At 56.4% G+C, this 115,343-nt stretch carries 104 protein-coding genes and 1 CRISPR repeat array (1 of these 105 running past the window's edge); of the genes, 30 read left to right on the top strand and 74 right to left on the bottom strand.

Annotated elements, in window-relative coordinates; genetic code table 11:
- The 4 genes in view from CMQ96_RS13735 to CMQ96_RS13720 are tightly spaced (each overlapping or abutting the next) and all read left to right on the top strand, a layout consistent with a single transcriptional unit that may run on beyond the window.
- A protein-coding gene (locus CMQ96_RS13735) for a hemin-degrading factor (protein ID WP_024358463.1) crosses the window boundary here: on the top strand, window positions 1-420 show its 3' end. The gene continues 621 nt to the left of window position 1, outside the view; only the last 420 of its 1,041 coding nucleotides appear in the window; its start codon lies beyond the left edge, outside the window; the stop codon is at window positions 418-420.
- Window positions 417-1,235 (top strand): hemin ABC transporter substrate-binding protein, encoded by an 819-nt coding sequence (locus CMQ96_RS13730; RefSeq protein WP_098066924.1) that lies wholly within the window; start codon window positions 417-419, stop codon window positions 1,233-1,235. The genes CMQ96_RS13735 and CMQ96_RS13730 overlap by 4 nt, the downstream gene beginning before the upstream one ends.
- Window positions 1,235-2,230 carry an iron ABC transporter permease gene (locus CMQ96_RS13725; RefSeq protein WP_049099304.1) on the top strand — a complete coding sequence of 332 codons (996 nt, stop codon included), beginning with the start codon at window positions 1,235-1,237 and terminating at the stop codon, window positions 2,228-2,230. Before CMQ96_RS13730 ends, CMQ96_RS13725 begins: the two co-directional genes overlap by 1 nt.
- Window positions 2,223-3,002 (top strand): heme ABC transporter ATP-binding protein, encoded by a 780-nt coding sequence (locus CMQ96_RS13720; protein ID WP_024358466.1) that lies wholly within the window; start codon window positions 2,223-2,225, stop codon window positions 3,000-3,002. Before CMQ96_RS13725 ends, CMQ96_RS13720 begins: the two co-directional genes overlap by 8 nt.
- Before the next feature lie 96 nt (window positions 3,003-3,098).
- Here the strand turns inward: CMQ96_RS13720 and fucO are convergent, their stop codons facing one another.
- On the bottom strand, window positions 3,099-4,250 hold the full coding sequence (fucO, locus tag CMQ96_RS13715) for a lactaldehyde reductase (RefSeq protein WP_004137392.1): 1,152 nt from the start codon (window positions 4,248-4,250) through the stop codon (window positions 3,099-3,101).
- Window positions 4,251-5,010: 760 nt separating this feature from the next.
- Window positions 5,011-5,331: a FaeA/PapI family transcriptional regulator gene (locus CMQ96_RS13710; protein WP_004137390.1), complete on the bottom strand. Its 321-nt coding sequence runs from the start codon at window positions 5,329-5,331 to the stop codon at window positions 5,011-5,013.
- A 172-nt stretch (window positions 5,332-5,503) separates the two neighbouring features.
- Here CMQ96_RS13710 and CMQ96_RS13705 point away from each other — a divergent pair, with 172 nt between their 5' ends.
- The 3 genes from CMQ96_RS13705 to CMQ96_RS13695 are packed head-to-tail and all read left to right on the top strand — an operon-like array spanning window position 5,504 to window position 7,956.
- Window positions 5,504-6,244, top strand: coding sequence for a winged helix-turn-helix domain-containing protein (locus CMQ96_RS13705; protein WP_098066923.1), 741 nt, complete (start codon window positions 5,504-5,506; stop codon window positions 6,242-6,244).
- Window positions 6,237-6,725 carry a FidL-like protein gene (locus tag CMQ96_RS13700; RefSeq protein ID WP_004137386.1) on the top strand — a complete coding sequence of 163 codons (489 nt, stop codon included), beginning with the start codon at window positions 6,237-6,239 and terminating at the stop codon, window positions 6,723-6,725. The genes CMQ96_RS13705 and CMQ96_RS13700 overlap by 8 nt, the downstream gene beginning before the upstream one ends.
- The gene (locus CMQ96_RS13695; RefSeq protein ID WP_098066922.1) at window positions 6,691-7,956 is read left to right on the top strand and encodes an HD domain-containing protein; all 1,266 of its coding nucleotides are present in this window, start codon (window positions 6,691-6,693) and stop codon (window positions 7,954-7,956) included. The genes CMQ96_RS13700 and CMQ96_RS13695 overlap by 35 nt, the downstream gene beginning before the upstream one ends.
- A 26-nt stretch (window positions 7,957-7,982) precedes the next feature.
- On the opposite strand, the gene CMQ96_RS13690 is transcribed toward CMQ96_RS13695, so the two are convergent.
- From CMQ96_RS13690 to CMQ96_RS13600, 19 genes are all read right to left on the bottom strand, one after another.
- Entirely contained in the window at window positions 7,983-8,714 is a 732-nt protein-coding gene (locus CMQ96_RS13690; RefSeq protein ID WP_004137381.1) for an SDR family NAD(P)-dependent oxidoreductase, read from the bottom strand.
- Window position 8,715: 1 nt separating this feature from the next.
- Window positions 8,716-8,967 (bottom strand): acyl carrier protein, encoded by a 252-nt coding sequence (locus CMQ96_RS13685; RefSeq protein WP_004137379.1) that lies wholly within the window; start codon window positions 8,965-8,967, stop codon window positions 8,716-8,718.
- Between the two features lie 16 nt (window positions 8,968-8,983).
- Window positions 8,984-9,790, bottom strand: a complete 807-nt coding sequence (locus CMQ96_RS13680) for a MaoC family dehydratase (protein ID WP_049088665.1) — start codon at window positions 9,788-9,790, stop codon at window positions 8,984-8,986.
- Window positions 9,787-11,040 (bottom strand): beta-ketoacyl synthase, encoded by a 1,254-nt coding sequence (locus tag CMQ96_RS13675; RefSeq protein WP_024358472.1) that lies wholly within the window; start codon window positions 11,038-11,040, stop codon window positions 9,787-9,789. Before CMQ96_RS13675 ends, CMQ96_RS13680 begins: the two co-directional genes overlap by 4 nt.
- Entirely contained in the window at window positions 11,027-12,424 is a 1,398-nt protein-coding gene (locus CMQ96_RS13670) for a TolC family protein (RefSeq protein WP_098066921.1), read from the bottom strand. The genes CMQ96_RS13675 and CMQ96_RS13670 overlap by 14 nt, the downstream gene beginning before the upstream one ends.
- Window positions 12,421-14,364: an ABC transporter permease gene (locus CMQ96_RS13665; RefSeq protein ID WP_098066920.1), complete on the bottom strand. Its 1,944-nt coding sequence runs from the start codon at window positions 14,362-14,364 to the stop codon at window positions 12,421-12,423. Before CMQ96_RS13665 ends, CMQ96_RS13670 begins: the two co-directional genes overlap by 4 nt.
- Entirely contained in the window at window positions 14,364-15,524 is a 1,161-nt protein-coding gene (locus CMQ96_RS13660) for an efflux RND transporter periplasmic adaptor subunit (RefSeq protein WP_098066919.1), read from the bottom strand. Before CMQ96_RS13660 ends, CMQ96_RS13665 begins: the two co-directional genes overlap by 1 nt.
- Window positions 15,521-17,632 (bottom strand): peptidase domain-containing ABC transporter, encoded by a 2,112-nt coding sequence (locus CMQ96_RS13655; protein WP_049088661.1) that lies wholly within the window; start codon window positions 17,630-17,632, stop codon window positions 15,521-15,523. The genes CMQ96_RS13660 and CMQ96_RS13655 overlap by 4 nt, the downstream gene beginning before the upstream one ends.
- Window positions 17,633-17,641: 9 nt before the next feature.
- Window positions 17,642-18,592, bottom strand: a complete 951-nt coding sequence (locus CMQ96_RS13650; RefSeq protein WP_049099301.1) for an ABC transporter — start codon at window positions 18,590-18,592, stop codon at window positions 17,642-17,644.
- 2 nt (window positions 18,593-18,594) lie between these two features.
- Window positions 18,595-19,263: a DsbA family protein gene (locus tag CMQ96_RS13645; protein WP_024358477.1), complete on the bottom strand. Its 669-nt coding sequence runs from the start codon at window positions 19,261-19,263 to the stop codon at window positions 18,595-18,597.
- A gap of 70 nt (window positions 19,264-19,333) precedes the next feature.
- Window positions 19,334-19,543 carry a DUF4762 family protein gene (locus tag CMQ96_RS13640; protein WP_004137367.1) on the bottom strand — a complete coding sequence of 70 codons (210 nt, stop codon included), beginning with the start codon at window positions 19,541-19,543 and terminating at the stop codon, window positions 19,334-19,336.
- 103 nt (window positions 19,544-19,646) lie between these two features.
- A complete protein-coding gene (locus tag CMQ96_RS13635; protein ID WP_004137366.1) occupies window positions 19,647-20,318 on the bottom strand; it encodes a hypothetical protein in 672 nt (223 codons plus the stop codon).
- 22 nt (window positions 20,319-20,340) lie between these two features.
- Window positions 20,341-20,889 (bottom strand): fimbrial protein, encoded by a 549-nt coding sequence (locus tag CMQ96_RS13630; protein ID WP_024358480.1) that lies wholly within the window; start codon window positions 20,887-20,889, stop codon window positions 20,341-20,343.
- 9 nt (window positions 20,890-20,898) lie between these two features.
- The gene (locus CMQ96_RS13625) at window positions 20,899-21,951 is read right to left on the bottom strand and encodes a fimbrial protein (RefSeq protein WP_098066918.1); all 1,053 of its coding nucleotides are present in this window, start codon (window positions 21,949-21,951) and stop codon (window positions 20,899-20,901) included.
- Window positions 21,951-22,580 (bottom strand): fimbrial protein, encoded by a 630-nt coding sequence (locus tag CMQ96_RS13620; RefSeq protein ID WP_004137363.1) that lies wholly within the window; start codon window positions 22,578-22,580, stop codon window positions 21,951-21,953. Before CMQ96_RS13620 ends, CMQ96_RS13625 begins: the two co-directional genes overlap by 1 nt.
- Window positions 22,581-22,598: 18 nt before the next feature.
- Complete coding sequence (locus tag CMQ96_RS13615; RefSeq protein WP_024358482.1) at window positions 22,599-23,342, bottom strand: molecular chaperone; 744 nt, start codon at window positions 23,340-23,342, stop codon at window positions 22,599-22,601.
- A gap of 25 nt (window positions 23,343-23,367) precedes the next feature.
- Window positions 23,368-25,836: a fimbria/pilus outer membrane usher protein gene (locus tag CMQ96_RS13610; RefSeq protein WP_024358483.1), complete on the bottom strand. Its 2,469-nt coding sequence runs from the start codon at window positions 25,834-25,836 to the stop codon at window positions 23,368-23,370.
- 75 nt (window positions 25,837-25,911) lie between these two features.
- Complete coding sequence (locus CMQ96_RS13605) at window positions 25,912-26,466, bottom strand: fimbrial protein (protein ID WP_049132150.1); 555 nt, start codon at window positions 26,464-26,466, stop codon at window positions 25,912-25,914.
- An 81-nt stretch (window positions 26,467-26,547) separates the two neighbouring features.
- Window positions 26,548-27,087: a fimbrial protein gene (locus CMQ96_RS13600; RefSeq protein ID WP_004124241.1), complete on the bottom strand. Its 540-nt coding sequence runs from the start codon at window positions 27,085-27,087 to the stop codon at window positions 26,548-26,550.
- A 649-nt stretch (window positions 27,088-27,736) separates the two neighbouring features.
- On the opposite strand from CMQ96_RS13600, the gene mutS reads away from it, so the two are divergent.
- Window positions 27,737-30,298 carry a DNA mismatch repair protein MutS gene (gene mutS, locus CMQ96_RS13595; protein ID WP_098066917.1) on the top strand — a complete coding sequence of 854 codons (2,562 nt, stop codon included), beginning with the start codon at window positions 27,737-27,739 and terminating at the stop codon, window positions 30,296-30,298.
- A 118-nt stretch (window positions 30,299-30,416) separates the two neighbouring features.
- Here the strand turns inward: mutS and CMQ96_RS13590 are convergent, their stop codons facing one another.
- The 4 genes from CMQ96_RS13590 to CMQ96_RS13575 all read right to left on the bottom strand — a co-directional run bounded on the left by CMQ96_RS13590 (window position 30,417) and on the right by CMQ96_RS13575 (window position 33,175).
- Entirely contained in the window at window positions 30,417-30,569 is a 153-nt protein-coding gene (locus tag CMQ96_RS13590; RefSeq protein WP_009651623.1) for a Hok/Gef family protein, read from the bottom strand.
- Window positions 30,570-30,907: 338 nt separating this feature from the next.
- Window positions 30,908-31,144, bottom strand: coding sequence for a non-oxidative hydroxyarylic acid decarboxylases subunit D (locus CMQ96_RS13585; RefSeq protein WP_004853596.1), 237 nt, complete (start codon window positions 31,142-31,144; stop codon window positions 30,908-30,910).
- 10 nt (window positions 31,145-31,154) lie between these two features.
- Window positions 31,155-32,582, bottom strand: a complete 1,428-nt coding sequence (locus CMQ96_RS13580; RefSeq protein ID WP_049086726.1) for a non-oxidative hydroxyarylic acid decarboxylases subunit C — start codon at window positions 32,580-32,582, stop codon at window positions 31,155-31,157.
- Window positions 32,582-33,175 carry a non-oxidative hydroxyarylic acid decarboxylases subunit B gene (locus tag CMQ96_RS13575; RefSeq protein ID WP_024358487.1) on the bottom strand — a complete coding sequence of 198 codons (594 nt, stop codon included), beginning with the start codon at window positions 33,173-33,175 and terminating at the stop codon, window positions 32,582-32,584. The genes CMQ96_RS13580 and CMQ96_RS13575 overlap by 1 nt, the downstream gene beginning before the upstream one ends.
- 170 nt (window positions 33,176-33,345) lie before the next feature.
- Here CMQ96_RS13575 and CMQ96_RS13570 point away from each other — a divergent pair, with 170 nt between their 5' ends.
- A complete protein-coding gene (locus CMQ96_RS13570; protein WP_004137348.1) occupies window positions 33,346-33,765 on the top strand; it encodes a MarR family winged helix-turn-helix transcriptional regulator in 420 nt (139 codons plus the stop codon).
- On the opposite strand, the gene CMQ96_RS13565 is transcribed toward CMQ96_RS13570, so the two are convergent.
- Window positions 33,762-34,649, bottom strand: a complete 888-nt coding sequence (locus tag CMQ96_RS13565) for a LysR family transcriptional regulator (protein WP_064343421.1) — start codon at window positions 34,647-34,649, stop codon at window positions 33,762-33,764. The two genes, CMQ96_RS13570 and CMQ96_RS13565, sit on opposite strands and share 4 nt — an antisense overlap.
- Before the next feature lie 107 nt (window positions 34,650-34,756).
- Between CMQ96_RS13565 and CMQ96_RS13560 the strand changes: the two genes are divergently transcribed.
- Both CMQ96_RS13560 and CMQ96_RS13555 read left to right on the top strand, forming a co-directional pair.
- Complete coding sequence (locus tag CMQ96_RS13560; protein WP_098066916.1) at window positions 34,757-35,971, top strand: MFS transporter; 1,215 nt, start codon at window positions 34,757-34,759, stop codon at window positions 35,969-35,971.
- Window positions 35,968-36,345: a DUF4440 domain-containing protein gene (locus CMQ96_RS13555; RefSeq protein ID WP_098066915.1), complete on the top strand. Its 378-nt coding sequence runs from the start codon at window positions 35,968-35,970 to the stop codon at window positions 36,343-36,345. The genes CMQ96_RS13560 and CMQ96_RS13555 overlap by 4 nt, the downstream gene beginning before the upstream one ends.
- A gap of 65 nt (window positions 36,346-36,410) precedes the next feature.
- Here the strand turns inward: CMQ96_RS13555 and rpoS are convergent, their stop codons facing one another.
- Both rpoS and nlpD read right to left on the bottom strand, forming a co-directional pair.
- A complete protein-coding gene (gene rpoS / locus CMQ96_RS13550) occupies window positions 36,411-37,403 on the bottom strand; it encodes an RNA polymerase sigma factor RpoS (protein ID WP_004104962.1) in 993 nt (330 codons plus the stop codon).
- 158 nt (window positions 37,404-37,561) lie between these two features.
- Window positions 37,562-38,626 (bottom strand): murein hydrolase activator NlpD, encoded by a 1,065-nt coding sequence (gene nlpD / locus CMQ96_RS13545; protein ID WP_229295863.1) that lies wholly within the window; start codon window positions 38,624-38,626, stop codon window positions 37,562-37,564.
- Here nlpD and CMQ96_RS28885 point away from each other — a divergent pair.
- A complete protein-coding gene (locus CMQ96_RS28885) occupies window positions 38,571-38,702 on the top strand; it encodes a peptidase (protein WP_224231800.1) in 132 nt (43 codons plus the stop codon). The two genes, nlpD and CMQ96_RS28885, sit on opposite strands and share 56 nt — an antisense overlap.
- A 100-nt stretch (window positions 38,703-38,802) precedes the next feature.
- Here CMQ96_RS28885 and CMQ96_RS13540 read toward each other — a convergent pair whose 3' ends face one another.
- The 11 genes from CMQ96_RS13540 to cysG form a co-directional block, all read right to left on the bottom strand.
- Complete coding sequence (locus tag CMQ96_RS13540; protein WP_024358491.1) at window positions 38,803-39,429, bottom strand: protein-L-isoaspartate(D-aspartate) O-methyltransferase; 627 nt, start codon at window positions 39,427-39,429, stop codon at window positions 38,803-38,805.
- Window positions 39,423-40,184, bottom strand: coding sequence for a 5'/3'-nucleotidase SurE (gene surE / locus CMQ96_RS13535; RefSeq protein WP_004124266.1), 762 nt, complete (start codon window positions 40,182-40,184; stop codon window positions 39,423-39,425). The genes CMQ96_RS13540 and surE overlap by 7 nt, the downstream gene beginning before the upstream one ends.
- On the bottom strand, window positions 40,165-41,214 hold the full coding sequence (gene truD, locus CMQ96_RS13530; RefSeq protein ID WP_098066914.1) for a tRNA pseudouridine(13) synthase TruD: 1,050 nt from the start codon (window positions 41,212-41,214) through the stop codon (window positions 40,165-40,167). Before truD ends, surE begins: the two co-directional genes overlap by 20 nt.
- Window positions 41,211-41,690, bottom strand: a complete 480-nt coding sequence (gene ispF, locus CMQ96_RS13525) for a 2-C-methyl-D-erythritol 2,4-cyclodiphosphate synthase (RefSeq protein ID WP_004124268.1) — start codon at window positions 41,688-41,690, stop codon at window positions 41,211-41,213. Before ispF ends, truD begins: the two co-directional genes overlap by 4 nt.
- Window positions 41,690-42,400, bottom strand: coding sequence for a 2-C-methyl-D-erythritol 4-phosphate cytidylyltransferase (ispD, locus tag CMQ96_RS13520; RefSeq protein ID WP_004137332.1), 711 nt, complete (start codon window positions 42,398-42,400; stop codon window positions 41,690-41,692). The genes ispF and ispD overlap by 1 nt, the downstream gene beginning before the upstream one ends.
- 19 nt (window positions 42,401-42,419) lie before the next feature.
- The gene (gene ftsB / locus CMQ96_RS13515) at window positions 42,420-42,737 is read right to left on the bottom strand and encodes a cell division protein FtsB (RefSeq protein WP_004124270.1); all 318 of its coding nucleotides are present in this window, start codon (window positions 42,735-42,737) and stop codon (window positions 42,420-42,422) included.
- A gap of 139 nt (window positions 42,738-42,876) precedes the next feature.
- On the bottom strand, window positions 42,877-43,203 hold the full coding sequence (locus CMQ96_RS13510) for a DUF3561 family protein (RefSeq protein ID WP_004137329.1): 327 nt from the start codon (window positions 43,201-43,203) through the stop codon (window positions 42,877-42,879).
- 53 nt (window positions 43,204-43,256) lie between these two features.
- Window positions 43,257-43,862 carry an adenylyl-sulfate kinase gene (cysC, locus tag CMQ96_RS13505; RefSeq protein WP_004124289.1) on the bottom strand — a complete coding sequence of 202 codons (606 nt, stop codon included), beginning with the start codon at window positions 43,860-43,862 and terminating at the stop codon, window positions 43,257-43,259.
- Window positions 43,862-45,289 carry a sulfate adenylyltransferase subunit CysN gene (gene cysN, locus CMQ96_RS13500; RefSeq protein WP_064343145.1) on the bottom strand — a complete coding sequence of 476 codons (1,428 nt, stop codon included), beginning with the start codon at window positions 45,287-45,289 and terminating at the stop codon, window positions 43,862-43,864. The genes cysC and cysN overlap by 1 nt, the downstream gene beginning before the upstream one ends.
- A 9-nt stretch (window positions 45,290-45,298) precedes the next feature.
- Window positions 45,299-46,207, bottom strand: a complete 909-nt coding sequence (cysD, locus tag CMQ96_RS13495) for a sulfate adenylyltransferase subunit CysD (protein WP_004104981.1) — start codon at window positions 46,205-46,207, stop codon at window positions 45,299-45,301.
- 9 nt (window positions 46,208-46,216) lie between these two features.
- The gene (gene cysG, locus CMQ96_RS13490; RefSeq protein WP_162685338.1) at window positions 46,217-47,623 is read right to left on the bottom strand and encodes a siroheme synthase CysG; all 1,407 of its coding nucleotides are present in this window, start codon (window positions 47,621-47,623) and stop codon (window positions 46,217-46,219) included.
- 246 nt (window positions 47,624-47,869) lie between these two features.
- Between cysG and CMQ96_RS13485 the strand changes: the two genes are divergently transcribed.
- Complete coding sequence (locus tag CMQ96_RS13485; RefSeq protein WP_004137323.1) at window positions 47,870-48,925, top strand: aminopeptidase; 1,056 nt, start codon at window positions 47,870-47,872, stop codon at window positions 48,923-48,925.
- A 359-nt stretch (window positions 48,926-49,284) separates the two neighbouring features.
- A CRISPR array of direct repeats spans window positions 49,285-51,267; the repeat unit is 29 nt; unit sequence CGGTTTATCCCCGCTAGCGCGGGGAACAC.
- Window positions 51,268-51,363: 96 nt separating this feature from the next.
- On the opposite strand, the gene cas2e is transcribed toward CMQ96_RS13485, so the two are convergent.
- The 11 genes from cas2e to cysJ all read right to left on the bottom strand — a co-directional run bounded on the left by cas2e (window position 51,364) and on the right by cysJ (window position 64,349).
- Window positions 51,364-51,657 carry a type I-E CRISPR-associated endoribonuclease Cas2e gene (gene cas2e, locus CMQ96_RS13480; protein WP_004137319.1) on the bottom strand — a complete coding sequence of 98 codons (294 nt, stop codon included), beginning with the start codon at window positions 51,655-51,657 and terminating at the stop codon, window positions 51,364-51,366.
- Window positions 51,657-52,577, bottom strand: coding sequence for a type I-E CRISPR-associated endonuclease Cas1e (gene cas1e, locus CMQ96_RS13475; RefSeq protein WP_098066913.1), 921 nt, complete (start codon window positions 52,575-52,577; stop codon window positions 51,657-51,659). Before cas1e ends, cas2e begins: the two co-directional genes overlap by 1 nt.
- Window positions 52,574-53,224 carry a type I-E CRISPR-associated protein Cas6/Cse3/CasE gene (gene cas6e, locus CMQ96_RS13470; protein ID WP_064410882.1) on the bottom strand — a complete coding sequence of 217 codons (651 nt, stop codon included), beginning with the start codon at window positions 53,222-53,224 and terminating at the stop codon, window positions 52,574-52,576. The genes cas1e and cas6e overlap by 4 nt, the downstream gene beginning before the upstream one ends.
- Window positions 53,206-53,952: a type I-E CRISPR-associated protein Cas5/CasD gene (gene cas5e / locus CMQ96_RS13465; RefSeq protein WP_004137313.1), complete on the bottom strand. Its 747-nt coding sequence runs from the start codon at window positions 53,950-53,952 to the stop codon at window positions 53,206-53,208. The genes cas6e and cas5e overlap by 19 nt, the downstream gene beginning before the upstream one ends.
- A 9-nt stretch (window positions 53,953-53,961) precedes the next feature.
- Window positions 53,962-55,020, bottom strand: coding sequence for a type I-E CRISPR-associated protein Cas7/Cse4/CasC (cas7e, locus tag CMQ96_RS13460; protein WP_098066912.1), 1,059 nt, complete (start codon window positions 55,018-55,020; stop codon window positions 53,962-53,964).
- A 14-nt stretch (window positions 55,021-55,034) separates the two neighbouring features.
- Window positions 55,035-55,586, bottom strand: a complete 552-nt coding sequence (gene casB, locus CMQ96_RS13455) for a type I-E CRISPR-associated protein Cse2/CasB (protein ID WP_004137309.1) — start codon at window positions 55,584-55,586, stop codon at window positions 55,035-55,037.
- Window positions 55,583-57,142, bottom strand: coding sequence for a type I-E CRISPR-associated protein Cse1/CasA (gene casA / locus CMQ96_RS13450; protein WP_004137307.1), 1,560 nt, complete (start codon window positions 57,140-57,142; stop codon window positions 55,583-55,585). The genes casB and casA overlap by 4 nt, the downstream gene beginning before the upstream one ends.
- A gap of 11 nt (window positions 57,143-57,153) precedes the next feature.
- Window positions 57,154-59,814 (bottom strand): CRISPR-associated helicase/endonuclease Cas3, encoded by a 2,661-nt coding sequence (locus tag CMQ96_RS13445; protein WP_098066911.1) that lies wholly within the window; start codon window positions 59,812-59,814, stop codon window positions 57,154-57,156.
- 189 nt (window positions 59,815-60,003) lie between these two features.
- Window positions 60,004-60,738, bottom strand: a complete 735-nt coding sequence (cysH, locus tag CMQ96_RS13440; protein WP_024358494.1) for a phosphoadenosine phosphosulfate reductase — start codon at window positions 60,736-60,738, stop codon at window positions 60,004-60,006.
- Between the two features lie 99 nt (window positions 60,739-60,837).
- The gene (gene cysI, locus CMQ96_RS13435) at window positions 60,838-62,550 is read right to left on the bottom strand and encodes an assimilatory sulfite reductase (NADPH) hemoprotein subunit (protein WP_004137301.1); all 1,713 of its coding nucleotides are present in this window, start codon (window positions 62,548-62,550) and stop codon (window positions 60,838-60,840) included.
- Entirely contained in the window at window positions 62,550-64,349 is a 1,800-nt protein-coding gene (gene cysJ, locus CMQ96_RS13430) for an NADPH-dependent assimilatory sulfite reductase flavoprotein subunit (protein WP_004137299.1), read from the bottom strand. Before cysJ ends, cysI begins: the two co-directional genes overlap by 1 nt.
- Window positions 64,350-64,785: 436 nt before the next feature.
- Between cysJ and queD the strand changes: the two genes are divergently transcribed.
- Window positions 64,786-65,148 (top strand): 6-carboxytetrahydropterin synthase QueD, encoded by a 363-nt coding sequence (gene queD / locus CMQ96_RS13420; protein ID WP_004137297.1) that lies wholly within the window; start codon window positions 64,786-64,788, stop codon window positions 65,146-65,148.
- Window positions 65,149-65,204: 56 nt separating this feature from the next.
- Here queD and queE read toward each other — a convergent pair whose 3' ends face one another.
- Window positions 65,205-65,876, bottom strand: a complete 672-nt coding sequence (queE, locus tag CMQ96_RS13415) for a 7-carboxy-7-deazaguanine synthase QueE (RefSeq protein WP_004124321.1) — start codon at window positions 65,874-65,876, stop codon at window positions 65,205-65,207.
- 459 nt (window positions 65,877-66,335) lie between these two features.
- Here queE and CMQ96_RS13410 point away from each other — a divergent pair, with 459 nt between their 5' ends.
- The gene (locus CMQ96_RS13410; protein ID WP_004137295.1) at window positions 66,336-67,445 is read left to right on the top strand and encodes an SDR family oxidoreductase; all 1,110 of its coding nucleotides are present in this window, start codon (window positions 66,336-66,338) and stop codon (window positions 67,443-67,445) included.
- Window positions 67,446-67,512: 67 nt separating this feature from the next.
- On the opposite strand, the gene eno is transcribed toward CMQ96_RS13410, so the two are convergent.
- From eno to rlmD, 5 genes are all read right to left on the bottom strand, one after another.
- The gene (gene eno / locus CMQ96_RS13405; RefSeq protein WP_004124327.1) at window positions 67,513-68,811 is read right to left on the bottom strand and encodes a phosphopyruvate hydratase; all 1,299 of its coding nucleotides are present in this window, start codon (window positions 68,809-68,811) and stop codon (window positions 67,513-67,515) included.
- 80 nt (window positions 68,812-68,891) lie between these two features.
- Complete coding sequence (pyrG, locus tag CMQ96_RS13400; RefSeq protein WP_004124328.1) at window positions 68,892-70,529, bottom strand: glutamine hydrolyzing CTP synthase; 1,638 nt, start codon at window positions 70,527-70,529, stop codon at window positions 68,892-68,894.
- Window positions 70,530-70,756: 227 nt separating this feature from the next.
- Window positions 70,757-71,548, bottom strand: coding sequence for a nucleoside triphosphate pyrophosphohydrolase (mazG, locus tag CMQ96_RS13395; RefSeq protein WP_024358506.1), 792 nt, complete (start codon window positions 71,546-71,548; stop codon window positions 70,757-70,759).
- A gap of 59 nt (window positions 71,549-71,607) precedes the next feature.
- On the bottom strand, window positions 71,608-73,845 hold the full coding sequence (relA, locus tag CMQ96_RS13390; protein ID WP_004137289.1) for a GTP diphosphokinase: 2,238 nt from the start codon (window positions 73,843-73,845) through the stop codon (window positions 71,608-71,610).
- A 97-nt stretch (window positions 73,846-73,942) separates the two neighbouring features.
- Complete coding sequence (gene rlmD, locus CMQ96_RS13385) at window positions 73,943-75,286, bottom strand: 23S rRNA (uracil(1939)-C(5))-methyltransferase RlmD (RefSeq protein WP_098066910.1); 1,344 nt, start codon at window positions 75,284-75,286, stop codon at window positions 73,943-73,945.
- 124 nt (window positions 75,287-75,410) lie between these two features.
- On the opposite strand from rlmD, the gene barA reads away from it, so the two are divergent.
- Complete coding sequence (barA, locus tag CMQ96_RS13380) at window positions 75,411-78,164, top strand: two-component sensor histidine kinase BarA (RefSeq protein ID WP_049085089.1); 2,754 nt, start codon at window positions 75,411-75,413, stop codon at window positions 78,162-78,164.
- 40 nt (window positions 78,165-78,204) lie between these two features.
- On the opposite strand, the gene CMQ96_RS13375 is transcribed toward barA, so the two are convergent.
- The 8 genes from CMQ96_RS13375 to syd form a co-directional block, all read right to left on the bottom strand.
- Complete coding sequence (locus CMQ96_RS13375) at window positions 78,205-79,344, bottom strand: glycerate kinase (RefSeq protein ID WP_004137285.1); 1,140 nt, start codon at window positions 79,342-79,344, stop codon at window positions 78,205-78,207.
- Window positions 79,345-79,415: 71 nt separating this feature from the next.
- Entirely contained in the window at window positions 79,416-80,756 is a 1,341-nt protein-coding gene (gudD, locus tag CMQ96_RS13370; protein ID WP_004137284.1) for a glucarate dehydratase, read from the bottom strand.
- Between the two features lie 19 nt (window positions 80,757-80,775).
- A complete protein-coding gene (locus CMQ96_RS13365) occupies window positions 80,776-82,116 on the bottom strand; it encodes an enolase C-terminal domain-like protein (RefSeq protein WP_098066909.1) in 1,341 nt (446 codons plus the stop codon).
- Window positions 82,113-83,471, bottom strand: a complete 1,359-nt coding sequence (gudP, locus tag CMQ96_RS13360) for a galactarate/glucarate/glycerate transporter GudP (protein WP_004124361.1) — start codon at window positions 83,469-83,471, stop codon at window positions 82,113-82,115. Before gudP ends, CMQ96_RS13365 begins: the two co-directional genes overlap by 4 nt.
- A 484-nt stretch (window positions 83,472-83,955) precedes the next feature.
- A complete protein-coding gene (locus CMQ96_RS13350; RefSeq protein ID WP_049088648.1) occupies window positions 83,956-84,399 on the bottom strand; it encodes a flavodoxin in 444 nt (147 codons plus the stop codon).
- Between the two features lie 2 nt (window positions 84,400-84,401).
- Window positions 84,402-85,196, bottom strand: a complete 795-nt coding sequence (gene truC / locus CMQ96_RS13345) for a tRNA pseudouridine(65) synthase TruC (protein ID WP_049088647.1) — start codon at window positions 85,194-85,196, stop codon at window positions 84,402-84,404.
- Window positions 85,196-85,525 carry a YqcC family protein gene (locus tag CMQ96_RS13340; protein WP_004137278.1) on the bottom strand — a complete coding sequence of 110 codons (330 nt, stop codon included), beginning with the start codon at window positions 85,523-85,525 and terminating at the stop codon, window positions 85,196-85,198. Before CMQ96_RS13340 ends, truC begins: the two co-directional genes overlap by 1 nt.
- A 633-nt stretch (window positions 85,526-86,158) precedes the next feature.
- Window positions 86,159-86,704 (bottom strand): SecY-interacting protein, encoded by a 546-nt coding sequence (syd, locus tag CMQ96_RS13335; RefSeq protein ID WP_098066908.1) that lies wholly within the window; start codon window positions 86,702-86,704, stop codon window positions 86,159-86,161.
- A gap of 69 nt (window positions 86,705-86,773) precedes the next feature.
- Here syd and queF point away from each other — a divergent pair, with 69 nt between their 5' ends.
- The 5 genes from queF (at window position 86,774) to CMQ96_RS13310 (ending at window position 93,435) form a co-directional block, all read left to right on the top strand.
- Window positions 86,774-87,619, top strand: coding sequence for an NADPH-dependent 7-cyano-7-deazaguanine reductase QueF (gene queF / locus CMQ96_RS13330; RefSeq protein WP_049085088.1), 846 nt, complete (start codon window positions 86,774-86,776; stop codon window positions 87,617-87,619).
- 111 nt (window positions 87,620-87,730) lie between these two features.
- A complete protein-coding gene (gene ppnN / locus CMQ96_RS13325; protein WP_004124374.1) occupies window positions 87,731-89,098 on the top strand; it encodes a nucleotide 5'-monophosphate nucleosidase PpnN in 1,368 nt (455 codons plus the stop codon).
- A 536-nt stretch (window positions 89,099-89,634) separates the two neighbouring features.
- The gene (locus CMQ96_RS13320) at window positions 89,635-90,924 is read left to right on the top strand and encodes an HAAAP family serine/threonine permease (protein ID WP_004137269.1); all 1,290 of its coding nucleotides are present in this window, start codon (window positions 89,635-89,637) and stop codon (window positions 90,922-90,924) included.
- A gap of 53 nt (window positions 90,925-90,977) precedes the next feature.
- Window positions 90,978-92,345, top strand: coding sequence for an L-serine ammonia-lyase (locus CMQ96_RS13315; RefSeq protein WP_098066907.1), 1,368 nt, complete (start codon window positions 90,978-90,980; stop codon window positions 92,343-92,345).
- Window positions 92,346-92,493: 148 nt separating this feature from the next.
- The gene (locus CMQ96_RS13310; RefSeq protein ID WP_049088642.1) at window positions 92,494-93,435 is read left to right on the top strand and encodes an aliphatic sulfonate ABC transporter substrate-binding protein; all 942 of its coding nucleotides are present in this window, start codon (window positions 92,494-92,496) and stop codon (window positions 93,433-93,435) included.
- A gap of 155 nt (window positions 93,436-93,590) precedes the next feature.
- Here CMQ96_RS13310 and CMQ96_RS13305 read toward each other — a convergent pair whose 3' ends face one another.
- The 3 genes from CMQ96_RS13305 to ssuD all read right to left on the bottom strand — a co-directional run bounded on the left by CMQ96_RS13305 (window position 93,591) and on the right by ssuD (window position 97,682).
- A complete protein-coding gene (locus CMQ96_RS13305; RefSeq protein WP_024358514.1) occupies window positions 93,591-94,997 on the bottom strand; it encodes an LLM class flavin-dependent oxidoreductase in 1,407 nt (468 codons plus the stop codon).
- A 73-nt stretch (window positions 94,998-95,070) separates the two neighbouring features.
- Window positions 95,071-96,468: an FAD/NAD(P)-binding protein gene (locus CMQ96_RS13300; protein ID WP_049086129.1), complete on the bottom strand. Its 1,398-nt coding sequence runs from the start codon at window positions 96,466-96,468 to the stop codon at window positions 95,071-95,073.
- A gap of 41 nt (window positions 96,469-96,509) precedes the next feature.
- Window positions 96,510-97,682 carry an FMNH2-dependent alkanesulfonate monooxygenase gene (gene ssuD / locus CMQ96_RS13295; protein WP_004870076.1) on the bottom strand — a complete coding sequence of 391 codons (1,173 nt, stop codon included), beginning with the start codon at window positions 97,680-97,682 and terminating at the stop codon, window positions 96,510-96,512.
- A gap of 271 nt (window positions 97,683-97,953) precedes the next feature.
- Between ssuD and CMQ96_RS13290 the strand changes: the two genes are divergently transcribed.
- Both CMQ96_RS13290 and xni read left to right on the top strand, forming a co-directional pair.
- Entirely contained in the window at window positions 97,954-99,897 is a 1,944-nt protein-coding gene (locus CMQ96_RS13290) for a sigma-54-dependent Fis family transcriptional regulator (protein ID WP_098066906.1), read from the top strand.
- Window positions 99,898-99,994: 97 nt separating this feature from the next.
- Window positions 99,995-100,750, top strand: a complete 756-nt coding sequence (gene xni / locus CMQ96_RS13285) for a flap endonuclease Xni (protein ID WP_098066905.1) — start codon at window positions 99,995-99,997, stop codon at window positions 100,748-100,750.
- Between the two features lie 220 nt (window positions 100,751-100,970).
- Here the strand turns inward: xni and fucA are convergent, their stop codons facing one another.
- A complete protein-coding gene (gene fucA / locus CMQ96_RS13280) occupies window positions 100,971-101,618 on the bottom strand; it encodes an L-fuculose-phosphate aldolase (protein ID WP_004124398.1) in 648 nt (215 codons plus the stop codon).
- Between the two features lie 559 nt (window positions 101,619-102,177).
- On the opposite strand from fucA, the gene fucP reads away from it, so the two are divergent.
- From fucP to fucR, 5 genes are all read left to right on the top strand, one after another.
- Window positions 102,178-103,488, top strand: a complete 1,311-nt coding sequence (gene fucP / locus CMQ96_RS13275; RefSeq protein WP_004870069.1) for an L-fucose:H+ symporter permease — start codon at window positions 102,178-102,180, stop codon at window positions 103,486-103,488.
- A gap of 31 nt (window positions 103,489-103,519) precedes the next feature.
- Window positions 103,520-105,295, top strand: coding sequence for an L-fucose isomerase (gene fucI, locus CMQ96_RS13270; protein ID WP_004870066.1), 1,776 nt, complete (start codon window positions 103,520-103,522; stop codon window positions 105,293-105,295).
- 93 nt (window positions 105,296-105,388) lie between these two features.
- Window positions 105,389-106,807: an L-fuculokinase gene (gene fucK, locus CMQ96_RS13265; RefSeq protein ID WP_064410873.1), complete on the top strand. Its 1,419-nt coding sequence runs from the start codon at window positions 105,389-105,391 to the stop codon at window positions 106,805-106,807.
- A gap of 1 nt (window position 106,808) precedes the next feature.
- Entirely contained in the window at window positions 106,809-107,231 is a 423-nt protein-coding gene (fucU, locus tag CMQ96_RS13260) for an L-fucose mutarotase (protein WP_098066904.1), read from the top strand.
- A gap of 57 nt (window positions 107,232-107,288) precedes the next feature.
- On the top strand, window positions 107,289-107,999 hold the full coding sequence (gene fucR, locus CMQ96_RS13255; protein WP_004870054.1) for an L-fucose operon activator: 711 nt from the start codon (window positions 107,289-107,291) through the stop codon (window positions 107,997-107,999).
- A 61-nt stretch (window positions 108,000-108,060) separates the two neighbouring features.
- Here the strand turns inward: fucR and rlmM are convergent, their stop codons facing one another.
- From rlmM to CMQ96_RS13235, 4 genes are all read right to left on the bottom strand, one after another.
- Window positions 108,061-109,161 carry a 23S rRNA (cytidine(2498)-2'-O)-methyltransferase RlmM gene (gene rlmM, locus CMQ96_RS13250; protein WP_004124420.1) on the bottom strand — a complete coding sequence of 367 codons (1,101 nt, stop codon included), beginning with the start codon at window positions 109,159-109,161 and terminating at the stop codon, window positions 108,061-108,063.
- Window positions 109,154-109,549, bottom strand: a complete 396-nt coding sequence (locus tag CMQ96_RS13245) for a DUF423 domain-containing protein (protein WP_004105073.1) — start codon at window positions 109,547-109,549, stop codon at window positions 109,154-109,156. The genes rlmM and CMQ96_RS13245 overlap by 8 nt, the downstream gene beginning before the upstream one ends.
- 19 nt (window positions 109,550-109,568) lie before the next feature.
- Window positions 109,569-110,486, bottom strand: a complete 918-nt coding sequence (gcvA, locus tag CMQ96_RS13240; protein ID WP_004114967.1) for a glycine cleavage system transcriptional regulator GcvA — start codon at window positions 110,484-110,486, stop codon at window positions 109,569-109,571.
- A 353-nt stretch (window positions 110,487-110,839) separates the two neighbouring features.
- Window positions 110,840-111,064, bottom strand: coding sequence for a YgdI/YgdR family lipoprotein (locus CMQ96_RS13235; protein ID WP_004132801.1), 225 nt, complete (start codon window positions 111,062-111,064; stop codon window positions 110,840-110,842).
- A gap of 198 nt (window positions 111,065-111,262) precedes the next feature.
- Between CMQ96_RS13235 and csdA the strand changes: the two genes are divergently transcribed.
- Complete coding sequence (gene csdA / locus CMQ96_RS13230; protein ID WP_004132800.1) at window positions 111,263-112,468, top strand: cysteine desulfurase CsdA; 1,206 nt, start codon at window positions 111,263-111,265, stop codon at window positions 112,466-112,468.
- Window positions 112,468-112,908, top strand: a complete 441-nt coding sequence (gene csdE, locus CMQ96_RS13225) for a cysteine desulfurase sulfur acceptor subunit CsdE (protein WP_004132798.1) — start codon at window positions 112,468-112,470, stop codon at window positions 112,906-112,908. Before csdA ends, csdE begins: the two co-directional genes overlap by 1 nt.
- A 139-nt stretch (window positions 112,909-113,047) precedes the next feature.
- Here csdE and tcdA read toward each other — a convergent pair whose 3' ends face one another.
- Window positions 113,048-113,857 carry a tRNA cyclic N6-threonylcarbamoyladenosine(37) synthase TcdA gene (gene tcdA / locus CMQ96_RS13220; RefSeq protein WP_004133704.1) on the bottom strand — a complete coding sequence of 270 codons (810 nt, stop codon included), beginning with the start codon at window positions 113,855-113,857 and terminating at the stop codon, window positions 113,048-113,050.
- Between the two features lie 105 nt (window positions 113,858-113,962).
- Window positions 113,963-115,060, bottom strand: a complete 1,098-nt coding sequence (mltA, locus tag CMQ96_RS13215) for a murein transglycosylase A (protein ID WP_004124438.1) — start codon at window positions 115,058-115,060, stop codon at window positions 113,963-113,965.
- Between the last annotated feature and the right edge of the window lie 283 nt (window positions 115,061-115,343).

Raw genomic sequence — 115,343 nt, 5'->3', positions numbered from 1 at the left:
CTGTCGCGCCAGCAGGCTTTCCGCCTGGTCAGCGACGATCTCGCCTGCCGCATTGACACCCAGACGCTGCCGGGCCTGCTGGAAACCATCCGCCAGGATGGCAACGAGATCATGATCTTCGTCGGCAACCGCGGTTGCGTACAGATCTTCACCGGCGCGCTGGAAAAGGTCGCCCCGATGCGCGGCTGGCTGAATATCTTCAACGCCGCGTTTACCCTGCATCTGCGCGAGGAGAGCGTGGATGAGATCTGGGTGACCCGCAAACCGACCTCCGACGGCCACGTCACCAGCGTCGAGCTGTTCGCCAAAGACGGCACGCAGATCGCGCAGCTGTACGGCCAACGCAGCGAAGGCCACCCGGAGCAGGCGCAGTGGCGTGCGCAGGTCGATGGTTTGACCACCGAAGGGCTACTGGCATGAAGCGCTGGCTGATATTACTTGCGGCGTTTCCACTGTTGGCCAGCGCCGCCGCCGAGCGGATTGTGTCGCTCGGCGGCGACGTCACGGAGGTGATTTACGCCCTCGACGCCCAGCGGCAGCTGGTGGCGAAAGACAGCACCAGCACCTGGCCTGCCGCCGCGCAGAGCCTGCCGGATGTGGGCTATATCCGCCAGCTGAACGCCGAGGGGATCCTCTCCCTGCGCCCGACGCTGGTGCTGGCCAGCGCCCAGGCGCAGCCCTCGCTGGTGCTGAAAAAGGTTGAAGAGAATAAGGTTAAGGTGATCAACGTACCGGGCGGCTACGACCTGCCGGCAATCGAGGCAAAAATTGCCGTGATTGCCGACGCCCTTGGTAAGCAGAGCGAAGGTAACGCCCTGCGCCAGAAGGTTCATCAGCAGATCGCGCAAATTCCTTCGCAGCCGGTGAACAAGCGGGTGCTGTTTATTCTCAGCCACGGCGGCATGAATACCATGGTGGCCGGGAAACAAACCGCGGCGGATGGCGCAATCAGGGCGGCCGGGCTGCAGAATGCCATGCAGAGCTTCGACCATTATCGCAGCATGTCGCAGGAGGGCGTTATCGCCAGTAAACCGGACCTGGTGGTGATCTCCGCCGATGGGCTGAAAGGCATGGGCGGCGAAGCCGGGCTCTGGAAGCTGCCGGGGCTGGCGCAGACGCCTTCGGGACGCCATAAGCAGGTACTGGTGATCGATGATATGGCCCTGCTCGGCTTTGGCCCGCGCACCCCGCAGGAAGTGCTCGCGCTGCGGCAAAAAGCGGAGCAGTTGCCCTGATGCGCTCCCACCCTGCCCGTCATCTGTGGTTAATGACGCTGCTGCTGATTGTCCTGACGCTGCTCGCCACGACCCTGGGCGCGATGCGCCTGCCGTTGACCAGCCTGCTGCCCGCCGGCGATGAGATCCTGAGGAACATCTGGCTGACCATTCGCCTGCCGCGAGTGCTGCTGGCGCTGCTGGTCGGCGCCGCGCTGGCGCTCTCCGGCTGCGTGATGCAGGGGCTGTTTCGCAACCCCCTCGCCGATCCGGGACTGTTAGGGATCAGCGGCGGCGCGGCGCTGGCGGTGGCCTGCTGGCTGGTGCTGCCCCTGTCGCTGCCGGCGCTCTTGGCGCTGTACGCGCCGATGCTGGCGGCGTTTATCGGCAGCACGGCGGTGATGGTGGTGATTTTTATCCTCAGCCGGGCGGGAGACGCCTCGCTGTCGCGCCTGCTGCTGGTCGGCATCGCCATTAACGCCCTCTGCGGCGCGCTGGTCGGGGTACTGGCGTGGATCAGCAACGATACTCAACTGCGCCAGCTTTCGCTGTGGGGTATGGGTAGCCTCGGGCAGGCGGAATGGTCGACGCTGCTGGTGGCGGCCACGTTGATGATCCCGGCCTCCCTCGTGGTGTGGGCGATGGCTTCGCGGCTTAACCTGCTGCAGTTGGGCGATGAAGAGGCGCACTATCTCGGCGTCAACGTTCGCGCCCTGCAGCGTCTACTGCTGCTGTGCAGCGCATTGCTGGTAGCGTCGGCGGTGGCCATCAGCGGCATTATCGGCTTTATCGGCCTGGTCGTGCCGCATTTGATGCGGATGTGGCTGGGGCCGGACCATCGCGGCCTGGTTCCCGGTTCGCTGCTGTGCGGCGCGATTCTACTGCTGCTGGCCGACACGCTGGCGCGCACCGTTGCCGCTCCCGCGGAGATGCCGGTCGGGCTGTTGACCAGCGTGCTTGGCGCGCCGTGGTTTCTGTGGCTGATTTTTCGTCGGGAGAAAGAGACGCATGGATAATCGCTATAGCGCGCGTTCGCTGACGCTGCGTCTGGGTCACCGGCAGATCGTTAACGATGTCTCGCTCCAGCTCCGCGGCGGCGAGATGGCGGCGCTGATTGGCCCCAACGGCGCCGGTAAGTCGACCCTGCTGCGCCTGTTGACCGGTTTTTTAACCCCCGACGCCGGCGAACGACTGGTGGAAGGCCGCCCGCTGGAAAGCTGGTCAGCAGAAGCGCTTTCCCGCCGCCGGGCGGTGATGCTGCAGCGCACCCAGCTGCACGCCGACTGGCCGATCGAAACGGTTATCGCCATGGGCCGCTCGCCGTGGGGCGGCGCGCCAAACGAGGAGATAATCCGCCGGGTGATGAAGGAGACCGGCTGCGACCATCTGGCCGGGAGACGCTACCCTTCCCTCTCCGGCGGCGAACAGCAGCGGGTGCAGCTGGCCCGCTGTCTGGCGCAGCTGTGGCGCGATGGCGCGCCCGAGGGCTGGCTGTTTCTCGATGAGCCTACCTCGGCGCTGGATCTCTATTATCAGCAACATCTGCTGCGTCTGCTCAAACGCCTGACCCGCAGCAGCCGGCTGCACGTCTGCGTCGTACTGCACGACCTGAACCTCGCGGCGCTGTGGGCAGACCGGATTCTGCTGCTGCATCAGGGGAAACTGGTGGCGCAGGGCACGCCGCAGGAGGTGATTCAGCAGCCGATCGTCAGCCGCTGGTACGGCGCGGAGGTCAGCGTGGGCGAACATCCCGATACGTCCGTTCCGCAGGTCTATCTGGCGCCGTGAGTCGATGACATTATTCTGCCGGGCGGTGGCCTACCAAAACGTTACTTTCTGAACGGCGAAGCCGATATTGCTACCGGCTTCGCTGCGATTGCTAAATTAGAAGATCTGCCGATACAGCGTTTTAATCTCCTCCAGATTGGTGTCACGCGGGTTGCCGCCGGTGCACACGTCCGCGAGCGCCGCCGCCGCAAGCGCGTCAATATCCTCTTCTTTCATACCGACATCGCGCAGACGCGCCGGGATATTGACGTCGCGATTCAGCTGCGCCACCGCCTCTATCGCCGCCTGACGCGCTTCGGCAATCGGCATCGTTGCCGCCGACTTGTTACCAAGCGCAACCGCGATGTCGCGATACTTCTCGCCGGTATATTCGGCGTTATAGGCCATGATATGCGGCAACAGCACCGCGTTAGCCACGCCGTGCGGCGTACCGTAAAATGCGCCCAGCGGGTGGGCCATACCGTGGACCAGCCCCAGACCAACGTTAGAGAAGCCCATCCCGGCAATATATTGCCCCAGCGCCATTCCTTCCGCACCCTGCGCGTCGCCCTGTACCGAAGCGCGCAGCGAGCGGCCAATCACCTCAATGGCCTTCAGATGCAGCATGTCGGTGAGTTCCCATGCGCCTTTGGTTATGTAACCTTCGATCGCATGGGTCAGCGCATCGACGCCGGTCGCCGCTTTCAGGCTGGCTGGCATGCTGGCCATCATTTCGGCGTCAATAATCGCCACCAGCGGGATATCGTGCGGGTCATAGCAAACAAATTTGCGGCGGTTCTGAACATCGGTAATCACGTAGTTGATGGTCACTTCCGCCGCCGTACCGGCGGTGGTTGGGATCGCGATCATCGGTACGGCGGCGTTTTTGGTATCGGCCCCGCCTTCGAGACTGCGAACGTCGGCGAACTCGGGGTTATTAATAATAATGCCTATCGCTTTACAGGTATCCTGCGGTGAACCGCCGCCGATGGCGATCAGGTAATCGGCGCCCGACTGCTTAAACGTCTCTACGCCCTGCTGCACAACCTCAATGGTGGGGTTCGGAACAACGTCATCAAAAATGCTGTAAGGCAGCCCGGCTCCGTCGAGAATAGCCAGGACTTTTGTCGCAACGTTAAAACGGATCAGATCCTTATCAGTGACCACCAGCGCTTTTTTGAAGCCGCGTTTTTTGACTTCATCGACAATACAGCTAATCGAGCCGGGGCCAAAATAAGAGGTTTCGTTTAAAATCATTCTGTAAGCCATGCGTGCTTCCCTCAATCTGAGTGTTTGATAACCATAATATTTAGCCCTACAGTAACGTGACTGACGTAGCCGTTTTATTATTTAATATCAAATAACGCCCTAATTGCCCTGCACGCAATCGCAGTTAATTAACCCATCGCACAGTTGTCATCAAGTTTGTCCAGCATACTGGACATCATCATCCGCAAATTTAATGAGATTGCTAAACCTCACCACAATATAAGCTGGCGAAGAACATTAACTCACGGTAAATATTATTGAAGTTGATCACATTATTTTTCTTCTACCGCCAGTATTCGTTCGTATGGCAAAAAAGCCGTTTATGCCGGGACGAAAAATGAACAGGATAGCGTCGTACGGCCGAAGTCAATATTTCATGACCACACTCTGCGATTATTCTGCACATCTGTTGCTTACCACTCAGCCTTATCCGTACGCTCCCGACGTACGCCGTCGCAGATTGCATACCGCAAATTTAACGCTTAGTTAACAAAAAGGTCATTTACTCAACAAAAGCGGCTATCCCCGGTGCTGGCCACCGCTTAAAAACATCGCATAAGAATTATCTGTCATTATGGATAATTGCTTATCGCCCTACGGATAGCGCAAGGGATTTTTTAAGAGCTGGGAAATTTTCATTATTAAGAATATTCTCTGTTATTTGCGAGATATTAATTCTCAAAATTCATAAAAAATTAGAAAAAACGCCTAAGAGATCTATATTTATTGCAAACATCATAGCCTCTTGTTAGTATGACTATTAGTCAATATTTTTATTATAAAAATACCATTTATGATGCTTATTAACTTTTATTCTGTTCACCTGACCATACTTTTCCAACGGCAGTAGCAAATGTCTGACTTTATATATTGACATTTCGCACCTGTCCGCTAATTCCCGAGTAAGCAACCCCTCAGGTCCATGTTCTTTTAAAACATAAAGAATATACTCCTGCTCTGGTACAACGACCCCGGAGAATTTATTGATGCCCATTGAGCTCATCAATGAGCGCAAACTCTCAACTGCGGTTACAGAATTTTGATTTGAATGTGGGGTACAGGATGAAAATGAAATCTTCATGAGTCAGCTCCTTCTGTCATTCAGTACCCGGCAGTATGGATTGCCCCCACGAAAACGGCAACATTAGCTTTAAATTTCAACTTAAACAGTACATTTATCTGAAATTCACTTTTTTTTTATGATAAAAACCCTGATATAAAGAGTGAATTTTTAATTCCGTGCGGAGATAAAAATGCGGTTCGATATAGAGGGATTTATTACATTTGATACTGAGGAAGCATCCCTGGTCAATCTGTTGACCGGTGATTGTATTGAACTCTCTGCGACTTCCACTCGCCTCCTAACCAATCTGTTACAATACCGAGGGGATATTATTTCTCGCGTTGATATTTTTCAGTCGGTGTTTGAAAAATATGGCGCCAGGCCCTCAAATAGCAATCTTAACCAATACATCTCAACGCTGCGGCGTAGTCTTGCCGATCTCGGCATTGAGAAAAATGTGATTATTACGGTACCGCGAATCGGCTTTAAGATTTCTGAGGAAGTCATTATCACCAGCGATAATGATTATTCATCCTCCTTCACTCTGCCGATTCTTACCGCCGACCTTCCCCAGCGAAGTTTACTATGGCAGCACCGCAAAGCGGCCATTTTTTTTATCCTGTCGTTGATAGGTTTTCTGCTGCTTTTACCTTTTTTTATGTATAAAAAACAGCCTACTACGTTAGTTTTCACCCAGGATAAATGTACTATTTATGGCTCTGGCGCTCAGCGCGCGCGCGAAATCCTCAGCAATAAAAAGCTGTTCCCCTCTGGGCTTGATTGTTCGACGCCTAAGAAAATCTACCTTTTCAACCGACAATTAAATCAGCCACAAGGCTTAGGTATTTATATGGATATATTCATCCTCAAATGTGATATGAAGGACCAGCAGTGCCACAGTTACTACTATAAGGAAATAAAAAATGCGTAAATACGCTATAATATTCCTCGCCACTGCCCTGACGCTGGTAGTCGCTGCGTTCCTCTATATAGATATCCGCAGCCATGACACCTTTTCCTGTAAATCACAGTACGACCTCACAGAGGATATAAATGAGAATATTCTCCGCTCACAGGGTTTGCTATCCGCTCAGCTTGCTAATAACCGTCTTTTAATCAGTCTTGAGGGATTGCTCACCAGCAATGGCGATAAATACATTGTCTCCCGCACCATTGCTATCACATTAAAAAGAACCACTGCGACCAGTCATCTCTTTTATATCATTGATTCGCAAATCACTCGCCATCACGCTGACAATACGCCTGAAAATATCGCCCGGCAAAATCTCTTTGGCAACCAAAGTAATGATCGAATCATCTATATCAATCACGTTAATGATGATACTATTTTATTCGGTAATCAAACGTTCCCACAATATGGTTGCCAGCGTCAGAATACAATCATTGATTGAGATTCATCTCATTAATTTTAATTATGCTGATATCATGACGATACATTTACTACCGACCTTAGGCAGCATCGCGAATATCATTGATATGATTAACCCCCGGCTCAATCTGCACCATGTCAGAACAGCGTTTATTGCATCGCATCTGGCTAAGTTAGTCGATTTTTCTGCGGCCCAGCGGCGTAAAACCATTCTGGCGGCGCTCATCCATGATGTCGGAGGATTAAATGAAAAATCGCGTCTTGAACCGCTTAACTATATTGATAACGAACACAACCATCATGCGCTCATCGGCAGCGAATTACTTAGCCGCATTCCGCTGTTTCGTCCGCTCAACAAAATCGTTCGCTATCACCATACCCACTGGCGCAACGGTCTCGGGCATTATAGTGAAGGCGAGCGGGTGCCCGAAGAGAGCCATTTGTTATTCTTTGCGGACCGTCTGGATGTTCTGTATTGCCAGCACCGTACCGAACACATCCCATTATTAAGCAAAAAGCTGGTCGACATCGCCGCCGCCGGCGCCCCCATTCTCTATAAGCAAGAGTATATTCAGGCCTTCCGAATCCTCTCCGCCGATGACCATTTCTGGTCGGTCATGGCTTCCACCGACTATCGCGATTACATTAAAGCAATCTCCGGCGTGCATAACGACACACTCTCTTTGCACAACCTTCGCGACATTGCCGAGCTGGTCTCTTTTATTATCGATCAGTTCAGCCAGCAGACGCCTTGGCACTCCGCGGCCATCGGCCATATTGCCGGTTATCTGGCAACAAAAATGGAGATGAGCGCCACGCAAGCGCTAAAAGTAGAGATTGGCGGATTACTGCATAATATTTCCTGTCTGGATCACAGCCCGCCGCCAAAGCGCGTGGGTTTATCGGATAAAGCCCAGCGTTATTTTTATCCCATTGAAGGTATTGATGATATTTCTGAGTGGCTGGTCATGCAAAATGATCCCGCGTCGGCGCAATGGCATAATAAAACTCTGCAACCGGAAGCCATGCTTATCGCGGTAAGCCGACGGGTGGTCCATGCGCTCAATGGGCCAAAAGCGGAAGAGAAATCGCTGGCGCAGTTAATTAAAAATAATCCGGGAGAGGAAATTCCCCCGTTGATGCTGGCCCTGATTGCGCAATATTCTTCACAGATTATTCAGATCCACCGTGCTACCGCGGGCGAAATAAAAAAGTTAGTGAATCGCATTGCGCAACTCACTCACTCTGTTTAAAGGCTAACCCGGCCTGATCGCACGACTCAGGCGCTCAATCCGCCGTCCAGAACCAGGGTTTGCCCGGTCATATATTGACTCCCCTCACCGATTAAAAACGCCACCGCCTGCAGCACATCGTGGGTTTCGCCCAACCTGCGCAGCGGTATCGCCTGGCGCATCTCTTTTAATTTTTGCGCGGGTATCTCTTCGAGCATTTCGGTGCGAATCAGGCCCGGCGCCAGGCAGTTGACGCGAATGCCGAAGCGCCCAACCTCCAGCGCCAGCGAGCGCGCTATGCCGCTCATCGCCGCTTTACTCGCGGCATACGCCGTCTGGCCGACGTTGCCCTTTACCGCGCTGACCGACGACATCATCACGATGGAGCCGCGCCGCTGCATCAGCATCGCCGGCAGCAGCACCCGGTTCCAGTTAAGCATTGAGATCACATTGGTGTCCAAAACCTCGCGCCAGAGCGCGGCGTTCTGGCGAATATGCAGGCCGTCGCGAGCGATCCCGGCATTGTGGATAATCGCTTCCGGCGCCCCCCGCTCGGCCAGCAGCGTCTGCGCAAGCTGCGCCACCCGCGATTCGTCGTTGCCGTCGCAGGCGTATCCCCGCACCCGGTGGCTTGAATTTTCACACTCCGCCAGGGTGGCGTTCATCGCCTCCTCATCGCGTCCGGTAAATACCACGTTCCAGCTTTGCGCCAGACCTGTGACCAGCGCCCGACCGATGCCGCGGCTGCCTCCGGTAATCAGTATCCATTTTTGTGCCATATTAGCTGCCTGACTCTTTACTGATGTGCTGGCAGAGTTCGCCAAGAGTTATCCCTGGATTGTGAATAAACCAGTCCGCTTCCAGGGTAATGTTGAATTCACGCTTTGCCAGCACCATCAGTTCGACGTAGTCGAGGCTGTCCAACTTCAGCCGAACCAGCGGCGTATTCTCCTCCACCTCATCGGGCTCAAGGTCTTTCGCGTCGCAAATCATTTCGCATACTTTTTGCAGAACATCATCATAGGCAATCATAAATTATCCTTAATTATCAATTGGTCATTGGGCCAACTTTGAGCGTGACCACATTGGTCATTATCAGGTTATCCAGCTGCGCCGCCGCCGCGATGCGCACCAGCGCGCCCTGCTCAACCTGGCCGACCACCAGCGAGGGCAGCAGCCAGAGCGATAGCGATTCGGGCCAGATCGGCGTCGCTTTGCCCGCGAGATGAACATCAAACACCACCTCCTGGTGGGTTTGCAGCACCGGATAGCGGGTAAAAATTTGCTGCAACGAGGTTTCCCCCGCTCCGAGCAGAGTCGCGATATTCGCCTGGCGCAGCAGCGCGGGATCGCTAATAAGCTGGCGGAATAGCAGCGCGTCAAGAAACTGCCACTGCGCCAGGTCGGGCCAGGCGCTATTGAAATGGGATTGCAGCGCAAGCAGCGTCTTTGGTGCAAGTTCGCTGGGCTGTTTTCCCGTTAGCGATTCCGGCCCGGCGGCGAGGCTCATCTGGCATGACAAACAGACTTCATCATCCTGCGAGCTGCTGACCGACGCGGCGGACAAGACGCGATTTTTCGCGGCGCCGGGAGTGAGCAGCCAGTCGCTATCGCACCATAGCGGCCTGCGCAGGCGAACCACGCATTTCAGGTAGCGTTCAGAACCGGTGAGCGGGTTCGTCAGCCGCGACTGGACGTCGCGCTTCACGTCGAGCAGCGCGCGCATCCCGTGGACGCTCAGCCGGCCGTCGCCCATCGCGCGCGCTGCCGCGAGGTCGAAGTGAATGGGGTTATCGTCGCCGGAAAACGCCGCCCACTGCCGGGCGTCCGCAAGGGTATAGCGCAGCCGCTTCACCCGTGCTTCTCCAGTACCAGCGCGGCGTTCGCGCCGCCGAAACCAAAACTCAGATTTAGCGCCCGGCGGATCTCTCCCTGACGATGCCCTTCGGCGATATAGTCGAGATCGCACTGCGGGTCTGGCTGCGTCAGATGCGCCGTCGCCGGCATGATCCCCGCCGCCATCGCCTGCAGGCAAACAATGGTCTCGAAGCTCCCCGCGGCGGCGATCAGATGCCCGGAGTAGGCTTTGGTGCTGGAGACTGGGATGCGATACGCCTCGTCGCCCAGCGCCTTTTTCAGCGACCGCGTTTCGTTAATATCGTTGAGCGGCGTGGAGGTACCGTGGGCGTTGATATAGTCGAGGTCGGCGGGCTGGAGATCCGCGGCGCGCAGCGCCCAGCGGATAGTTTGCTCGCGGGCCACGCAGTCTTCGGCCGGGGAGGTAAAATCCACCGCGTCGGAAAAATTGGCGTAGCCGGTGACCTCCGCGAGGATTGTCGCGCCCCGCGCCAGGGCGCTCTCGCGCTCTTCCAGACACAGCACCGCTCCGCCCTCTGAAAGTACAAATCCGCTGCGCTGCAGGCTGAACGGGCAGCTGGCCCGCTCCGGCGATGACGTTTCCCGGCTCAGCGCGCCAAGCACATCGATATTCCAGATAGCGCAAACGCTGTTTAACGACTCCCCGGCGCCGGCGAGCATCATGCTGGCGCGGCCAAAGCGAATCGCATCATAGGCCTCGCCAATGGCGATAGTTCCGGTGGCGCAGGCGGCGACCGGAGTGTTCTGGTAGCCGCGCAGATTCCACAGCTGGCTACAGGCCGCGGTGGTCACGTTCGGCATCGAAAAGAAGCAGCTGAAGGGCGAAGAGACGCCCGTTTTCTCAAATTCCGGTACCGCCAGATAGCTTTCATCCAACCCTGCCCAACCGGAGCCGATGATGGCGCCACACCTCAGCGGGTCATGAGAATCGGTGGGTGGTTCGCCAGCAAAGGCCATCGCCACCGCCTCCCGCGCGGCGGCCAGCGCCAGGCGAGCGTGACGCGGCAGACGCCGACGAATGGCGGCGGGAACCCCCTTGAGGCTGGGTTCATTCTCCACCTGACCGATAAAATGGGTGTGGATGCCGTTAGCGGAGAGATCCACATAGCGGTAACCGCGTCGATAATCCATAATCGCCTGCCAGCTTTCGGCAGCGCTATCGCCAAGGGGAGTCACCGCGCCATAGCCGGTTATCACCACGCGATAAGGGGGTTTACTGTGACTCATTCTGGGAAGTCCTCTGTTGCGGGTTATTGCCTCCCTGCGCCAGCCAAAGCTGCAAAGTGGCATAAAGATAGTCGTACTGGTTCTGCGCCAGGCTGTTCTGTACGTCGAGCAGCGCGTCCTGCGCGTTCAGCAGGGTCTGGTAGTCCACCGCACCCGCCCGATAGCGGCTTTCGGTGAGCGCCAGGCGCTGCTCGCCCAGCAGCAGCGATTGCAGCAGGCGTTCGCGCTGCTCATCGGCGTTAAGCAGCTTCTCCATCGCGTTGTCCACCTCCGACAGCGCGGTATAGGCGGTGCGGCGAAAGTTAACCGCCTCCTGCTGCACCTTCACGCTGGCCTGCTCCACGGTGAGCTGTACCGTGTTCCACTGGATAAAGGGCGCGGAAACGCTGCTGCCCACGGTGCGCAGCGGGTCGTTAAACCACTGGTGAAAGAGCTGGCTCCCGGCGCTCAGCGTTCCCTGCAGCGACAGCGTGGGATAGAAGCTCAGCCGCGCCGCATCGGAACCCGCCAGCGCCGCGCGCAGCCGCGATTCCGCCGCCTGCAGGTCCGGCCGGCTGGCGAGCGCGGCCAGCGGCGTGGCGCTGGCAATGGCGATATGCTGACGCACATCCAGCGCGGCAGATTCATCGGTGTGCTGAGCTGGCGGTCTGTTGAGCAGCAGCGCCAGCGCGTTGCGGGAGATAGCCCGCTGCTGCTTGAGGCTCAGCAGCTGATTCTGACGGCTGATGACCGTCTGCCGCGCCTGCAGCACATCGAGCAGGCCCACTTTCCCCGCTCGCTGCCAGGACTCAATCTGCGCCAGCGTCTGCCTGGCGATATCGAGACTCGTTGCCTGGTAAGCCATTTGCTGATTCAACAGCGCAATGTTCCAGTAGAGCTGCGCGGTGGTATCAATCGTCGACAGGATCGTCGCCCGGTAATCCTGTTCGCTGGCTACCGCCTCCCATTCGCTCTGTTCGCGGATCCGCGCCAGCTTGCCCCACAGATCCAGCTCATAGCTCAGGGACAGTGAGGCGCTGTAGCTCTCCTGCGACCCGCCGCTGTTTAGCGGTTTTGAGTTATTGCCGGTGCCGCTCAGGGTCGCGTCGGGGCTGATATTGGTCTGGGTTAATCCGGCGGCAAGGCGCGCCTGTTTAAGCGTTAAGGCGGCAGCGGCCAGATCGTTGTTGCTTTCCAGCACCTGTCCCACCACCCGCGACAGGCGTTGGTCGCCGAAACGATCCCACCAGCGCGGCGCGTTCTCCGGCGCAAGCGCGTTGCTTTGCCCCTCCGTTCGCTGCCAGCTTTCCGGCACCGACAGCAGCGGGCGCTGATAGTCGCTGCGGGTCAAATTGCCGCAGCCCGTTAGCAAGACAATGAACGGTAATAAAGTCAGCGGTCTCATTCGCGGGCCAGCGCCTCCGTCGGGTTTAGCCGCGCCGCACGACGCGCCGGGAAATAGCCAAACGTCAGGCCAATCAGGGCGGAAAAGCCGCAGGCCATCGCTACCGGCAGCCAGGTGAAGACCATAGAAAACTCCTGCGTCAGCAGGGCGAACAGGTTACCGGCGGCCCAGGATCCTAAAACGCCCGTTAGTCCGCCGAGGGCGCAGATCATCACCGCCTCAATTAAGAACTGATGCATGATGTCCGAGGGGCGCGCGCCGACCGAAAGCCGGATGCCAATCTCATGGGTACGTTCGGTTACCGAAACCAGCATGATGTTCATCACCCCGACGCCGCCGACCAGCAATGAAATAGCGGCAATCGCGGTGATCAGCAGCGACATGGAGTCGGAGGTTTTTTGCAGCGCTTTGGCCAGCTGCTCATCGGTCTGGACAAAGAAATCTTTTTTGCCGTGCTCGCGGATAAGGTGCCTTTCCGCACGGCGCGCCGCGTCCTGCGGCGACAGCGTTTCCTGAAAGCGCAGCGTCAGCGCCTCCAGCGGCTTATCGCCGGAAATCCGCTGCAGTAGCGAGGTATAGGGGATCCACGCCGACATAAATCCGCTGACCACCTTCGGCCCGGGCTTGCTGGCAATGCCGATTACCCGCCACGGCGCGCCGGCGATTTGCACAATTTTGCCTAGCGGATCTTCATTGCCGGGAAACAGCGTCTCCCTGCTGGTTTCATCCAGTACCAGCACCGGTTCGCGATCCTCGACATCGCGGTGGGTAAAACCGTTGCCCTGAATAAAACGCATCCCCTGCAGTGAGAAGTACTCAGCGGAAACGCCGGAGAGAATTATCGAGGAATCAAAGCCCTGACGTACCGCGGTGGTCATGCTGGAAACAATCGGCGATACCCCCAGTACCCAGGGCTGCCTGCCGAGGCTGGCGATATCATCCAGCGACAGCGCCCGCTCCATATCCGGACGCTTGCTGCCCCAGCCGGTACCCGGGCGGATTTCCAACGTGGTATTACCGAGCTTACCAATCTCGTTCATGATGCTCTGCCGGGCGCCTTCCCCCACCGCCATTGAAGAAACCACGGACGAGATACCGATGATGATCCCCAGCATCGACAGAAAGGCGCGCATCCGATGTCCCAGCAGTGAGCGCCAGGCCATGCGCACCGACTCGCCGATACTGCGCGATAGCGAAGCCCGGCCGTTATCCTCTACCGCGGGCAGCCGCTGGACGTCACGATTATCCCGCGCGCTATAGGCGTGGTCGGCGACTACCTGCCCATCGCTGATCTCGACGATCCGCTGCGCCTGCTGCGCCACCTCGCGATCGTGGGTCACGATGATCACCGTGTGCCCGTCGGCGTTCAGCTGGTGCAGAACGTCCATCAGCGCCCGGCCGCTGACGCTATCCAGCGCTCCGGTGGGTTCATCGGCGAGAATAATTTGCGCGCCGTTGATCAGCGCTCGACAGACGCTGACCCGCTGCTGCTGGCCGCCGGAAAGCTGCGCGGGTTTATGCTGTAAGCGCCCATCAATGCCCAACTTTTCTGCCAGCAGCGCAATGCGCGCCTGGCGTTCAGCGGCGGGCATCGCGGTATAGAGCGCGGGGATGGCAATATTCTCTTCCGCGGTCAAATAAGGCATCAGGTGGTAGCGCTGAAAAATAAACCCCAGCCAGCGGCTGCGTAGCTCCGCCAGCGACGCGCTATCAGCCTGATGAATGGCGATGTCGTTGATATACACCTCGCCGCTGCTGGGCTTATCCAGACAGCCGATAATGTTCATCAGCGTCGATTTACCCGAGCCGGAAGCGCCCATAATCGCCACCATCTCGCCGGGCATAATGGTCAGGGAGACGGATTTCAGCACCGGAATAATCTGCGTCCCGGCGGTAAAATGACGCGTGACGTTGTGCAGCACGATCAGCGGCTCAGCCATCAGACAGACCCCGCGTCCTGGGGGATCACCACCCGCTCGCCGGGCCGCAATCCTTCCAGCACCTGCGCATACTGACGATCGTTAATCCCGATGCGGACGGTACGCTCCTCGCTGCCGCTCGCCGTTTGTACCATCACAATGTAACGCTCATCGCCGAGCGAACGTCCCAGCGCGGCGACCGGCACGCGCAGCACGTCTTTTACCTGCGCGATGCGGATAAACACCTGAGCGGTCATCGAGGTTTTCAGCAATCGCTGGCGGTTATCCACTTCAAAGGTGCCGTTATAGTAAATGGCGCTACTCTGCTGATTACCGGCAGAAGCGCCGGCGTTTTGCACTTCCAGCGCCTCCTGCGGCGCGGGCTGGACATAGCCAAGCTCCCCTTCGTAACGCGTCTGCGGATCGGCAATAACGTAAAACCACAGCGGCTGTCCCGGATGGATTTTCTGGATATCGGCTTCGGAAATGCGGGTCTGGACCTGCATTTTATCGAGATCGGCGAGCACCAGAATGGTCGGCGCGATTTGCGAGGAGACGATGGTTTGCCCTTCACGGGTGACGATGCCCAGCACTTCGCCATCCATGGGCGCGAGAATGCGGGTATAGCCGAGGTTGGCGTTGGCGGACTGCACACTCATTTCCGCCTGCACTATCTGCGCCTCATTGACCGCTATCTGCTGAACCTGTGCGGCATACTGCGCCTGGGCCTGCTCAAGATCGCTGCTCACCCCTGAGCCATCGCGATTCATCGCCCGCTCGCGCGCCAACGCTTTGCGGTACTGCACCAGCGTGGCCTCGGAGGCCAGCTTTTGCGCTCTGGCGCTGGCCAGCTGCGCGGTGGCGTTGCGTAAGTCGGAAAGCTGCAGCGTCGGGTCGATTTCGGCGAGCAGCTGCCCTTTGCGCACCCGCTCACCCTGACGTACGTATAACTTGCGTAGCTGGCCGCTGACCTGCGCGCCGACGCTCACCTGGACGGCAGGTTTAATAATCCCGCTCGCCAGCACCACTTTTTCGATATCCCCCCGTTCGAGCGCAACGGCGTAGAGCGACTCGGCCTGGGCCGGAAGCGAGCGCTGATAAAAAACGGCGGCGATAGTGGCCAGGATCGCGACTAGCGCAAGTAGCCACGCTTTACGGCGGCGTAAAAATTGTCGCCTCATTGGCCCAGCGCTCCTTGGGCGATATCGCGCAGCTCGCCTTCATCCAGACGATATACCCGCGTGAAGTGATGCAGAATGGGCGCACTGTGGGTCACCACGATCAGCGTTTTGCCTTGTTCGCGACAGTGCTGGCACAGCGCGGCGATCACCGTTTCCGCGGTTTCGTCATCAAGATTGGCAGTCGGTTCATCGCAGAGCAAAATAGGCCGGTTACTGTAGAGCGCCCGCGCCAGCATCAGCCGCTGACGCTGGCCTAACGAGAGCGCCGAATGGCTCTCGCGGATCAGCGCTTCCATCCCTCCCGGCAGCGCCTGAACCACCGGCCCCAGCGCCATTTTATCGACCAACGCCTCTACTCGCCCACGATCGCTGTCGCTATACCACGGATCAAACAGGGTGATGTTTTGCAGCACCGAGGCGTTAAACAGGATGTCTTCCTGGCTCTGCAGCCACACCTGCGAGGCCAGCTGTCGGGCGGTCGCCTCTTCGCCGTCCAGCAGAATGCGCCCATGCTGTGCGGAAAAAAGCCCGGTCATCAGCCGTAGCAGGGTACTTTTTCCGGCGCCGGAATCGCCGACAATCGCCACCCGATCGCCGGGTTCCAGCCGGAGATCAACGTCATTCAGCACCGGGCTTTGCGGAGCATAATGAAAGCTCACCGCCTCAAACGCCAGCTGTGGAACCGCCTCCCCACGCAGCGGAGATAACTGAGGAGTCGCAGGTTCCTCACGGGTAAACAGGCCCTGTGCGCGGGTATCAATCACGTGCAGCTGCGATTTACGGATCACGGCATAGAATATCCGCGTGACGTAGGAGGTAAAAATCTGCCGTAAAAAGCTATAGGCAAAAAAGTCGCCCAGCGAGATAAGCTTTGCGCTCACCAGCGGCAGCACCACCAGCATAAAGACCACCATCTCGAGGCTGCCGGTGAGCTGATACAGACCTTCTTTTACCTGCTGGTAAACTTTCTGCCGCTGAAGGCAGGTGAAAAGGTCGTGTGACAAACGGGCAAACTGCGCTTTACGCTGCGTTTCCAGCCCGGCGGTTTTAATGGTTAATACCCCCTGAAGGGTTTCCATGAAAAAGTCATTCAGCGTCGCGCTTTTTAGCTGCAGCTGCTGCGTATACCAGCGGTCGCGGAAGATGGCCCAGACGCTAATCAGCCCCATCGCCACAATGCCCACGGCGGAAATCAGCGCCAGCACCGGTGAGATCCAGAACATAATGCCGATAGCGATAACGCAGATGATCCAGTCCGAGCGGAGGCCGTTATCCAGCTCGATTTTTTGCAGCATCCCGCCCTGCCAGGCGATAAAGCGGCTGAACACATCCCCCGGCGCGCGTTTTTCAAAAAAACGCAGCGGATTATTCAGCAAGCGGGAAAAACCGATATCGCTCTTCAGCAGCACAAAGCGGCGGATAAAACGCTCGCTAATGACCCTCACGCCCAGCGCCAACAGCGTGGAAATGACAAAAGCGAGGATGAACCACAAATAGGGAAACGACGTATTCTGAACGTCAGAGAAAGCCTGATTGATCGCCCGGCTGACCATCGTCGGCATTAAAAACAGCGTGAGCGACACCAGGAAGGTCAAGAGCATCAGTTTATAAATGCCCGGCACCGCCGCGGTCTCCTTCAGGCTCATCGCCCGCGGCATCTCCTGCTGTGCGCCGGTAATAACAGGCGCCTGCTGGTCAATAACGCCGGGAGACTCTTCAAGGATCAGCGCGTAGCCGCTAATCTCTTTTTTCAACGCCGAGAAAGGCAGCCACTGCTGGCCAATCGCCGGATTCATCACGCAGACGTAATCCCCTTTGCGCCAGGCCAGCAGGACATAGTGGCTGGCGCCGTAGTGCAGAATGGACGGAAACGGCAGCGCATGGAGTTCTTCGTGATCGAACAGCACCGGCGCGGTGGCGATGCCAATCTGTTGCAGAATAAGAGATAAGTCGCTTAACGAAGTCCCGTGATCGGATGCCGGGAAAATTTCCCGCAATGCCGGAAGAGAACACTGAATATTCTGGGTTTGCGCCAGCATCGCAATACAGGAAAGGCCACACTCATTGGTCTCTTCCTGGAAAACCATATCAGGGATAATCTTTTTCATTATTATGCGTCAGTGATTAATAAAGTAGAGCGAATGGCTATGCCATAAAAGCCAATCCTGCGGATAATCACGCAGGGTGTTTTCAATCATCGACGGCAGATTCGCCGCGACCTCTTTTGGCGTCAGTGGGGAATAGATTTTTATTTTGATCCCCTGCTGATAATAGAGGTGATAAAAAACCACCTTTGCCGAGACAATGCGGGAAAAACGCTGTACGCCGCTATGTAATTTCGCCGGGCGGTCAAATAGCCGACAGCTTATTTTCCCGGACTGCGCCTCATGGGTCTGCACGGTATAGTCGGCAGGAATATCGGGGAAAATAATCATATTTTCCCGCCCTTCCGAGACGTTGCTCATTAGCGCCATCAGCTCGCTGGCAAGCGACGTATTATCCTGATGGATGGAGCAATAAGAGAGCGCGACGCCGCCCATTTTTCGGCTGGCGACGGTATAGCTTTCCGCGCTGGAAGAGACCACCACGCTGGCTTTACCCGGCGTTACCCTGGCTCCAACCATCGCTGCAAGGATATCCGACACGCAGTGCAGCGGTGCGAGAACAACCGGCGTTCTCTGCGCCGCCAGCGGAGCGACTACGGCATCAAGCGCTCGCGTGCACGCCTGCATCTGGGCCAAAGTGGCCGGATGCTGTCCCCAGGTCGCACCCATCTCCAGCAGCTGGCGGCGCATGGCTATCCATGCGGCGTCAATTCGCCCATCGGCGCCCGTCAGGCAGCGGTAGTTTTGTGTCGCCACGGCGGTACGTCCGCGATATTGTCGCCCCAACAGCCGCAGCCGGCACAACGCCCGAGCCGCCGCCAACAGCAGCGACATAGGGGTAAAACGCATAATCCCACGCACCGCCTTTTGACCGTAGCCAGTAAACGGGCGACTGCGCCAGCTCAGCTGCGCGGACCATTTTCTTACGCTGAAGACGCTCCAGACAATCAGAAAGCGCGTCACGCTTACTCCTTGTCCTGAGTTAACAGCTGGCGCATATAGTCAGCAAATTCAGGAAACTGGCGATCTTTCGCCACCACGTATTTTTTATTCACAATAAATAGCGGCGTGGCGTTTATGTCATAGAGTTCGGTAATTTTCGCCATATATTCAAGGCGTTCAGTAACGGCTTTGCTTTGGCGTACCTGATGGTATTTTTCGACATCAATATTGTTCTTTTTCAGCCAGCCGTTGAGCGCTTCATCGTCGGCTAAATTGATACCGCGGGTCATTACCGCGTTAAAAGCCTGGTCGCGCATCTGGCGCTCAAGCCCCATGACTTCGAGGGTGGCAAAAACCGGCGCATAAATTGCCAGACCGTTTCTTTCGGCGGTGATATGGATAACTTCAAAGGTACTCTCCGCAGGCAATGTGCCGGCGAATTTCTCGATATCTTCCTCGTTCGATGCGCAGTAGTGACAGCCGTAGGACATCACTTCAATAATGCTGCTGTCATGTTTTATTGGGCTACTGGCAACGATTGCGCTGTCAATTTCCCGCAGGGCCGAAGGCTCGCTGCTGTTCGATGCAAACGTATTAAATACAAAAACGTGATAGCACAGCACGGTAATCAGCGACGAAATTAACGCCACCAGAAACGTATAGCCAACAGCGGTAATAGGTTTTATCTTCATTTGATACCAGGCTCGCGAATATGGCGGAGAAATATATGGAGGGTTTCCCCTCCATATACCGCAGCAGAAATTACTGACGGATGCTATTCGGTACAACACACATACCGTCGGACGCATCTTTCATGGTCACGGTTGAGTTGCCGTGCTTATCCGTACAGGTAGTCACTTGTTTACAGGTTGAAACACCGCCCACCACCACGGTCTCGTAAGAGCTGGTGCAAGTTTCCTTGCAAGTTCCGCCAATAATAGCTGATGCTTCAATCATACTTAATTTTTGCATTTGTTAGATCCTTAACTATTTATATTGAAATATGTTTTTCTTGCACTTACCTACTGGCTAAGTAACCTGCCAGTAATTCTTTTGATGTCATATTTATCCGCTGTTATACGCAGGGGGTAGCCACGATGCACTTGAAAATATTAAACAGCTCAACGTTGTTTTTAGCGTTTAGCTTTTTCATCAGGCCTCGTTTACAGCGGCTCAGGCGACGAACATCAATTTTTTGTTCAGAGGAAATTTGCGATAAAGATTTTCCTTTGAATATTTCTTCCATTAACCACCAGTCATCACTGGAGATACTATTATTAAAATCCCTGGCTAACCATTTCTGCCGGGTATAATTAATCAAAGAGCGACTGAAAAATATTTTTTTCGCTGGCATAGAATCAGCACCTTCGATGAACTTAAAAAAGTTATCCAGGGACTCATTCTTCAAAAGCCAGCTTGCTTCCGGGAGAAGTGAATGCAGCGCAAAGAATAACGAAATATTATTCTCGCCTAACAAAATCACTAGCTGCTGATTTTCCCGGCAGTAATACTCTTTAATGGTGTACAGCGCATTAAACCGCTCATCCGGCAAGCTGTCGACATCGCAGAGGATCCAGCGTAGTTCATCTTTCTGCTTAGGCAGACGCAGGGTGTTGATCAGTTCAGAGAAATGGTCGAGCCTTGTGAACGCGCAGTCGCCTTCATGCATGGCAAGATCGTCAACCACAGAACGTACGCCTTCCGCGAAAAAGATGTTTTTATCGTAGAGAAAGAAACGACGGCTCATTTATCATCATCCTTGATCTATTCTACTGGTAATTAAGGGTGTAATTCGCTGTTGCCTGAAAGGCGCCGGTTTCCAGGGTTTTGTTACTCAAGGCGTCCGGTTCGCCTTCAACAAAAGCTTTAAAATTTAGCTGCATGTTGGCATCGGAAATAGCGACGGCGGTGGTCGGCGTATTAAGCAAAATCGCCGTGCCGTTACTCTCTTCAAAACCTATACCAATACCGCTGGCGGTTTGAGGCGCGACCGGCGTAATCGCCAGACGGTCGCTCATATTGGTATTTTCCGTCCCGCTAAAGGTCACGGTGACGGAATTAAAAACATCGGTGCTGCAATCCTGGAGTTCAATAACAAACGCTTTGGGCTGCGATTTTCCCTCCGCATAAAGCGTGCGGGTTGAAATCTGGCCAAAATCTACGGTGATGTTTTTTGACGAAGGCACGATACTGCAACCGTGGGAAATGACGGTTCCCTTGAATTTTAAATCGCCGCCGATCAGCTCTCCGATGGCATGCGCCGGAGCAGCTGCGGATAGCGAACCTATGAGTATCATTGATGCGATGAGTTGACGCATGCTGTCCCCTTACTGAAACTCAGCGACCACGGTGGCCGATGCCTGGAAATCCCCTTCGAGAACGTTGGTTCCGGCATTGGCAATTGGCGCGGCGGTCAAATTCCAGGTTCCCTGATTGTTATTAAAACCCGGCACGTCATAAAACTTATTCGCGGCGACTAAATTGCCGCCGGAATCTTTCAGGATAATGCCAAGATTGGAGCGGTCGACGGCGCCGGTGGTGCCTAAATAGTCGCTGTTAAAACTGGCGGTATTGGCCTGCTGAATTCCCAGGCGAATATTTAAATTTCCGGTGGCGAAACTCCCCCCTTCGCACTTCACCTGAATCGGCACGGACTGGCTGTAATTATTGCCGTTAAGCAGCGAGCCCGCGCTGGGGATGGTATTAAAATCAACGACGATCGGCGATCCTGAGTTAACAATACATTTATCCGGAACGGTAATGACCCCGGAATTAATCGAGACAATCGACATGGGAGTGCTGCCCATCCCTGCGCTGTAATTCCCAAGGCGACCATAAAGCTTGGCGATTTCAGTACCCAGCAGGTTAACGCCGTTGACAATCGGCTTGGTGATCATAAACGTTACCCGCCCCTGAGCGCCGGACTCAAAGTTGTTAAACTGGGTGGTTGGCGGTACGCATTTATTTTGGTAAGCCTGGTTTGACTCATTATTAAAAGGCACCGGAAGATATTCCATGCGCTGGCCACGGATATATATCTCAATTTTCACATCCATATAATCATTAAGTTTTAAATACCCCGGCGTGCTTCCCTGCTGCAGCAGCGAAGCGGTCGCAGAGTAATAAATCGCCTCGTTTTCCATAGGGATAGTGCAGCTGGCGATACCAGAATATTGTCCGCCCAATGAAAAGACATAAGGGATCGTCGCCCCAATGCTATTGTTGGTAATATCCTGATTGGCGACGTCAATATTGTACATTTTAGGTCCGCCAACCGGCGTAATTTCCCCTTCCACCGCCGCGCTGGCGTCGAGAGTGAATACGCCGCCGCAGAGTAATAGCGTGATACAAGGTTTCCGCCCGATAACTCTCGTCGCCATCAGAGATACTCCATTTTTAAACGCAGCAGGCCGCTAAAGTTTCCTGCGGTCACGTTTCGCCCGGTCGATTCCAGCACGGCAATAAACGTCAGGCTGCTGTCGCCGGTTTTCACGATAAACGGCGGCTGCGTTTGATTAATATCCAGCGCCCGCTCTTTGACATCCAGCAGGCGAATACCGGCTCCTGAGATGCTGCCGGTCAGGCGCAACAGCTGGCGATTATGCTCATCCGACTCGCCGATGAAGGTGAGCTGAACCGCCTGCTCGCCGGTGGTATAGAGATGCTTGCTGCTGCCCGTCGTCCGTGAGGCGATGCTGTCGCGCGCCTGCGACGCGCCTTTCAGGCAATCCCTGAGTTCAACGCGAACCAGCACCGGCTGGCTACGGTCGCCCGCCTGGTGAAAACGCCGGGCGCTGATTTCGCCCATCTCAATAATCTGCAGGCGGCTTTGCGGGGCAAGCACGCAAGGCGAGGCATACACAGAGCCATTGAATATCACGTTACCGCCATCCTCCCCCTGATGATCCCGGTTATAGTGCTGCGGCTGTAGAGGAATATCAGCGTCGGCCAGCGCTGGCATACTGATACCGAATACAAACAGTGCTAATAGCGATAGGCGCGTTTTCATCATCAGGTTCCTCTTTAATTACCCTTGCTGCGATGGCGGCAGCGCTTTACAGGTGTTTCCTTCACAGCGGTATTTCAGCTCTGGATGTCCGCCATAATCATTCACGTACATCATCGCAAACTCTCTAACGCCGCCATCGGTCACGCTGAATTCCAGACTGGACTTCGGCGCAATCATAATTCCCGGGAACTTAGTGATTTTTTCACCCTTAACGCGGGACAGGCTAATAATGGTGATGTAGTAAGGCGTCGGGTTTTGCGCGGTCATCTTATTGCCGCTCTTTTGAAAGACGACCTGGTCCTGCCATATTTCGCTTTTGCTTTTGGGAATAATGGCGGTCGGGCGGAAAAATAATTTAATCCGCGACTGCATGGCCAGCTGCAGGACGTTCGCTTTATCTGGCTTAGGCGGAATTTCCCGCACGCTTAAATAAAACAGGCTTTCGCGGTCCTGCGGCAGCTGGTTGATACCATCTGTTTTTGTGACCCGCGCCACCCCTTTTTGCCCGCCGTTAATCCGCTGCAAAGGCGGTAAAACCACCAGCGGAGAGGTGATCTTGTTGCCCTTGCTGTCTTCCACCCACGATTGCGCCAGGAACGGAATATCCGGGCTGGTGTTGGTTAGATTGGCGCTCGCCGAGCTATCTTTACCGGTGATGATAAGACGCGTGCGATCCAGCGAAACCCCCGCCTGCGCGGTACCGCTTACCGCCGCCAGCATCAGAATGCCCATCCAGCAGAGTTTGTTGCTTGTTATGCTCATTTTTGGCCTTTTATTACTGTCACTGTCATTTACACGGCAATAGCGCGGCTGTCGAACGACGCTCTATGGTCGGCGGGATGGCAATCTGACACTGCTTTTTCCCGCTCCACACTACGCTTAGCAGCTCATGAGGATTCACCCCTGCCAGCCATCCCTGCCCACCTTCCATAATCATCGATACGCTCACGCCATCGCCGTTGATAACCTCGGCGCCGAACGGCGGATAGGTACCGTCAGCCAGGCGGATAATGCCCATCATTTTTTCGCCCTGCGCCATGCCAAAGGTCTGATAACCAATAGCGCCTTCGGTCAGCGTGGCGGTGCTGATGGCTTTTGCCGGTTCAATGGATTCCGACATCGCATCAACGTCAACCCGGGTATCAAAGCTGTTGTAGCTCACGATGTCCGGAATAACGGCAATGCCGAAATTATTGGTTCTTGATTTACCGTCATTGAGCGGCACGTCGCCGATGCCGTTGGTGTTCACCATTACGCGCGCCGTATTGAGCGTCGCGCCGCTGTTGTGGATCGCCGCCCCGTGCCGGGTCGCGGTAAAGCCGCCGCGCAGGGTGCTGCTCAGAGAGAGATAGTGATCCTGCTGATAGCTGGCGTTGCTGTTGATTTCAGCGTACTGGGAGCGGCGCTGATAGTAGCCGTCGACGTTGGCATAGCCGCTCTGGCTCGCTCCGGCACGCAGACGCCACAGGTTGTTGTAGTCGCTGCTGTCGGTATAAGAGAGCATCGGGCTGGTTTTGCCGTTATTGGTCTGCACGTCGAGGCCGCTCCATTTACTATCGCCAACCGGAATGGAAAGCGAGAAAGCAATAGAGTCGTCTTTCCGCCCTTCGTAATCCGAACGGTAGGCCGAAATATTAGTGGTGATCCCGCGAATATTACCGACGTTAAACGAGCGCCCTAGCGAGATGCCGTAGCGATCCTGGCTGCTTCGGTTCCAGTAATTCTGATGGGTGTAGGTCAAAAATACCGTGGTCGCTTTACCAGGCTCATCGGCCCAGAACGTTTTATTGCCGGTGATGGTATAAACTTCTTTTTCACGCCCAAGGCTGTCGTAACCCTCATAGCGCTCGTTGAGATATTGCGAGAAAGAGCGGAAGTCCTCCTGCGAGAAGCGATATCCGGCGAAGGTAATGGAACTATTATATTCGTCGAACGTTTTCGCATAGCTCAGCTTAAACGAGGTCCCTTTAAGCCGCTTCTGGTTTGACTGCTGACTGTAGGATTCCGTAGCGTCCAGCGAGAGGGCGCCAAGTACGCTGAGATCGCGGCCAATACCGGCGGAGACCGCGGTATATTCGGCCCCTGCGCTTTGTAAACCGCCGTACAGCGACCAGGCGTTGGTGATCCCCCAGGAGAAATCGCCGGAAGCGAAACCGGGTCCCTGAATTTTATGGCTATAGCGGGACGGCGCGCCGATCGCCACGTTGTAGCGCACGTAGCCGGGACGCGTAAGATAAGGAATATTGGCGGTGTTAACCTGGAAAGTCGAAATTGAGCCATCCTGTTCTTCCACCTGCACATCCAGCGTACCGCGCACCGAGCTGCGTAAATCCTGAATATTAAACGGCCCGGCGGGCACCGTCGTTTCATAAATGATGCGTCCGCTCTGCTTCACCGTCACTTTGGCGTTGGTCTTGGCCAGACCGCGAATTTCCGGCGCATACCCCTGCAGGTTTGGCGGCAGCTGACGCTCATCGCTGGCGAGATTAAGCCCGGTAAAGCGCACGGTGTCGAAGACCTGAGAATCAAGATAGATCTCCCCCGCCGTCAGCTTTGCCGCCATCATCGGCAGCGGGCGGTAGGCGTAGATCTGATTCATATCGAAATCAAATTGATGCGTCGCGCTGTAATAACTGGTCTGATATTCGCCGCGCAGGCGCCAGCCGCCGAGGTTGACCCCGGTCTGACCGTATCCGCTCAGGGTGCTGTAATCTTCATGCATATCCAGCTGGCGGGTATATTGCCCGGTCAGGCTATAGTCGAGCAAAAATCCGCCGATCCCCTGGTCCCAGCGCTCCGGCGGCGTCCAGTTCGGATCGTTGTATTTCATCCACGCCTGCGGGACGGTGATGTCCAGCACCCCGGCGTAGTTACTGAGGGTGGCGCCAGGAAGGCTCAGCAGGTCATAGCAGTCGGCAAACGGCTGTGCGACCTTTTGCTGCGCGTCCTCTTTCAAAGCCAATCTGGCAAGAATTTCGCCGTTAATGCAGGCCTGGGTATGCTTCTGATCTTTAGAAGCCAGATAGCGAACCTTTTGCTGCCCGACCGCCTGGCCATTTATTTTAATATCTAATAAGTACTCGCCCGGCGGGACATAGTTGTCGGTGGCGAAACGGGTTAAATCGATATTGTCGCGATCGGCCGCATCCAGTACGTCGGTATTAAATTCCACGTCGGTTGAGGCGTAAGCCATAGAGGTACAGCAGAAAAAAAGCATCTGAGAGAGGATTATTTTTATTTTTTGTTCTGCTGACATGACTATTCATCCCGAATCATTCAGTAAAATATCGTGCGCGACAAACAAGCTCCAACAGCAATCGCTGGCTTGTTTCTAGTTGTAATCCATAAAAAAACGAGTGACGGCGTAAAAATCCCCGGCCTTAATATGCTGCTGAACCGGCACCAGCGTAGCGGTAAATTTCAGCGTATTATTCTCATCACTCAGGAGATATCCCGATGAGGGTTCTCCAAACGTTAAAATTTCCCCATGGCGATCGCGAATCTGGATACCAAATCCCTTTCCTTCACCATCCGGAATTAATACTGTCGGGTCCTGCGATGAAGCATTGCCGGTAAACGTAATGGTGGCATAAGCCCCTGGCGTTGATTGATTTACGCTGCCGAAAGAGGCGCAGCCAATTAAGCGCACTAAAAAAGGCCGGATCAGCTTACCTTCTTGATCGCTATTAATATCGCGAGCGGAAATGTTACCGAAATCTACCCATAGCTCCCGCGAATTAGGGTCAATATCGCATGCGGCAGCCACCAACTCCCCCGAAAGCGCCAGCTGGCCAGGCGTAAAACTAGTACTCGAAGCATGTCCGGAAAAGAGTAATCCCGATACCAATAACGCCATCAGTCTCTTTTTCTCTGTATCCTTAACCATACTCAGAATTCCATATTATCTGGCACCTACTCCAATATCGCGGGGAGAGATCTCTCCCCGCGAGCGATAATTCAAAATCGATTACTGATAATCGATGGTGAAATTGATCGTTGACTGGAATGCACCTGCGGTTACGGTAGTGGTAGAACCGCTCGCTGCCGCTTCCGCTTTCAGGAACGCCACGAAAGGAATGGTGTTAGTACCATCAACCAGGGTGACCGGAGTGGTCTGCGCGCCCCAGGTTACAGTCTGGCTAGCGCTGTCTTTCAGGCCGATACCTGCACCGGATGCAGTACCAGAAGTAAATGCAGCCAGAGTAGGATCGTTCGGGTTAACCGAAGTCGGGGTATAGGAAACAACGGCGCTGCTGGCGATAGTGGTATCGCAATACTGCAGCTCGATGTTTTTGGTTTCAGTTGCCTGACCACCGCCTTGCAGCAGGGAAACTGGAACCTGACCAAAATCAACGGTTACCGGGCTGGACGACGGAGCTAAACCACAAGCGGTATTCACCAGCTCACCCTGAAGCTCAATCTGGCCATTCGTGGTATCAGCCAGTGCAGACATTGAGCCGAGAGCAGCAGTTAATGCCACAGCCATAGCAACTTTATTCAGTTTCATAGAAAATTCCTGCGTTATAAATTTTTATCCTAAAAGAGTAAGGAGCTATAAAATTGCCGAAGTCTATTCACCCAACAATTTCCAGCCCTCCGCATCACCGAAAAATCCGTTTCAATAATTAGACTATTAATTAATATTAATAATTTAATTAAAGCCAGATCCCCTGGTCGACAAAAATACTAACAAATCATTTTTTAGGTAAAAAGAGATACATTTACAGAGGAATTAAAAAAAGATTTAACCTCGCGAACAATGCCACCATAGGAAATTAACTCGCAGAGCGCTGAGATATATCCTAAAAACAAATTGCGTCAGGTAATTAATAAATGATAGTGGGCAGATATTCATAGCAAAATAATTGTAACATAGATCACAATTTATTAACAAATAGCTTTTCCTGATATAAGGATAGTCAAAAGCAGCCCGAGCAATGGGCATTACGCAGCGGCTAAGAGGAGGGGGAAGTCGATTCATGGGCCCGTCGCGCCTTCTTGTTTTCCTGACCTGAAGACTCCGTTATCATGCGGCCTATGAGTCAATGAAAAGAAATGCACAATGTCACGGGAACCGATGAGCAATAGCGCGACGTCATGAAAACAATAAACTCCGCTAACGCGTTAAAACGTAAGAAAATGGACATCAAAAACAGATGAGTACATTAGAGAATCTCGACGCCCACACCCCCATGATGCAGCAGTATCTCAAGCTGAAAGCCCAGCATCCGGAGATTCTGCTGTTTTACCGGATGGGTGATTTCTACGAACTATTCTACGACGATGCGAAACGCGCGTCGCAGCTGCTGGATATCTCGCTGACGAAGCGCGGCGCTTCCGCGGGCGAACCGATTCCGATGGCCGGGATCCCGCACCACGCGGTGGAGAACTATCTGGCCAAACTGGTTAATCAGGGCGAGTCGGTGGCCATTTGCGAACAGATTGGCGATCCGGCAACCACCAAAGGGCCGGTGGAACGCAAAGTCGTCCGTATTGTGACGCCCGGCACTATCAGCGATGAAGCGCTGCTGCAGGAACGCCAGGACAATCTGCTGGCCGCCATCTGGCAGGACGGCAAAGGTTTTGGCTACGCCACCCTTGATATCAGCTCCGGACGTTTTCGCCTGAGCGAGCCCGCCGACCGCGAAACGATGGCCGCCGAGCTCCAGCGCACCAACCCCGCCGAGCTGCTGTATGCGGAGGATTTTGCCGAGTCGTCGCTTATTGAGGGGCGCCGCGGCCTGCGCCGTCGTCCGCTGTGGGAATTTGAAATCGACACCGCGCGCCAGCAGCTCAATCTCCAATTCGGCACGCGCGATTTGGTTGGTTTCGGCGTTGAAAACGCCCCGCGCGGCCTGTGCGCCGCCGGCTGCCTGCTGCAGTACGTCAAAGACACCCAGCGCACGTCATTGCCGCATATCCGCTCCATCACGATGGAGCGTCAGCAGGACAGCATCATTATGGATGCGGCCACGCGTCGCAATCTGGAGATAACCCAGAACCTGGCCGGCGGCTTTGAAAATACGCTGGCCTCGGTGCTCGACTGCACCGTCACCCCGATGGGCAGCCGTATGCTGAAGCGCTGGCTGCATATGCCGGCGCGCGACACCACCGTGCTGGTAGAGCGCCAGCAGACCATCGGCGCGCTGCAGGAACATTACCCCGAGCTGCAGCCGGTGCTGCGTCAGGTCGGCGACCTCGAACGTATTCTGGCGCGCCTGGCGCTGCGCACCGCCCGCCCTCGCGATTTAGCGCGTATGCGTCACGCTTTCCAGCAGCTGCCGGCGCTGCGCGCCATGCTGGCCGACGTCGACTGCGCGCCGGTGCAGCGGCTCCGGGAAAAGATGGGGGAATTTAGCGAACTGCGCGAACTGCTGGAGCGGGCGATTATCGATGCGCCGCCGGTATTGGTTCGCGACGGCGGGGTTATCGCCCCCGGCTATCACGCGGAACTCGATGAGTGGCGCGGCCTGGCCGATGGCGCTACCGATTACCTCGACAGACTGGAAGTTCGCGAGCGCGAGCGTCTGGGGCTGGATACGCTGAAGGTGGGCTACAACGCCGTCCACGGCTACTACATCCAGATTAGCCGTGGTCAGAGCCAGCACGCGCCGATCCACTACGTCCGTCGCCAGACCCTCAAAAACGCCGAGCGCTATATTATTCCTGAGCTGAAGGAGTATGAAGACAAAGTCCTGACCTCCAAAGGGAAAGCGCTGGCGCTGGAAAAGCAGTTGTACGATGAGCTTTTCGATATGCTGCTGCCGCATCTTGGCGACCTGCAGCAGAGCGCCAGCGCGCTGGCGGAGCTCGATGTGCTGGTGAACCTCGCCGAGCGCGCGGAGACCCTCAACTACTGCTGTCCGACCTTTAGCGATAAGCCGGGCATTCGGATTAGCGAAGGCCGCCATCCGGTGGTTGAGCAGGTGCTGAAAGAGCCGTTTATCGCCAACCCGCTGCATCTCGCCCCGCAGCGGAGAATGCTGATTATCACCGGTCCGAATATGGGCGGTAAAAGTACCTATATGCGCCAAACCGCGCTGATCGCCCTGCTGGCGTATATCGGCAGCTACGTTCCGGCGGAAAAAGTCGACATCGGCCCTATCGATCGTATTTTCACCCGCGTCGGCGCGGCGGATGACCTGGCCAGCGGCCGCTCAACCTTTATGGTAGAGATGACCGAAACCGCTAATATTCTGCATAACGCCACCGAGCATAGCCTGGTGCTGATGGATGAAATTGGCCGCGGCACCTCGACCTACGATGGCCTGTCGCTGGCGTGGGCCTGCGCGGAAAATCTGGCGAATAAGATCAAAGCCCTGACCCTGTTTGCCACCCACTACTTCGAGCTGACCCAACTGCCGGAGAAAATGGAAGGCGTGGCCAACGTCCATCTTGATGCCCTGGAGCACGGCGATACCATCGCCTTTATGCACAGCGTGCAGGATGGCGCGGCCAGTAAGAGCTACGGCCTGGCGGTTGCCGCGCTGGCCGGGGTGCCGAAAGAGGTGATCAAGCGCGCGCGGCAGAAGCTGCGCGAGCTGGAAAGCATCGCGCCGAGCGCTGCCGCCACGCAGGTGGACGGTACCCAGATGTCGCTGCTTTCCGCGCCGGAAGAGACCTCGCCCGCGGTTGAAGCGCTGGAGAATCTCGATCCGGATTCGCTGACTCCGCGCCAGGCGCTGGAGTGGATCTATCGCCTGAAGAGCCTGGTGTAGTTCTCGTTTAACGTGAAAAACGGCAGCGCCCTGCGGTGCTGCCGTTTTAACAAATGCAAAATGGGTGCGAGAGAATGCATCCTGACAACCAATACGCGGGGTCGCCCCCGCGCTGATGCTATTTCTTCGATTCGTAAGCGAGAACAGCTTTAAACTCCATACTACGCTCTTTAATACTGAGTTCGCATAGCGAGCTGCGCACCAAAAGCGTAAATCCCAGTACCGTAATACACAGTACGACGATTGCCACAAGGGCATATTTTGTTAGCATGTCTTGCCTCCCTGCAAAGAAGAGACTAACATCTGAATTGTTCAGGTTCATTCGTCAGCCTCAGTTGATAGAAATATCTCCTGGGGCTTTCGTCTATCTGAATCCTTGTCAATGCTCAAAGCCAGATAGCCTCAAGCACCCGCCGCTATTCTATATTTTCCCGGCCGCGAAGCTTATCGATAATTTATCAAACCCGTTGATTTTATTATAAACTGGAAGATGGCTCGCAAACGTATCTGCTCTATTAACCTTTTTTCATATTTAAAAATTTAATGGCTACAGATTTCTCATTGATTCATTAAATATAAAAAAGGCCCGACTGAGCGGGCCCGTTTATTTTATCGTTTATCCTCCGCCAGCAGCGGCGGAATATGCGGCACCATCGGCGCGTCATCAATATCCTTCTGGGTCATGCGGAACGCTTCAGGATAATGTTCGCGGCTGGTGCGGCGTAGCGGTTCAGTATTCCGCCAAGTGTAGAAACAGTGCTGGCACTGAAATACCGTCCAGACATCTTTTACCGGCGATGTTGCCAGCACTTCAATATGTTCATCGGCGCAGCGTGGACAAATCATCTTTTTCTCCTTATTTACGGTTAGCCAGCATGGCGGTCAATTTTTCAGCCCAGGCTTTCGTTTCAGGGAGATCCTGTACCGGCTGGCTGTAGTGGCCGCGAAGGTCCGGCGCAACCGGGGTGGTGGCGTCGATAATCAGTTTGTCGGTGATCCCCGCCGGGCTGGAGCCTGGATCGAGCTCCAGTACCGACATATTCGGCAGCTGCACCAGGTCCCCGGCCGGGTTGACCTTCGACGACAGCGCCCACATCACCTGCGGCAGGTTGAACGGGTCGACGTCCTCATCAACCATGATCACCATCTTCACGTAGCCCAGACCATGCGGCGTAGTCATCGCCCGCAGGCCTACCGCACGGGCAAAGCCGCCGTAGCGTTTTTTGGTGGAGATAATCGCCAACAGACCGTGGGTGTACATCGCGTTGACGGCCTGTACCTCGGGGAACTCGGCCTTCAGCTGCTGATACAGCGGCACGCAGGTGGCCGGGCCCATCAGATAGTCGATCTCGGTCCACGGCATGCCGAGATAGAGAGACTCGAAGATCGGTTTGCTGCGGTAAGAGACTTTATCGATTCGTACCACCGTCATATTACGGCCGCCGGAGTAGTGGCCGGTAAATTCGCCGAACGGGCCTTCGATTTCGCGCCTGCGGCTTTCAATCACCCCTTCGAGGATCACCTCTGAGCCCCACGGCACGTCAAAGCCGGTCAGCGGCGCGGTGGCGATAGGATACGGACTTTCGCGCAGCGCGCCGGCCATCTCATATTCCGACTGATCGTATTTCAGCGGCGTAGCGCCCATCAGGGTAATAATCGGATCGTTTCCCAGGGTAATGGCGATCGGCAGATCTTCACCACGCTCTTCCGCTTTGTGCAGATGCAGAGCGATATCATGCATCGGTACCGGCTGCAGGCCGAGCTTACGTTTACCCTTCACCTCCATACGGTAAATGCCGACGTTTTGCTTGCCAAAATTGTCCGGGTCGAGAGGATCGCGAGAGACCACGCAGGCTTTGTCGAGATAAAAGCCGCCGTCGCCGTCGTTGAGACGGAACAGGGGCAGAATATCGAACAGATTAATCGCCTCGCCGTCGACGGTATTTTCCGCCCACGCCGGGTTTGCCCGCCGCTCCGGCGTCACCGGGAATTTATCCCAGCGACGAATAAATTCGTCGATCTGATTTTTCACCGGCGTATTCGGCGGCAGACCCAGCGAGATAGCGTGGTTCTGCCAGGAGCCGATGGTGTTCATTGCCACGCGCGCATCGGTAAAACCGCGAATATTGTCAAACCACAGCGCGGGAGCGCCATCGCCGATGCGCCCGGTGGCGTTTGCCGCCGCGGCAAGATCCGGCTCCGCGTTCACTTCTTCGCTAATTTTCAGCAGTTGCCCTTGGTCGTCCAGCGCCTGCAAAAAGCTGCGCAAATCATCAAAAGCCATTATTCATTCTCCTGTGAAATACTCTCTACCGCCCGTAACCCGCTCCAGCGGCGCGCTTTGTGATACTCCAGGCCGAACTGATCCAGCACCCGCGTGACAACGTGGTCAGTGACGTCCTCAATGGTTTTGGGATGGTTGTAATAGGCGGGCATGGGCGGCACCATCGCTACGCCCATGCGCGACAGAGCCAGCATGTTTTCCAGATGGATAGTGCTTAACGGCATTTCGCGCGGTACCAGCACCAGCTTACGCCCCTCTTTCAGCACCACGTCCGCGGCCCGCCCAACCAGCCCTTCGGCATAACCGGCACGGATACCGGCCAGCGTTTTCATACTGCAGGGGATAACGATCATGCCGTCGGTACGAAATGAACCTGATGAGATGATGGCGGCCTGATCCGCCGGGCTATGCGAGAAATCGGCCAGCGCCGCCACGTCACGGGCGCTGTACGGCGTTTCCAGTTCAATGGTGGTTTTGGCCCACTTTGACATCACCAGATGCGTTTCCACTTCCGGCATCTCACGAAGCGCTTTCAGTAGCGCAACCCCCAGCGGAGCGCCCGTCGCTCCGGTCATCCCGACTATTAGCTTCATCATCGCCTCGCAAATCGTTCGTGTACGAACATTTTTATTAAAGCTACGCTTGATACGCTTTTCTTGCAAGTTCGTTCGTACACGGCCGCATTTTTCATCAAAACAGGAAAAATGCTCAAACGCCCTCCGAACGGCTATCATAGAACCGACGGTTTTTTTATGGAGTGGTCATGGAGTTAAAAAACGAGGCGTTCCACCTGCTGCGCCAGCTTTTTCAGCAGCACACCGCCCGCTGGCAGCTTGAGCTGCCGGACCTCACCAAACCGCAGTATGCGGTGATGCGTTCCATTGCCGAGCATCCCGGCATTGAACAGGTGACGTTAACGGAAGCGGCGGTCAGCACCAAAGCGACGCTGGCGGAGATGCTGAGCCGAATGGAGAGCCGCGGTTTGGTTCGTCGCGAACACGACCCGGCGGACAAACGCCGTCGGTTTGTCTATTTAACCGCAGAAGGCGAAGCGCTACTGGCAAGCTCAATGCCGCTGGGTCACGCCGTCGACGAAGAGTTTTTAGGTCGGCTGAGCGATGAGGAGCGCCAGCAGTTTTCGCAAATCATCCACAAGCTGATGGCGCAAGAACAGCAGCGTTAACCCACGCGTTCGCGTAAAAAATCAATAAACGCCCGCACTCTGGCAGGGATATGCTGCGCGTCCGGGTAAACCGCATATACCCCCTGGGGCGGAAAGCTAAACTCCGGCATCACCTTCGCCAGTGTGCCGTCCGCCAGCGCAGCGGCCACCAGCCACTCGGGTAGCAGCGCGATGCCGCTGCCCGCCAGCGCAAAAGCCATCAGCGCGCTGGCGCTATCCGCCGACAGCCGCGGCGCCGGTTTAATCTCGAAGGCAATGCTCTCGTCATGGGGCCCGCTAAGCTGCCAGCGGAGCGGCGCGGTCAGACGTTCATGAATAATCCACGCCGATTGCGCCAGATCTTCAAGCGTCTTCACAGGATGCTGCGCCAGCCATGACGGGGCTGCAACCGGGACGATGGCAAAGCACGATATCAGCGCCGCGCGGTAGCGCGAATCCGCCAGCGTGCCGAGACGAATCGCCACGTCAAACCGCTCGGAGATTAAATCCGCGTGGTGAGAAGAGGAAACATGGCGTACGCGGAGCGCAGGATGCCGCAGGCTGAACTCCGCCAGCGCCGGAATAATCACCTGCGCGCCATATTCAGGCGTCGTCGTGATCCGCAGCTCGCCGCTCAACCCCACGTGGCTGCCCCGGACGTCGTCCTGCAGGTTTTCCGCCGCTTTCAGCAGCGCGACCCCGCGATGATAGAACAGCGAACCGGCTTCGGTAAGCGTCAGGCGACGGGTCGATCGCAATAGCAGCGTGACCCCCAGTTCGTTCTCCAGCTGGCGGACGTTGAAACTCACCACCGCCTTGGTCTGCCCCAGAGCCGCCGCCGCTGCGGTAAAACTCCCGCTATCGACTACCGCCACAAACATGTTCATCCGCTGCAGGTTCAGCATCGCGCCGCCCATTGTCAAAAAATTTCCGACAGTATATCTGCGAATGTCGTGTTTATTCGCCCTGATATTGAGGTTTACAGTAGCGGCCTTCACGGGGGATTTCATCAATGACGTATCGCAGCAAGGTCGCAACCGTTTTTCTGCTGGGTTTCTTTCTCGACTTAATCAATATGTTTATCGCCAGCGTCGCCTTTCCGGCGATGGGCCGGACGCTACACGCGTCGGTGGGCGAGCTGGCGTGGGTCAGCAATGGCTATATTGCCGGGCTCACCCTGGTGCTGCCGTTTAGCGCCTGGCTCAGCCAGCAGTTTGGGGCCCGGCGGGTATTCCTGCTTTCGCTTAGCTTGTTTAGCCTCGGGGCGCTGGCTGCCGGGATGGCCGACTCGTTGATAAGCCTCGTCATGTGGCGCGCCCTGCAGGGGATGGGCGGCGGGCTAATGATTCCACTAGGACAGGCGTTAACCTGGCAACAGTTCAAGCCTCACGAACGGGCGAAACTTTCCGCCGCGGTGATGCTGGTTGGGCTGCTGGCGCCGGCGTGCTCTCCGGCGCTCGGCGGAGCGCTGGTGCAATCGCTGAGCTGGCGCTGGGTTTTCTTTGCCAGCCTGCCGATAGCGCTGCTGACTTTCGGGCTGGCCGCGCTGTGGCTCAGGGATGAGAAGAGCGTCGCGCGGTCGGGCGGCTTTTTACATCTCTCGTTACTGCGCGACCCGCTGCTGCGCTTTTCTATGCTGGTCTATCTCTGCGTGCCGGGGACCTTTATTGGCATCAATGTCGTCGGGATGTTTTATTTGCAAAGCGTGACGGGGATGGCGCCCTCCGCCATCGGCTCCCTGATGCTTCCGTGGTCGCTGGCCTCGTTTGTGGCGATCGCGACGACCGGCCGCTATTTCAATCGTCTCGGCCCCCGCCCCCTGATTGCGCTGGGCTGCCTTCTTCAGGCTGCCGGAATACTCATCCTGGCTGGCGTCAATGCGCATACCGCCAGCAGCGCGCTGATCGCGGCGTTTATCCTGATGGGCGCAGGCGGCAGCCTGTGCAGCAGTACGGCCCAGAGCAGCGCGTTTCTTAACGTGGCGAACCCCGATATGCCGGACGCCAGCGCGCTGTGGAACCTCAATCGCCAGCTCAGTTTCCTGATAGGATCTGCGCTACTGGCAGCCTTACTGAGCGCTTTTTTACTTTACTGGCCCACCCCGCTGGCGTGGCGCGGCGTATTTATCGCCGCCGCCGTTTTGACCCTGGTGCCGCTGCTGGGCTGCCTTAAATTCGATAACCGGGCGTTAATCATGCGCCTGCACGGTAAAATGGAGAACAAATGAATCGCTATATTGCGGAAGTTATTGCGGCCCACGTGGCTATAGAACACTGGCTGAATCAGGGGGAAGGGAGCGCCGAAGCGCTGCTGCATCGCTTTAGCCCGGAATTTAGCATGATCCCGATAAACGGTATGCGCATGGACCATCAGTCGGTCAGCGCTTTTTTTCACGGAGCTCGCGCCAGCCGCCCGGGCTTGAAGATTGTCATCGACAATACCGCCATACTTGCCGAATGGCACGATTGCGCAGCGGTGCTCTATCGGGAAACCCACGCTTTACCCGGCAAAGCGGACACCGCACGCTGGTCAACGGTTCTTTTCCGTCTGCAGGAAGAGAAAATCATCTGGCTGCACCTCCACGAGACGGCGCTCGCATAAGCGGCGGAGACACAAAAAAGAAAAAGGCCCAATCAAACGATTGAGCCTTTTTTAAGAAAGGTATCTTACTCGCGGAACAACGCTTCGATATTCAGCCCCTGGCTTTGCAGAATCTCCCGCAGGCGGCGGAGGCCTTCTACCTGGATCTGGCGCACGCGTTCGCGGGTCAGGCCAATTTCGCGGCCCACATCCTCAAGCGTCGCGGCTTCATAGCCCAGCAGGCCAAAGCGACGAGCCAGCACTTCACGCTGCTTGGCGTTCAGTTCGAACAGCCATTTGACGATGCTTTGTTTCATATCATCGTCCTGCGTGGTGTCTTCCGGGCCGTTGTCTTTTTCATCGGCCAGAATATCCAGCAGCGCTTTTTCCGAGTCGCCGCCCAGTGGGGTATCCACCGAGGTAATGCGCTCGTTCAGACGCAGCATCCGGCTCACGTCATCAACTGGCTTATCCAGCTGTTCGGCTATCTCTTCCGCGCTTGGCTCGTGGTCCAGCTTATGGGACAACTCGCGTGCGGTACGCAGATAGACGTTCAGCTCTTTGACGATATGGATCGGTAAACGGATCGTTCGGGTTTGGTTCATGATCGCCCGTTCAATCGTTTGACGAATCCACCAGGTCGCGTAAGTCGAAAAACGGAACCCACGTTCCGGGTCAAACTTCTCAACTGCGCGAATCAGCCCCAGGTTACCTTCTTCAATCAGATCCAGCAGAGCCAGACCGCGATTGCCGTAACGGCGGGCTATCTTGACGACCAGACGCAGGTTGCTTTCGATCATCCGGCGGCGTGACGCAACGTCACCACGCAGCGCGCGACGCGCAAAATAAACCTCTTCTTCGGCCGTCAGCAGCGGGGAATAACCAATCTCTCCAAGATAAAGCTGCGTCGCATCGAGCACCCGTTGGGTTGCTCCCTGCGAAAGAAGCTCTTCCTCAGCCAGATCGCTATCACTGGGTTCCTCTTCAACTAAGGCTTTCTCATCAAAAACCTCGACTCCGTTCTCATCAAATTCCGCGTCTTCATTTAAATCATGAACTTTCAGCGTATTCTGACTCATAAAGATGGCTCCTACCCGTGATCCCTAAGCAAAGCACCTTCGCTAAACATCACTCAAAAGACGCCAGGACGATAACCTTTTCTGCCCCGGTGAAGAAGGCATCGCGGCCGCCCTGGCGCCTTTGTTAGCGATACTGAGCTTATCCGTACTTTGCCAAATTATCGCTGCGGTAAATACTGCAGCGGGTTGACGGATTTCCCCTTGTAACGAATTTCAAAATGCAAACGTGTAGAGCTAGTACCTGTGCTACCCATGGTAGCGATTTTCTGCCCCGCCTTGATATCTTGTTGCTCTTTTACGAGCATCGTATCGTTATGTGCGTAGGCGCTCAGGTAATCATCGTTGTGTTTGATGATAATAAGATTACCGTAACCGCGCAGTGCGTTACCGGCATAGACGACGCGCCCATCTGCGGTCGCGACAATAGCCTGTCCTTTACTGCCTGCGATATCAATACCTTTATTGCCGCCTTCGGCACCACTAAAGTTCTCGATAACCTTGCCATCAGTCGGCCAGCGCCATGAAGAGATCGGCGAACTGGTTGACGTACTGCTTGCAGTCGATTGGGTTGTGCTGACAGCTGGGGCCGTAACTGGCGCGACGGCAGTTGTCGTCGCAGGCTTGTTATTCGGCAACATCTTATTAGCACTCTGTTCACCTGAAGATTCAGAATACGTAATAGTTGGTTGGGACGCAACCACCGCGGTGGATTTTTGTGCAGAATTTGCGGTTAACATCCCGCCATTACTGGCCTTCACGCTGGCCTGGGCGACAGGGTTATCACCGGTGATTGGCTGGCCGGACGCGTTGCCAACCTGCAGCGTCTGACCGACGTTCAGACCGTACGGCGCCGGGATATTATTACGCTGCGCCAGGTCGCGGAAGTCGTTCCCGGTGACCCACGCAATATAGAATAGCGTGTCGCCGCGTTTAACAGTATAGGTACTGCCGCCGGTATAGCTACCTTTCGGAATATCCCCATACTTACGGTTATAGACAATTTTGCCGTTTACCGTTTGCACCGGCTCCTGGGCCATCGGCTGAATCTGAGCGGGCTGCGTCTGCACCGGTTGCGTTTGTACCGGGCGCGCCTGCGGAACGTTATTTGACGGAGGCGTGATCAGCATTCCGGAATTCGTACTGGAAGACGAAGCCCCGCCAGCCGAGCTGACCGGCGCAGGCGGATTGTTGGAGCTGCTGCAGCCTGCCAGCCAGAGTGACACCAGTGACAAAGCCGCAATGCGGCTTAAGGTAAATTTTGGGCTTCCCGCGCTCATTTATCCCCCAGGAATATGTTAACTACCAATATCTTGCTCACCGGACGGCGCCCGGCCAGGACACGAAAAATGCGTCCACCCTATGCCTAAATGCAGGCAAAAAAACCTGGAATAATCCGGGTTCAGGCCAACTCCCCTTTCACGAGGGGTACAAAGCGCACGGCTTCGACAGTATCAATGACAAACTCGTTGCCGCGCCGACGGATTCGCTTCAGGAACTGGTGCTCTTCGCCTACCGGCAGCACCAGTACGCCGCCATCGTCCAGCTGCGCCAGCAGCGCGGCCGGAATTTCCGGCGGCGCGGCGGTAACGATGATCGCGTCGAACGGCGCGCGTGCCTGCCAACCCTGCCATCCATCGCCGTGACGGGTTGAAACATTATGTAAATCAAGTTGTTTAAGGCGACGGCGCGCGTGCCACTGCAAACTCTTAATGCGCTCAACCGAGCACACGTGATGCACCAGATGCGCCAGGATCGCCGTCTGATAGCCAGATCCGGTGCCAATTTCCAGCACCCTTGACTCCGGCGTTAGCGTCAGAAGCTCGGTCATCCGCGCCACCATGTAGGGTTGCGAGATGGTTTGCCCCTGGCCAATCGGCAGCGCCGTGTTTTCCCACGCCTTATGTTCAAAGGCTTCATCAACAAACTTTTCTCGCGGCACCAGCGCGATCGCGTTCAGCACGCGCTCGTCAACAATGCCCTGCGTGCGGAGCTGATTGAGAAGACTTTCAACACGTTTATTTACCATTGCGTATCAACCCCAACGCGATCCAGCCAGCCGCTCACCACCTCATGTGCGCCGTGGGCGGTTAAATCGACATGTAGCGGAGTGACCGACACATAGCCTTCATCCACGGCGGCAAAATCGGTATCCGGCCCGGCGTCGTACTTCTCGCCCGGAGGTCCAATCCAGTACAGCGTATTGCCGCGCGGATCTTTTTGCGGGATCACCTGATCGGAAGGATGCCGGCTGCCGCAGCGGGTCACGCGGATACCTTTAATCTGCTCAAGGGGCAGATCCGGCACGTTGATATTCAGAATGCGTCCGGTACGCAGCGGCTCGCGGCTTAAAGCCCGCAGAATCGAGCAGGTAACCGCGGCGGCGGTATCATAATGCTGATAGCCGTTTAGCGAGACGGCCAGCGCCGGAAAGCCGAGATGACGGCCCTCCATCGCGGCGGCAACGGTGCCGGAATAGATGACGTCGTCACCGAGGTTGGGGCCGGCGTTAATGCCGGAGACCACAATATCCGGACGCGGCCGCATCAGGGCGTTCACGCCGAGGTAAACACAGTCCGTCGGGGTGCCCATCTGTACGGCGATATCGCCGTTATCAAAAGTGAAAGTACGTAGCGAAGATTCCAGCGTCAGGGAATTCGACGCTCCGCTGCGGTTACGATCGGGTGCAACTATCTGAACCTCAGCGAATTCTCGTAAGGCCTTTGCCAGGGTCTGAATGCCCGGCGCATGAATCCCGTCATCGTTACTCAGCAATATTCGCATAGTCACCCGTTGTATTGATAAGCTCCCTTACTACGCTGGTGGCGAAGCTGCCTGCGGGCAGCCAGAAACGCAGTTCAACGGTAACGTCATCCCACCAGTTCCAGCTCATCTGCTGGGGATAAAGCAGCATCGCCCGGCGGGCGGCCTCTACTTTTTCACGCACCAGCAGCGCCTGTAGCTGCGTCTCTTCGACCACTGCCGCCTGTTCAGCGGCCAGCGCGCCCCGTTGGCTTCCCCAGTCGCCGCTGCCCACAAGCGCAGCGGTAATCATCAGCTCGCGGTTATCTACCCGCGCCTGGAGTGCCGTCAGTTCTTCATAGTCCGCAACGAACCAGCTTCCGCGCCCCGCTAATTGTAGCGCATCGCCATCAACAACCTGATTAAATTCCGGTTTTTTTAATCTAATACCAACCTGTTGATTAAACAATGCGCTGCGGGCCGCCGACAACCAAAAACTGCGTTTATTGCGATCGCGCACCGGCGCGCCGCTCTCGGCCCAGCGCAGCGCCCCCTGCAGGTTACTGCCGCCGATACCGAAGCGCTGGGCGCCGAAATAGTTGGGCACGCCATGCTCGACGATCGCCTGTAAACGCTTTTCGACATCGTCGCGGGCGCTGACTTCGCGCAGTACCAGAGTAAACTGGTTCCCCTTCAGCGCCCCGAGGCGCAGCTTGCGCTTATGGCGCGCGTACTCCAGAACCTGGCAACCCTCGAGCTGAAATTTGCTCAGGTCGGGCATCTCTTTGCCCGGTACTCTGGCGCACAGCCACTGTTCAGTCACCGCGTGTTTGTCCTTCTGCCCGGCAAAGCTCACTTCACGCGCATGAATTTTAAGGAATTTTGCCAGCGAGTCAGCAACAAAACGGGTATTGCAGCCGTTTTTCAGAATTCTCACCAGCACATGCTCGCCTTCGCCATCGGGGGAAAAGCCGAGATCTTCCACCACCAAAAAGTCCTCCGGACTGGCTTTTAGCAGCCCCTGGCCCAGCGGTTTTCCATGCAGGTAGGTGAGTTCGTCAAAAGCGATCATTTCTCCGCCTTACGCAGCAGCGCCACCGCTTCACAGGCGATGCCTTCGCCGCGGCCGGTAAAGCCCAGCTTTTCCGTGGTGGTGGCTTTGACGTTCACATCATCCATATGGCAACCGAGATCTTCGGCGATAAAGACGCGCATCTGGGGAATATGCGGCAGCATTTTCGGCGCCTGGGCGATGATGGTGACGTCTACGTTGCCAAGGGTATAGCCTTTCGCCTGAATCCGCCGCCACGCTTCGCGCAGCAGTTCGCGGCTGTCGGCGCCCTTAAAGGCCGGATCGGTATCCGGAAACAGCTTGCCGATGTCGCCCAGCGCCGCCGCGCCGAGCAGCGCATCGGTCAGCGCATGCAGCGCGACGTCGCCGTCGGAGTGCGCCAGCAGCCCTTTCTCGTAGGGCACGCGCACGCCGCCGATAATGATTGGGCCTTCACCGCCAAAAGCGTGTACGTCAAAACCGTGTCCAATTCGCATTAAGCCTTCTCCTGGTGTCGGGAACGGGTAAGGTAAAATTCGGCCAGCGCCAGGTCTTCCGGGCGCGTCACTTTTATATTATCAGCTCGTCCGGCGACCAGTTCAGGATGGAAGCCGCAGTACTCCAGCGCCGAGGCTTCGTCGGTGATAGTCGCGCCTTCATTAAGCGCCCGCGTCAGGCAATCAACAAGCAGTTCGCGAGGGAAAAATTGCGGCGTCAGCGCGTGCCATAAATCATTACGCTCAACGGTATGGGCGATAGCCGCCCTGCCCGGCTCCGCGCGCTTCATCGTGTCGCGAACCGGAGCGGCCAGAATGCCGCCCGTACGGCTGGTTTCGCATAATTGAAGCAGGCGGCTGAGGTCATCCTGGTGCAAGCAGGGGCGCGCGGCATCGTGCACCAGCACCCAATCAGCCTCGCCAAGCACCTTCAGGCCAGCGAGAACGGAATCCGCGCGTTCTGTCCCGCCATCAACGACGGTAATTTGAGGATGGTTCGCCAACGGCAGTTGGCTAAAGCGCACGTCGCCCGGGCTGACGGCGATGACCACCCGCCGTATACGCGGGTTTGCCAGCAGCGCGGCGACCGCGTGCTCGAGAATCGTTTTGTTACCGATTGAGAGATATTGTTTAGGGCATTCCGTTTGCATGCGGCGGCCAAAACCGGCTGCCGGCACCACGGCGCAAACGCCCGGAAAAGTGGCTGCCATGTTGTAATCCTGGGCCTGTTTATCGATTATTCTGCTGTTGCCCCGCGGCCTGGTTGCGTTTTGACGCATCCGGCACCAGACGATAAAACGTTTCGCCCGGGCGGGTCATACTGAGTTCATTGCGTGCGCGCTCTTCGATAGCTTCCTGACCGCCGTTGAGGTCGTCAATTTCGGCGAACAGCTGATCGTTGCGTGCTTTTAATTTAGCGTTAGTTGCCTGCTGCGCGGAGACATCGTCATCAACCCGGCTATAGTCGTGCAGGCCATTTTTGCCGAACCACAGCGAGTACTGTAGCCAGACCAGCAAAGCCAATAACAGCAGCGTTAGTTTACCCATCCTGCCCCCTGAAAAACGGCATCATCATCCCATAACTCGCCCGAGTTCTCTACTCTGGCGCGCGGACGACGCCGCGTAACGCGGGGACTGTACCACATTTTTACCGTTGATACCCAGGCTAGATTCATTCGTAAAAAGACTACCCCAGTAGCCAGAGGAACAGCAGACCGAACATCAGTCCGACGGTCAAAATCGTCGCGCAGACGCTGTATTGAAGTTTTCCGTCCATCAGCGAATGCAGCGCGATGCCAACCACGACGGCAACCGGCATTAATGCCAGAAAGAACGGCCAGGTATAGAGGAGGACAAATAGCGTATTACTGCCATAGATCAGGAAGGGAATACCCAGCGCCAGCAGCCATGAAATAAAGCCAACGGCAGCGCCCGACAGAGACCAGGTGGTCTCGTCGCTGACTGTCGGCGGCGGTTCTGAACGAATAATACTGATGTTCTGGGTATTGCGCATATCGAATCCTGTTGACCTGGCGATCGGCATCCTGTGATGATGCCGCTGCCGTTTCAGGATCTGATAATATCGCTCTGTCGTAGCAGGTCTAATAATTGGTGCACCAAATTTGTTACCAATTGTTCACCGTCGAGGTGAATTTCAGCGCGCTCCGGGGATTCATACACTGAATCTATTCCGGTAAAGTTGCGCAGCTCTCCGGCCCGCGCTTTCTTATACAGGCCTTTCGGATCCCGCGCTTCGCAGATCGCCAGCGGCGTATCGACAAAGACTTCGATAAAACGTCCTTCGCCTAAACGCTCGCGTACCATCTGCCGTTCTGCGCGATGCGGAGAGATAAACGCGGTCAATACCACCAGTCCGGCATCCACCATCAGTTTCGCCACTTCACCCACCCGGCGAATGTTTTCTTTGCGGTCGTCGTCGCTGAAGCCAAGATCGCTGCACAGGCCGTGACGCACGTTATCGCCATCCAGCAAATAGGTGCTCACGCCGAGCCGATGCAGCGCCTCTTCCAGCGCGCCGGCAACGGTGGATTTCCCCGAGCCCGAAAGCCCGGTGAACCACAGCACCACGCCGCGATGGCCGTGATGCTGTTCGCGCTGCTCCTGAGTGACAGGATGCGCATGCCAGACGACGTTTTCGTCATGCCGGGCCATTACTTGCCTCCCAGCAGGTCGCGAGCGTCCCAGTGCGGGAAGTGCTTGCGAATAAGCTGATTCAGCTCAAGCTCAAACGCGCTGTACTGGGAAGCGCCCGCCTGCGCCTGTTCGTTCGGCTCGCGTACCATGCCCGCGCCAACGGTAACGTTGGTTAAACGGTCAATAAAGATAAGCCCCCCGGTGACCGGGTTATCCTGGTATTTATCCAGCACCAGCGGCTCGTCGAAAGTCAGATCTACCAGTCCGATGCCGTTGAGCGGCAGCGATTCTACTTCGCGCTGGGTCAGATTGTTGATATCAACCTGGTAGCGTACGCCATCCACGCGGGCGCGGGTTTTCTTACCGGCGATTTTAATGTCGTAGCTCTGGCCGGGCGCCAGCGCCTGCTCCGCCATCCATACCACATCAACGCTGGCGCTTTGTACCGCAGGTAGAGAGACCGCCGCGTCCACCAGCAGGTCGCCGCGGCTGATATCAATTTCATCCTTCAGCACGAGCGTGATCGCCTCCCCGGCCGCCGCTTCCGGCAGGTCGCCGTCAAAGGTGACGATGCGCGCCACGGTGGATTCCACCCCCGACGGCAGCACTTTCAGACGCTGTCCTACGCTCACGCGGCCGGCGGCAACCGTCCCGGAAAACCCGCGGAAGTCGAGATTCGGGCGGTTAACGTACTGCACCGGAAAGCGCAGCGGCTGGCTTTCCACCACGCGCTGAATCTCAACGGTTTCCAGCACTTCCAGCAGCGTCGGGCCGCTGTACCACGGCATTTTATCGCTCTGGCTGGCGACGTTGTCCCCTTCCAGCGCGGAGAGCGGGACAAAGCGAATGTCGAGATCGCCTGGCAGCTGTTCAGCAAAGGTCAGATACGCTTCACGAATAGTGTTAAAGGTCTCTTCGCTAAAATCGACGAGGTCCATTTTGTTCACCGCCACCACCAGGTGTTTGATCCCCAGCAGCGTTGAGATAAAGCTGTGGCGGCGAGTCTGATCGAGCACGCCTTTGCGGGCGTCGATCAGCAGGATCGCCAGGTCGCAGGTTGACGCGCCGGTCGCCATATTACGGGTGTACTGCTCGTGCCCCGGGGTGTCGGCGATGATAAATTTGCGCTTCTCAGTAGAGAAGTAGCGGTAGGCGACGTCGATGGTAATCCCCTGCTCGCGCTCGGCCTGCAGACCGTCCACCAGCAGCGCCAGATCGAGTTTTTCGCCCTGCGTGCCGTGACGTTTGCTGTCATTATGCAGCGAGGAGAGCTGATCTTCATAAATCTGGCGGGTATCGTGCAGTAGCCGGCCAATCAGCGTACTTTTACCGTCATCGACGCTGCCGCAGGTCAGAAAGCGCAGCAAGCTTTTGTGCTGCTGCGCGTGCAGGTAGGCTTCTACGCCGCCTTCATTGGCAATTTGTTGTGCAATTGTGGTGTTCATGGCGGCTCCTTAGAAATAACCCTGACGTTTCTTCAGCTCCATGGAGCCTGCCTGGTCGCGGTCAATCACGCGCCCCTGTCGTTCGCTGGTGGTCGACACCAGCATCTCTTCGATAATCTCCGGCAGCGTTTGCGCGTTGGACTCCACCGCGCCGGTCAGCGGCCAGCAGCCGAGGGTGCGAAAGCGTACCATTTGTTTTTTGATCATCTCGCCGGGCTGTAAATTGATGCGATCGTCATCGATCATCATCAGCATCCCGTCGCGCTCCAGCACCGGACGTTCTGCCGCCAGGTACAGTGGAACAATTTCAATATTTTCCAGATAGATGTACTGCCAGATATCCAGCTCGGTCCAGTTGGAGAGCGGGAAGACGCGGATGCTTTCGCCCTTGTTAATCTGGCCGTTATAGTTGTGCCATAGCTCCGGGCGCTGGTTTTTCGGGTCCCAGCGGTGGAAGCGGTCGCGGAAGGAGTAAATACGCTCTTTGGCGCGGGATTTCTCTTCATCGCGACGCGCGCCGCCGAACGCGGCATCGAAGCCGTATTTGTTCAGCGCCTGCTTGAGACCTTCGGTTTTCATGATATCGGTATGCTTGGCGCTGCCGTGAACGAACGGGTTAATCCCCATCGCCACCCCTTCCGGGTTTTTATGTACCAGCAGCTCGCAGCCGTAGGCTTTAGCGGTACGGTCACGGAACTCATACATTTCGCGGAATTTCCAGCCGGTATCGACGTGCAGCAGCGGGAACGGCAGGGTGCCCGGATAAAACGCTTTACGCGCCAGATGCAGCATCACGCTGGAGTCTTTACCGATGGAGTACATCATCACCGGGTTAGAGAATTCGGCGGCCACCTCACGAATGATATGGATGCTTTCCGCCTCCAGTTGCCGCAGGTGAGTGAGTCGTTTTTGGTCCATAACCGTTCCTTAAGCCAGATTTACTACAGAAGCCTTAAAGGCCTCTGAGGATGAGGTGTGTTGATACCAGGCGAGCTGTTGATGTAATTGCACCACGTCTCCTACCACGATCAGGGCGGGCATCGGGGCGTCTTTCGCCAGGCTTTCAAGCTGTTGTAATGTGCCGGTCTTCGTTTGCTGATCGGCGCGGGTGCCGCGCGAGATCACCGCTACCGGGGTATCGCCCTCGCGGCCGTTGGCAATCAGCTGCGCGCTGATTTCCGCCGCTTTCAGGCTGCCCATATAAATCGCCAGGGTCTGGCCGCTTTGCGCCAGCCGCGCCCAGTCGAGCGGCGAGTTTTCCGCGCCGAAGTGGCCAGTAATAAAGGTTGCGCTCTGGGCATAATCACGATGCGTCAACGGAATTCCGGCATAGGCCGTTGCGCCCGCCGCCGCCGTCACGCCCGGGACGACCTGAAACGGAATGCCCGCTTCGGCCGCGGCCTGCAGCTCTTCGCCGCCGCGGCCAAAAATAAACGGGTCGCCGCCCTTCAGGCGAATCACCGTTTTGCCCTCTTTCGCTGCGTCCACCAGCAGACGGTTGATCTCCTGCTGCGGTACGGATATGCCGGAGGCGCTTTTACCGACGCAGATTGTCTCCGCGTCCCGGCGCACCAGTTCGCGCACCTCCGGGGTGACCAGGTTGTCGTAAAACACCACGTCCGCCTGCTGAAGGGCCTGCAGGCCGCGCAGAGTCAGCAATCCGGCATCGCCCGGCCCTGCTCCGACAAGAATAATTTCACCGGGGCGCTTTTCCGGCTGCCGAAGTTCATCTTCCAGCGCTTTTTCCGCTTCGGCTTTGTTGCCCGCCAGCATCAGGCTGGCAAAACGACCGGTAAACACGCGCTCCCAAAAGCGGCGGCGTTCGGCGGTGGTTTTCAGATGGGTTTTAATATGGTGACGCCAGTAGCTCGCCGTTTCAGCCAGCCGCCCCAGGTTGGTGGGCAGCAGGGCTTCGATTTTTTCGCGCAAAATCCGCGACAGCACCGGCGCTTTGCCGCTGGAAGAGATGGCCACCAGCAGCGGAGAGCGATCGACAATTGATGGAAAGACAAACGAGCACAGCGCTTGATTATCCACGACGTTGACCAGCCGATAACGCGCGTTCGCCGCGACGTAAACGCGTTGGTTCAGCTCGTCATCTTCGGTGGCGGCAATCACCAGAAATACGTCATCAAGCTGCTGCTCTTCAAAAACGGTTGCCCGCCACTGAATTTCCTCGCGCTCGACCTTTTCGGCAAGTTCCGGCATCAACGTTTCGGCGACAATGTGCACCTTCGCTTCAGCGCGCAGCAAAAACGTAATCTTACGCGCGGCTATCTCGCCGCCGCCGATCACCAGCACAGGTCTGTCTTTCACTTCGGCAAATATCGGCAAGTATTCCACTGCGCAACAACTCTCTTACAATCAGCAATAGAGCGACTATAGGGTGCGGTTTAGAGCAAATGAAATTACGAAATGGAATGAGTTGTTACTCAAAAGAATAACGACCTGGGAAAGCAAATATCAAAAAGTGCTTAACACGCGGTTTTTCCACCATTTAAGAGCGATTGAAATTGTTTAACCCCGGTCACAGTTTCATACTACGCGGGTGAAATTGTTTTAAGTGCTAAAGGATCCCCTATGTTTTCCGCATTGTGCCGTCGCCTGCTCCCCCTGGCGTTGGGCGCAGGATTTGTCTTCTCCGCCGCCCCGGCATTCAGCGCCCCGGGCGAAACCGCCAATGCCCAGGCTCGTCATATCGCCACCTTTTTTCCCGGAAGAATGACCGGTACGCCGGCCGAGATGCTGTCAGCCGATTACCTCCGCCAGCAGTTCGCCCAGATGGGTTATCAGAGCGATGTGCGCAGCTTCAATACCCGCTACGTCTATACCGATAGCAGTCAGCGTAAAAACTGGCATAACGTCACCGGCAGTACGGTGATCGCCGCTCATGAAGGCCAATCTCGCCAGCAGATCATTATCATGGCGCACCTGGATACCTACGCGCCGCAGAGCGATAAAGATGTTGAAAATAACCTCGGCGGCCTGACCCTACAGGGGATCGACGATAACGCGATGGGGTTGGGCGTCATGCTGGAACTTGCTGAACAGTTAAAGAACGTTCCCACCCGTTACGGTATTCGCTTCGTTGCCACCAGCGGCGAAGAAGAAGGCCGGCTGGGGGCACAGAATCTGCTTAAGCGCATGAGCGATGCGGAAAAGAAAAACACCCTGCTGGTGATTAATCTCGATAATCTGGTCGTGGGCGATAAGCTGTACTTTAATAGCGGCCGCAGCACGCCAGCGTCGGTGCGCAAGCTCACCCGCGACCGGGCGCTGTTTATCGCCCGCAGCCACGGCATCGCGGCCTTCATCAATCCAGGGCTGAACCGGGACTTCCCGAAAGGCACCGGCTGCTGTAACGACGCCAGCGTTTTCGATAACGCCGGGATCCCGGTACTGTCGGTGGAAGCGACCAACTGGTCATTGGGCAAGAAAGACGGTTATCAGCAGCGGGGCAAATCACGCAGCTTTCCGGACGGCACCAGTTGGCACAACCTTCAGTTGGATAACCTGCAGTATATTGATAAAGCGCTGCCGGGGCGGATTGAGCATCGCGGACGCGATGTGATGAAAGTGATGCTGCCGCTGGTGAAAGAGCTGGCGAAGGCGGAGAAGAAGCCTACCTCAAAATAGACTAACGATAAAATCTGGCAACAAGGACTGTCGCCATGATGCGTTTTCGCTTTTTAATACCGTTGTTTCTACTACTGGCTGCCAGCGCGCGGTCCATCGCCGACAACCAGGTTTATATCTGGCAGCGCGTCTGGCACGACGGGTTGGATTTGGGCTCAGAACCCAGCATCGGTAAAACGTCTGTATAAGCGCTATGTTAAAAACGGCGCACTGTTCCCATGAGCCAAAAATTTTGGCAAGTATTGACTGGAACTGGACTTTGCCACACTAAATAATAACGTAAAAAAATAAAGTACAGGATAATAAGAATGGCGGCGCGGGGAACATTCCCTGAATGCGGAGCGCGTATGGGAAAAAACCGGTTAACCCCCGCTGACGCGGGGAACACATTCGCAAACATGTCGAAGCGTCCAGCGGGAGCTGGTTTATCCCCGCTAGCGCGGGGAACACTTCTTTTTGCTCTGCGGTGAGAAAGTGGATCGCGGTTTATCCCCGCTAGCGCGGGGAACACGCTGCCTTCTGAATCTCAGTTGGCTGCGTTGTCGGTTTATCCCCGCTAGCGCGGGGAACACTCCCGGAATACTGTTAGCACCCACAAAACTATCGGTTTATCCCCGCTAGCGCGGGGAACACCGTGCGCGGCGCTTGCCTTCGTCGGTTATAGGCGGTTTATCCCCGCTAGCGCGGGGAACACCATGAACTGTTGCGGGTTAACGCTGGAATCACCGGTTTATCCCCGCTAGCGCGGGGAACACCCAGGCGTGTTTAACAACGCCGCTGGCGGTCGCGGTTTATCCCCGCTAGCGCGGGGAACACCAGTGGTGCGGCGAAATTTTCACATACGCAGTCGGTTTATCCCCGCTAGCGCGGGGAACACGAGACTGAGCCAGCGTCGGAAAAAATCAACGGCGGTTTATCCCCGCTAGCGCGGGGAACACACTAACTGCGTGCCGTGAATGATGAGAATGGTCGGTTTATCCCCGCTAGCGCGGGGAACACTAAGCCTGTTCAGTTTTACCCAGGCAAGCACCCGGTTTATCCCCGCTAGCGCGGGGAACACCAGTCGTTACGGGCCAGTGAGCACGGAGAATGCGGTTTATCCCCGCTAGCGCGGGGAACACCGCAATGGCATTTGCTGCGTATGCCTGGCCAACCGGTTTATCCCCGCTAGCGCGGGGAACACTCGGCTTTCCTGGCCACATTTTCATTCGTGGTCGGTTTATCCCCGCTAGCGCGGGGAACACATGTCATAATCAGCTGAAATATAGACCGGTGGCGGTTTATCCCCGCTAGCGCGGGGAACACTAACTTTTCGCTGTTCTGCCGCGGTGCGTTGTCGGTTTATCCCCGCTAGCGCGGGGAACACAGGTTATCACGTCGTATGTCGTAGATGCTTTTCGGTTTATCCCCGCTAGCGCGGGGAACACGCTGACCCTGAGGTTGATTTTGGTTCTATGGTCGGTTTATCCCCGCTAGCGCGGGGAACACATGTTCACGCCGTGGCAATTCGACTTTCTTCCCGGTTTATCCCCGCTAGCGCGGGGAACACATGATTGTCTTAGGTGATGCTGCCAATACGTTCGGTTTATCCCCGCTAGCGCGGGGAACACCCTTGCATGAGGCGAATGAAGTCTTCGTCAGGCGGTTTATCCCCGCTAGCGCGGGGAACACCTCAGCAGCCCGGTTTATCAATTTTGTATTTTCGGTTTATCCCCGCTAGCGCGGGGAACACGGCAGCGAAGCGTTAATGTCGGTACTCGATGGCGGTTTATCCCCGCTAGCGCGGGGAACACGCAACGAAGGCAACGGCGGCGAATTCCAGATAAGGTTTATCCCCGCTAGCGCGGGGAACACTGAACCATGCAGACACAACTAAGCGTTGATAGCGGTTTATCCCCGCTAGCGCGGGGAACACGAGTGGCAGTGTAGATTTTTACGTTACTCATGCGGTTTATCCCCGCTAGCGCGGGGAACACTATTTGGCGTTAATCATCATGGCGAACTCTGTCGGTTTATCCCCGCTAGCGCGGGGAACACAGGATGAACGAACGCACTAGCGTGTTAGGGTCCGGTTTATCCCCGCTAGCGCGGGGAACACCGTCATGCTGCCGTCAGGGCTTGTGTGCTCAACGGTTTATCCCCGCTAGCGCGGGGAACACGTCACCGGTACCGATAACGCATTCGCCTAATTCGGTTTATCCCCGCTAGCGCGGGGAACACGCCAGAATAGTCGTTCAGAAAGAGAGAAAGGTAGGTTTATCCCCGCTAGCGCGGGGAACACCCGATCAAGCGCCCAAACAACCAGGGTATCACCGGTTTATCCCCGCTAGCGCGGGGAACACTCTAAATATATATATTTGTTTTCTATTACAATTTTCAGAGAGCAACAATTTACCAACTTATGTTCTACAATTCCTTTTTATTAAAGAACTTATAACTTACTGATTTTCAATGGGAAGGAAAGAAACCAATCTCAGGCCGTCCAAATCTACCGGACTACGTCGATTTTCTCCCCAAGTTTGAAACTCAAAACCGGACTCTGTATTCGTCGCCCAGGCCATAACAACATTTCCAGCGCCGCCTAATTGCGTAATCTGTTGCCAAATCATCTCCCGCACACGTTTTGAAACATCGCCGACGTAGACGCCAGCCCTAATCTCTAACAACCATATGGCAAGCCGTCCTCGCAGGCGCGGCGGCACGTTTTCCGTAACAACAACTACCATACTCATCAGCCATGCCCCCGATGCCCGCCGTCGCCGAGTCGCTGTGGCTCTGGTATCGCCGGCGGCAACATATCTGGCGCTGGCTGAGGCGGCTCAATCTCACCAGCAGCTAGCACGTCCTCAATCAAAGGAATGAGTTTTCCAGTCAGCTTAGTACTACGGAAAATATCACGGCAGGCCAGTCTAACTTCTCGATCGGGTTCAGCCGGTGCGCGAGCGGCAATTTCAAATGCCTTAGGAACGACGGCTTCAAATTTGATGATGTCCGCGATGTCATAAACAAATGAAAGAGGTTTGCCGCTATGTATAAAACCAATCGCAGGCGCGTAGCCAGCCGCCAGCACCGCTGCTTCTGATATTCCGTAAAGACAAGAAGTCGCCGCGCTGATGCACCGGTTAACTACATCACCCTTTTCCCAGTCTTTAGGATCATAATTACGCCCATGCCACTTCACGCCGTACTGTTTAGCCAATAACAAGTAAGTCTGACGGACGCGGGCCCCTTCAATACCGCGCAGTTGCTCAACAGAACGTCGCGCTGGAGGGGGTTCCCGAAACCGCAGCTCATACATTTTTCTCACTACTTTCAGACGTAAATCATCATCCAACGCTAGCTTCGCCTGATAAAGAAGTTTATCAGCACGCGCCCCGCCGGGCTGGCCGGAAGAGTAAACGCGTACTCCCGCTTCCCCCACCCATACCAGTAACGTACCAACCGTCGATGCCAGGCGTACCGCCGCATGAGAAACCCGCGTTCCCGGTTCCAGCATTATGCAAGCTACAGACCCAACCGGAATATGAGTACGTATCCCCGTCTTATCGATCAACACAAACGCGCCATCGAGTACGTCTACCTGGCCATACTGGAGAAAAATCATCGACGTACGGTCTTTCAATGGGATTGGGCTTAGCGGAACAAATGTCACTCGTCATCTCCGGGTTTAATCAACATTAACCCACAGCCAAACGCCCGGCTTTTCCCGTATCCCTGAATCAAACGTTGCAGGAATAACGTGGGTTCGTTAACCACCAGCACGCCGGAGTAATCCACGCTACTGAACTGGATCATCTGGCGCGATTTCACCCGCACAACCTGCTGTTGCCGATAGGCATCAACATTCACTTCACGCAGTGAAAACCCATTTTGCTCCCCCTGACGCGCCAGCCAGCCCTGCGCCGCCTGCTGCTGATGCAGCCAGATATCCGGGCCATTAACCTGCCCCCTTACCTGGCGCTTCGCCTCCATCAATAGATCGTGACGTTTACCGCCTTTACAAATCGTTGGGTTAGCACGCAGGCTAAAACACAGGGTCTGTCCTGCGATCAACGTTGGTGCAAATGGTCGATACTGAATATCAAAAATCTCACTTTCAGCGGGAGGCTCAAGGGAAAGAACAAAGAAACGAAACGCCCCCTGAAGCTCCTCCCGGCGATAAAGAAACTGCCGCTCCGGCCCTTCTGGAAATAACTCCCAGAGCCACTGGTGCATCGCATATTCACCGCGATCCACCAGTTGTAATAGCTGTGATGGTAATAGCTGGCTGGTATGCAGCGTTATTTTTGCAAGGTACACGGTTCCTCCTTGATGAGCAGCGGCCCTTGATTAACGGTACGCTCGCCAAACGTCCAGTGCTTGCGGCTCATCGGGCTGTCACGACGACGTAAGACTTTATTAGCATTCAGACCGACATGCTCGCCTTCCCACCAGCACTCAGGTTGCAGTTCTGCTAGTCGGATATTTATCTTGTTGAACTTTTCCCGATACTGTCGATACGCCTCGTTCAACACATCCGGTGCGGCACCCTCCAGCAACAACGGCGCAAGTGGCAAAGCCAGCGGGTGACTTTTTCGCCCCAGATACAGAGGAAAAACAGGGTGCTGTAATGCATCCCGCAGTTGTTCCAGCGAATAAGGCGCATCCGTCGTTTGCGTAAGCGCCACCATCCACCAGGCATCAGTGTAATAGTCCCGCCGCGAGATCAGCGCGCTGAGCAGTTCTGGATCGCTCAACTCTTCACGACGACAGAAATAACGGGCTTTACGCACTTCTTTCGGCATCTGGACCGTGTGATAGTCTCGCGCCCAGCGCGGTTCCTGACTGGCGCACAGCAGAAAAGAGTAATGCTGATTGAACGCGTTCAAGCGAGCTTCTTCATCGCGCCGGATACCCAGTGCTGCTGCCAGGAAACCTAGCAGTGCCGAACGCGAGGGTAGCTCGTGGCTATGGCGCACTTCGCCGGGCGCATCAACGCCCCAGGAGGCCATCGGCCCATGTAGCTGAAAAACCAAATATTGGCTCATAGCCGCCCCTTACGCGCAGATAAAGTCCAGTACGTCTTTGATACTTCCCTTCTTTTTCATAACGTCAAAATCGACACATGATGTCTGCTGTTCGTAAACGGTATTCATATTTTCACGCAGTTCAGTAATGCGTTTTACCGCAGCATCCAGCTGATTGGTGCCGTTGATCGGATTGTAAAATGCCGCGGCCAGCGAACGCGGTTGATCGGTGCCTTTTTCCGCCAGCGCCCAGGACGCATAGGCGCGGCTGGCGAAGCTGTTTTGCTTACCGGTTGGCGAGACTTTCAGCGCTGCCTCAGTAAAGGCACGTAGCGTTTTGTTCACCAGTTCCTCATTACCGTTCAGATTTTTCACCAGCAGATCTTTGTCGATGCAGATATAGGTATAAAACAGCGCCGAGCCAAATCCGGCTTCACCGAGGTGTCCGGCACCGGCATCCTCTAGCGAAGTCTTCCGGAGATCATCAACAGCGGTAAAAAAGTCATCTTCCACAATCGTTTCACTAACGCCGAAGGCGTGCGCAACCTGGCAGGCAGCTTCAACATTGAATTCCGGTTTATTGGCCAGCATGCGGCCAAACATGGCAATATCGACAGCCATACGATCGTGACGCAATAAATCCAGCTCGTCTTCGTTTGGCGCACGCTTTACTTCCGCCAGACGGTGCGTCAGGGCCATGACCGCATCAAACTCAGCCGGACTGATATGCACCAGTTGTTCGGTCTCGGTGTTGGTCAGCGGATCTTTTGCTTTTTTATCTGCTTTTGCCTTACCTAAGTAATCCGCAATTTTTGCCGCCCACTCGATGGTCTTTTTCTCATCAATACCTTTTTCAATAAGGATCTTCGCCGCTTCACGAGCAATACGTCCGCTACGGATACCGATATTTCCGGACAGCGCCTGTTCAAAAAGTTCGGAGGTCCGCCATGCGCGCTTCAGGCTTTGCGAAGTAACGCGCAGACGCGTCGCACCGCCAAGCACCACAGTTTTCGGTGAACCGGTGTCGTCGCGGTTCAGGTTGGCGGCTGGATAAGCGGTGAGTAAATGCAGCTGAATAAATGTGGTCATCTGATAGTCCCTTACTAATCGTCGTTGTTAGCTTCACCGGCCTGGTAATATTCCAGCGCCCAGCGGATACGGATAAATTCAGTCGGCCGCTGCTGGCGGCGGGTATGATTAAGCAGTTCGTCGTATTCACGACACCAGTGGAAGACATCGTCCGCCAGTGAGGGAAAGTTCACCGCGCCGTTAAGCAGCCGAACGGCACGGAGTAGCTGACGTAGTAGCTCATCAGGCGTTTTTACCGCAGACAGCCGGGAAAAACGCAGTTCGGACATGACCTGGTTATTGCCCGTCGTCTGGCCTAGCTGCGTGGCAAATTTCTGCCGTTCATCGATAGATTTAACGTGTGCGGCCAGCGACGCGGTTATCGCCAGCGCGGTAAAACGCCACTGTTGCCCTTCGACTTTCCATAACGTGTGAGTCTGCATCAGCAATGAACGAAATCCTTCCGACAGGCAGGCTTCATTGACCGTTTTGCTGCGCCGCAGGCTGGCACGCAGGCCGCGTTTTTCCTGTAAATCTTTGTGCCATCTGCGCAGCGTGGCCCTATGGTCGTCCTTCACAATACTCATTCAGCAGCCTCCTGCTTTTTCGCTTTGGCGGCTTTCGCGCTCTGCTTCTCCGCCGATTTGGTGAAATATTTTTTACGCGCCAGCATGATGCGTTTGAGATCGACGCCCTCATAAGGGTTGGTAAAAACATGGTCATCAAAGTAGCTGCGGGTAAACAGCCAGATATTCGTTTGCCACCGGTTCAGCCTTTCGTCTGCGTTCAGGCCGTTTTCAAGATCGCGAATAAGCTCAAGAAAGCGTTCCTGCGACAGATGCCAGAAGTCGATATCAATAAAGCTGAAGTCGCCGCGCGCGCCCTTGGCATCGGAATACCAGGCCTCTTTTAACGCGCTGCGCAGCAGGCTAAGGTTGCGCGATGCCGTTAGTGCCGCCGTGCGTAGTTCGGGGATAATATTTTCGGTTAATAGCAATGGGAAGTGATGTTCATACCAGCAGCGGGCTTTCATCTTTTCGAAATCGTAACCAAAACCCCACAGCCCAATCTTTACATCCTTCAGGCTACGCGCACCGGTTGTTTTGACGATCAGCGCCGGATATTCGGTGTTATTTTCCGAATCCTCTTCTTGATTCAACCCCAGCCAGTCGCGCCAGATAAGCCCGCCGGGCGGCGGTTTGACTGAAATGAAGCCACTACCCTCTTTACGGGGAAGACGGTAGGGTGTTAACGGGTGTCTCCAACCCACATAATTAACACCGTAGTTCTTCATGATCATCCAGCTAAGTAATTCATCGCTTTGCGTTTCACAGAGATCGCAGCGACCTGAATGGGTAGTATTAAAATCGAGGCGAATACGCCGCGGCATTCCCCAATAGGCTTGGAGAACATTCACTTGTTCTGGCGTCGTGTTTACACCTGTTGAAGGTTCACTAGAACGAGTGTTGGTCAGCCAAGGAAAAATAGCACCGTCATAATGGGCGGGCAGATACATCCCAGCAGTATCCTGTGGCATAACGTTCACCCATAATTTCCGCCACAGAGATGTTTGCCGGTTCTCCTGATACTCCAGTAACTCGATCAACGTAGTCATAGGACCACCGTCACGCAATCCAGTGCGATGTCCTTGGCCACCTGATGGAGCATTAAGCTGTAACGAGAATAACGCCAGCGCCGCGCAGTGCGGACAAAATCGCTCCGTGATGCCGCGCTTAACAAAGTGGTCTTTATTAAGTTTAATGGTTTGTGCGCCTGGGGTTTCCGGCAACAATGACGCAATAGAGACTTTTTCTCCGGTTAATGCTTCGAAATCCTGCATAAAAGAGGGCGTATCAGCGCCAAACTGGAACGCAGGCTCCAGCGGTTCCAGCGCTCGCTGAAGCACATCTGCGCTTAGCCCTTCGAACCAGACATCTTCCCAGCGAGAATGATTTTTCGGCGCCATGCTGCACTGCAATAAACCCAGCAGAAATTGCCAGGCCGCGCCCTGTAAATCCGCCCGCGCGGCGGCGATATCCACCACGTTTTCATCCGCCAGATTAACCGGCGCCAGCTTGCCCGTAGAACCGTCTTTTAAACGTACGGGGAGCCAGGGGGTAGTCAAAAGTGAGAAACTATCCATGCGAGTATCTGCTATACCTCCATCTTTCCAATCAACCCTTCATGCGCTGAATAGCCGCACGTTTCCAGATCCGATACTACAATTACTAAGGCAAACTCCTGATTCTGATGCTGCTCCGCGCACCACTGCTGGAGTCGCTTACCGTCAAGCAGAACGAAATCTCCACGGTGCTTATCCCACCAGCCCTGACGTACCCGCAGCGCACTCATTTCCCAGGCGTGCTCTCCTGGGGCATAAGGCATAACTGCTCCATCGACAATTTTCGCCAACCACAATGAAACCGACTCTTCGGCCAGACGCGTCGAAAGTTTCTCTGGCAGATAATCACTGCATTCAGGGCTGTAGCCCGGCGCAAAGTTGATAATGTTTTGCTTAGCAAATGCCCGGTCACAGTAGAATTTCCCCTCCTGCAACTGCTCCGTCTTCACGAACCCCGGTGGCATATCAACTTCTTCGCCATAGACAGACTCAATCAGCAATCGGGCTGACTGCGGCATTCGAATTTCCCCTTGTTCGCGCAGCACACGCTGGGTTAGCCACAGGCGCCCATGATCGGGGTAGACGTAGGCGCTGTTGCGCATAGCGTTTGAGAACCAATCCTCTTGCGGTTCGTCATCCCATTCTGGGGCGAAGATCAGCAGCTCTGGCGGGTTACGTTCGTCTCTTCCAGAAGCTTTCAATAAGCCATTACGATCGCGGATATGGCGCTGTAAACGACCGGCTCGCTGAATCAACAAATCCACTGGCGCTAAATCAGAGATCATTTCATCGACATCGATATCCAGACTTTGCTCAATGACCTGTGTGGCAATCAGAACCTGTCCGCAACGCTTCGCAACACCTTGTTTACCAAACTGCGCCAGCGCCCGGTTTTCAATGCGCTGACGATCGTAAAAGGCGAAACGGCTATGGAATAACAAGAGGCTTTCGGAAGGTACAACGCCTCGGGTTAGAAGCTGGCGATAAATACGAATTGCGTCATCAACGGAGTTGCGTATCCATGCAATACATTTTCCCTGGCCTATCGCTTGCTCAATGCGTTCAAGACACTCCTGTTCGCCGTGCGTCCAGTTAACTTTGACGCTGCGCTCAACTTCTTTACGGGTCTCCACATATTGAGAAACCACCTTCGAACCGGTCACCTGCGTGAGCCAGGGATAATCGTCATGGCCTAATAACGGTGCTTCTACCCGCCCCTGTGCGCCCTTAGCAAAAGCAGCAACCAGCCTGTCCCGTTGCTGCTGTGATAGCGTGGCGGAAAGCAGAATCGTGGTATTGCCATCGCTTGCCTGCTTCTCAACCAGGCACTCAAGGATCCGCGACATGTAGCTGTCATAGGCGTGAATTTCATCCGCCAACAGAATTTTATGGCTCAGCCCCAGCATCCGTAAATTACTGTGTTTAAACGGCATCACCGCCATCATTGCCTGATCAAGCGTACCAACGCCCACTTCAGCTAACAGCGCTTTTTTATTACTGTCGGCAAACCAGGCGGCACACCCCTGGCTGGAAGGCAGAAGATCGTCAGGCTCTTCTGAACCTGATAAATCTCCCGACCAGAGAGACTGCGTGAAACGATCCATTAATCCACGCGCGCTATGAGCCAGGACAAGACTTGGCCGAGAACCCGGTTGATACAGCGCCAGCCAGCTCTCCAACATACGATCGAACATGGCATTCGCCGTCGCCATCGTCGGCAGACCAAAATAGAGCCCCTGCGCCTTTCCAGTAGCCATCAGACGATGCGTCAAAATCAACGCGGCCTCCGTTTTTCCAGCGCCAGTCACATCTTCAAGAATAAATAATTGTGGACCTTCTTTATCAATATCCAGTTCAAGCGCTTTTTTCTGCAAAGGTGTTGGCTGTTGAATAAAAGGGAATAACGCTTTTATTCCGGAAAAAGGGGCAACGCCAGAGGAAGGAGGGAAAACGGTTATAGCTACTTTCGCTTTAACCAGCGCATGCTGCTGCCAGTATTCCTCGACGCCCATTGGTTTAGCGATTCGAGGGAAATACCGGATTGAAGAACCGACCCAGTCAGCCAGTACTATCGCAGCGGAAATAAACCATGAGAGATGTTTAAAAAGCGCAATACCGTCATCATCATCCCAAAAATCAGGAACCTCAATCAGTGGAAATAATGATTTAACCCTGATAAGAAAATCACGAGCCGCTTCTTTATCCTGCTGACGAAAATTTTTTAGTTCTGTTACTGAAGAAGGCGGTCGACCATGATGGCCTGTCGTAAGGGGCATCCAAAGCGCAATGGCGCGCTTTAACTTACGGGCAGAAAGAGAGGATTCAGGAAAAAGTTCAGAGCACTCGCTTAAAAAAGCATTCCAGAGCCAATATCCCAGAGTCGCATGCGGGATGGCTTCATAATGTTTTATATATTCGTCCTGCGCATTTAACTCTTCATGACGATAAAGCTGCTGAAAAGAGTGGGCAAACTTTCCAATATCATGCCAGCATAATAGCCATGCAAAAAATTGTGCCGCCTGTTCTCTATGATGAAGCCCCAGTTTATTAAGATAATCATTAATACTATGGATATTATCCTGCACCATCCAATAACCTACAGCGGCAACATCCAGAGAATGCCAACATAGCAAGTGATAATCATCACCGCCATCATCATCTCCGCGCAGGGATTTCCCCCAATAATTGAACATTCTCTATATTATTCCATTTAGCAGGCATATTTATTCAAGTATTATCACACTGCCAAATAAGAGATGTGATTTACATCAAAAATATTTTATCTTTGCGATGGAATTGATAATAATATCAATTATTAATAATTATAAAGACATCAATAATTAACAATTCAGGAAAAAATCCCGGCAGCGCCGGGACTCATCTCAACCTTCGTGCAGTCCGCACTCTCTTTTCAGGCCAAAGAAGCGCGTTTCTTCCTCCGCCATCCCCGGCTCCCATTTACGGGTGGTGTGGGTATCCCCTACCGACAAATAGCCCTGATCCCACAGCGGGTGATACTTCAGGCCGTGCTTTTGCAGATACTGATAGACGGTACGATTATCCCAGTCGATGATCGGCAGCACCTTAAACACGCCGCGCTGGATCGCCAGCACCGGTAAGTGGGCGCGGCTGCCGGACTGCTCGCGGCGCAGTCCCGCAAACCAGGTTTGCGCGTTCAGCTCCTGCAGCGCCCGGTTCATCGGCTCGACCTTGTTGATGTCATTATATTTTTCAATGCCCTCAACGCCCTGCTCCCACAGCTTACCGTAGCGCGCCTCCTGCCATGCAGCGCTCTCCTTCGCCCGATAGACCTTCAGGTTCAGATTGAGTTTGTCCGTTAACTCGTCGATAAACTGGTAGGTTTCCGGGAACAGATAGCCGGTATCGGTCAGGATGACCGGAATATCCGGGCGCACCTGATTGACCAGATGCAGGCTCACCGCCGCCTGGATACCAAAGCTCGAAGAGAGCACGTATTCGCCCGGCAGGTTTTCCAGCGCCCACGCGACGCGCGCTTCCGCGCTCAGCTTTTCCAACTGGCTATTGGTTTCCGCCAGCTGCAAAACACGATCGACCTTCGGTAATGCGTTCAGCGCGTTTAGATCGAGTATGGACATAAGGACCTCGTTTGTCTGTTTCGCCGGGCGGTACTGCGTTTGCCCGGCCTACAAAACCCACAGCCCCGGTAAGCGAAACGCCACCGGGCAGCTGGATGTTTATTCCCAGAAATCACGGGCTGGGTCGAGCACCGGGCGAATGATGCCCGCACGCACCGTAAAGTCGCCGAAGCCTTCACCCGCTTCGCGCTCTTTCGCCCAGCGCCCTACCAGTTCGTCGATCGAGTCGAGGATTTCCGACTCGGTAATATTTTCCCGATACATACGCGGAATACGCGTCCCGCTGCGGTTGCCGCCCAGGTGCAGGTTGTAGCGGCCCGGCGCCTTACCGACCAGCCCCACTTCCGCCAACATCGCCCGGCCGCAGCCGTTCGGGCAGCCGGTGACGCGGGTGACGATATGCTCGTCGCCAACGCCATGTTTGCTCATCACCGCCTCGACTTTATCGGTAAACGACGGCAGGAAACGCTCGGCCTCCGCCATCGCCAACGGACAGGTCGGGAACGACACGCAGGCCATCGAGTTTTCGCGCTGCGGCGTAACGGCGTTCATCAGACCATGATCGCGCGCCAGCTTCTCGATCTTCGCCTTCTGATCTTCCGGTACGCTGGCAACGATCAGGTTCTGATTCGCCGTAATGCGGAATTCGCCTTTGTGGATCTTCGCGATCTTCAGCAGGCCGGTTTTCAGCGGACGCCCCGGATAATCAAGAATACGACCATTTTCAATAAACAGCGTCAGGTGCCAGTTATTGTCGATACCCTTCACCCAGCCGATACGATCGCCGCGGCCGGTGAACTCGTACGGACGGATCGGCTCAAACTTGATGCCCGCCCGACGCTCCACTTCCGCCTTAAAGGTCTCAACCCCTACGCGTTCGAGGGTGTATTTGGTTTTCGCGTTTTTACGATCGGTACGGTTACCCCAGTCACGCTGGGTCGTCACCACCGCTTCTGCCACCGCCAGGGTGTGCTCCACCGGCAGATAGCCAAACTCGCTCGCCGTACGGGCGTAGGTTTTCTTATTGCCGTGCTCAATCGATAAACCGCCGCCAACCAGCAGGTTAAAGCCCACCAGCTTGCCGTTTTCAGCGATGGCCACGAAGTTCATATCGTTCGCGTGCAGATCGATATCGTTCTGCGGCGGGATCACCACGGTGGTTTTGAACTTACGCGGCAGGTAGGTCTGGCCGAGGATCGGTTCTTCATCAGTGGTGGCGACTTTCTTCTGATCCAGCCAAATTTCGGCATAAGCGCGCGTGCGCGGCAGCAGGTGCTCGGAGATCTTCTTCGCCCATTCGTAGGCTTCAGCATGCAGCTGAGACTCGTACGGGTTAGAAGTACACAGCACGTTACGGTTCATATCGTTGGCGGTCGCCAGCGCGTCCAGCCCCACCGAATGCAGCATCTGGTGCACCGGCTTGACGTTCTTCTTCAGAATGCCGTGGAACTGGAAGGTCTGACGGTTGGTCAGACGGATGCTGCCGTAAATGGTGTTATCGCCGGCGAATTTATCGATCGCCTGCCACTGTTTAGTGGTGATCACCCCGCCCGGCAGGCGGCAGCGCAGCAGCATCGCGTGACGCGGCTCCAGCTTCTGCGCCGCGCGCTCGGCGCGGATATCGCGGTCATCCTGCTGATACATACCGTGGAAACGGATCAGCAGAAAGTTATCGCCTTTAAAACCGCCGGTCAGGCCGTCGTTCAAATCTTCCGCAATGGTGCCGCGCAGGTAGTTGCTTTCGAGCTTCATGCGCTCGGCGTCAGTCAGTTTACCTTCGACCACCAGCGGGCCTGGATGTTTTTCGCTCATTAGTAGACATCTCGCTGATAACGGCGCTCAACGCGCAGCTCACTTAAAAATTCGTCCGCCGCTTCGGCGTCCATCGCGCCGTATTCGGCAATCACTTCCAGTAGGGTCTGCTCAACGTCTTTTGCCATACGATTGGCATCGCCGCAGACATAAATATGGGCGCCGTCGTTAATCCAGCGCCACAGTTCGGCCCCCTGCTCGCGCAGCTTGTCCTGAACGTAGACTTTTTGTTGTTGATCGCGGGACCAGGCCAGGTCGATGCGGCTCAGCACGCCTTCTTTGACGTAGCTCTGCCACTCCACCTGATAGAGGAAATCTTCGGTAAAGTGCGGGTTGCCGAAGAACAGCCAGTTCTTGCCTTCCGCGCCTTCCGCCGCGCGCTGCTGCATAAAGGCGCGGAACGGCGCGATGCCGGTGCCGGGGCCAATCATGATAACCGGCGTCTGAGGGTTAGCGGGCAGACGGAAGTTATCGTTATGCTCGATAAAGATGCGCACTTCGCCATCTTCTTCGACGCGGTCAGCCAGGAAGCTGGAGGCGCCGCCGGCGCGGGCGCGGCCTTCGATGTCATAACGCACCACGCCAACGGTGACGTGGACTTCGCTTTCCACTTCCGCCTGCGAAGAGGCGATAGAGTACAGGCGCGGCGTCAGCGGACGCAGCAGGTCGACCAGCGCCTGAGCATCCATCTGCGCCGGGGAGAAACGCACCATATCGACAATCGGCGTGGTCGCGGCGTAATGCTGGAGCTGCGCCTTATCGCCCACCAGCGGCAGCAGAGACTCGCTGCGGGTTAAGGTGGCGTAGTTCTCCACGATGTTGCCGGTGTTAACCGTCAGCTCGAAGTGCCACTCCAGCGCTTCGGCGAGCGGCAGCGTTTTGCCGTCAACCGTGACCGGTTCCGCGCCCGTCAGCCACAGCAGCTCCACCAGCTCTTTCACCAGAGCCGGATCGTTCTGGTACCAGACGCCCAGCGCATCGCCCGGCTGATAGCGCAGGCCAGAGTCGCCGAGGTCGATTTCAATATGGCGCACGTCTTTTTCAGAATCGCGGCCAGTGATTTTTTGATTCACCGCCAGCGTCGCGGTCAGCGGCGCTTCTTTGCTATAGGGGCTGGTGTGGATCTCGTTCACCGACCCGCTGGCGAGCAGCTGAGACGGCGCAGCGGCAGGCGCGCGCGCTTTCAGTACCTCAACCACCCGAGCGCGCCATTCGGCGGCGGCGGCCTGATACTCGACATCCGCGTCAACGCGGTCGAGCAGGCGTTCGCCGCCCAGTTCGGCCAGCTTGTTGTCAAAATCTTTGCCGGACTGGCAGAAGAATTCATAGGAGGTATCGCCGAGGCCAAACACGGCAAATGCGGTATCGGTCAGCTTCGGCGCTTTCTTCGAAAACAGGAACTTATGCAGCGCAACGGCTTCTTCCGGCGGCTCACCTTCGCCCTGCGTCGACGTCACCACGACCAGCAGCTTTTCGGAGGCAATTTGTTTGAATTTATAGTCGCCTGCGTTAACCAGCTTCACGTTCAGCTGCGCGGCCTGCAGATCGTCGCGCAGCGCTTCAGCCACGCGGCGGGCGTTGCCGGTTTGCGATGCCGAAATCAGGGTGATGGACGGAACTTCCGCCGCCTGGGCTGGCGCGACAGCCGCCGCGCCGGGCTGCTGATTCAGCGCGCCCCAGAAGTAACCAGAAACCCAGGCCAGCTGGGTGGGCGTGAAGTCGGTCGTGGCCGCCTGAAGGCGCGCCATTTGCTCCGGACTCAGCGGTAGCAAATTGGAAGGTGGGGCCTGTGTCGTCATGCGTCGTTATGTTCCAGTAAGCAAAGCTGTGATTCACGCCCTGTCAGCGCGATAAAACAGAAGAAAATGTATTTACTCTAAATAATTCGAGTTGCAGGCTGGCGGCGACACAGCGCATCCCCGGGAACTTACCGAAGTAAGTGGCCGAGTATTGCCAACGCACATGCGGCTCGAAGTATGACGAGTTGGTAGGTTAACGGTGCAAATAGTAACAACTAAATAAGGGATGGAAATAACAAATAACCAAATGAACTAACCTGTTTTAGTTATAGTTATTAACAACAAAATCGATTAAATAAGCACATGAAATATAAGCACTTAATTTGTATAAGTTGGATCAATACGTCTATTTTGTGTTCAGGGCCGTTTTAGTTAATGCGAAAAAAGGTGCTTTCCGGTACCCTACGGCGGTTTTTTGCCATATTGAGAATAAAAGATGTCCACCACGCTGTTTAAAGATTTCACCTTCGAAGCCGCTCACCACCTGCCGCACGTGCCGGAAGGCCATAAATGCGGTCGTCTACACGGCCATTCATTTATGGTGCGCCTGGAGATTACCGGTGAAGTCGATCCCCATACCGGGTGGATCATGGATTTTGCCGAGCTGAAGGCCGCGTTTAAACCCACCTACGATCGCCTCGACCATTACTATCTGAACGATATTCCGGGGCTGTCCAATCCGACCAGCGAAGTGCTGGCCAAATGGATCTGGGAGCAGATGAAACCGCGGGTTCCGCTGCTGAGCGCGGTGATGATCAAAGAAACCTGCACCGCGGGCTGCGTCTATCGCGGCGAGTGAGAGCGCCTTTCGCTGAAGAAAACCCTGGTAGCCTTGCGCTATCAGGGTTTTTTATATCACGCGATATTGAGATATTTATGCGTCTGCATCGATAAGCGCCAGTTGCGGGCGATACAGGTTTCAATGCACAGGCGCGTCGCGTCATCTTTCTGGCTAATCGGCTGAAGGGCGATAATGCGCGGCTTTTCATCAGCCAGCGTTGCCAGCAGTTCATCCAGCGCTTCGATATCGCGCACGCGTCCAACCGGATGTTTAATTTCATCAGCCCGCTGTAGCGCCTGCGAGAGCACATCATAGCCGCCGCGCATGTTCACCTTTGGCGACACCGTCACCCAGGTATGAGGCGTGCAGCGAACTTCATGGGTGCCGCTGGTTTCTATCTGGCAGCTAAATCCGTTTTGCTCCAGTAAAGAAGTTAACGGCGTTAAATCATGAATACAGGGCTCGCCGCCGGTAATGACCACGTGGCGGGCCGTCCAGCCCTGACGCCCGATGATGGCCAGCAGATCTTCGCTGCTTGCCGGGCCCCATTTATCGCTCTCTTTAGTTTTCGCCAGTATGCTGAACAGCGACACTTCCCGATCGGCAAGCTTATCCCAGGTATGTTTGGTATCGCACCAGGCGCAACCAACCGGGCATCCCTGTAAACGAATAAAAATGGCGGGAACGCCGGTGAAGTAACCTTCGCCTTGCAAGGTCTGGAACATCTCGTTAATCGGGTACTGCATAATCATCTCTGCTTAAGGTTGTGAGCGCGCATTATCGCAGATTTGCCCGCGCAGATCTTGTCCCGCGCTGCGCCGAGTGATTGATTAAAAATACGCCAGGACGATACTCCTCTGGCGACGGACAGATAATATTATTCAGCGACGGTTTTTTAATTAGCCTGATAATCATCAGGCGACTATTAAGCGGCATGGCTAAAATTTTTGGTGTAACAAAACATGTATAACCCTGAACGCTAAAAATAAAAAAGCAAAATTAAAAATAATAAATTTCAACGATGTACAAATGGATACATGAAATAATGAATTTATGGGATGAGCTCGGGGTCAAATTCGATCCACTGCGACGCCTTTCCTTAAAATAACCTTAATAAACCGCACGTTATGTTCATCCCCCATTGAATATCCGTTTAATTTTCCGCGCCTAGAATCCAGTCAACCAATACTAATGAGACTGCATTCATGAATACATTATTAATTACTGGCGCGACCGGGTTTCTGGGTGGAGCAGTGTTAGAAAGCATTCTTAATAAAATGAATGCGCCTAATCTATTACTGTTAGTTCGTGCTGATAATAGTGTAGCCGCCGTAGAACGGATTAAGGATAACCTGCGAAAATTCAATATTAGTGAAGCGAGATTAACGGCCCTGACGCCCCACAACATCCTGCTGGGCGATCTGGCCAATCCGCAGCCTTTTCTCCAGGATCCGCGCCTGAATCAGGTCACCCACGTGCTCAACTGCGCCGCCGTCGCCTCATTTGGTAACAATCCGCTTATCTGGAAAGTCAACGTCGAAGGTACACTGCAGTTTGCCCGGCGGATGGCTCAGGTCAGCGGCCTTCAGCGCTTTCTGCACGTGGGCACCGCGATGTCCTGCTCACCAGACCCCGATTCGCTGGTAGCGGAAAGCACGGCGTTCCGTGAACGCGCCGAGCATCTGGTCGAGTACACGCACTCTAAATCAACAATTGAACGTCTTATGCGGCAGGAATGCCCGACGCTACCGCTGGCGATCGCCCGCCCCTCGATTGTTGTTGGCCACACTCATCACGGCTGTCAGCCCTCCAGCAGCATCTTCTGGGTGTTCAGCATGGGGCTGATGCTGCAAAAATTTATGTGTTCAATGGAAGACCGCATCGACGTGATCCCCGTCGATTATTGCGCCGACGCCCTGATGATGCTGCTTATCAGCCCGCTGGCGCGCGGAGAGGTGGTGCATATTTCAGCGGGAGAGGAAAACAGCGTAAGGTTTGCGGATATCGATAACGCGATGGCCTCCGCCCTCGAACAGGCGCCGGTCGGCGATAAATACGCGCAGGTCAGCTATGAAACGCTGGTCAAAATGCGCCGTGAGCTGAAGACTATTTTTGGCCCCTGCAACGAGCGGCTGATGCTAAAGGCCATGCGTCTGTACGGCGCCTTCGCCACGCTCAACGTGCGGTTCAGCAACGACAAGCTGCTCAGCATGGGCATGCCGAAACCGCCGCGCTTTACCGATTACATTGACCGCTGCGTACAAACCACGCGCGGGCTTTCTATTCCGCAGCAAATGGCGGTAGATTTTAAGTAGTTACCGGTTTCGGGGCAAAAAAAAGCCAGCCCGAAGGCTGGCTTTTTCATATCAGAGAAAGACGGGCTTATGCCTGACCTTTGATCTCTTTACGACCGTTGTACGGTGCTTTTTCGCCCAGCGCTTCTTCGATACGAATCAGCTGGTTGTATTTAGCAACGCGGTCAGAACGGCTCATAGAACCGGTTTTGATCTGGCCTGCAGCGGTACCCACAGCCAGGTCAGCGATGGTAGCGTCTTCAGTTTCGCCTGAACGGTGAGAGATAACGGCAGTGTAGCCAGCGTCTTTCGCCATTTTGATCGCAGCCAGAGTTTCGGTCAGAGAACCGATCTGGTTGAATTTGATCAGGATGGAGTTAACGATGCCTTTCTCGATACCTTCTTTCAGGATCTTGGTGTTGGTTACGAACAGATCGTCACCAACCAGCTGGATTTTGTCGCCCAGTACTTTAGTCTGGTATGCGAAACCGTCCCAGTCAGATTCGTCCAGGCCATCTTCGATGGAGACGATCGGGTACTGTTTGGTCAGCTCTTCCAGGAAGTGGGTGAATTCTTCAGAGGTGAACGCTTTATTGCCTTCGCCAGCCAGAACGTATTTACCGTCTTTGTAGAATTCAGAAGCCGCGCAGTCCATCGCCAGAGTGATGTCTTTGCCCAGCTCGTAGCCAGCAGCTTTAACCGCTTCAGCGATAACAGCCAGCGCTTCAGCGTTGGAGCCCAGGTTCGGCGCGTAGCCGCCTTCGTCGCCAACAGCGGTGTTCATACCTTTAGCTTTCAGAACTTTAGCCAGGTTGTGGAACACTTCAGAACCCATACGTACGGCTTCTTTCAGGGATTTAGCGCCAACCGGCTGAATCATAAATTCCTGGATGTCGACGTTGTTGTCAGCGTGCTCGCCGCCGTTGATGATGTTCATCATCGGAACCGGCATGGAGTATTTGCCCGGGGTGCCGTTCAGCTCAGCGATGTGCTCATACAGCGGCTGACCTTTAGAAGCAGCGGCAGCTTTGGCGTTAGCCAGAGAGACGGCCAGGATAGCGTTCGCACCGAAGTTAGATTTGTTTTCAGTACCGTCCAGGTCGATCATGATTTTGTCGATGCCAGCCTGATCTTTGGCGTCTTTGCCAAGGATTGCCTGAGCGATCGGGCCGTTAACAGCGCCAACGGCTTTCAGTACGCCTTTACCCATGAAACGGGATTTGTCGCCATCGCGCAGTTCCAGCGCTTCGCGGGAGCCAGTAGAAGCACCTGACGGAGCAGCTGCCATACCGACGAAACCACCTTCCAGGTGTACTTCGGCTTCAACAGTCGGGTTACCACGGGAGTCGATGATTTCACGACCGATGACTTTAACGATTTTGGACATTAGGTTTTCCTCAGTACAAGTTAAACTAAAACTCCAGACAAACAATGCACCCGGATGGGTGCATTGCCGTTCTAACTCTTTTACTTCGCCTGACGCTTCTGGTACTCGCTAGCGGCTTTCACAAAGCCTGCAAACAGCGGATGGCCATCACGCGGCGTCGAAGTAAACTCCGGATGGAACTGACAGGCGACGAACCACGGATGGTTAGGCACCTCGATGATCTCGACCAACTGATCATCCCCGGAACGGCCCGCAATACGCAGGCCCGCATTTTCAATCGGTTTCAACAGCATATTGTTGACTTCGTAGCGGTGGCGATGGCGTTCGGTAATGGTTGGCTCACCGTACAGCTGGCGCACCAGGCTATCTTCGCCCAGCTGGCACTGCTGTGCGCCAAGGCGCATCGTGCCGCCGAGGTCGCTCTTATCAGAGCGCACTTCGACATTACCGTCTTCATCACGCCATTCGGTAATCAGGGCCACAACCGGGTACTTACAGTCTGGCACAAATTCCGTTGAGTTGGCGTTTTCCATCCCGGCTACGTTGCGCGCGAACTCAATCAGCGCAACCTGCATACCCAGGCAAATACCCAGATAAGGAATGTTGTTTTCACGCGCATAGCGCGCGGTGGCAATCTTACCTTCAACGCCGCGATAGCCGAAGCCACCTGGGATCAGGATAGCGTCTAAATTCTTCAGAATTTCGACGCCGCGCGTTTCCACATCCTGCGAATCGATCAGCTTGATGTTGACGGTAACGCGATTTTTCAGACCGCCGTGTTTCAGCGCTTCAATCACCGATTTGTAGGCGTCCGGCAGTTCAATGTACTTGCCGACCATACCAATGGTGACTTCGCCTGCCGGGTTCGCTTCTTCATAGATAACCTGTTCCCATTCGGCCAGGTTCGCTTCCGGACAGTTTAAGCTGAATCGTTTACAAATATAATCGTCCAGCCCCTGCGATTTCAACAGGCCCGGAATTTTATAAATGGAATCGACATCTTTCATCGAAATAACGGCTTTTTCTGGCACATTGCAGAACAATGCAATTTTGGCACGTTCGTTCGCCGGAATGGCGCGATCGGAGCGGCAGACCAGGATGTCAGGCTGAATACCGATGGAAAGCAGTTCTTTAACGGAGTGCTGGGTCGGCTTGGTTTTGACTTCACCCGCGGCGGCCATGTACGGCACCAGGGTCAGGTGCATAAACAGCGCGTTTTCACGACCGATATCCACCGCCAGCTGGCGAATCGCTTCAAGGAACGGCAGCGACTCAATATCGCCAACGGTGCCGCCGATTTCTACCAGCACCACATCATGGCCTTCGCCGCCCGCCAGCACGCGCTCTTTGATCGCGTTGGTGATGTGCGGAATAACCTGAACGGTGGCCCCCAGATAGTCGCCGCGACGCTCTTTGCGCAGGACATCAGAGTAAATACGGCCCGTGGTGAAGTTGTTACGACGGGTCATCTTGGTGCGAATGAAACGCTCATAGTGACCCAGGTCCAGATCGGTTTCAGCGCCGTCTTCAGTAACGAACACTTCCCCGTGTTGGATTGGGCTCATGGTGCCCGGATCGACGTTGATGTACGGATCCAGTTTCATCATGGTCACGTTAAGCCCGCGGGCTTCGAGAATGGCTGCGAGGGAAGCTGCGGCAATGCCTTTACCCAGAGAGGATACGACCCCGCCGGTCACAAAAATATAGTTCGTTGTCATGCTGAACCTGAGAAGTTAGGTTTAAAAGACGATGGAATAACCAGGACGGGAAAGCAGTATACCCGATCATGACTGACGCCACAAACTTTCATTATCCCTCCTTTTCATCAGGCCCACACAAACGCAGGGAGTGAGAAAATAGCCGCTTTTGGCGAAATGTTTTTGACGTAAATCAAGCGCTTGTTATTTAAAAAATCACACAAATAGCGCTTGATCACGAAAACTCTTTAGAGATCAGTTTCCTGGCGTTTTACTTCCTGCCACACCAGCTCCATGGTATCGAGGTCAACGCCGGTCATTTCCAGGCCTCGCGCGGCGACAATCCGCTCTACTTCGCGGAATCTGCGCTCAAACTTCAGGTTGGCTTTTTGCAGGGCAACTTCAGCTTTTACCCCTAAATGGCGGGATAAATTGACCGTCGCAAACAGCAGATCGCCCACTTCCTCCTCCAGTTTAGCTTCATCCACCACCGCCTGCTGCGCTTCGTGCATGACTTCGTCTATTTCTTCGTGCACTTTGTCCAGCACCGGCCCCAGAGAAGTCCAGTCAAAGCCGACCGCCGAGCAGCGTTTCTGGATTTTATGCGCGCGCATCAGCGCCGGCAGACTATGCGGAATATCGTCCAGCGCTGAGTGCTGGGACTTTTCCGCTCGCTCTGCGCTTTTGATCTGCTCCCAGCGGGCCAGCACTTCGCTGCTGTTCCCGGCGGAGGCATCGCCGAAAATATGCGGATGGCGGCGCTCCAGCTTGTCGCCGATCGCGGCGCAGATATCGTTAAAATCAAAGCGCCCCTCTTCCTGCGCCATCTGAGCGTAGAAGACGACCTGGAACAGCAGGTCGCCTAATTCACCGCGCAGATCGTTAAAATCTTCGCGGGCAATCGCGTCGAGCACTTCATAGGTTTCTTCGAGGGTATACGGGGCGATGGTGGCAAAAGTCTGCTCTTTGTCCCACGGGCAGCCGTTTTCCGGATCGCGCAGACGCTGCATAATGCCGAGCAGGCGGTCGATTTGGCTCATTGTCGTTTCCATTAAAGAATCAGGCCGGGGCGACCCCGGCCGACATAAAGAAAATGAAGTTAACCGCCGTGCAGGCGACGGGCGTCGATGACATCCGGTACCTGATTCAGTTTACCCAGCACGCGGCCCAGCACCTGCAGGTTGTAGATCTCGATGGTCATATCGATCGTCGCCAACTGCTGTTTGGTATCGCTGCGGCTGGCCACGCCCAGCACGTTAACTTTCTCATTGGCGAGAATGGTGGTGATATCGCGCAGCAGGCCGCTGCGATCGTTGGCCTGCACGCGTACCACCAGCGAGTAGCCCGCCGAGTAGCTCTCTCCCCACACCGCGTCAACGATGCGCTCCGGGGCGTGAGACTGCAGTTCCGCGAGCTGATCGCAATCCGCGCGGTGCACCGAGATCCCGCGGCCCTGGGTGATAAAGCCCACAATTTCATCGCCGGGAATCGGCTGGCAGCAGCGCGCAATGTGATGCATCAGGTTGCCGACCCCTTCGACCACCACGCGACCATTGTCTTTGCTGCGATTCTGCGGAGCATGGGTTTTCTGCTGCAGCTGCTTTAACGCCGCCGCATCCTGCTCCGCCGCGCTGGGCTTATTAAACTGCGCCTGCAGGAAGTTGACCATCTGGTTGAGGCGAATATCGCCGCCGCCAATCGCCGCCAGCAGTTCGTCCTGCTCGTTGAAGTTGTAGCGCGGCAGCAGATGCTTTTCCGCGTCCTTCAGGCTAATGCCAAGGTGTTCAAGCTCGTCGTCAAGGATCTGCCGCCCGGCAAGAATATTCTTGTCGCGGTCCTGCTTGCGGAACCAGGCGTGTATTTTGGAACGCCCGCGGCTGGTGGTCACGTAGCCGAGGTTCGGGTTCAGCCAGTCGCGGCTTGGGTTGGGCTGCTTCTGGGTGATGATTTCAATCTGGTCGCCCATCTGCAGCTGATAGGTAAACGGCACAATACGCCCGCTGATTTTCGCCCCAATGCAGCGGTGGCCGACATCGCTGTGAATATGATAGGCAAAATCGAGCGGCGTCGAACCGGAAGGTAAGTCCACCACGTCGCCCTTCGGCGTAAAAACGTAAACCCGATCGTCAAAGACCTGGCTACGCACCTCATCCAGCATCTCGCCGGAATCAGCCATCTCTTCCTGCCAGGCAATCAGTTTACGCAGCCACGCAATGCGATCTTCATAGCCGCGCCCGCCGCTGGCCGCTGCGCTGGCGCCCTCTTTGTACTTCCAGTGCGCGGCCACGCCCAGCTCGGCATCTTCATGCATCTGGCGAGTACGGATCTGAATTTCAATCGTTTTGCCACCGGGGCCCAGCACGACGGTATGGATTGACTGATAGCCATTAGGCTTGGGATTGGCGACGTAATCATCAAACTCGTCCGGCAGGTGGCGGTAGTGAGTATGCACTATCCCCAGCGCGGCGTAGCAATCCTGCAGGCGCTCGGCGACGATACGCACCGCCCGCACGTCAAACAGCTCGTCGAAGGCAAGATGTTTTTTCTGCATTTTGCGCCAGATGCTGTAGATATGCTTGGGACGCCCGTAGACCTCGGCTTTGACGCCCTCGGTTTTCATCTCCGTGCGTAAATGCCCGACGAATTCGTCAATGTAATGCTCACGATCGATGCGCCGCTCGTGCAGTAATTTAGCAATCCGCTTATATTCCGCCGGGTGCAGATAGCGGAAGCAGTAATCCTCAAGCTCCCACTTGAGCTGGCCGATCCCCAGGCGGTTGGCCAGCGGCGCGTAGATATTGGTACACTCTTTCGCCGCCAGCACGCGCTCATCTTCCGGCGCATCTTTCACCTCGCGCAGATGGGCAATACGCTCGGCGATCTTAATCACCACGCAGCGGAAATCATCAACCATCGCCAGCAGCATGCGGCGGATGTTATCCACCTGTTCAGAGGAGACCGAATCGGTATGGGTGGCTTTAAGCTGGCGTATCGCGGCCATGTCCCGCACGCCGTGGATCAGGGTAACGACGGATTTGCCGACGCTCTCCTGCATAATTTCTTCGCTGACGACGTTGCCGTCCGCCAGAGGGAACAGCATCGCCGCCCGCAGCGTGTCGATATCCATGCTGAGCATGGAGAGAATTTCCACCATCTCCACGCCGCGCCACAGCAGGAGGTCGGCCTGCGGGTGCCCCTGCGTTTTCTCTCGACAATAATCCCAGGTTTCGGCTAAGCGTTCACACGACTGCTGGCTGGAAATTCCCAGACTCGCGATCCATTTCTTCGGGTCAAATTCACCAGCTTTATTTAAATGTGCACTTCTTACCGCAACCATTGTCCTCTCCTTAAGGGACCGCCTGCCGAAGTCGGCAAGCCTCAACTTTTACACTTCATCCTTCAAACCGCGTCAACGTTGGCTTTCGTCTTTTATCTCAGTCACCTGCTCCTGAGGATGCCGCTTCAATGCGATTTGAATAATTGTTGTGCTCAAACAACACCATTGATTCCAGATGTCCGGTATGCGGGAACATATCCAGCATCGCCAGGCGTTGAATGGTATATCCCGCCTGCAATAAAACGTCGCTATCGCGCGCCAGCGTCGCCGGGTTACAAGAAACATACACCACCCGACGCGGCGCTAATTTTATAATATGTAACATCACACCCGCCGCGCCGGCGCGCGCCGGATCGAGCAGGACTTTATCAAAACCGTGCTTCGCCCACGCCTGGCGGGTAACGTCCTCTTCCAGGTTTTCATGAAAGAAAGTCACATTGTGTAACGCGTTTAATGCCGCGTTCTCTCTCGCCTTCACGACCAGCGCGGGAACCCCTTCCACGCCAACCACCTGCGCCGCGCGTTTTGCCAGCGGCAGGGTAAAATTGCCCATGCCGCAAAAGAGATCCAGCACGCGATCCTGAGGCTGGATATCCAGCCATTCCAGCGCCGTACGCACCATGAGCTGGTTTACGCCGTCGTTGACCTGAATAAAGTCGCGCGGACTGAACACTAAGCGTAGACCGTCGGACGTATACCAGGGCGCTTCCCCGCGAATATGTTCCAGTATCTCGCTTTGCGGGGCGAGATACAGGGAAAGACCGTGAGATTGCGAAAAACGTTCCAGCTTTTCTTTATCTGCTGCCGGAAGGGCCGCGGTATGGCGTAAAACCATCAGCGGACCGTTGTCCGCCTGCACCAGCTCCACGTGGCCAAGCTGACGCAGCGATTGCAATCCGCTGAGACATTCTCGTACCGCGGGCAGTAGCGCACCAATAGCGGGCACCAAAACGGGGCACTGCACCACATCAACAATTTCGCTGGAGTTGGCCTTCCGGAAGCCTATCTGTAATTGTTGGGTCTTTGGCTGATAATTCAAGCTCAGACGCGCCCGGCGACGATAGCCCCACGGCGAAGCGGCTATAATGTCATCAACATCGCGCTTCATTAACCGCGCGAGGGCGGCGCGTTTGCTCTGCTGCTGCAGCTCAACGCTGGCGTGCTGCTGCTGACATCCGCCGCAGATACCAAAATGCGGACAGCGCGGCGCCTGCCGCTGCGGGCTGTCGCTAAGACGACGTTTAACCTGCGCGCGGGCATACTGTTTTTTATCCTCGACCAGGACCACTTCGGCCTGCTCTTGCGGTAATAAACCGCTAACAAACAGCGCCTTACCCTGGTGATGCGCAACGCCCTGTCCAAAGGGATCAAGGTCATTTACTGTAACGGTTATGATCTGGCGCGTCGTCACACGCCGTTTTGCAGAGTAGAATTGCGCCATCGTAGAGATTTGTCTCAATTAAATATACTGACTCTATACACGAGTTCTTTCAGGGTGAGCCAGCGTAACCAATGCCTCAGCAGCCTGTAAGGATGATGTATATATTCTCCCATAATGGAACCGCATGACCAACTACAGCCTTCGTGCCCGCATGATGATTCTTATTCTGGCGCCCACCGTCCTGATCGGTCTGCTGCTCAGTATTTTCTTCGTCGCACACCGCTATAACGACCTACAGCGCCAGCTGGAGGATGCCGGAGCCAGTATTATCGAACCGCTGGCGGTCTCCAGTGAATATGGCATGAATTTGCAAAACCGCGAGTCAATCGGGCAGCTTATCAGCGTACTTCATCGCCGCCACTCCGATATTGTGCGCGCCATTTCCATCTACGACTCGCACAACAGGCTGTTTGTCACCTCTAATTTTCAGCTCGATCCCGGCGAATTGCAGCTGCCAAAAGGGGTCCCCTTTCCCCGCCGTTTAAGCGTGATTCGTCACGGCGATTTGATGATTTTGCGTACCCCCATCATCTCGGAAAGCTATTCACCGGATGAATCACCGGGAAGCGATGCCAAGATGCCGGGCAATATGCTCGGCTACGTGGCGCTGGAGCTGGATCTCAAATCGGTGCGGCTGCAGCAGTACAAAGAAATCTTTATCTCCAGCGTGATGATGCTGTTCTGTATCGGTATTGCGCTGATCTTCGGCTGGCGACTCATGCGCGACGTGACCGGGCCGATCCGCAACATGGTGAATACCGTTGACCGCATCCGCCGCGGCCAGCTTGATAGCCGCGTTGAAGGCTTTATGCTCGGCGAGTTGGATATGCTGAAAAACGGCATCAACTCCATGGCGATGTCGCTGGCGGCCTACCACGAAGAGATGCAACACAATGTCGATCAGGCCACTTCCGATCTGCGGGAAACGCTTGAGCAGATGGAAATCCAGAACGTCGAACTGGACCTGGCGAAAAAACGCGCGCAGGAAGCGGCGCGTATCAAATCCGAATTCCTCGCCAATATGTCACACGAGCTGCGCACGCCGCTCAACGGCGTCATTGGCTTTACGCGCCTGACGCTGAAAACCGATTTAAATACCACCCAGCGCGATCATCTGACCACCATCGAGCGTTCCGCTAACAATCTGCTGGCCATTATTAACGATGTTCTGGACTTCTCTAAGCTTGAAGCCGGTAAGCTCATTCTGGAGAGCATCCCGTTCCTGCTGCGCACCTCGCTGGACGAGGTGGTTACGCTGCTGGCGCACTCGGCGCACGACAAAGGGCTGGAGCTGACGCTGAATATCAAAAATGATGTGCCGGATAACGTCATTGGCGACCCGCTGCGCCTGCAGCAAATTATTACCAACCTGATGGGCAACGCCATCAAGTTCACCGAACACGGCAATATTGACGTGCTGGTGGAACAGCGCGCCATCAGCAACTCACGCGTCCAAATCGAAGTCCAGATCCACGATACCGGTATCGGCATTCCGGAACGCGATCAGTCGCGTTTGTTCCAGGCGTTCCGCCAGGCCGACGCCAGCATCTCCCGTCGCCACGGCGGAACCGGCCTCGGGCTGGTCATCACCCAGCGCCTGGTGAAGGAGATGGGCGGCGATATCTCCTTCCATAGCCAGCCTAACCGCGGCTCGACGTTCTGGTTCCATATCAGCCTCGACCTCAACCCCAACGCGGTTCCCGATAGCGTGCCAACGCAGTGCCTGGCGGGCAAAAAGCTGGCCTATATTGAAGCCAACGCGGCGGCGGCGCAGAGCACGATGGAGCTACTGGCGACAACGCCGCTGGAGGTGGTCTATAGTCCGACGATGACGGCCCTACCGGATGCCCACTACGATATCCTGCTGGCAGGGATTCCGGTATCCATACGCGACCTGAGCCAGCATCGCGATAAGCTGGCAAGGGCCAGCAAGCTTGCCGATCACCTGGTGCTGGCCCTACCGTGCCACGCTCAGGTCAGCGCCGAAACGTTGCGCCAGGACGGCATCGCCGCCTGTTTGCTTAAGCCATTAACCTCAACGCGCTTACTGCCGGCGCTGACGGCCTCCTGCCATGCGCAGCCGACGATTCTGCCGCCGCATGCCGATAGTAAGAAGCTACCGATGACGGTCATGGCCGTTGATGACAATCCGGCGAATCTCAAGCTCATCGGCGCGCTGCTGGAGGACTTAGTCCAGCATGTCATCCTCTGCGACAGCGGTCAGCAAGCCGTCGAACGAGCCAGAGAAACGCAGCAGGATCTGATTCTGATGGATATTCAAATGCCGGAAATGGACGGTATCCGCGCCTGCGAACTGATTCACCAGCTCCCCCATCAGCAGCAAACGCCGGTGATCGCCGTGACGGCCCACGCCCTCGAGGGGCAGCGTGAGAAATTACTCAAAGCGGGAATGAACGACTATCTGGCGAAACCCATTGAGGAAGATAAGCTCCACAGTCTGCTGCTGCGCTATCAGCCGGGAAAGGCGGCGCTCCCGCAGGCCGCCGCGGAGCCTGCGGAGCCGCCCATCAATCATAATGTCACCCTCGACTGGCAGCTGGCGCTGCGTCAGGCGGCGATGAAACCGGACCTGGCGCGGGAAATGCTGCAAATGCTGCTCGCCTTTATGCCTGAAGTGCGTAACAAGGTGGAAGAACAGCTGGTGGGAGAGCAGCCGGAAGGGGTGCTGGATTTAGTGCATAAGCTGCACGGCAGCTGTAGCTATAGCGGCGTACCGCGTCTGAAGAAACTGTGTCACACCATTGAGAGTCAGCTGCGCGCGGGCACCGCCGCCGAGGAGCTGGAACCGGAGTTTCTGGAGCTGCTGGATGAAATGGACAACGTCGCGCGGGAAGCCTGTAAGCTACTGGGAATTTAAAACGCATGCCCCGGTCCGCGCTTCGCGACCGGGGGATAACCTATAATAGCCGCCCTATTTTCAGCACGGCGGCAACGTTTCTCGCCGTCATACGCACGTTTTCGGCGGCATTTTCCAGCGCCTCATCCAGCGTACAGATTGAATAAATCACGCTAAATACCGCATCCAGGCCGTGCTGATGCACGACGCCGACGTCAGACGTCAGGCTTCCGGCAATGCCGATGACCGGCAGATTATAGCGTTTTGCCACCCTCGCCACGCCAACCGGCACCTTGCCGTGCACCGTCTGGCTATCGATACGCCCTTCGCCGGTAATCACCAGGTCCGCATCCGCCACGATATCGGCAAGGTGCAGAGCGTCGGTCACGATCTCAATGCCCGGCCGTAGTTTTGCGCCGCAGAAGGCGTACAGGCCCGCGCCCATTCCTCCCGCCGCGCCGCCGCCTTCAAGATGCAGCACATCCAGTTCTAAATCGCGATGGATAATCTCGGCAAAATGGGCCAGCGCGCTATCCAGACAGGGGATCATCTCCGCCGTCGCCCCTTTCTGCGGCCCAAATACCGCCGTCGCGCCCTCGGGCCCCGTCAGCGGATTGGTGACATCGCAAGCGACGTCGATACGACAGCCGGCCAGGCGCTTATCCAGTTCGCTAACGTCGATGCGCGCGAGGTTCTCCAGCGCGCGTCCGCCAGCGGCAATCTGCTGGTTATCTTTAGTCAGCAGCTTCGCCCCTAGCGCCTGTACCATTCCGGCCCCGCCGTCGTTCGTCGCGCTGCCGCCGATGCCGATAATAATTTGCGTCACGCCCGCATCCAGCGCGTGGCGAATCAGCTCGCCGGTCCCCCACGAAGTGGTCAGCAAAGGATTGCGCCGCGCCGGCGGCACGCTCTCCAGGCCGCTTGCCGCCGCCATTTCGATAAACGCGCACTGTTTATCGCCCGACAGGCCGTAAAAAGCGTCCACCGGCTCGCCGAGCGGACCGGTGACGGTGACCGCTATCCGGCATCCCTGCGTTGCAGCGACCATGGCTTCGACGGTCCCTTCGCCGCCGTCGGCGACCGGCAGTTTGACATATTCCGCATCGGCGTAAATTTCTCGAAAACCTTGCTCTATCGCGGTAGCAACATCCAGCGCACTCAGGCTCTCCTTGTATGAATCCGGTGCGATCACTATCTTCATAAGCTGTCCTTAAAATGAACGATGACCCGATGCCGTGCGGTCAATCGGCCCCCGAAGGGACCGATATTTCCTTAGCGCACCATGCAGGGACGCTTGTTATCAAACGTCCAGTTCGGGATTAAATACTGCATGCCCATAGCGTCATCGCGCGCGCCCAGGCCATGTTTCTGATACAGTTCATGGGCTTTCATCACCTGATCCATATCAAGCTCTACGCCCAGACCCGGTTTTGCCGGTACCTGTACCATCCCGCCTTTAATTTCAAACGGCTCTTTGGTCAGACGCTGATTGCCTTCCTGCCAGATCCAGTGAGTATCAATGGCGGTAATTTTCCCCGGCGCCGCCGCTGCAACATGGGTGAACATCGCCAGCGAGATATCAAAGTGGTTGTTAGAGTGCGAGCCCCAGGTCAGGCCAAACTCATGGCACATCTGCGCCACGCGGACGGAACCCTGCATGGTCCAGAAGTGCGGATCCGCCAGCGGAATATCCACCGACTGCAGCGACAGCGTATGGCCCATCTGACGCCAGTCGGTCGCGATCATATTGGTCGCCGTCGGCAGACCGGTGGCGCGGCGGAACTCCGCCATCACTTCACGACCGGAGAAGCCCTGCTCAGCGCCGCATGGATCTTCCGCATAGGCCAGCGATCCCTTCAGATATTTACCAATCTTGATCGCTTCATTCAGCGACCACGCGCCGTTCGGATCCAGAGTTACGCGCGCCTGCGGGAAGCGCTTCGCCAGCGCGACGATAGATTCCGCCTCCTCTTCCCCGGCCAGCACGCCGCCTTTCAGTTTGAAGTCGTTAAAGCCATATTTCTCATACGCCGCTTCCGCCAGGCGCACCACCGCATCCGGGGTCATCGCTTCATCATGACGCAGGCGATACCAGTCGCATTTGTCATCCGGCTGGCTCTGATACGGCAGCGGCGTGGCTTTACGGTTGCCGACGAAGAACAGATAGCCGAGCATTTCCACTTCGCTGCGCTGCTGACCATCGCCCAGAAGAGACGCCACGTTCACGCCAAGATGCTGGCCCAGCAGATCCAGCATCGCCGCTTCGATCCCGGTCACTACGTGAATTGTGGTACGCAGATCGAAGGTCTGCAAACCGCGCCCACCGGCGTCGCGGTCGGCGAAAGTATTGCGCACGGCGGTCAGCACGTTTTTATACTCACCCAGCGTCTTACCGACTACCAGCGGGATCGCATCTTCGAGAGTCTTGCGGATTTTCTCTCCGCCGGGGATTTCGCCGACGCCGGTATGGCCGGAATTATCTTTAATCACCACGATATTACGCGTGAAGAACGGGGCGTGCGCGCCGCTCAGGTTCATCAGCATGCTGTCGTGGCCCGCGACCGGAATGACCTGCATAGAAGAAACAACGGGGGTCGAAAATTGTGCGCTCATAGTTAAGTCCTTATTCAAATCAGTGACGGCCGAAAACGGGGCGTTTACGGTCAAAAGTCCATCCAGGGATCAGGTACTGCATCGGGCCTGCGTCATTACGCGCGCCGCCGGGCAGCCTTGTATAGGCCTCATGCGCCTTCTGTACCTGCTCCCAGTCCAGCTCAACGCCAAGTCCTGGCGCGTCCGGAACCGCGATTTTTCCGTGCTTAATCTCCAGCGGATTTTTGGTCAGGCGGCAATCTCCCTCCTGCCAAATCCAGTGGGTATCGATGGCCGTGGGGTTACCCGGCGCCGCCGCGCCGACGTGGGTAAACATGGCCAGTGAAATATCAAAGTGGTTATTGGAGTGGCAGCCCCAGGTCAGGCCCCAGTCATCGCACAGCTGCGCCACGCGCACCGCGCCGGAAAGGGTCCAGAAGTGCGGATCGGCCAGCGGAATATCCACGGCGTTCAGCATCACCGCATGGCCCATTTCACGCCAGTTGGTGGCGATCATGTTAGTTGCCACCGGCAAACCGGTGGCGCGGCGAAACTCCGCCATCACTTCGCGGCCGGAAAAGCCCTGCTCGGCGCCGCAGGGGTCTTCGGCGTAAGTCAGCACATCGTTCAGCCCTTTACACAGGGCGATGGCTTCGTCCAATAGCCAGGCGCCATTAGGGTCGACCGTAATACGCGCATCCGGGAAACGCTTCTTCAGCGCACGGGCGGTTTCGATCTCCTGCTCGCCGGGCAGCACCCCGCCTTTCAGTTTAAAATCTTTAAAGCCGTAGCGATCCTGCGCGGCTTCCGCCAGGCGCACCACCGCCTCGCTGTTCAGCGCTTGCTGATGACGCAGGCGATACCACTCATGGTCGCCCGGCGTACTTTCCAGATAGGGCAGATCGGTCTTCGTGCGATCGCCGACATAAAAGAGATAACCCAGCACGGTCACCGCATCGCGCTGCTTGCCCGGCCCGAGCAGTTCGCAAACCGGCACGTTGAGCGCTTTGCCCAGCAGATCCAGCAGCGCTGCTTCCAGCGCCGCCACCGCGTTCACCCGCAGTTCGAACGTCCAGGCGCCTTTACCAAAGGTGTCAAAATCCGCAGCCTGATTGCCTTTATGCACCTGCTGAACCACTTTGTTCAGGCGGGCGATTTCCTGGCCCAAAACCATCGGGATAGCATCCACCAGCGTCTGATAAATCACCTCGCCGCCGGGCGCTTCGCCGACGCCGGTATTGCCGGCGCTGTCGGTCAGCACCACGATATTACGGGTGAAATACGCGTTATGGGCGCCGCCGATATTGAGCAGCATACTGTCCTGCCCGGCCACCGGGATAACCTTCATGTCCGTGATTACGGGGCTCGATTGCGTCGTCATGATGATTGTCCTGCCACAGGTTTCAGTTCGATACGCTTAATATCGCCCACCAGCACCAGATAGCTCAGCACCGCCACCAGCGCATGGACCCCCACATAAATCAGCGCGCCGTTAAACGAACCGGTGGTGCCGACGATGTAGCCGATGGCAATTGGCGTCACGATGCCGGAGATATTGCCGAACATATTGAACAGTCCGCCGCTCAGGCCGCTGATCTCTTTCGGCGCCGTATCCGCCATCACCGCCCAGCCCAGCGCGCCAATGCCTTTACCGAAGAAGGCCAGCGCCATAAAGCCGATGATCATCCACTCCACGTTAACGTAGTTACAGAACACCATCACCATCGACAGCAGCATCCCCATCACGATCGGCGTCTTACGCGCGATGTTCAGCGAGCCGGTACGCCGCATCAGCCAGTCGGAAATAATCCCGCCGAGCACCCCGCCCGCGAAGCCGCAGATCGCCGGCACCGACGCGACAAAACCGGCTTTCAGAATCGACATCCCGCGCGCCTGCACCAGATAAACCGGGAACCAGGTGATAAAGAAATAGGTTAAAGCGTTGATGCAGTATTGGCCGATATAGACGCCAATCATCATGCGGGAACCCAACAGCTGCTTGATTTGCCCCCATTTTACGCTAAACGGCACTTTGGCTTTGGCCGCCGCCTGATCCATGTTGATCAGCGCGCCGCCTGCGGCGATGTAATCCAGCTCTTTTTGGTTCACGCCCGGATGCTGGTTCGGTTCATGAATCACCTTCAGCCAGACAAAACTGATGATAATCCCGAGGCCGCCCATAAAGAAGAACACGTGCGACCAGCCCACCTCATGGGTCAGCCAACCCATGATCGGCGCAAAAATAACCGTGGCAAAGTATTGCGCGGAGTTAAAGATAGCCACCGCCGTGCCCCTCTCCTGGGCCGGGAACCAGGCCGCGACGATACGGCTATTTCCGGGGAAAGATGGCGCTTCGGCCAGGCCGACAAGGAAACGCAGGGTAAACAGCGCGACGATAATGCCGAAGCCGCTAAAGATATCGACGAAGCCCTGCAGGAGGGTAAACATGGACCAGATAAAAATGGACCAGAAGTAGACGCGTTTTGAACCGAAGCGGTCAAGCAGCCAGCCGCCTGGGATCTGGCCGATAACGTAGGCCCATGAGAACGCGGAGAAAACATAACCCATGCCGACGGCGTCAAGACCAATATCTTTGGCCATCTCCGATCCGGCAATGGATAAGGTGGCGCGGTCGCCGTAGTTGAAGGATGTGACGATAAACAGCATCACCACTATCCAGTAGCGAGCATTGGTGCGCTTTTCAGCGCCGCTCGCCGCCTGACTTAATGAACTCATTGTTGCACTCCTGAATCATAGCGTTAGCTACGTTCATTCTGAACAGCACAACCTGTAGGGTACTCAGAATGACGTGTTAGTGTTTTTCATTGTTTTCGTTATATCTGGCACTGCATTGGGAACTGGCAGGGAAAGTATAAAAAGAGGGGCTGACGGGCTCACCGTGCAAATACACAGCTTTCACCGGCTGAGTAAATCTGATTTATGGCGTATGCCTAACGAGATGGGGGATGGTTCACGGAAATGAAAAACCGCGCCCGTTGAGAGGTGGAGAGGGCGGTACAAAAGACAGGAGTGTGAATCAACTCTCTTGACCCCGTGAAATAGCCCGGTAAAGACCCTGGCATGACACAGGTTTTAAGGCAAATGCCCGAAGCCAGGCGCACGGAGAATTGGTACGATCTTTTTGACCGTTAATCTGGCACTGGCATTGAACATCAGTAAAAAAGGGGCGCCCTCTATTGTAGGGAGAGGGCGAAACTTTTTAATCAAGCAGCGTCGCCCACTGCGTTACCCATGGGTTAGAGACGCTTTCAGGTTCCGGATCTTCGCTGGCGTCAATCATCAGCATATCGCCCACGCGCGTGCCGCCCTGCTCCTGCAATAACGCATCAAACTTCAAACCGCCGCCGCAGAAGTTGGCGTAGGTGCTATCACCCAGGGCGATAATGCCATAGCGTAAATGCGGCTGATACATATCTTTGATGCCTTCGTACAAGGGCACAATGCTGTCCGGTAAATCGCCCTGCCCGGTGGTCGAAGTCACCACCAGCGCATATTTCCCGGTATAGGACTCCCAGTCTTTGACTTCAGGATCTTCAAAGACTTTCGCCCGATGACCCAGCCCGCTCAAAATAGCCTGCGCCTCTTCGGCGACCAGGAGCGAATTTCCATACATCGTACCGACAAAAATTCCGACTTCCGCCATGACTAGCTCCCTGAATTGACCTGTATCTCTTCATCCTGACCGCAGTCGTCGGCAAACTCAACCCTTTCATTTAGCGGGAGAAGGCCGCGCCAGCCAAACTGCGACAGCGCGCGCATCCAGACGTCGTCAAGACCGGCGCGAATGACCAGCGGTTCGCCGGTAAACGGATGCGTTAACGAGAGCTGGCTGGCGTGCAGCATCAGCCGATCGCAGCCAAAATGTTCTGCCGCGCTGCGATTCTGCCGCAAGTCGCCATGTTTGCTATCACCGATAATCGGATGGCGAAGATGGGCAAGATGGCGTCGCAGCTGATGTTTACGTCCGGTTTTCGGTTCCAGTTCCACCAGGCTATAGCGGGTCGTGGGGTAACGTCCGGTCGCCACCGCCATCTCTACCGTCGCCAGGCCGCGGTAATGGGTGACCGCCGGCTGCGGGTCTTTATTATCACGAGCGAACTTATCGGCGATTTTATCCAGCTCCTCAACCAGCGGGTAATCAAGCACCGCTTCGTCGTTCAGCCAGCCGCGAGCGATCGCATGGTAGCGTTTCTGCATTTGATGCTGCTCGAACTGCTGCGACAGCAATCTTCCCGCTTCGCTCGATAGCCCCATCAGCAGCACGCCGGACGTCGGCCTGTCGAGGCGGTGAGCGGTGAACACATGCTGGCCTATCTGGTCGCGCACGGTCTGCATCACCACGACCTTTTCATCACGATCCAGCCAGCTACGGTGCACCAGCCAGCCCGAAGGTTTGTTTACCGCGACCAGCCACTGGTCCTGATATAAAATCTCCAGCATCAGGCTTCGTCGCCGGCAAACAGCGCATCCAGCAGGAGCAGTTCGGCCAGCACCCTTTCGCGTACGGGATGAGCGTTATCGAGGGCCATCTCATAATAGGGGGCAACGGCGAAGTTCTGCGGCAGCGGCATTCCGCTTTCCAGCAGCTGGCGCATACGCGGAATCAATACCCACTGCAGCCATTCAAGCGGCTCCATGGTGTCGAGGCAAAACGGCTGTTCGCTGGCAAACGCGCGACTATCGGGGGCGCTATCCTGCCAGTGTTCCGTTTCGCGCAGCAGCGCTTCAATGGCGAGCAGGCGCTCGCGCACGCGATGATCAAGAGTCATGGGAAACCTCGGTGAGTTGAAAACCGGCGCAGAATAGCAAATTCAGACGAGAAATAAAAAAAGGGAGCACTGTATAAAACAGTGCTCCCGGTTCGTTTTGCAGCAATCCAGCTACATTGGTGCTCCCTGCTCGTCCTTGAAAACTTTTCCTGAGGTCTCCTGACCATGTTCATCCATAAACAGTTGCATCCTGCTTTCACACCACCCCGATGCGAAATAACTCATCCTTAAGTCTATCCTGATCTTCCTGATCCACCGAACATCCTGCTCGGCTCTCGTTCTCCTTCCTGGAGGTGTCCTTTTACGCAATCCTGCGTTATCCTGTGCTTCATCCTGAAGCCTGTCCTTGCAACGCCATCCTGGCGGGTCCTGTAGAAGCGTCATCATCCTGATGTTCACTTCGTTTATCAACTCCCTGTCGATGTATATAGAATCCCTGATTCCGCCCCGTCTTACAACCCTTGTTAAGACAATATCTTAAGATTAATCGTCAGTATGATTAATGAGAAAATAATTAACCAATTGAAAAATAATATATTTCTTAAAATACGGTCCCTGAAGGATCGGCTTAAATGATGACGATCTCTTACAGGTCTTGTAAGAGATCTCTCACAAAAGTTTGGGTAGTCTGGATTACAGAACAGGCTTAAGGGAATTGAGGAAACTCGCAAGCGAGGGGGAAAGGGCCGTGCGTTTGCGGGTGCCAAGGGTCTCTTTGATCACTTCACCACTCATATTACAGACCGAAATGACATCCAGTTCGCTGTCCAGCGTGGCGATAAACAGGGTCGGCGACAGCTTCAAACGCTTTTGCACCAGCAGATGACCGATCAGATTTTCCTGAACCCGCTGGAAATCGTCCGGGCTCCAGGTTTGCAGCAGCGTCATGGTTTCATCGGCGAAACGCGCCTGCATATCACCGGCAAACTGAGTGGTATAATAAGCATGAAGCGGTTGTTGTACCACAATCTCCAGCGCCCGTTCAACCGCGTGAATATTTTGTTCTAATGAAAACGGCTGCGGCTGCCAGAAAACGCCGTCATCATCCGTGCCGTTGACGCACGGCGACGGGATGCCGTAAAGCTCTTCGCTGCGCGGCAGGCTGGAACGCTGCTGCTGCCACGCCTCACAGTAACGTTGGGTAAATGCTTGTAGCGCTTCTGCGGTTTGCTGATCCACCGGTTTCTCTCTTCACGTTAGACAGGATACACTTGGCATATAGTGTAACCGCTTTAACTATGGTGAAACATGTCTTCTTACGATAATCATCAGGCGCTGGCCGGCCTGACGCTCGGAAAATCAACCGATTACCGCGATACCTACGATGCCAGCCTGCTTCAGGGCGTCCCGCGCAGCCTGAACCGCGACCCGCTGGATCTGCACGCCGATAACCTGCCGTTTCACGGCGCCGATATCTGGACGCTGTACGAGCTCTCCTGGCTGAACGCCAAAGGTCTGCCGCAGGTGGCCGTGGGCCACGTCGAGCTCAGCGACACCACCGTTAACCTGGTGGAATCAAAAAGCTTTAAGCTCTATCTCAACAGCTTTAACCAGACGCGCTTTGCTGACTGGCAGGCGGTCGAGGCGACGCTGGCGCGCGATCTCAGCGCCTGTGCGCAAGGAGAAGTGAAGGTGTCGCTGTATCGCCTCGATGAGCTCGAAGGCCAGCCGGTGGCCCATCTGCACGGCACCTGCATCGACGACCAGGATATTGAAATCGATAACTACCAGTTCAGCGCCGATTACCTGCAGGACGCCGCTTGCGGCAAAGTGGTCGAAGAGACCCTGGTCAGCCATCTGCTGAAGTCCAACTGCCTGATTACCCACCAGCCAGACTGGGGCTCGGTGCAGATTCAGTATCGCGGGGCGAAAATCGATCGCGAAAAGCTGCTGCGCTATCTGGTGTCATTCCGCCATCACAACGAATTCCACGAGCAGTGCGTAGAGCGCATCTTCAACGATATTCAGCGTTTCTGCCAGCCGGAAGCCCTTTCGGTTTACGCGCGCTACACGCGACGCGGCGGTCTCGACATCAACCCGTGGCGCAGCAACACCGATTTTGTGCCGGCCACCGGTCGCCTCGCCCGCCAATAATCAACATTTTCACAATTTGCGTGCGTTAACCCGCGCGCAAGGTTGTGAAAACGCCATCAGCAGGGCTATTGTAATCACAGGAAGACGATAATCGTCCTGTAAGGAGTTCACTTGATTACACACGTTAGCCCGCTTGGTTCAATGGATATGCTGTCGCAGCTGGAAGTGGATATGCTTAAACGCACCGCCAGCAGTGACCTGTATCAACTCTTTCGCAACTGCTCGCTTGCTGTGCTCAACTCGGGGAGCCTGACCGATAACAGCAAGGAGCTTCTGTCTCGTTTTGAAAACTTCGATATTAACGTGCTGCGTCGCGAACGCGGCGTGAAGCTGGAACTGATCAACCCGCCGGAAGACGCTTTCGTTGACGGGCGTATTATCCGTTCCCTGCAGGCCAACCTGTTTGCCGTACTGCGCGATATCCTGTTCGTCTACGGCCAGATCCACAACACCGTCCGCTTCCCGAATCTCGATCTTGAAAGCTCGGTGCATATCACCAACCTGGTCTTCTCCATTTTGCGTAACGCCCGCGCCCTGCACGTTGGCGAAGCGCCAAATATGATTGTCTGCTGGGGCGGCCACTCGATTAACGAAAACGAATATTTGTACGCCCGCCGCGTCGGCACCCAGCTGGGTCTGCGCGAGCTTAACATCTGCACCGGCTGTGGACCGGGCGCGATGGAAGCGCCGATGAAAGGCGCCGCCGTCGGCCACGCGCAGCAGCGTTACAGAGACAGCCGCTTTATCGGGATGACCGAGCCGTCGATTATCGCCGCCGAGCCGCCGAATCCGCTGGTGAATGAACTGATCATCATGCCGGATATCGAAAAACGTCTGGAGGCGTTCGTGCGTATCGCCCACGGCATCATCATCTTCCCGGGCGGCGTGGGCACGGCGGAAGAGCTGCTCTATCTGCTGGGCATTTTGATGCACCCGTCGAACAAGTCGCAAGTTCTGCCGCTGATCCTCACCGGGCCAAAAGAGAGCGCCGATTATTTCCGCGTGCTGGATGAGTTTATCGTCCATACGCTGGGCGAATCCGCCCGTCGTCACTATCGCATTATCATCGACGACGCCGCGGAAGTTGCCCGTCAGATGAAAAAAGCGATGCCGATGGTCAAAGAGAACCGCCGCGAAACCGGAGACGCCTACAGCTTCAACTGGTCGATGCGTATTGCGCCGGACCTGCAGATGCCGTTCGATCCCACCCACGACAATATGGCCAACCTTAAACTCTATCCGGACCAGCCGGTGGAAGTGCTGGCAGCGGATCTCCGCCGCGCCTTCTCCGGTATCGTTGCCGGTAACGTTAAAGAGGTGGGTATCCAGGCTATCGAGAAATTCGGCCCGTATAAGATTCACGGCGATCCGGCGATGATGCGCCGCATGGATGACCTGCTGCAGGGCTTCGTGGCGCAGCATCGTATGAAGCTGCCGGGCGGCACCGCCTACATCCCCTGCTACGAAATCTGTTCCTGAGTTATCTTCTGTTCTTCTCCCGGGCGGCGGCTTACGCCCCCGGGCTATTTTCCCCGCCCTGCCGCATTCCCCCTTTTCTCTTATCTATTCGCCCGTACGCTTTCCAGATAAATCATTCCTTTTATGAATTTTTAGCACCACTCTCACAAAAGCCAATCGTTTGCGTTTCCAAAAACAGCAATAAATATCACCAGGAAAGACGACTTTTAACGTAAAAACGTCGAGAACATCGCATTTTTACAGTAAAAACCTCGTTATTACGTCCCGCCACTATTCTCTCATATGCTGAAAATGATAGCCTCCGCGCCACAAATCTCTGGCTGATCCCCAGAAACAGGCTGTTGGACTAAAATTGCTTACATTTAAAGTGGATTATTGCATTTGAGATCGCGATCACTGATGCATTCACCATATAAATGTATCTTCCCGCACCAATTGTTACGGAGAAAATGCCTAAAAAACCGTAAACAAACGAATTTCATATTATTTGGTCTTTTTTATTCAATAGATTTTGTTGCTTCCTCCAGGAGATACAGATGGAAACCACTCAAACCAGCACCATCGTTTCGGATGCTACCCGTAGCGGTTGGCGCAAGACGGACACCATGTGGATGCTGGGCCTGTACGGCACGGCTATCGGCGCGGGCGTCCTGTTCCTGCCGATCAACGCCGGCGTCGGCGGTATGATCCCGCTGATCATCATGGCGATTCTGGCCTTCCCGATGACCTTCTTCGCCCACCGCGGGATGACCCGTTTCGTGCTGTCCGGTAAGAATCCGGGCGAGGACATCACCGAAGTGGTCGAAGAGCATTTCGGCGTCGGCGCAGGTAAGCTGATTACCCTGCTCTACTTCTTCGCCATCTACCCGATTCTGTTGGTTTACAGCGTGGCGATCACCAATACCGTCGAAAGCTTTATGCTGCACCAGCTGCACATCACGCCGCCGCCGCGCGCCATTCTTTCCCTGATTCTGATTGTCGGCATGATGACCATCGTGCGCTTCGGCGAGCAGATGATTGTGAAAGCGATGAGCGTACTGGTGTTCCCGTTCGTGGTCGCGCTGATGATCCTGGCCTTTTATCTGATCCCGCAGTGGAACGGCGCGGCGCTGGAGACCCTCTCCCTGAGCAGCGCGACCGCGACCGGCAACGGCCTGTGGATGACTCTGTGGCTGGCGATTCCGGTGATGGTGTTCTCCTTTAACCACTCGCCGATCATCTCCTCCTTCGCCGTCGCTAAACGCGAAGAGTACGGCCAGGGCGCGGAGAAAAAATGTTCCAGCATTCTGGCCCGCGCGCACATCATGATGGTGCTGACCGTGATGTTCTTCGTCTTCAGCTGCGTACTGAGCCTCTCTCCGGCGGATCTGGCGGCGGCGAAAGATCAGAACATCTCGATTCTGTCTTATCTGGCGAACCACTTTAACGCGCCGGTCATCGCCTGGATGGCGCCGATCATTGCGATGATCGCCATCACCAAATCCTTCCTCGGCCACTACCTTGGCGCTCGCGAAGGCTTTAACGGCATGGTGATTAAATCCCTGCGCGGTAAAGGCAAGTCCATCGAAATCAACAAACTGAACAAAATCACCGCCCTGTTCATGCTGGTCACCACCTGGATTGTGGCGACGCTGAACCCAAGCATCCTTGGGATGATCGAAACCCTGGGCGGCCCGATTATCGCCATGATTCTGTTCCTGATGCCGATGTACGCGATTCAGAAAGTCCCGGCGATGCGCAAATACAGCGGCCACGTCAGCAACGTATTCGTGGTGATTATGGGCCTGATTGCTATCTCCGCGATTTTCTACTCTCTGTTTAGCTAATATCCCCCGCGCCGCTTAACGGCGGCGCGCCTCCCGACAGCACTGGATGCATCATGATCAGCGTATTCGATATTTTTAAAATCGGCATTGGCCCTTCCAGCTCCCACACCGTTGGACCGATGAAAGCGGGCAAACAATTCACGGACGATCTTATTGAGCGCGGGCTGCTTCCCGAGGTAACCAAAGTCGTCGTCGATGTCTACGGATCCCTTTCCCTGACTGGTAAAGGCCACCATACCGACATCGCGATTATTATGGGCCTGGCGGGCAACCTGCCGGATACCGTCGATATCGACGCGATTCCCGGCTTTATCCTGGACGTCAACACCCATGGCCGCCTGATGCTGGCGAACGGCCAGCAGGAAGTGGCGTTCCCGGTCGATCGGTGCATGAATTTCCACGCCGACAACCTGTCGCGGCATGAGAACGGCATGCGTATTACCGCTCTCGGCGGCGAGAAGGTTCTCTACAGCCAGACGTACTACTCCATCGGCGGCGGGTTTATCGTCGACGAAGACCATTTCGGCGTGACCGCCGAAGCGCCAGTCGCCGTCCCTTATCCGTATAAAAATGCCGCCGACCTGCAGCGCCACTGCCGCGAAAGCGGGCTATCGCTCTCCGGCCTGATGATGCAAAACGAGCTGGCGCTGCACAGTAAAGAAGCGCTGGAGCAGCATTTTGCTGCGGTCTGGGAGGTGATGAGCAGCGGAATTGAGCGCGGCATCACCACCGAAGGGGTTCTGCCGGGCAAGCTGCGGGTTCCCCGTCGCGCCGCCGCGCTGCGCCGGATGCTGGTAAGCCAGGACAACACCAACAGCGACCCGATGGCGGTCGTTGACTGGATTAACATGTTCGCCCTGGCGGTTAACGAAGAGAACGCCGCTGGCGGGCGTGTCGTGACCGCGCCGACCAACGGCGCCTGCGGTATCGTACCTGCGGTGCTGGCCTACTACGACAAGTTCATCCGCAAAGTGAACGCCAACTCGCTGGCGCGCTATATGCTGGTCACCAGCGCCATTGGCTCGCTCTATAAGATGAACGCCTCAATTTCCGGCGCCGAAGTGGGCTGCCAGGGTGAAGTCGGCGTAGCCTGTTCAATGGCGGCGGCCGGTCTGGCTGAACTGCTGGGCGGCAGTCCGGGTCAGGTATGCATCGCGGCGGAAATTGGTATGGAGCACAACCTCGGTCTCACCTGCGATCCGGTTGCCGGCCAGGTGCAGGTGCCGTGCATCGAACGTAACGCTATCGCAGCGGTCAAGGCGGTCAACGCCGCGCGTATGGCCCTGCGCCGCACCAGCGAGCCGCGGGTGTGCCTCGATAAAGTCATCGAGACCATGTACGAAACGGGCAAAGATATGAACGCCAAATATCGTGAAACCTCTCGCGGCGGCCTGGCAATGAAGATTGTCGCCTGCGATTAACGTCCCCCTCCCGGTATGCTGCGGCATGCCGGGCTTTCTTCCCTCTGCCCTCTGCCTTCATTTATGTTATACAAATGATAATTTAGTTATTTATTAGTTATAAAGACGATTTGTTACCTTACGGAAAACCGCTCAAGGAGAACAAATCATGCTCAGATTATCCCGCCCGGCGCTGCTGCTCCTGCTGGCTGGCTTATCCGCTTCCGCGCTGGCGAAAGCGCCAGAGACCGTGAATATTGGTTATCAGAAAGCCAATATCTTCGCGCTGCTGAAATATCGCGGCACCCTCGATGAAAGCTTCAAAAAGCAGGGTATCGCCGTACGCTGGATTGAATTCCCCGCCGGACCGCAGATGCTGGAAGGGCTGAACGTCGGCAGCATCGACCTCGCCGCCACCGGCGATGCGCCGCCGGCCTTTGCCCAAGCGGCGCAGGCGGATCTGGTCTATTTAGCCCACTCGCCGGCGAATCCTAAAACCGAAGCCATCGTGGTGGCGGAAAACTCGGCGATTAAGAGTGTCGCCGACCTTAAGGGCAAGCGCGTGGGGCTCAATAAAGGCTCCGACGTGAACTATCTGCTGGTGACCGCGCTGGAGAAAGCCGGGCTGAGTTATAAAGATATCACGCCGGTCTATCTGCCACCTGCTGACGCCCGCGCCGCCTTCCAGCGCGGCGCCATTGACGCCTGGGTTATCTGGGATCCGTTCCTCGCCGAAGTGGAAACCAACGCCAAAGCGCGACAGATTCGCAATGCCGAAGGGCTGGTGCCGCACTACACCTTCTACCTGGCCAGCCGCAAATTTGCCGATACGTATCCGGATACCGCAAAGCAGGTGGTGGATGAGCTGGGTAAACTGAGCGAATGGGCCAACGGCCATCAGGACGATGCCGCCGGGATCCTCTCCACCTCAACCGGGCTGGATAAGGCTATCTGGCTGAAAACGCTGGCGCGTCTGCCCTACGGCGCCGAGCGCATGACCCCTGCGGTCTATAACGAACAGCAGGCGCTGGCGGATACCTTCACCCGCATCGGCCTGCTGCCGGTGAAAGTCGATGTGCGCAGCGCAACCTGGTTGTTGGATAAGCAGTAAGCCTCCCCTTCCCGGGTCGCGGCGCAGGCGCCTTACCCGGGCTACCGGCCCGCAGACGACGGTGGACCCGTAGCCCGGACAGGCGCGTCAAGCGCCGCCTCCGGGAAAAAATACCTCCCCGCACTCCCGCCCCCTCGCCCTTCGGGGAGAGGGAATTAACTCACCTTCTCTTCGCTCGCGACCGCGACCTGCTCGCCGCGACGATAGCCTGCGCCCGGATGTGGCGCAGCCAGCCGCGCGCCAGCGCCAAACAGCTTCTCACGCAGGGTTCCTTCGCGATACTCCTGCTTAAACACGCCGCGCTTTTGCAGCTCCGGGACCAGCAAATCCACCACGTCGCGGAAGGTTTCGTGGGTCACCGCATAGGCGAGGTTAAAGCCATCGACGTCGGTCTCCTCGACCCAGGACTGCAGCTCATCGGCGACCGTTTGCGGGCTGCCGACCACCAGCGGGCCGAAGCCGCCGATTCCCGCCCAGTCCGCCAGCTTCTGCACGGTCCACTGGCTATTCGGATCGGCGGTGGAAAACGCCTCCACCATCGACTGAATCGCGTTGGTATGCAGATACTCCAGCACCTGATCCGGCTGATACTGACCAAGGTCGATGCCGGTCCAGCCGGAGAGCAGCGCCAGCGCCCCTTCGTAGCTAACGTACGGTTTATACTCCTGCCACTTCGCCTGGGCTTCACGGTCGGTTTCGCCGACGATGACCGTCTGCATATTGAAGATCAGGATGCTACGCGGATCGCGCCCGGCCTCCTCGGCGCGACGACGAATATCCGCCACCGTCTTTTTCAGCAGTACTTTCGACGGCGCGCCGACAAACACGCACTCGGCGTGGCCGGCGGCGAACTGCTTGCCGCGGCTGGAGGCGCCCGCCTGATAGAGCACCGGCGTACGCTGCGGCGATGGCTCGCAGAGGTGGATCCCCGGCACCGAAAAGAAGTTGCCCTGATGGTTAATCGGATGAATTTTTCGCGGATCGCTGAAGATCTTACGTTCCCTGTCGCGCAGCACCGCGCCATCCTCCCAACTCCCTTCCAGCAATTTATAAACCACCTCCAGATACTCATCGGCGTAGTCGTAGCGGGCGTCGTGGTCGGTCTGCGCTTTCTGGCCAATATTACGCGCCCCGCTCTCCAGATAGGAGGTCACGATATTCCAGCCCACTCGCCCCTTTGTCAGATGGTCGAGCGTCGACAGGCGGCGAGCGAACGGATAGGGATGTTCAAAGGAGAGCGAAGCGGTCAGGCCGAATCCGAGATGCTCCGTCACCAGCGCCATCGGCGTGATCAGCGCCAGCGGATCGTTGACCGGCACCTGCGCCGCCTGGCGGAGCGCCGCATCGCCGTTGCCGTTCAGCACGTCATAGACGCCCAGCACGTCGGCGATAAACAGCCCGTCAAACTTGCCGCGCTCCAGCAGACGCGCCAGGTCGACCCAATACTCAAGGTCTTTATACTGCCAGGAGCGGTCGCGCGGATGGGCCCACAGCCCCGGCGACTGATGGCCGACGCAGTTCATATCAAAAGCGTTCAGACGAATTTCACGTTGTGATGACATAGCGCTCTCCACGGCGCACCCCGCTGTCGGGACGCGCGCATAATCATTAAGGGAATCAGGGGATAAAAGGCGTTCAGAACGCCGGACATCGGGCGGATTGTTTAATGCCCAGCGCCAGCAATGCTTCGGCGGCTACGGCGGCGGCATGGTCGGCCACCTGCGGTAGCCCCATCAGTTCACCGAAACGGGCCCGCGCGGCGGGTCCGGAGACCAGCAGATTGGGCGCGGCCCGCCCTTCCCGGCCAATCGCCCGCGAGCGGCGATCGACGTCCAGTCCGAGACCAAACGCGTCGGCGCGAATCAGCCCCTCCTGGCTCAGCTGGCGCAGCAGCGGCTGGCTGTCGGTGAGGGCCCCGTGCGCCGGGCCGGTGGTTAAAATAAAATGGTCAACGCTCACCCACTGCGCTTCACCGCCCCGGGGCGAGAGGGTTAGCGTCAATTTTTGCGCGTCGTCTGCCAGCGCCGTCAGCCTGGCCGCCAGCACCCGCAGGCTGCCGTCGCGCTGGCGCTGCTCAAGAATCCCGGCGACCTGGGGAGCGATACGATAGCGGTGAACGTCCCAGTAGCTGCGTAAATGACGCAGGAAGCGCTGACGATCGGCCACCGACAGCGCCTGCCAGATCTCCTGCCCCTGATTACGTACCGCGTCCAGCACCACCTGCCAGGCCTGCCCCCGCTCCGCGGCGCGGTCGATATCCCGGCGGATTTGCCGCAGCCGCTGGCGCAGCGATCCGTGGGCATACTCGCCTTCCCAGGGGTCAGCGCTGCCGCTCAGGTTGCTGCGGGAGAGGAGCCCGCGGCGTGAAAATGCCGTTATCGGCCCCCGATGTCCCAGCCGCGTCAGCGTCGCGATGGTATCCGCCATCGTCAGGCCGGTGCCCATGACCGCGACGCTCGCCTGCGGCGCGATAGCGTCCAGCACGCCCGTTCGCCAGGGGTTAGCGATGAGCGCCGGATGGGTCGCGAACGGCGTCGCCAGCGACGGCAGCGAGGGCGGCGGATGGCTGATGGCCAGCACCAGCAGATCGGCCGGCAGCCGATGACCGCCATCGGTGATAATCTCGCCATCTTTAAACCTTAGCGCCTGCTCGCGCAGATGCGTCAGCCGCCCGCCGCTGGCGCTCGCCTCCTCGGCGAAACGCTGGGCGACGTAGCGGCCAAACTGGCCGCGCTGCGGATAGACAGCGCCGTCTTCCAGCAGAGCCTGCGGATCATCAGCAAAAGCAGGCTGGCTGCGGTACCAGCGGTCGAACGCGCCCTCCTCTTCCCCGGCAAGCTGCATCCGCGCCGCGGGAACGTTAATCCGATGGCTCGGTTCGGTCGTGGAGTAGGCCACGCCCGCGCCGGGCACCTCGCGCGGCTCCAGCAGCGTGACCCGCACGCCAGCCGGCGCCAGGCGCAGGAGATGAATAGCCACCGCCGCGCCGCTAAATCCGCCGCCGACGATCGCCACGTGCGGTTCAGTTTGCATAGCCCACCGCCTTCAGAAACCGCAGTAACATACGCGCCTCCTCAGCTTGCGCTGACCTGTTTCACCGGACGCTTATCGCCGCCGATAGTTTCGCCGAACGGGCCGGTATTGACGCTACGCGCCTTCGGCTGATCGTGGCCTGCCAGCGGCAATAGCGGCATGACCAGGTCAGCGAAACGATGGGCTTCTTCCAGATGCGGGTAGCCGGAGAAGATAAAATTGGTGATACCGAGCGCCTGATATTCACGAATGCGCTCTGCCACCTGCTGCGGATTGCCGACCAGCGCCGTTCCCGCCCCGCCGCGCACCAGCCCTACGCCCGCCCACAGGTTCGGCGCAATGCGCAGATTGTCGCGCGATCCTTTATGCAGCGAGCTCATGCGCGCCTGGCCGGTGGAGTCCATACGGGCAAAAATTTTCTGCGCCTGGGCGATGGTCTCGTCATCAAGGTGAGAAATCAGCCGATCGGCGGCGGCCCACGCCTCCTCTTCGGTTTCGCGAACAATCACATGCAGACGAATCCCGTACTGCAACGTGCGGCCCCGGGCGGCGGCGCGCTCGCGCACTACAGCCAGCTTTTCGGCCACCAGCGCCGGCGGCTCTCCCCAGGTCAGATAGGTATCGATTTGATCGGCGGCAACGTCGATGGCTTCCTCAGAGGAGCCGCCAAAAAACAGCGGCGGACCGTTTTCCTGTACCGGCGGAAACAGCACTTCCGCGCCTTCCACGTGGATATGCTCGCCGTGATAGTCCACCTTTTCGCCTTTCAGCAGGCGCGAGTAGACGTCGAGAAATTCGCGGGTGACCTGATAGCGTTCGCCGTGGCTGAGGAAAATACCGTCGCCTTTGTTTTCCACCGGATCGCCGCCGGTGACGACGTTAATCAGCAGCCGACCGCCCGACAGACGGTCGAGCGTCGTCGCCATCCTCGCCGCCAGCGTCGGCGGCTGCAGGCCCGGACGAACGGCCACCAGATAGCGCAGGCGACGGGTCAGCGGTGCCAGCGCCGAGGCCACCAGCCAGGAGTCCTCGCAGCTTTTTCCCGTCGGGATCAGCACACCGTAGTAGCCCAGGCTGTCGGCCGCCAGCGCCACCTGCTGCAGGTAAGGCAAATCAACCGGTCGCCCGCCCTCCGCGGTGCCCAGGTAGCGGCCATCGCCGTGGGTGGGCAGAAACCAGAACACGTTGATTTTATCGTCGGCTTTTTGCGTCATTATCGATTTCCTATATAACCATATCCGATATTTATCGAAGAGTTGTTTTAATTTGGTTATATGAGTGTTAGCGATAATCGTGCCAATGGTGAACGAAAAATTAACAAAACAAAATCAATCAGTTAGATAAAACAGAACCGTATACCGCTGTTGCAAATGCAGCAGACAGTGCGTCCGGGCTGCGGCTTTTGCAACAGCGCGACGGGCTAGCCCTCTGGTTTCCAACCCCGGCACAGGATAAGTTCAGGGCATTAAAAGTCGGAGGTCAACCATGCTGAATCCTGAATTTCCATCCTCAACGCCCACGCTGATCGACCCGGCGTCAAAAGCGTTTCAGAGCCTGCTGGATAAACTGGCCCCCACCGAGGCGACCGTGCTGATCGTCGGCGAAACCGGCACCGGTAAAGAGGTTGTCGCCCGCTATCTGCATCACCATAGCCCGCGCCGCCACCGGCCGTTCCTGGCCGTCAACTGCGGCGCGCTCAGCGAGAGCCTGGCGGAAGCGGAGCTGTTCGGCCATGAAAAAGGGGCGTTTACCGGCGCGGTACAAAGCCATCCCGGCTGGTTCGAGGCGGCGGAAGGCGGCACGCTGCTGCTCGATGAAATCGGCGAGCTTAGCCTGGCGCTCCAGGTGAAACTGCTGCGCGTCCTGCAGGAGCGCGAAATCACCCGCGTCGGCTCACGCAAGGCCGTTAAGGTCGATGTGCGGGTAATCGCCGCCACCCACGTGGATCTGATGCAGGCCATCCGCGAGCGTCGTTTCCGCGAAGACCTCTACTACCGGCTGAATATCGCCATCGTGCCGCTGCCGCCGCTGCGCCAGCGTCGCCAGGATATTCCGGTGCTGGCGGACCATTTTCTCTCGCTCTACGCCCGCCGTCTGGGTCGTCCGATTCGCCGTCTGGCCCCGGAGACGCTGGCAAGGCTGATGGAGTACCCCTGGCCGGGCAATATTCGCGAGCTGGAGAACACTCTGCATAACGCGGTATTGCTGAGTAAAGAAGAGGAGATCGGCCCCGCCCAGCTGCGGCTGACGACGCTGAACAACGAGCCCTCGGCAGTTGGCGATAATGAACTCGACGATTTTATTCGTCGTCAGCTTTCCCTGCCGGGCGAACCGCTGTGGGAAAGGGTCACCGGGGCGTTGATACGCGGCGCGATGGCCCACAGTGACGATAATCAAAGCCAGGCCGCAGCGCTGCTCGGTATCAGCCGCCACGCGCTGCGCACGCAGTTGGCAAATTTGGGCATCATCAAAAGCCGCCGCCGTCAGGAGCCCCTCTACAGCGCGGCGGTCAAAAAGGTCCCTCGTGACCGGGAACTGCGCATCGGCTTCCAGCGCTTTGGCAATCTTGGCATCCTGAAAGCGCGGCAAAGTCTTGAGCAAGCCTTTGCCAGCCGCGGCGTCAGCGTACTGTGGAGCGAGTTCCCCGCCGGGCCGCAGCTGCTGCACGCGCTGGCCTGCGATGAAATCGATTTTGGCACCACCGGCGAAGCGCCGCCGGTTTTCGCGCAGGCCACTAACAGCGAGCTGGTCTACGTCGCCTGGGAACCGCCCGCGCCGCAAAGCGTGGCGATGGTCGTCCCGCAGCACAGCGATATTCGCACCCTTAGCGACCTGCGCGGCAAGCGTATCGCGCTGAATAAAGGCTCTAACGTGCACTGGCTGCTGCTACATATCCTGGAAGAGGCCGGGCTGGCGTTAAACGACGTCAAAGTGGTCTACATTCCGCCGAAGTACCCGCTGACCGCCAGCGATTACCTGGCGGTGGACGCCTGGATGATGTGGGATCCGCTGCTCAGCGACGCGGAATATAGCGGTGAACTACGGGTTGTCGCCAGCGGCGAGGGGCGCGTCAATAACCACCAGTTCTACCTGTCGCGCCGCGACTACGCCAGCCGCAATAGCGATATTATGCAGCGCCTGCTGGCCGAACTGACGCAAACCGGACAGTTTATCGACCAGCATCGGCAGGAAGCCGTCGGACTGCTCTCCGCCGAGCTGGGGCTTAACGCCGCTTCTCTGGCCCGAGCCCTGGCGCGCCGCAGCCATCGCCCGCGGCCGATGGATCTCAACGTGATTCGCGCCCAGCAAAGTATCGCCGATCGTTTTTACGCGCTGGGCCTTATCCACAAACCGGTATCGGTGCGCGAGGCGGTCTGGTACGGCGAGGCCACTCATAGCGATCCCCGCCCGCTGATGCACGTTGGTTAGCCGGAAACTGCGAGGCATCTTCCTGATTTCCCTGGCGCCAATAGCCTCATCCGCGCGGTGGTGTTACCCTAAAAGACGTTGAGAATAAGGGGGATCCGTGGCCGTTCATTTGCTAATCGTCGACGCACTTAATCTGATTCGCCGCATCCATGCGGTGCAGGGGTCACCCTGCGTCGATACCTGCCTGCATGCGCTCGAACAGCTGGTGGTTCATAGCCAGCCGACCCACGTGGTGGCGGTATTTGATGATGAAGACCGCGGCCACGGCTGGCGGCATCAGCGCCTGCCCGATTATAAAGCCGGGCGCGCGCCGATGCCGGAGACCCTCGAAGCGGAAATGCCGGCGCTGCGGGCGGCGTTTGAGCAGCGCGGGTTTCGCTGCTGGGCGCTCAGCGGCAGCGAAGCTGACGATCTCGCCGCGACCCTGGCGGTCAAAGTGGCGCAGGCCGGCCATCAGGCAACCATCGTTTCAACCGACAAAGGCTACTGCCAGCTGCTGTCGCCGACGATTCGCATCCGCGACTATTTCCAGAAGCGCTGGCTCGACGCGCCGTTTATCGCCAAAGAGTTCGGCGTGACGCCGGAACAGCTGCCTGACTACTGGGGGCTGGCGGGCATCAGCAGCTCAAAGGTTCCCGGCGTGGCGGGGATTGGCCCAAAAAGCGCCGCCCAGCTGTTAACCGATTTTCAGGATCTGGAAGGAATCTACGCGCGGCTGGCGGACGTGCCGGATAAGTGGCGCAAGAAGCTGGAAGAACAGCAAGAGATGGCCTTCACCTGCCGGGAAATCGCGCGCCTGCAAACCGATTTACAGCTGGACGGCAATCTGCAGCAGCTGCGGCTGGCCCGGTAGCGTTGGGTCCAGAGAGCGCACGGCTTCCCGGAGGCGATGCTGCGCATCTGTCCGGGCTACCGCTCCGTAGACGGCGGTGAGCTCGTAGTCCGGGCTACCGGATCGCAGCCGGCGGTAAACCCGTAGCCCGGGCAAGGCGCGTCAAGCGCCGCCCCCGGGAGCCGAGCGCAGAGTCGCTGAATTTCCCGCAAGCCGTCGGCAGAAACCTTCGCTTACGGCATCACTCTTCGATACGTAATCCGTAGGTTTTGAATTTCTCCAGCACAACAGCGATGGCCTCGTCATCAAGAACCGGCACCGGATCGATAATCGCCAGCGTGCTGAGATAGAGCTGCGCCAGCACCTCGACTTCATGCGCCAGCCACAGGGCTTTCTCCAGGTTCTCTTCACAGGCGATTAGGCCATGGTGCTGCAGCAGCGTCGCTTTGCGGTTTTTTAGCGCCACGGCCACATGCTCAGACAGCTCGCGGGTACCAAACGTGGCGTAGGGCGCGCAGGGGATAGAGTTGCCCCCCGCCGCCGCAATCATATAGTGAATGGCGGGAATGGGACGGTTGAGAATCGACACCGCCGTGCAGTGAACCGCGTGATTATGCACCACCGCGTGAGCGTCAGGGCGGGTCTGATAGGCCGCCAGATGAAAACGCCACTCGCTGGACGGCAGTTTGCCCTGCTCATGCTGACCTTCGGCATCAATATACACAATGTGCGCCTCCGTCAGCTTCTCGTAAGGAATACCCGTCGGCGTGATCAGCATTCCCCCTTGATAACGCACGCTCACGTTGCCGGCGGTCCCCTGATTTAACCCCAGCCGGGTCATTTCCAGGCAGGTATCAATAATCTGCCGGGCCAGTCTATTTCGTTCCATTCTTTACCTCTCTTTATCATGCGCAATACGACAACAGACGGCTCGCCGGATAAGACGCGCGACGCTGTTGAATAACTCGAATAATTGCCCATCATCTTCATCCCGAATAATCAGAAAGGAATTTACATTCACCGGTTCTGTGATACCCCTCACTTATTTCAGGGTAAAAAAAAGCGCTCTCTCGTTTTTGCCTGATGAAAAATGCCCGTTCTTACTAATAGATTTAAAAACGGGCATTTTGCTGATAGTTTTAACAACTGACCGTTTTCCTTATTATAAATTAAATCGGGCATTCAACCTGTGGGTTTTAGAATTAACTTTCTCAAACGGTCATGTTTTTCTGATTATTAAAGTGATGATAATCACATAAAAGCACCGAGTGGATACTAAATGTGACCGCCATCATATTAAAAGGCGTTTTTAATTTGAAAATGCCTTCATGAGTTCATTCCGTGATGTTTATTTCACTGTTGACGTCGCCGCAAGAGCTCACCTGATTATTGTGGTCTGGTGGGTATAAACCGGCCGCTGAACACGCTTCTGAACCAATGAGGATGCTATGGGAAACACAACAATACAAACGCAGAGTTTTCGTGCGGTAGAGACAGGGAAAAGCAAGCGCTACATTATTCCCTTCGCCCTGCTGTGCTCGTTATTTTTTCTTTGGGCGGTCGCAAATAATCTCAACGATATTTTATTACCACAATTTCAACAAGCCTTTACGCTGACTAATTTTCAGGCCGGGCTGATTCAATCCGCCTTTTATTTCGGCTATTTCGTCATCCCTATTCCGGCCGGGATTTTGATGAAAAAGTTAAGTTATAAAGCCGGCATTATTACCGGACTGTTCTTATATGCTTTTGGCGCCGCGCTATTCTGGCCCGCCGCCGAGGTCATGAATTACACCTTATTTCTGATTGGCCTGTTTATTATTGCTGCGGGCTTAGGGTGTTTAGAAACCGCGGCAAACCCGTTTGTTACCGTTTTAGGCCCAGAAAGCGGCGGTCACTTCCGGCTTAATCTGGCACAGACCTTTAACTCCTTTGGCGCCATTATTGCAGTGGTTTTTGGGCAAAGTCTTATTTTGTCTAATGTGCCGCATCAATCGCAGGATGTGCTCGATAAAATGGCTCCGGAGCAGCTTAGCGCCTATAAGCACAGCCTGGTGCTCTCGGTGCAAACCCCCTATATGATCATCGTCGCGGTTGTCTTACTGGTCGCTCTGTTGATTATGTTAACCAAATTTCCAGCCCTGCAGAGCGACGACCATAGTGACGCCACCCAGAGTTCCTTCTCCGCTTCCCTTGCTCGCCTGGTCCGCGTTCGCCACTGGCGCTGGGCGGTGCTGGCGCAGTTCTGCTACGTCGGCGCGCAAACCGCCTGCTGGAGCTATCTGATTCGCTACGCTATTGAAGAGATCCCCGGCATGACGCCCGGTTTCGCCGCCAACTATCTGACCGGCACCATGGTGTGCTTCTTTATCGGTCGCTTCTCCGGTACCTGGCTCATCAGCCGCTTCGCGCCGCATAAAGTGCTGGCGGCCTATGCCCTGCTTTCCATGATCCTGTGCCTGATTTCCGCTTTCACCGGCGGCCACGTGGGTCTGCTGGCTCTGACGCTGTGCAGCGCTTTTATGTCCATTCAGTATCCGACCATCTTCTCGCTGGGCATCAAAAACCTGGGGCAGGACACCAAATACGGCTCCTCTTTTATCGTCATGACCATTATTGGCGGCGGGATCGTCACTCCAGTGATGGGCTTTGTCAGCGACGCCGCCGGCAACATTCCCACCGCCGAACTGGTCCCGGCGCTGTGCTTTGCCGTCATCTTCATCTTCGCCCGTTTCCGTTCGCAAACGGCAGCTAACTAAACATTTATCCGAATAACGTGAGGAATCTGTAATGAAAAAAATCAGCTTACCGAAAATTGGCATCCGCCCGGTGATCGATGGACGCCGCATGGGGGTACGCGAGTCGCTGGAAGAGCAAACCATGAATATGGCGAAAGCCACCGCCGCGCTGATCGCGGAAAAACTGCGTCACGCCTGCGGCGCGCAGATTGAGTGCGTCATCGCCGATAGCTGCATCGCGGGTATGGCGGAGTCCGCCGCCTGCGAAGAGAAATTCAGCAGCCAGAACGTCGGCGTCACCATTACCGTCACTCCGTGCTGGTGCTACGGCAGCGAAACTATCGATATGGATCCGCTGCGGCCAAAAGCCATCTGGGGCTTTAACGGCACTGAGCGCCCCGGCGCGGTTTACCTTGCGGCGGCGCTGGCGGCGCATAGCCAGAAGGGTATTCCGGCATTCTCCATTTATGGCCACGACGTACAGGACGCCGACGACACCACCATTCCGCCGGATGTCGAAGAAAAACTGCTGCGCTTTGCCCGCGCCGGCTTAGCGGTCGCCAGCATGAAGGGCAAAAGCTATCTTTCCGTCGGCGGCGTGTCGATGGGTATCGCCGGTTCTATCGTCGATCACAACTTCTTCGAGTCCTGGCTCGGCATGAAGGTGCAGGCGGTGGACATGACCGAACTGCGCCGCCGCATCGACCAGAAAATCTATGATGAAAGCGAGCTGGAAATGGCGCTGGCGTGGGCGGATAAAAACTTCCGCTACGGCGAAGACCAGAACGCGCAGCAGTATAAGCGCAACGCCGAACAGAGCCGCGCGGTGCTGAAAGAGAGCCTGCTGATGGCGATGTGCATCCGCGACATGATGCAGGGCAACAGCAAGCTGGCGGAAAAAGGGCTGGTCGAAGAGTCGCTGGGCTACAACGCCATTGCCGCGGGTTTTCAGGGCCAGCGCCACTGGACCGATCAATACCCCAACGGCGATACCGCCGAAGCGCTGCTCAATAGCTCGTTCGACTGGAATGGCGTACGCGAACCCTTTGTCGTCGCCACCGAAAACGACAGCCTCAACGGCGTGGCGATGCTGATGGGCCACCAGTTGACCGGCACCGCCCAGGTATTTGCCGACGTGCGCACCTACTGGTCGCCGGAAGCGGTAGAGCGCGTCACCGGCCAACCGCTCACCGGGCTGGCGGAGCACGGCATCATCCACCTGATCAACTCCGGTTCGGCGGCGCTCGACGGCGCCTGCAAACAGCGCGATGCTGATGGCAAGCCAACCATGAAACCGCACTGGGAAATCAGCCAGCAGGAGGCCGACGCATGCCTGGCGGCCACCGAATGGTGCCCGGCGATTCATGAATATTTCCGCGGCGGCGGCTTCTCCTCCCGCTTCCTGACCGAAGGCGGCGTGCCGTTCACCATGACCCGCGTGAATATCATCAAAGGTCTTGGCCCGGTACTGCAAATCGCCGAAGGCTGGAGCGTAGAGCTGCCGAAAGCGATGCATGACCAGCTCGATGCCCGCACCAACTCCACCTGGCCAACCACCTGGTTTGCGCCGCGTCTGACCGGTAAAGGCCCGTTCTCCGACGTCTACTCGGTGATGGCGAACTGGGGCGCTAACCACGGCGTGCTGACCATCGGGCACGTCGGCGCCGACTTTATCACCCTGGCGTCGATGCTGCGTATCCCGGTCTGCATGCATAACGTAGAAGAGGCGAAAATCTACCGCCCCTCCAGCTGGTCTGCCCACGGGATGGATAGCGAAGGCCAGGATTACCGCGCCTGCCAGAACTACGGCCCGCTGTATAAGCGTTAATACGGCTTTGCCCGGTGGCGCAGGTTTACCGGGCCTACAGAACCGTAGGCCGGATAAGCGCGGCGCCATCCGGCGACGTTTATGGAGTTAACGATGAAAAAAGACGTCATCCTGGTCCTCGACTGCGGCGCCACCAACGTGCGGGCGATTGCGGTTGACCGCCAGGGGAACATTATCGCCCGCGCCGCAACGACCAACGCCAGCGATATCGCCGTGGAGAACAGCGCCTGGCACCAGTGGTCGCTGGAGGCGATCCTGCAACGCTTCGCCGAGTGCTGCCGGCAGATTAGCGACGCACTCTCGTCCTGCACGGTTCGCGGCATCACGGTCACCACCTTCGGCGTAGACGGCGCGCTGGTGGATGAACAGGGCAAGCTGCTCTATCCGGTCATCAGTTGGAAATGTCCGCGCACCGCGGCGGTGATGGACAATATCAGCCGTTTTATGCCCGCGCAGCAGCTCCAGCAGATCTCTGGCGTCGGCGCATTTGCCTTCAACACCCTGTATAAGCTGATCTGGCTGAAAGAGAACCACCCGCAGCTGCTGGAGAAAGCCCACGCCTGGCTGTTCATCTCCTCGCTTCTCAACCAGCGTCTGACCGGGGAATTCACAACCGATATCACCATGGCGGGTACCAGCCAGATGCTGGATATCCATCAGCGGGATTTCAGCACGCAGATCCTGCAGGCGACGGGGCTGCCGCGCCGCCTGTTTCCCCGGCTCGTTGAAGCGGGCCAGCAGATCGGCACGCTGCAAAGCGATGCCGCGAAAATGCTGGGTTTAGCCGTCGGCATTCCGGTCATCTCCGCCGGACACGATACCCAGTTCGCGCTGTTTGGCGCGGGCGCGGAGCAGGATGAACCTGTGCTGTCGTCCGGCACCTGGGAAATCCTGATGGTGCGCAGCGCCCAGGTGAACACGCCGCTGCTCAGCCACTATGCGGGCTCCACCTGCGAGCTGGATAGCCAGCCGGGACGCTATAACCCGGGCATGCAGTGGCTGGCCTCCGGCGTGCTGGAATGGGTACGCCAGCTGCTGTGGACGCCTGAAACGCCGTGGCAAACGTTGATTGACGAGGCCCGTGCCCTCCCCGACGGCGCTCAGAAGGTGAAGATGCAGTGCGACCTGCTATCCAGCCCAAACGCGGGCTGGCAGGGCATCACGTTGAATACCACTCGCGGTCACTTCTACCTCGCCGCGCTGGAGGGATTAGCCGAACAGCTGGCGAACAACCTACAAACGCTGCAAAAAATCGGTCACTTTAACGCCAGCGAACTGCTGCTGGTCGGCGGCGGCAGCCGCAACGCGCTGTGGAATCAGATCAAAGCCAACAGGCTGGATATCCCGATTAAAGTACTGGATGACGCCGAAACCACCGTCGCCGGCGCCGCCATGTTTGGCTGGTATGGCGTCGGTGAATTCAGCAGCCCGGAGCAGGCCCGAGCGCAAGTGAGCTATCAGTATCGCTATTTTTACCCGCAAACCGAACCCGAACTGATTGAGGGAGTATGAGATGCTAAAAACGATTTCCCCGTTAATATCGCCGGAGCTACTGAAGGTGCTGGCGGAAATGGGGCACGGCGATGAGATTATTTTTTCCGATGCCCACTTCCCGGCGCACAGCATGGGGCCCCAGGTGATTCGCGCCGACGGCCTGCTGGTCAGCGACCTGCTGCAGGCGATTATTCCGCTGTTTGAGTTAGACAGCTACGCTCCGCCGCTGGTGATGATGGCCGCCGTGGCGGGCGACTCCCTCGACCCGCAGGTGGAAACGCGCTACCGCGAGGCGCTTTCCCGCCCCGCGCCCTGCCCGGAGATCGCCCGCATCGACCGCTTTACTTTCTACGAGCGGGCGCAAAAAGCCTTTGCGATCGTTATCACAGGTGAGCGCGCTAAGTACGGGAATATTCTTTTAAAAAAAGGAGTAACGCCGTAATCTCATGCCGGAGCGCCCGTCTGATGCGGGCGCTCAGCGAACGCCAGGGTGAGAAAAATGAAAGCGGCACGACAGCAAGCGATACTAGACCTGCTCATTAACCATAACAGCCTGACCACCGAAGCCTTATCGCTACAGCTCAACGTCAGCCGAGAAACCATCCGCCGCGATCTCAGCGAGCTCCAGTCCCAGGGGAAAGTGCTGCGTAACCACGGCCGGGCAAAAGTCATTCACCGGCAAAGCCGGGACAGCGGCGATCCTTTTCATATCCGTCTGAAAAGCCACTACGCGCACAAAGCGGATATCGCCCGCGAAGCCCTTGCGTGGATAGAAGCTGGAATGACGATCGCCCTCGACGCCAGCTCCACCTGCTGGTATCTGGCCCGCCAGCTGCCCGATATCGACCTTCACGTCTTTACCAACAGCCAGCCGATTTGCCAGGAGCTGAGCAAGCGCGAGAATATTCAGCTCACCTGCTCCGGCGGTACGCTCCAGCGAAAATATGGCTGCTACGTCAGCGCGTCGCTTATCTCGCAGCTCAAAGCGCTGGAGATCGACCTGTTCATTTTTTCCTGCGAAGGCATCGACAGCGAGGGCGCGCTCTGGGACTCAAACACGGTGAACGCCGAGTTCAAATCGCTGCTGCTTAAGCGGGCGTCGCAATCGTTATTGCTGATTGATAAGAGCAAGTTTAATCGCTCAGGAGAGGCGCGGATCGGCCATCTGGATGATGTGACGCATATTGTTTCGGACGTGTCGCAGTCATAACGGCTATTTGCAGCGCCGGATAGCGGCTTAACACCTTATCCGGCCTACAAAAGCGGGCAAACTAGCGTTCGTCGCGGCGACCGCCGACGGCAGCCCACAGGCGGCGAACGTGAACCGTTACCTCTTCGCGATCGTGATACAGCTGGCGTGCCTGGATCTGCGCGTTGATACCGTGCTCGTCGAGCTGTTCCTGGATATAGGCCAGGTTGCGCGATAGCTCTTCGTAGCGTTTTTTCATCGGCAGCTTCAGGTTAAAGATGGTTTCGCGGCACCAGCCGTTCACCAGCCACTGCGCCATCAGCGCCGCCACTTTCGCCGGCTTCTCCACCATATCGCAAACCATCCACGAGATGTTGCTGCGCGTCGGGCGATATTTGAAGCCGTCTTCACGCAGCCAGGTCACCTGCCCGGTATCCATCAGGCTTTGCGCCATTGGGCCGTTATCCACCGAGGAGACCCACATATTGCGTTTCACCAGCTGATAGGTCCAGCCGCCGGGGCAGGCGCCGAGATCCACCGCGTACATACCGTTCGCCAGGCGCTCATCCCACTCATCCGCCGGGATAAAGACGTGAAACGCCTCTTCCAGCTTGAGAGTCGAACGGCTTGGCGCATCGGACGGGAACTTGAGGCGCGGAATGCCCATATAGAATGGCGAGTTGTTGTTAGACAACGAATAGCCGGTGTAGCAGCAGCCCGGCGCGATAAAGAATACGTGGACCACCGGACGTTTTGGCGTTTCATAGTTGGTCAGCACGCCCGCCTCGCGCAGCGCCGCGCGCAGCGGTACCGTAAACTTGCGGCAGAACTTCATCAGCTCTTTGCTTTCGTTGGTATCGGCCACTTCCACGCGCAGCTCGCCGCCCTTCTCCACCACGCCCTGCAGCATACCGACGATCGGGGAAATCCGGTCTTCCGGCGGCAGGTCACGCAGCAGTTCGCCAACCACAAACATCTGGCGGGCAAACACCAGCGAGCTGAACGGCAGTTCGCGCACCAGCTTTTCGCCGTCTTCGGCCTGATAGCACTCAAAAATCACATAGCCGGAGTCGTCTTTGACTCGGGCAAAACCAAACACCTCAAGGCGCGAGGCCTTATCGGTAATTTCTGCTGCGCACTCTTTCTCAAACCCAGGGCGACAATAGAGGACAACTTTATTCATGAACAACGCCCTTACGTTTCAGACGAATTGCACCAATTAACATTAATACCCAACCGGCGAGGAAGCAGACGCCCCCGACCGGCGTAACGAACGCCCACAGGCGTAAATGCGAGAGCGCCAGACAGTAGAGGCTGCCGCTAAAAAGAACGGTACCGAGCGCCATAAAGACGCTGCTCCAGTAAAACCAGATGCTGATGCGGCGCTGCATCGCCACCGCCAGGCCAAAGATCGCCAGCGTATGGAATGCCTGATACTGCAGGCCGGTGTGGATCCAGCCCATTTCCGCAACGCCCATCGTTTTACTTAAAACGTGCGCGCCAAAAGCGCCCAAAGCCACAAAGATAAAACCGCTTATCGCGGCGAAAATCAGCATAAAACGGCTGGTCATGTGTTTACCCTACGATGATTTATTGTTCATAACGAAAGCGAAATTTTTCTTGTTCATTAGCCGCTTTTGCCAGAATCCACTGGCGGAAGGCGGCTATTTTACCCAGTTCTGCCTGACTGTCATGACAAACGAGATAAAACGCATTCTTACTGACCAGAACATCATTAAACGGACAGACCAAACGGCCTGCCTCAATCTCGGACTGCGCCATCACATTGTTGGCCAGCGCGACCCCCTGTCCATGGATTGCCGCCTGCAGCACCATTGCGCTGTGGCTAAAGATAGGTCCCTGTTGAACATTGATATGGTTTAGACCCAACTGACGGGTATAAGTTTGCCAGTCGCGGCGGGAAGCGTCGTGCAGCAGGGTATGTTGCGCCAGATCGGCAGGCGTTTTCAACGCTTTATCACCGGTGAGCAACAGCGGGGAACACACCGGGAGCAGATATTCGGCGTACAGTTTTTCCACCCGCAGCCCCGGCCAGTTGCCGCGGCCGTAAAAAATCGCCACGTCGACATCGTCGGCCAGCTTATCTTCCTGACGGTCCACGGCCTGGATTCTGACGTCGATTCCCGGATAAGCTGAGTTAAAGCTTGTGAGTCTCGGCACCAGCCACTGAATGGCAAAACTGGGGAGCATACTGACGGTTAAGGCCCCTTTTGCGCTTCGCGCCTGAAGCTTGCGGGTCGCCTCGGTGAGCTGCGAGAAAATCTCTTTAATATCCTGAAAATAGCTCTGCCCCTCCTCTGTCAAAAGAAGAGAACGATTGCGTCGACGGAACAGCTTGAGGCCGAGGAAATCCTCCAGGGACTTGATTTGGTGGCTGACTGCGGCCTGCGTCACAAAAAGCTCATCGGCGGCGCGAGTGAAGCTAAGATGACGGGCGGCAGCATCAAAAACACGTAATGCATTCAGAGGTGGCAAACGCTTGGACATAGTTATTCTGGCTTAGATGTTAAGGCAATTTAACAAACAGGAAACAATAGTTAACCTATTAGTTTTTTTTATCTGAGCTATTATAATTTGTCCGTTGAGCTTCTACCAGCAAATACCTATAGTGGCGGCACTTCCTGAGCCGGAACGAAGAGCTTTTTTTGGAATGCGTGTTCCAACAAGCTTTTGGCTTACGGTTGTGATGTTGTGTTGTTGTGTTTGCAATTGGTCCGGGTTTGCGGACCATGGTAGCGAAGCTACCCCTTTTCACTTCCTGTACATTTACCCTGTCTGTCCATAGTGATTTAATGTAGCACCGCACTGCGCGGTGCTTTTTTTTGCCTGCTAAAAACCAATTACTTATCCAGCTCTCCCAGCTGTTTTACATCAGAACGGTTGATCTGCTGCTTGTTACCCCAGGCATCTTTGTACGAAATCATGCCAGTATCATTATCCGTTTGCGGTTTGCCGTCGGTCACGATGGTGCGCCCATCGTTGGTATGCATCACGTAGTTAGAGGAGCAGGCGCTCAGGCCGAGGGTCAGCACACAGGCAGAAATAATTGCGGCAGTCTTATTCATTTTCATCTTTCTCTCCTTTCGACTATTTATACTGTTTATGATTCGTTCTGTACCAGGTTAAAACGCAAACCCAACACTATTCAGCATAACCATCTTTTACCCCCCCGAAGTCATATTCAGAAAATTCCAGTCGTTAGCACAAACCTTGTATCACCCGCCGATTTGCGCGACGATCCTGGTATCGATACGAGGAATCTCATGAACGCATTCAACCCCGTCCAATTTCGCGCCCAGTTCCCGGCGCTGGCCGACGCCGGCGTCTATCTTGATAGCGCCGCGACAACGCTCAAACCGCTGGCGGTCATTGAGGCCAGCGACCAGTTCTATCGCCTCAGCGCCGGCAACGTCCACCGCAGCCAGTTCGCCGCCGCCCGGCAGCTAACCGAACGCTATGAAAACGCGCGCGAACGCGTGGCGGCGCTGCTTAATGCCCCATCCGGCGAAGATATCGTCTGGACGCGCGGCACCACCGAAGCCATTAATATGGTGGCGCAGAGCTACGTGCGCCCGCGGCTGAAACCCGGCGATGAGATTATCGTCAGCGAAGCGGAGCATCACGCCAACCTGGTGCCGTGGTTAATGGTTGCAGAGCAAACCGGCGCGCGGGTGGTGAAGCTGCCGCTGGCGGGCAACCGTCTGCCGGACGTGGCGGCGCTTGGCGCGCTCATCACGCCGCGCAGCCGGGTGCTGGCGATTGGCCAGATGTCCAACGTCACCGGCGGCTGCCCGGACCTGGCGCTGGCGATTCGCCAGGCCCACGCTGCCGGGATGGTGGTGATGGTCGACGGCGCGCAGGGGGCGGTGCATTTCCCGGCGGACGTCCAGGCGCTGGATATCGACTTTTATGCTTTTTCCGGCCATAAGCTCTACGGGCCGACCGGCATCGGCGCGCTGTATGGCAAACGCGAACGGCTGGCGGAGATGTCGCCGTGGTTCGGCGGGGGAAAAATGATTACCGAAGTCACCTTCGACGGCTTCAAAACCCAGCCCGTCCCCTGGCGCTTCGAGGCCGGGACGCCAAATATCGCCGGGGTGATTGGCCTGAGCGCGGCGCTGGAGTGGCTGGAGGAGACGGATATCGCGCAGGCGGAAAACTGGTGCCGCGGCCTGGCCACGCTGGCGGAAGACGAGCTGGCGAAACGTCCGGGCTTTCGCTCGTTCCGCTGTCAGGATGCCAGCCTGCTGGCGTTTGATTTTGACGGCGTTCACCATAGCGATATGGTGACGCTGCTGGCGGAATCGGGTATCGCGCTGCGCGCCGGTCAGCACTGCGCTCAACCACTGCTGGCGGCGCTTGGCGTCAGCGGCACTCTGCGGGCCTCCTTCGCGCCTTATAATACGCAAGACGATGTTTACGCGCTGGTGCACGCCGTTGACCGCGCTCTGGAAATTCTGGTGGACTAATGACGACTTCTCACCCTTTTGGAACCCGCATCACCGAAGAGACTTTACGCCAGACGTTTACCCCGCTCAGCCAGTGGGAGGATAAATACCGTCAGCTGATTTTACTGGGCAAGCAGCTTCCCGCGCTGCCGGACGACCTGAAAGCGCGAGCCAAAGAGATTGCCGGGTGTGAAAACCGCGTCTGGCTGGGATATTCCGTTGATGCCGAGGGCAAGCTGCATTTCTTCGGCGATAGCGAAGGCCGTATCGTGCGCGGCATGCTGGCGGTGCTGTTGGCCGCCGTTGAAGGTAAAAGCGCCGCCGAGCTGCTGGCGCAGGATCCGCTGGCGCTGTTTGATGCGCTGGGGCTGCGCGGCCAGCTGAGCGCCTCGCGCAGTCAGGGACTCAACGCCCTGAGCGAAGCGGTGCTCGCCGCCGCCCGCGAGGTTTACGCTCTTTGAAGTAGCCCGGACAGGCGCAACGCGCCGCTTCCGGGGAAAGCGCCTGCTGCGGAAAGACATTTTTGCGATGGCGCCCGTGAACAATCCCGGAGGCGGTGCTGCGCACCTGTCCGGGCTACCGTCTTGCCGCAATGAGGGCCTACGCCGTCAGCCGCTCCGCCTTCGCCAGCATTTTCTTCAGCGCGTGGGAGACGGCGACAAAACCAAAGGTCGCGGTTACCATCGTCGCGGCGCCAAAGCCGGATGCGCAATCCATTCGCTTCGGCCCCTCAGCGGTGCTTTTCATCGCGCACACGCTGCCGTCCGCCTGCGGATAAACCAGCGCTTCGGTGGAAAACACGCAATCCACGCCGAGCTTACCTTTGCTGTTCTTCACCACCCCGAACTGGCTCTTCAAACGCTCGCGCAGCTTTGCCGCCAGCGGATCCTGGATGGTTTTCGCCAGATCGGCGACCTGAATTTGCGTCGGATCGATTTGCCCGCCCGCGCCGCCGGTGGTCACCAGCGGAACCTTATGGCGACGACAGTAAGCGATTAGCGCCGCTTTCGGGCGCACGCTGTCGATGGCGTCAATCACGTAGCTAAAGCCAACGCCAAGATACTCGGCGACGTTTTCCGGGGTGACGAAATCGTCCACCACCGTGACCCGGCACTCGGGGTTGATCAGGCGAATGCGCTCCGCCATCACCTCGGCTTTCGCCAGGCCAACGTTACCGCCAAGCGCGTGGATCTGACGGTTGGTGTTGGTCACGCAGACGTCATCCATATCGATAAGGGTAATCGCGCCAATCCCGGTTCTCGCCAGCGCTTCCGCCGCCCAGGAGCCCACGCCGCCGATGCCGACCACGCAGACGTGCGCGTCGGCAAAACATTGCAGCGCCTTTTCACCATATAAACGCGCCGTGCCGCCAAAACGCTGGCGCCAGGCATCGCTGATTACAACAGACATAAAACCTCAGAATAAGTGGATATTCCCGGGCCGCGGCGCAAGCGCCTTACCCGGGCTACCGTAGCCCCGGTAAGCGCAACGCGACCGGGGAAAAGAACGTGAATACTAGCCGCTAAAGACGTTGCCCGCGCCCGGCGCGTTTTTCAGCACCCATACGCGGCCATAGTGGTTATACCAGCCGGCACGGTGTCCGGCATCCGGACCAATGCCCTGGTAAATATCGAAGTGCTGACCTTTAATCGCGCCGCCAACGTCAAGGGCCACCATTAAACGCAGCTCGTACTGGCCGTTGAACTTACCGTTATTGTCCAGCAGCGGCACTTCCGCCAGCAGCGTGGTGCCAGCAGGAACAATGGAACGGTCGGAGGCCACCGACGCGCGGCCAATCAGCGGCACCGCGCTGGCGCCTTTCACCGGCGCGAAGGACTGCGGTTTAAAGAAGACGAACGACGGGTTCTGCTCCAGCAGTTCTCGGACTTCCGCCTCGCTGTGCTTTTCGCCCCATTCGCGGATCGCCTGCATCGACATATCTTCGCGCTTCACTTCGCCGCGGTCGATCAGCACTTTACCGATGCTGTAATAGGGCCAGCCGTTTTTCCCGGCATAGCTGAAGAAGTTCAGCGGCGAACCGTCGCCAAAGTCAATGTAGCCGCTGCCCTGCACGTCCATGATGAAGTTATCCATCAGCGAGTTGCTATAGGCCAGGATGTAGTTGTCGCTCAGAGCGCCGGCGTAGATGCTGGCGCGGGACGGCAGCTTGCCGCGCTTCGGCGGCATCCGGTAAATCGGGTACTGGAACTCGCCCTGGCGAGTATGACGCGCCTGCACCACCGGCGTGTAGTAGCCGGTAAACTGAACGTTACCGTAGTTATCCGTCCCCTGCATCTGCCAGGCGTCGATACCAAACTGGCTCAGCGTGCGGGTGTCGCCGCCGGAACGCAGCCACTCCTGAATCGCATTGTAGACGTTGCTCTGGCTGGTATAGAGACGCGGAGAGGCGCTACGAATCTGCCTCACCTGCTCGGAGAAGTCGCCGGCGTTAATCGGCGAGCCGACCGCATCAGGTTGGTTAACCAGTGAAAACGGCTGGGTGAGTTTACCTTCATTATACTGCTGACCGCGATCGGTCGGTTTTGAGGAACAGGCGGCCAGCATTGCCAGCATCGCGCCTGTTACTGCATATTTTGCCCAACGTCCTTTCATGGTATCTCTTCTTTATGCTGCTAAGCCTGGGTGCGTGATGAAGATAACAAACCGCCAGGGCTAATGAAATGCGCTTAGGCACCGCAAAGGCAGTTTTGCGCAAAAAACAAGCGGGAAGTGCTTCTGTATGCACCATTTTTTACAAAATCGACGATTTCTGTCAAAAAGGGTTGCATCAAAACGTTAGCGGAGTATAGTGCGCTTCCACGGACGCGGGGTGGAGCAGCCTGGTAGCTCGTCGGGCTCATAACCCGAAGGTCGTCAGTTCAAATCTGGCCCCCGC

Source organism: Klebsiella sp. MBT K-1 (assembly GCF_002556465.1).
Lineage (GTDB): Bacteria > Pseudomonadota > Gammaproteobacteria > Enterobacterales > Enterobacteriaceae > Klebsiella > Klebsiella grimontii.
This window is presented reverse-complemented; position numbering and strand designations above follow the sequence as displayed.

Coding starts and splice junctions, on each gene's coding strand:
- CMQ96_RS13730 (WP_098066924.1), top strand. CDS start 417: ATGAAGCGCTGGCTGATATTACTTGCGGCGTTTCCACTGTTGGCCAGC.
- CMQ96_RS13725 (WP_049099304.1), top strand. CDS start 1,235: ATGCGCTCCCACCCTGCCCGTCATCTGTGGTTAATGACGCTGCTGCTG.
- CMQ96_RS13720 (WP_024358466.1), top strand. CDS start 2,223: ATGGATAATCGCTATAGCGCGCGTTCGCTGACGCTGCGTCTGGGTCAC.
- fucO (WP_004137392.1), bottom strand. CDS start 4,250: ATGGCTTACAGAATGATTTTAAACGAAACCTCTTATTTTGGCCCCGGC.
- CMQ96_RS13710 (WP_004137390.1), bottom strand. CDS start 5,331: ATGAAGATTTCATTTTCATCCTGTACCCCACATTCAAATCAAAATTCT.
- CMQ96_RS13705 (WP_098066923.1), top strand. CDS start 5,504: ATGCGGTTCGATATAGAGGGATTTATTACATTTGATACTGAGGAAGCA.
- CMQ96_RS13700 (WP_004137386.1), top strand. CDS start 6,237: ATGCGTAAATACGCTATAATATTCCTCGCCACTGCCCTGACGCTGGTA.
- CMQ96_RS13695 (WP_098066922.1), top strand. CDS start 6,691: ATGGTTGCCAGCGTCAGAATACAATCATTGATTGAGATTCATCTCATT.
- CMQ96_RS13690 (WP_004137381.1), bottom strand. CDS start 8,714: ATGGCACAAAAATGGATACTGATTACCGGAGGCAGCCGCGGCATCGGT.
- CMQ96_RS13685 (WP_004137379.1), bottom strand. CDS start 8,967: ATGATTGCCTATGATGATGTTCTGCAAAAAGTATGCGAAATGATTTGC.
- CMQ96_RS13675 (WP_024358472.1), bottom strand. CDS start 11,040: ATGAGTCACAGTAAACCCCCTTATCGCGTGGTGATAACCGGCTATGGC.
- CMQ96_RS13670 (WP_098066921.1), bottom strand. CDS start 12,424: ATGAGACCGCTGACTTTATTACCGTTCATTGTCTTGCTAACGGGCTGC.
- CMQ96_RS13665 (WP_098066920.1), bottom strand. CDS start 14,364: ATGGCTGAGCCGCTGATCGTGCTGCACAACGTCACGCGTCATTTTACC.
- CMQ96_RS13660 (WP_098066919.1), bottom strand. CDS start 15,524: ATGAGGCGACAATTTTTACGCCGCCGTAAAGCGTGGCTACTTGCGCTA.
- CMQ96_RS13655 (WP_049088661.1), bottom strand. CDS start 17,632: ATGAAAAAGATTATCCCTGATATGGTTTTCCAGGAAGAGACCAATGAG.
- CMQ96_RS13645 (WP_024358477.1), bottom strand. CDS start 19,263: ATGAAGATAAAACCTATTACCGCTGTTGGCTATACGTTTCTGGTGGCG.
- CMQ96_RS13640 (WP_004137367.1), bottom strand. CDS start 19,543: ATGCAAAAATTAAGTATGATTGAAGCATCAGCTATTATTGGCGGAACT.
- CMQ96_RS13635 (WP_004137366.1), bottom strand. CDS start 20,318: ATGAGCCGTCGTTTCTTTCTCTACGATAAAAACATCTTTTTCGCGGAA.
- CMQ96_RS13630 (WP_024358480.1), bottom strand. CDS start 20,889: ATGCGTCAACTCATCGCATCAATGATACTCATAGGTTCGCTATCCGCA.
- CMQ96_RS13625 (WP_098066918.1), bottom strand. CDS start 21,951: ATGGCGACGAGAGTTATCGGGCGGAAACCTTGTATCACGCTATTACTC.
- CMQ96_RS13620 (WP_004137363.1), bottom strand. CDS start 22,580: ATGAAAACGCGCCTATCGCTATTAGCACTGTTTGTATTCGGTATCAGT.
- CMQ96_RS13615 (WP_024358482.1), bottom strand. CDS start 23,342: ATGAGCATAACAAGCAACAAACTCTGCTGGATGGGCATTCTGATGCTG.
- CMQ96_RS13610 (WP_024358483.1), bottom strand. CDS start 25,836: ATGTCAGCAGAACAAAAAATAAAAATAATCCTCTCTCAGATGCTTTTT.
- CMQ96_RS13605 (WP_049132150.1), bottom strand. CDS start 26,466: ATGGTTAAGGATACAGAGAAAAAGAGACTGATGGCGTTATTGGTATCG.
- CMQ96_RS13600 (WP_004124241.1), bottom strand. CDS start 27,087: ATGAAACTGAATAAAGTTGCTATGGCTGTGGCATTAACTGCTGCTCTC.
- mutS (WP_098066917.1), top strand. CDS start 27,737: ATGAGTACATTAGAGAATCTCGACGCCCACACCCCCATGATGCAGCAG.
- CMQ96_RS13590 (WP_009651623.1), bottom strand. CDS start 30,569: ATGCTAACAAAATATGCCCTTGTGGCAATCGTCGTACTGTGTATTACG.
- CMQ96_RS13585 (WP_004853596.1), bottom strand. CDS start 31,144: ATGATTTGTCCACGCTGCGCCGATGAACATATTGAAGTGCTGGCAACA.
- CMQ96_RS13580 (WP_049086726.1), bottom strand. CDS start 32,582: ATGGCTTTTGATGATTTGCGCAGCTTTTTGCAGGCGCTGGACGACCAA.
- CMQ96_RS13575 (WP_024358487.1), bottom strand. CDS start 33,175: ATGAAGCTAATAGTCGGGATGACCGGAGCGACGGGCGCTCCGCTGGGG.
- CMQ96_RS13570 (WP_004137348.1), top strand. CDS start 33,346: ATGGAGTTAAAAAACGAGGCGTTCCACCTGCTGCGCCAGCTTTTTCAG.
- CMQ96_RS13565 (WP_064343421.1), bottom strand. CDS start 34,649: ATGCTGAACCTGCAGCGGATGAACATGTTTGTGGCGGTAGTCGATAGC.
- CMQ96_RS13560 (WP_098066916.1), top strand. CDS start 34,757: ATGACGTATCGCAGCAAGGTCGCAACCGTTTTTCTGCTGGGTTTCTTT.
- CMQ96_RS13555 (WP_098066915.1), top strand. CDS start 35,968: ATGAATCGCTATATTGCGGAAGTTATTGCGGCCCACGTGGCTATAGAA.
- rpoS (WP_004104962.1), bottom strand. CDS start 37,403: ATGAGTCAGAATACGCTGAAAGTTCATGATTTAAATGAAGACGCGGAA.
- CMQ96_RS13540 (WP_024358491.1), bottom strand. CDS start 39,429: ATGGTAAATAAACGTGTTGAAAGTCTTCTCAATCAGCTCCGCACGCAG.
- surE (WP_004124266.1), bottom strand. CDS start 40,184: ATGCGAATATTGCTGAGTAACGATGACGGGATTCATGCGCCGGGCATT.
- truD (WP_098066914.1), bottom strand. CDS start 41,214: ATGATCGCTTTTGACGAACTCACCTACCTGCATGGAAAACCGCTGGGC.
- ispF (WP_004124268.1), bottom strand. CDS start 41,690: ATGCGAATTGGACACGGTTTTGACGTACACGCTTTTGGCGGTGAAGGC.
- ispD (WP_004137332.1), bottom strand. CDS start 42,400: ATGGCAGCCACTTTTCCGGGCGTTTGCGCCGTGGTGCCGGCAGCCGGT.
- ftsB (WP_004124270.1), bottom strand. CDS start 42,737: ATGGGTAAACTAACGCTGCTGTTATTGGCTTTGCTGGTCTGGCTACAG.
- CMQ96_RS13510 (WP_004137329.1), bottom strand. CDS start 43,203: ATGCGCAATACCCAGAACATCAGTATTATTCGTTCAGAACCGCCGCCG.
- cysC (WP_004124289.1), bottom strand. CDS start 43,862: ATGGCCCGGCATGACGAAAACGTCGTCTGGCATGCGCATCCTGTCACT.
- cysN (WP_064343145.1), bottom strand. CDS start 45,289: ATGAACACCACAATTGCACAACAAATTGCCAATGAAGGCGGCGTAGAA.
- cysD (WP_004104981.1), bottom strand. CDS start 46,207: ATGGACCAAAAACGACTCACTCACCTGCGGCAACTGGAGGCGGAAAGC.
- CMQ96_RS13485 (WP_004137323.1), top strand. CDS start 47,870: ATGTTTTCCGCATTGTGCCGTCGCCTGCTCCCCCTGGCGTTGGGCGCA.
- cas2e (WP_004137319.1), bottom strand. CDS start 51,657: ATGAGTATGGTAGTTGTTGTTACGGAAAACGTGCCGCCGCGCCTGCGA.
- cas5e (WP_004137313.1), bottom strand. CDS start 53,952: ATGAGCCAATATTTGGTTTTTCAGCTACATGGGCCGATGGCCTCCTGG.
- cas7e (WP_098066912.1), bottom strand. CDS start 55,020: ATGACCACATTTATTCAGCTGCATTTACTCACCGCTTATCCAGCCGCC.
- casB (WP_004137309.1), bottom strand. CDS start 55,586: ATGAGTATTGTGAAGGACGACCATAGGGCCACGCTGCGCAGATGGCAC.
- casA (WP_004137307.1), bottom strand. CDS start 57,142: ATGGATAGTTTCTCACTTTTGACTACCCCCTGGCTCCCCGTACGTTTA.
- CMQ96_RS13445 (WP_098066911.1), bottom strand. CDS start 59,814: ATGTTCAATTATTGGGGGAAATCCCTGCGCGGAGATGATGATGGCGGT.
- cysH (WP_024358494.1), bottom strand. CDS start 60,738: ATGTCCATACTCGATCTAAACGCGCTGAACGCATTACCGAAGGTCGAT.
- cysI (WP_004137301.1), bottom strand. CDS start 62,550: ATGAGCGAAAAACATCCAGGCCCGCTGGTGGTCGAAGGTAAACTGACT.
- cysJ (WP_004137299.1), bottom strand. CDS start 64,349: ATGACGACACAGGCCCCACCTTCCAATTTGCTACCGCTGAGTCCGGAG.
- queD (WP_004137297.1), top strand. CDS start 64,786: ATGTCCACCACGCTGTTTAAAGATTTCACCTTCGAAGCCGCTCACCAC.
- queE (WP_004124321.1), bottom strand. CDS start 65,876: ATGCAGTACCCGATTAACGAGATGTTCCAGACCTTGCAAGGCGAAGGT.
- CMQ96_RS13410 (WP_004137295.1), top strand. CDS start 66,336: ATGAATACATTATTAATTACTGGCGCGACCGGGTTTCTGGGTGGAGCA.
- eno (WP_004124327.1), bottom strand. CDS start 68,811: ATGTCCAAAATCGTTAAAGTCATCGGTCGTGAAATCATCGACTCCCGT.
- pyrG (WP_004124328.1), bottom strand. CDS start 70,529: ATGACAACGAACTATATTTTTGTGACCGGCGGGGTCGTATCCTCTCTG.
- mazG (WP_024358506.1), bottom strand. CDS start 71,548: ATGAGCCAAATCGACCGCCTGCTCGGCATTATGCAGCGTCTGCGCGAT.
- relA (WP_004137289.1), bottom strand. CDS start 73,845: ATGGTTGCGGTAAGAAGTGCACATTTAAATAAAGCTGGTGAATTTGAC.
- rlmD (WP_098066910.1), bottom strand. CDS start 75,286: ATGGCGCAATTCTACTCTGCAAAACGGCGTGTGACGACGCGCCAGATC.
- barA (WP_049085089.1), top strand. CDS start 75,411: ATGACCAACTACAGCCTTCGTGCCCGCATGATGATTCTTATTCTGGCG.
- CMQ96_RS13375 (WP_004137285.1), bottom strand. CDS start 79,344: ATGAAGATAGTGATCGCACCGGATTCATACAAGGAGAGCCTGAGTGCG.
- gudD (WP_004137284.1), bottom strand. CDS start 80,756: ATGAGCGCACAATTTTCGACCCCCGTTGTTTCTTCTATGCAGGTCATT.
- CMQ96_RS13365 (WP_098066909.1), bottom strand. CDS start 82,116: ATGACGACGCAATCGAGCCCCGTAATCACGGACATGAAGGTTATCCCG.
- gudP (WP_004124361.1), bottom strand. CDS start 83,471: ATGAGTTCATTAAGTCAGGCGGCGAGCGGCGCTGAAAAGCGCACCAAT.
- CMQ96_RS13350 (WP_049088648.1), bottom strand. CDS start 84,399: ATGGCGGAAGTCGGAATTTTTGTCGGTACGATGTATGGAAATTCGCTC.
- truC (WP_049088647.1), bottom strand. CDS start 85,196: ATGCTGGAGATTTTATATCAGGACCAGTGGCTGGTCGCGGTAAACAAA.
- CMQ96_RS13340 (WP_004137278.1), bottom strand. CDS start 85,525: ATGACTCTTGATCATCGCGTGCGCGAGCGCCTGCTCGCCATTGAAGCG.
- queF (WP_049085088.1), top strand. CDS start 86,774: ATGTCTTCTTACGATAATCATCAGGCGCTGGCCGGCCTGACGCTCGGA.
- CMQ96_RS13320 (WP_004137269.1), top strand. CDS start 89,635: ATGGAAACCACTCAAACCAGCACCATCGTTTCGGATGCTACCCGTAGC.
- CMQ96_RS13315 (WP_098066907.1), top strand. CDS start 90,978: ATGATCAGCGTATTCGATATTTTTAAAATCGGCATTGGCCCTTCCAGC.
- CMQ96_RS13310 (WP_049088642.1), top strand. CDS start 92,494: ATGCTCAGATTATCCCGCCCGGCGCTGCTGCTCCTGCTGGCTGGCTTA.
- CMQ96_RS13305 (WP_024358514.1), bottom strand. CDS start 94,997: ATGTCATCACAACGTGAAATTCGTCTGAACGCTTTTGATATGAACTGC.
- CMQ96_RS13300 (WP_049086129.1), bottom strand. CDS start 96,468: ATGCAAACTGAACCGCACGTGGCGATCGTCGGCGGCGGATTTAGCGGC.
- ssuD (WP_004870076.1), bottom strand. CDS start 97,682: ATGACGCAAAAAGCCGACGATAAAATCAACGTGTTCTGGTTTCTGCCC.
- CMQ96_RS13290 (WP_098066906.1), top strand. CDS start 97,954: ATGCTGAATCCTGAATTTCCATCCTCAACGCCCACGCTGATCGACCCG.
- fucA (WP_004124398.1), bottom strand. CDS start 101,618: ATGGAACGAAATAGACTGGCCCGGCAGATTATTGATACCTGCCTGGAA.
- fucP (WP_004870069.1), top strand. CDS start 102,178: ATGGGAAACACAACAATACAAACGCAGAGTTTTCGTGCGGTAGAGACA.
- fucI (WP_004870066.1), top strand. CDS start 103,520: ATGAAAAAAATCAGCTTACCGAAAATTGGCATCCGCCCGGTGATCGAT.
- fucK (WP_064410873.1), top strand. CDS start 105,389: ATGAAAAAAGACGTCATCCTGGTCCTCGACTGCGGCGCCACCAACGTG.
- fucU (WP_098066904.1), top strand. CDS start 106,809: ATGCTAAAAACGATTTCCCCGTTAATATCGCCGGAGCTACTGAAGGTG.
- fucR (WP_004870054.1), top strand. CDS start 107,289: ATGAAAGCGGCACGACAGCAAGCGATACTAGACCTGCTCATTAACCAT.
- rlmM (WP_004124420.1), bottom strand. CDS start 109,161: ATGAATAAAGTTGTCCTCTATTGTCGCCCTGGGTTTGAGAAAGAGTGC.
- CMQ96_RS13245 (WP_004105073.1), bottom strand. CDS start 109,549: ATGACCAGCCGTTTTATGCTGATTTTCGCCGCGATAAGCGGTTTTATC.
- gcvA (WP_004114967.1), bottom strand. CDS start 110,486: ATGTCCAAGCGTTTGCCACCTCTGAATGCATTACGTGTTTTTGATGCT.
- CMQ96_RS13235 (WP_004132801.1), bottom strand. CDS start 111,064: ATGAATAAGACTGCCGCAATTATTTCTGCCTGTGTGCTGACCCTCGGC.
- csdA (WP_004132800.1), top strand. CDS start 111,263: ATGAACGCATTCAACCCCGTCCAATTTCGCGCCCAGTTCCCGGCGCTG.
- csdE (WP_004132798.1), top strand. CDS start 112,468: ATGACGACTTCTCACCCTTTTGGAACCCGCATCACCGAAGAGACTTTA.
- tcdA (WP_004133704.1), bottom strand. CDS start 113,857: ATGTCTGTTGTAATCAGCGATGCCTGGCGCCAGCGTTTTGGCGGCACG.
- mltA (WP_004124438.1), bottom strand. CDS start 115,060: ATGAAAGGACGTTGGGCAAAATATGCAGTAACAGGCGCGATGCTGGCA.